At 43.7% G+C, this 115343-nt stretch carries 86 protein-coding genes, 2 tRNA genes, 3 pseudogenes and 1 riboswitch (1 of these 92 running past the window's edge); of the genes and pseudogenes, 49 read left to right on the forward strand and 42 right to left on the reverse strand.

All coding sequences use genetic code 11. The features are described 5' to 3' along the window. Positions 1 to 342 (forward strand): annotated as a pseudogene (locus tag AC07NA_RS00005) (phosphoglucosamine mutase); the annotation flags it as partial. 222 nt (positions 343 to 564) lie between these two features. Here AC07NA_RS00005 and AC07NA_RS00010 read toward each other — a convergent pair. The 6 genes from AC07NA_RS00010 to AC07NA_RS00035 all read right to left on the reverse strand — a co-directional run bounded on the left by AC07NA_RS00010 (position 565) and on the right by AC07NA_RS00035 (position 7389). Next, positions 565 to 1899 (reverse strand): DUF5074 domain-containing protein, encoded by a 1335-nt coding sequence (locus AC07NA_RS00010; protein WP_494894564.1) that lies wholly within the window; start codon positions 1897 to 1899, stop codon positions 565 to 567. Between the two features lie 40 nt (positions 1900 to 1939). Further along, positions 1940 to 2851, reverse strand: a complete 912-nt coding sequence (locus AC07NA_RS00015; RefSeq protein WP_494894566.1) for a cell surface protein — start codon at positions 2849 to 2851, stop codon at positions 1940 to 1942. A gap of 17 nt (positions 2852 to 2868) precedes the next feature. Then, positions 2869 to 4026 carry a YncE family protein gene (locus tag AC07NA_RS00020; protein ID WP_494894568.1) on the reverse strand — a complete coding sequence of 386 codons (1158 nt, stop codon included), beginning with the start codon at positions 4024 to 4026 and terminating at the stop codon, positions 2869 to 2871. Beyond that, on the reverse strand, positions 4026 to 6113 hold the full coding sequence (locus AC07NA_RS00025) for a TonB-dependent receptor plug domain-containing protein (protein ID WP_494894570.1): 2088 nt from the start codon (positions 6111 to 6113) through the stop codon (positions 4026 to 4028). The genes AC07NA_RS00020 and AC07NA_RS00025 overlap by 1 nt, the downstream gene beginning before the upstream one ends. A gap of 102 nt (positions 6114 to 6215) precedes the next feature. After that, positions 6216 to 6414: riboswitch (cobalamin riboswitch) on the reverse strand. A gap of 103 nt (positions 6415 to 6517) precedes the next feature. Next, on the reverse strand, positions 6518 to 6997 hold the full coding sequence (locus AC07NA_RS00030; protein WP_494894572.1) for a hypothetical protein: 480 nt from the start codon (positions 6995 to 6997) through the stop codon (positions 6518 to 6520). A gap of 23 nt (positions 6998 to 7020) precedes the next feature. Continuing rightward, on the reverse strand, positions 7021 to 7389 hold the full coding sequence (locus tag AC07NA_RS00035; protein WP_494894574.1) for a DUF1801 domain-containing protein: 369 nt from the start codon (positions 7387 to 7389) through the stop codon (positions 7021 to 7023). Positions 7390 to 7513: 124 nt separating this feature from the next. Here AC07NA_RS00035 and AC07NA_RS00040 point away from each other — a divergent pair, with 124 nt between their 5' ends. Then, positions 7514 to 8173 carry an aspartate/glutamate racemase family protein gene (locus AC07NA_RS00040; RefSeq protein WP_494894576.1) on the forward strand — a complete coding sequence of 220 codons (660 nt, stop codon included), beginning with the start codon at positions 7514 to 7516 and terminating at the stop codon, positions 8171 to 8173. Positions 8174 to 8185: 12 nt separating this feature from the next. Here AC07NA_RS00040 and AC07NA_RS00045 read toward each other — a convergent pair whose 3' ends face one another. Then, complete coding sequence (locus AC07NA_RS00045) at positions 8186 to 8806, reverse strand: hypothetical protein (RefSeq protein ID WP_494894578.1); 621 nt, start codon at positions 8804 to 8806, stop codon at positions 8186 to 8188. A gap of 106 nt (positions 8807 to 8912) precedes the next feature. Continuing rightward, positions 8913 to 11609, reverse strand: coding sequence for an alpha-L-rhamnosidase (locus tag AC07NA_RS00050; protein WP_494894580.1), 2697 nt, complete (start codon positions 11607 to 11609; stop codon positions 8913 to 8915). 103 nt (positions 11610 to 11712) lie between these two features. Between AC07NA_RS00050 and AC07NA_RS00055 the strand changes: the two genes are divergently transcribed. Continuing rightward, positions 11713 to 13029: an MFS transporter gene (locus AC07NA_RS00055; protein WP_494894582.1), complete on the forward strand. Its 1317-nt coding sequence runs from the start codon at positions 11713 to 11715 to the stop codon at positions 13027 to 13029. 15 nt (positions 13030 to 13044) lie between these two features. Next, positions 13045 to 13773, forward strand: a complete 729-nt coding sequence (locus AC07NA_RS00060; RefSeq protein ID WP_494894584.1) for a (Fe-S)-binding protein — start codon at positions 13045 to 13047, stop codon at positions 13771 to 13773. A 140-nt stretch (positions 13774 to 13913) separates the two neighbouring features. On the opposite strand, the gene AC07NA_RS00065 is transcribed toward AC07NA_RS00060, so the two are convergent. The 10 genes from AC07NA_RS00065 to proB all read right to left on the reverse strand — a co-directional run bounded on the left by AC07NA_RS00065 (position 13914) and on the right by proB (position 31063). Beyond that, positions 13914 to 14303 (reverse strand): RidA family protein, encoded by a 390-nt coding sequence (locus AC07NA_RS00065; RefSeq protein WP_345209788.1) that lies wholly within the window; start codon positions 14301 to 14303, stop codon positions 13914 to 13916. A gap of 126 nt (positions 14304 to 14429) precedes the next feature. Beyond that, positions 14430 to 14993, reverse strand: a complete 564-nt coding sequence (locus AC07NA_RS00070; RefSeq protein WP_494894586.1) for a Crp/Fnr family transcriptional regulator — start codon at positions 14991 to 14993, stop codon at positions 14430 to 14432. A gap of 149 nt (positions 14994 to 15142) precedes the next feature. After that, entirely contained in the window at positions 15143 to 20749 is a 5607-nt protein-coding gene (locus AC07NA_RS00075) for an alpha-2-macroglobulin family protein (RefSeq protein ID WP_494894587.1), read from the reverse strand. A 170-nt stretch (positions 20750 to 20919) separates the two neighbouring features. After that, positions 20920 to 21324 carry a hypothetical protein gene (locus AC07NA_RS00080; RefSeq protein WP_494894588.1) on the reverse strand — a complete coding sequence of 135 codons (405 nt, stop codon included), beginning with the start codon at positions 21322 to 21324 and terminating at the stop codon, positions 20920 to 20922. Between the two features lie 95 nt (positions 21325 to 21419). Beyond that, the gene (gene topA, locus AC07NA_RS00085) at positions 21420 to 23795 is read right to left on the reverse strand and encodes a type I DNA topoisomerase (RefSeq protein WP_494894590.1); all 2376 of its coding nucleotides are present in this window, start codon (positions 23793 to 23795) and stop codon (positions 21420 to 21422) included. Between the two features lie 131 nt (positions 23796 to 23926). Further along, positions 23927 to 25015 carry a tRNA 2-thiouridine(34) synthase MnmA gene (gene mnmA, locus AC07NA_RS00090; protein WP_345209784.1) on the reverse strand — a complete coding sequence of 363 codons (1089 nt, stop codon included), beginning with the start codon at positions 25013 to 25015 and terminating at the stop codon, positions 23927 to 23929. Positions 25016 to 25454: 439 nt separating this feature from the next. After that, positions 25455 to 26138, reverse strand: a complete 684-nt coding sequence (locus tag AC07NA_RS00095) for a TIGR02117 family protein (RefSeq protein WP_494894591.1) — start codon at positions 26136 to 26138, stop codon at positions 25455 to 25457. A gap of 701 nt (positions 26139 to 26839) precedes the next feature. Continuing rightward, positions 26840 to 28207: an NAD-dependent succinate-semialdehyde dehydrogenase gene (locus AC07NA_RS00100; RefSeq protein WP_494894593.1), complete on the reverse strand. Its 1368-nt coding sequence runs from the start codon at positions 28205 to 28207 to the stop codon at positions 26840 to 26842. Between the two features lie 518 nt (positions 28208 to 28725). Continuing rightward, positions 28726 to 29976 carry a glutamate-5-semialdehyde dehydrogenase gene (locus tag AC07NA_RS00105; protein WP_494894595.1) on the reverse strand — a complete coding sequence of 417 codons (1251 nt, stop codon included), beginning with the start codon at positions 29974 to 29976 and terminating at the stop codon, positions 28726 to 28728. 10 nt (positions 29977 to 29986) lie between these two features. After that, complete coding sequence (gene proB / locus AC07NA_RS00110) at positions 29987 to 31063, reverse strand: glutamate 5-kinase (RefSeq protein ID WP_345209780.1); 1077 nt, start codon at positions 31061 to 31063, stop codon at positions 29987 to 29989. A gap of 372 nt (positions 31064 to 31435) precedes the next feature. Between proB and AC07NA_RS00115 the strand changes: the two genes are divergently transcribed. Continuing rightward, on the forward strand, positions 31436 to 34384 hold the full coding sequence (locus AC07NA_RS00115) for a TonB-dependent receptor (protein WP_494894597.1): 2949 nt from the start codon (positions 31436 to 31438) through the stop codon (positions 34382 to 34384). A gap of 64 nt (positions 34385 to 34448) precedes the next feature. On the opposite strand, the gene queG is transcribed toward AC07NA_RS00115, so the two are convergent. Next, positions 34449 to 35399, reverse strand: coding sequence for a tRNA epoxyqueuosine(34) reductase QueG (queG, locus tag AC07NA_RS00120; protein ID WP_494894599.1), 951 nt, complete (start codon positions 35397 to 35399; stop codon positions 34449 to 34451). A 158-nt stretch (positions 35400 to 35557) separates the two neighbouring features. Here queG and AC07NA_RS00125 point away from each other — a divergent pair, with 158 nt between their 5' ends. Further along, the gene (locus AC07NA_RS00125) at positions 35558 to 35923 is read left to right on the forward strand and encodes a SpoIIAA family protein (protein WP_345209777.1); all 366 of its coding nucleotides are present in this window, start codon (positions 35558 to 35560) and stop codon (positions 35921 to 35923) included. Between the two features lie 17 nt (positions 35924 to 35940). Further along, positions 35941 to 36234, forward strand: coding sequence for a hypothetical protein (locus AC07NA_RS00130; RefSeq protein WP_494894602.1), 294 nt, complete (start codon positions 35941 to 35943; stop codon positions 36232 to 36234). A gap of 540 nt (positions 36235 to 36774) precedes the next feature. Here the strand turns inward: AC07NA_RS00130 and AC07NA_RS00135 are convergent. The 11 genes from AC07NA_RS00135 to AC07NA_RS00185 all read right to left on the reverse strand — a co-directional run bounded on the left by AC07NA_RS00135 (position 36775) and on the right by AC07NA_RS00185 (position 47169). Then, positions 36775 to 37635, reverse strand: coding sequence for a polysaccharide deacetylase family protein (locus AC07NA_RS00135; protein WP_494894604.1), 861 nt, complete (start codon positions 37633 to 37635; stop codon positions 36775 to 36777). A 77-nt stretch (positions 37636 to 37712) separates the two neighbouring features. Next, on the reverse strand, positions 37713 to 38603 hold the full coding sequence (locus AC07NA_RS00140) for a hypothetical protein (RefSeq protein WP_494894606.1): 891 nt from the start codon (positions 38601 to 38603) through the stop codon (positions 37713 to 37715). Between the two features lie 3 nt (positions 38604 to 38606). Beyond that, positions 38607 to 39695, reverse strand: coding sequence for a Gfo/Idh/MocA family protein (locus AC07NA_RS00145; RefSeq protein WP_494894608.1), 1089 nt, complete (start codon positions 39693 to 39695; stop codon positions 38607 to 38609). 31 nt (positions 39696 to 39726) lie between these two features. Then, the gene (gene ruvB, locus AC07NA_RS00150) at positions 39727 to 40749 is read right to left on the reverse strand and encodes a Holliday junction branch migration DNA helicase RuvB (RefSeq protein WP_345209772.1); all 1023 of its coding nucleotides are present in this window, start codon (positions 40747 to 40749) and stop codon (positions 39727 to 39729) included. A gap of 298 nt (positions 40750 to 41047) precedes the next feature. Next, the gene (locus AC07NA_RS00155) at positions 41048 to 41779 is read right to left on the reverse strand and encodes a polyprenol monophosphomannose synthase (RefSeq protein ID WP_494894610.1); all 732 of its coding nucleotides are present in this window, start codon (positions 41777 to 41779) and stop codon (positions 41048 to 41050) included. A gap of 46 nt (positions 41780 to 41825) precedes the next feature. Continuing rightward, positions 41826 to 43340 (reverse strand): POT-type proton-dependent oligopeptide transporter, encoded by a 1515-nt coding sequence (locus AC07NA_RS00160; RefSeq protein WP_345209770.1) that lies wholly within the window; start codon positions 43338 to 43340, stop codon positions 41826 to 41828. Between the two features lie 114 nt (positions 43341 to 43454). Continuing rightward, the gene (locus AC07NA_RS00165; RefSeq protein ID WP_494894612.1) at positions 43455 to 44366 is read right to left on the reverse strand and encodes a hypothetical protein; all 912 of its coding nucleotides are present in this window, start codon (positions 44364 to 44366) and stop codon (positions 43455 to 43457) included. A gap of 9 nt (positions 44367 to 44375) precedes the next feature. Continuing rightward, positions 44376 to 45554: an acetyl-CoA C-acyltransferase gene (locus AC07NA_RS00170; RefSeq protein WP_494894614.1), complete on the reverse strand. Its 1179-nt coding sequence runs from the start codon at positions 45552 to 45554 to the stop codon at positions 44376 to 44378. A gap of 53 nt (positions 45555 to 45607) precedes the next feature. Then, positions 45608 to 45781 carry a type II toxin-antitoxin system antitoxin gene (locus tag AC07NA_RS00175; protein WP_345209767.1) on the reverse strand — a complete coding sequence of 58 codons (174 nt, stop codon included), beginning with the start codon at positions 45779 to 45781 and terminating at the stop codon, positions 45608 to 45610. Positions 45782 to 45784: 3 nt separating this feature from the next. After that, on the reverse strand, positions 45785 to 46306 hold the full coding sequence (locus AC07NA_RS00180) for a hypothetical protein (protein WP_494894616.1): 522 nt from the start codon (positions 46304 to 46306) through the stop codon (positions 45785 to 45787). Between the two features lie 5 nt (positions 46307 to 46311). Then, a complete protein-coding gene (locus AC07NA_RS00185) occupies positions 46312 to 47169 on the reverse strand; it encodes an SPFH domain-containing protein (RefSeq protein WP_494894618.1) in 858 nt (285 codons plus the stop codon). Between the two features lie 115 nt (positions 47170 to 47284). Between AC07NA_RS00185 and AC07NA_RS00190 the strand changes: the two genes are divergently transcribed. The 10 genes from AC07NA_RS00190 (at position 47285) to AC07NA_RS00235 (ending at position 59075) form a co-directional block, all read left to right on the forward strand. Further along, entirely contained in the window at positions 47285 to 49351 is a 2067-nt protein-coding gene (locus AC07NA_RS00190; RefSeq protein WP_494894620.1) for an HD family phosphohydrolase, read from the forward strand. Between the two features lie 78 nt (positions 49352 to 49429). Beyond that, positions 49430 to 49516 (forward strand) — tRNA-Ser (locus AC07NA_RS00195). 97 nt (positions 49517 to 49613) lie between these two features. Next, positions 49614 to 49687: transfer RNA gene (locus AC07NA_RS00200), tRNA-Pro, on the forward strand. 308 nt (positions 49688 to 49995) lie between these two features. Next, positions 49996 to 50697 (forward strand): Arm DNA-binding domain-containing protein, encoded by a 702-nt coding sequence (locus AC07NA_RS00205; RefSeq protein ID WP_494894622.1) that lies wholly within the window; start codon positions 49996 to 49998, stop codon positions 50695 to 50697. A gap of 342 nt (positions 50698 to 51039) precedes the next feature. Then, a complete protein-coding gene (locus tag AC07NA_RS00210) occupies positions 51040 to 52509 on the forward strand; it encodes a sodium:solute symporter family transporter (protein WP_494894624.1) in 1470 nt (489 codons plus the stop codon). After that, positions 52499 to 53206: an AraC family ligand binding domain-containing protein gene (locus tag AC07NA_RS00215; RefSeq protein WP_494894626.1), complete on the forward strand. Its 708-nt coding sequence runs from the start codon at positions 52499 to 52501 to the stop codon at positions 53204 to 53206. Before AC07NA_RS00210 ends, AC07NA_RS00215 begins: the two co-directional genes overlap by 11 nt. A gap of 7 nt (positions 53207 to 53213) precedes the next feature. Beyond that, on the forward strand, positions 53214 to 54989 hold the full coding sequence (locus AC07NA_RS00220) for an asparagine synthase-related protein (protein ID WP_494894628.1): 1776 nt from the start codon (positions 53214 to 53216) through the stop codon (positions 54987 to 54989). Positions 54990 to 55001: 12 nt separating this feature from the next. Next, positions 55002 to 56813 carry a hypothetical protein gene (locus AC07NA_RS00225; protein WP_494894630.1) on the forward strand — a complete coding sequence of 604 codons (1812 nt, stop codon included), beginning with the start codon at positions 55002 to 55004 and terminating at the stop codon, positions 56811 to 56813. Continuing rightward, positions 56800 to 58503 (forward strand): hypothetical protein, encoded by a 1704-nt coding sequence (locus AC07NA_RS00230; protein WP_494894632.1) that lies wholly within the window; start codon positions 56800 to 56802, stop codon positions 58501 to 58503. The genes AC07NA_RS00225 and AC07NA_RS00230 overlap by 14 nt, the downstream gene beginning before the upstream one ends. After that, entirely contained in the window at positions 58485 to 59075 is a 591-nt protein-coding gene (locus AC07NA_RS00235) for a hypothetical protein (RefSeq protein WP_494894634.1), read from the forward strand. Before AC07NA_RS00230 ends, AC07NA_RS00235 begins: the two co-directional genes overlap by 19 nt. On the opposite strand, the gene AC07NA_RS00240 is transcribed toward AC07NA_RS00235, so the two are convergent. Genes AC07NA_RS00240 through AC07NA_RS00250 form a run of 3 tightly spaced genes read right to left on the reverse strand, consistent with a single transcriptional unit; the run spans position 59072 to position 60798 of the window. Next, positions 59072 to 59632, reverse strand: a complete 561-nt coding sequence (locus tag AC07NA_RS00240; protein WP_494894636.1) for an AAA family ATPase — start codon at positions 59630 to 59632, stop codon at positions 59072 to 59074. The genes AC07NA_RS00235 and AC07NA_RS00240 overlap by 4 nt on opposite strands. 4 nt (positions 59633 to 59636) lie before the next feature. Continuing rightward, positions 59637 to 60464: a GTP cyclohydrolase II gene (locus AC07NA_RS00245; RefSeq protein WP_494894638.1), complete on the reverse strand. Its 828-nt coding sequence runs from the start codon at positions 60462 to 60464 to the stop codon at positions 59637 to 59639. 1 nt (position 60465) lies between these two features. Further along, on the reverse strand, positions 60466 to 60798 hold the full coding sequence (locus AC07NA_RS00250) for a hypothetical protein (RefSeq protein WP_494894640.1): 333 nt from the start codon (positions 60796 to 60798) through the stop codon (positions 60466 to 60468). A gap of 172 nt (positions 60799 to 60970) precedes the next feature. Here AC07NA_RS00250 and AC07NA_RS00255 point away from each other — a divergent pair. Continuing rightward, a pseudogene (locus AC07NA_RS00255) lies at positions 60971 to 61449 on the forward strand (S1/P1 nuclease). A gap of 221 nt (positions 61450 to 61670) precedes the next feature. On the opposite strand, the gene AC07NA_RS00260 reads toward AC07NA_RS00255, so the two are convergent. Both AC07NA_RS00260 and AC07NA_RS00265 read right to left on the reverse strand, forming a co-directional pair. Further along, entirely contained in the window at positions 61671 to 62861 is a 1191-nt protein-coding gene (locus AC07NA_RS00260; protein WP_494895992.1) for a DUF3696 domain-containing protein, read from the reverse strand. Next, positions 62835 to 64496 (reverse strand): annotated as a pseudogene (locus AC07NA_RS00265) (AAA family ATPase); the annotation flags it as partial. The pseudogene AC07NA_RS00265 and the gene AC07NA_RS00260, both read right to left, overlap by 27 nt. A 958-nt stretch (positions 64497 to 65454) precedes the next feature. On the opposite strand from AC07NA_RS00265, the gene AC07NA_RS00270 reads away from it, so the two are divergent. From AC07NA_RS00270 to AC07NA_RS00305, 8 genes are all read left to right on the forward strand, one after another. Further along, positions 65455 to 65832, forward strand: coding sequence for a VOC family protein (locus tag AC07NA_RS00270; RefSeq protein WP_494894642.1), 378 nt, complete (start codon positions 65455 to 65457; stop codon positions 65830 to 65832). Positions 65833 to 65838: 6 nt separating this feature from the next. Next, complete coding sequence (locus tag AC07NA_RS00275) at positions 65839 to 66852, forward strand: SDR family NAD(P)-dependent oxidoreductase (RefSeq protein WP_494894644.1); 1014 nt, start codon at positions 65839 to 65841, stop codon at positions 66850 to 66852. A 36-nt stretch (positions 66853 to 66888) separates the two neighbouring features. Then, complete coding sequence (locus tag AC07NA_RS00280; protein WP_494894646.1) at positions 66889 to 67716, forward strand: AraC family transcriptional regulator; 828 nt, start codon at positions 66889 to 66891, stop codon at positions 67714 to 67716. 181 nt (positions 67717 to 67897) lie between these two features. Beyond that, positions 67898 to 68485, forward strand: a complete 588-nt coding sequence (locus tag AC07NA_RS00285; RefSeq protein ID WP_494894648.1) for an RNA polymerase sigma factor — start codon at positions 67898 to 67900, stop codon at positions 68483 to 68485. Between the two features lie 83 nt (positions 68486 to 68568). After that, positions 68569 to 69570 (forward strand): FecR family protein, encoded by a 1002-nt coding sequence (locus tag AC07NA_RS00290; protein ID WP_494894649.1) that lies wholly within the window; start codon positions 68569 to 68571, stop codon positions 69568 to 69570. Between the two features lie 208 nt (positions 69571 to 69778). Further along, positions 69779 to 73207, forward strand: a complete 3429-nt coding sequence (locus tag AC07NA_RS00295; RefSeq protein WP_494894651.1) for a TonB-dependent receptor — start codon at positions 69779 to 69781, stop codon at positions 73205 to 73207. A gap of 10 nt (positions 73208 to 73217) precedes the next feature. Beyond that, positions 73218 to 74042, forward strand: a complete 825-nt coding sequence (locus AC07NA_RS00300) for a hypothetical protein (protein WP_494894652.1) — start codon at positions 73218 to 73220, stop codon at positions 74040 to 74042. Positions 74043 to 74053: 11 nt separating this feature from the next. Continuing rightward, the gene (locus tag AC07NA_RS00305) at positions 74054 to 74389 is read left to right on the forward strand and encodes a hypothetical protein (RefSeq protein WP_494894653.1); all 336 of its coding nucleotides are present in this window, start codon (positions 74054 to 74056) and stop codon (positions 74387 to 74389) included. A gap of 111 nt (positions 74390 to 74500) precedes the next feature. Here the strand turns inward: AC07NA_RS00305 and AC07NA_RS00310 are convergent, their stop codons facing one another. Then, on the reverse strand, positions 74501 to 76036 hold the full coding sequence (locus AC07NA_RS00310; RefSeq protein ID WP_494894655.1) for a serine hydrolase: 1536 nt from the start codon (positions 76034 to 76036) through the stop codon (positions 74501 to 74503). A 140-nt stretch (positions 76037 to 76176) separates the two neighbouring features. Here AC07NA_RS00310 and AC07NA_RS00315 point away from each other — a divergent pair, with 140 nt between their 5' ends. The 13 genes from AC07NA_RS00315 to AC07NA_RS00375 all read left to right on the forward strand — a co-directional run bounded on the left by AC07NA_RS00315 (position 76177) and on the right by AC07NA_RS00375 (position 98041). Then, positions 76177 to 77190 carry a sensor histidine kinase gene (locus AC07NA_RS00315; protein ID WP_494894656.1) on the forward strand — a complete coding sequence of 338 codons (1014 nt, stop codon included), beginning with the start codon at positions 76177 to 76179 and terminating at the stop codon, positions 77188 to 77190. After that, positions 77180 to 77881, forward strand: a complete 702-nt coding sequence (locus tag AC07NA_RS00320) for a LytR/AlgR family response regulator transcription factor (RefSeq protein WP_494894658.1) — start codon at positions 77180 to 77182, stop codon at positions 77879 to 77881. The genes AC07NA_RS00315 and AC07NA_RS00320 overlap by 11 nt, the downstream gene beginning before the upstream one ends. A 198-nt stretch (positions 77882 to 78079) precedes the next feature. Further along, positions 78080 to 78673, forward strand: a complete 594-nt coding sequence (locus AC07NA_RS00325; protein WP_494894660.1) for an RNA polymerase sigma-70 factor — start codon at positions 78080 to 78082, stop codon at positions 78671 to 78673. 159 nt (positions 78674 to 78832) lie between these two features. Then, on the forward strand, positions 78833 to 79855 hold the full coding sequence (locus tag AC07NA_RS00330) for a FecR family protein (protein WP_494894662.1): 1023 nt from the start codon (positions 78833 to 78835) through the stop codon (positions 79853 to 79855). 249 nt (positions 79856 to 80104) lie between these two features. Beyond that, positions 80105 to 83533: a carboxypeptidase-like regulatory domain-containing protein gene (locus AC07NA_RS00335; protein ID WP_494894664.1), complete on the forward strand. Its 3429-nt coding sequence runs from the start codon at positions 80105 to 80107 to the stop codon at positions 83531 to 83533. Positions 83534 to 83535: 2 nt separating this feature from the next. Beyond that, entirely contained in the window at positions 83536 to 85260 is a 1725-nt protein-coding gene (locus tag AC07NA_RS00340) for a DUF4397 domain-containing protein (protein WP_494894666.1), read from the forward strand. Between the two features lie 8 nt (positions 85261 to 85268). Then, positions 85269 to 86474, forward strand: a complete 1206-nt coding sequence (locus AC07NA_RS00345) for a hypothetical protein (RefSeq protein WP_494894668.1) — start codon at positions 85269 to 85271, stop codon at positions 86472 to 86474. Between the two features lie 22 nt (positions 86475 to 86496). Continuing rightward, positions 86497 to 87573, forward strand: a complete 1077-nt coding sequence (locus AC07NA_RS00350) for a fasciclin domain-containing protein (protein WP_494894670.1) — start codon at positions 86497 to 86499, stop codon at positions 87571 to 87573. Positions 87574 to 87577: 4 nt separating this feature from the next. Then, positions 87578 to 88855, forward strand: coding sequence for a fasciclin domain-containing protein (locus AC07NA_RS00355; protein WP_494894672.1), 1278 nt, complete (start codon positions 87578 to 87580; stop codon positions 88853 to 88855). A gap of 28 nt (positions 88856 to 88883) precedes the next feature. After that, the gene (locus tag AC07NA_RS00360; protein ID WP_494894674.1) at positions 88884 to 89864 is read left to right on the forward strand and encodes a fasciclin domain-containing protein; all 981 of its coding nucleotides are present in this window, start codon (positions 88884 to 88886) and stop codon (positions 89862 to 89864) included. Between the two features lie 14 nt (positions 89865 to 89878). Next, positions 89879 to 93121, forward strand: coding sequence for a TonB-dependent receptor (locus AC07NA_RS00365; protein WP_494894676.1), 3243 nt, complete (start codon positions 89879 to 89881; stop codon positions 93119 to 93121). A 29-nt stretch (positions 93122 to 93150) separates the two neighbouring features. Next, positions 93151 to 95364 carry an IPT/TIG domain-containing protein gene (locus tag AC07NA_RS00370; protein WP_494894678.1) on the forward strand — a complete coding sequence of 738 codons (2214 nt, stop codon included), beginning with the start codon at positions 93151 to 93153 and terminating at the stop codon, positions 95362 to 95364. Positions 95365 to 95635: 271 nt separating this feature from the next. Continuing rightward, a complete protein-coding gene (locus tag AC07NA_RS00375) occupies positions 95636 to 98041 on the forward strand; it encodes an ABC transporter permease (RefSeq protein ID WP_494894680.1) in 2406 nt (801 codons plus the stop codon). 135 nt (positions 98042 to 98176) lie between these two features. On the opposite strand, the gene AC07NA_RS00380 is transcribed toward AC07NA_RS00375, so the two are convergent. The 3 genes from AC07NA_RS00380 to AC07NA_RS00390 form a co-directional block, all read right to left on the reverse strand. Next, on the reverse strand, positions 98177 to 98758 hold the full coding sequence (locus AC07NA_RS00380) for a Crp/Fnr family transcriptional regulator (RefSeq protein WP_494894682.1): 582 nt from the start codon (positions 98756 to 98758) through the stop codon (positions 98177 to 98179). Positions 98759 to 98898: 140 nt separating this feature from the next. Continuing rightward, on the reverse strand, positions 98899 to 100131 hold the full coding sequence (locus AC07NA_RS00385; protein ID WP_494894684.1) for a fumarylacetoacetate hydrolase family protein: 1233 nt from the start codon (positions 100129 to 100131) through the stop codon (positions 98899 to 98901). Between the two features lie 22 nt (positions 100132 to 100153). Further along, positions 100154 to 101125, reverse strand: a complete 972-nt coding sequence (locus tag AC07NA_RS00390) for a DUF6268 family outer membrane beta-barrel protein (protein WP_494894686.1) — start codon at positions 101123 to 101125, stop codon at positions 100154 to 100156. A 207-nt stretch (positions 101126 to 101332) separates the two neighbouring features. On the opposite strand from AC07NA_RS00390, the gene AC07NA_RS00395 reads away from it, so the two are divergent. From AC07NA_RS00395 to AC07NA_RS00410, 4 genes are all read left to right on the forward strand, one after another. Continuing rightward, positions 101333 to 101944: a TetR/AcrR family transcriptional regulator gene (locus AC07NA_RS00395; RefSeq protein WP_494894688.1), complete on the forward strand. Its 612-nt coding sequence runs from the start codon at positions 101333 to 101335 to the stop codon at positions 101942 to 101944. A gap of 135 nt (positions 101945 to 102079) precedes the next feature. Further along, on the forward strand, positions 102080 to 103459 hold the full coding sequence (locus tag AC07NA_RS00400) for a TolC family protein (protein ID WP_494894690.1): 1380 nt from the start codon (positions 102080 to 102082) through the stop codon (positions 103457 to 103459). A gap of 7 nt (positions 103460 to 103466) precedes the next feature. Beyond that, the gene (locus tag AC07NA_RS00405) at positions 103467 to 104546 is read left to right on the forward strand and encodes an efflux RND transporter periplasmic adaptor subunit (RefSeq protein WP_494894692.1); all 1080 of its coding nucleotides are present in this window, start codon (positions 103467 to 103469) and stop codon (positions 104544 to 104546) included. Then, positions 104543 to 107599, forward strand: a complete 3057-nt coding sequence (locus AC07NA_RS00410; RefSeq protein ID WP_494894694.1) for an efflux RND transporter permease subunit — start codon at positions 104543 to 104545, stop codon at positions 107597 to 107599. Before AC07NA_RS00405 ends, AC07NA_RS00410 begins: the two co-directional genes overlap by 4 nt. A gap of 201 nt (positions 107600 to 107800) precedes the next feature. Here AC07NA_RS00410 and AC07NA_RS00415 read toward each other — a convergent pair whose 3' ends face one another. Beyond that, positions 107801 to 108400, reverse strand: a complete 600-nt coding sequence (locus AC07NA_RS00415; protein ID WP_494894696.1) for an FMN-dependent NADH-azoreductase — start codon at positions 108398 to 108400, stop codon at positions 107801 to 107803. Positions 108401 to 108508: 108 nt separating this feature from the next. On the opposite strand from AC07NA_RS00415, the gene AC07NA_RS00420 reads away from it, so the two are divergent. After that, a complete protein-coding gene (locus AC07NA_RS00420; protein ID WP_494894698.1) occupies positions 108509 to 108907 on the forward strand; it encodes a winged helix-turn-helix transcriptional regulator in 399 nt (132 codons plus the stop codon). 16 nt (positions 108908 to 108923) lie between these two features. Here the strand turns inward: AC07NA_RS00420 and AC07NA_RS00425 are convergent, their stop codons facing one another. Next, complete coding sequence (locus AC07NA_RS00425) at positions 108924 to 109613, reverse strand: DUF2461 domain-containing protein (RefSeq protein WP_494894700.1); 690 nt, start codon at positions 109611 to 109613, stop codon at positions 108924 to 108926. Between the two features lie 13 nt (positions 109614 to 109626). Next, complete coding sequence (locus tag AC07NA_RS00430) at positions 109627 to 111528, reverse strand: beta-N-acetylhexosaminidase (RefSeq protein ID WP_494894702.1); 1902 nt, start codon at positions 111526 to 111528, stop codon at positions 109627 to 109629. A 299-nt stretch (positions 111529 to 111827) separates the two neighbouring features. On the opposite strand from AC07NA_RS00430, the gene AC07NA_RS00435 reads away from it, so the two are divergent. The 5 genes from AC07NA_RS00435 to AC07NA_RS00455 form a co-directional block, all read left to right on the forward strand. After that, positions 111828 to 113186, forward strand: a complete 1359-nt coding sequence (locus AC07NA_RS00435; protein ID WP_494894704.1) for a PAS domain S-box protein — start codon at positions 111828 to 111830, stop codon at positions 113184 to 113186. A 159-nt stretch (positions 113187 to 113345) separates the two neighbouring features. Next, positions 113346 to 113702, forward strand: a complete 357-nt coding sequence (locus AC07NA_RS00440) for a nuclear transport factor 2 family protein (RefSeq protein ID WP_494894706.1) — start codon at positions 113346 to 113348, stop codon at positions 113700 to 113702. 17 nt (positions 113703 to 113719) lie between these two features. After that, positions 113720 to 114070 carry a hypothetical protein gene (locus AC07NA_RS00445; RefSeq protein WP_494894708.1) on the forward strand — a complete coding sequence of 117 codons (351 nt, stop codon included), beginning with the start codon at positions 113720 to 113722 and terminating at the stop codon, positions 114068 to 114070. Positions 114071 to 114085: 15 nt separating this feature from the next. Next, the gene (locus AC07NA_RS00450) at positions 114086 to 114661 is read left to right on the forward strand and encodes a Crp/Fnr family transcriptional regulator (RefSeq protein ID WP_494894710.1); all 576 of its coding nucleotides are present in this window, start codon (positions 114086 to 114088) and stop codon (positions 114659 to 114661) included. A 109-nt stretch (positions 114662 to 114770) separates the two neighbouring features. Continuing rightward, a protein-coding gene (locus AC07NA_RS00455; RefSeq protein ID WP_494894712.1) for an NmrA family NAD(P)-binding protein crosses the window boundary here: on the forward strand, positions 114771 to 115343 show its 5' portion. 330 nt of this gene lie beyond the right edge of the window; the window shows 573 of its 903 coding nt (coding positions 1-573); the start codon lies at positions 114771 to 114773; the stop codon falls past the right edge of the window.

Here is a 115343-nt window from a genome sequence, read left to right on the forward strand (position 1 = left end):
CTGGCAGGTATAGCCTTATTCCTGACCCATCTGGCAAAATATAATAAGCCGGTATCGGTATTAAGGAGTTCGTATCCGAACTATTTTATCTCGAAGAACAAGATCACGCTGACCCCTGAAATGGATATCGACGCGTTACTGCTGAAAGTAGAAGAGAAATACAAAAGTCAGCCGCATACCACAATTGACGGATTGAAAATAGAATTTGACAAAGAATGGGTACATTTGCGGAGATCAAATACTGAACCTATCATCCGCATTTATTCGGAAAGTGAATCGGAAAACACCGCTAATGAATTAGCAGAGAAGATCATATCAGATATAAAAGCGATATTGAAATAAAAGGCGAGACTTACGAAGTTTTTAAAACTTCGTAAGTCTTACTCACTGCACACTTGTCTTCCGCGTAAGGGATAGTAGCGGATACCGGCCTCGCGCCTAATGCCTGTGCAGTATGAGCGAATAGCCCGACCCGTAGGGATACGCCCTGATTCATAAAAAAAGCCCTTTCTCTACCATGTAAAGAAAGGGCTTTATAATTTGAGTCCGGATCAGTTGATTGAACTATTGTTGCGACAATGGCATAGCCGGGAAGAAGTAACCTCTGTAAGCCAGGTCTTTCTTTATGCTGCCGGTTGTAGCATCGTGGAAGTAAACATTGTTAAAGCTATAGTTTACGCCGTAGCCCGATTGTACTGTTGTAACTATGAGGTGGTTAAAGCGTGCGTTGTAACCAAGGCCTGCACCATACAGCTCTTTGCCCACAGGCAGGGTAATAAACGCGCTGTTTAATGACGACGCGCTGCCATCGTATTTGTAAATGGTAGTACCGCCGCTCCATGGGCCGTTTTTAGCAAGGTAAACCACGTTGGCTTTTGTAGACGCTGTGATAGATCCCGGATGCCATGCACCCCAAGAACCATGTACATCAAATGGCACGGCGATGGTTTGTGTTTCTAAATTTGCAGGGTTTATCTTGATGAGTGATTTGCCGCCTGCGCACCACACGGTACCGTCAGGTGTTTTGGCAAATGCCACGGTTACATTAGGGATCTTTTTAGCAATGCTGTAGTCGCCGGCATTTAAAACGAGCACGCCCTCTGTTTGCGATAGCAGGAAGATATAATTGCCTGCCTTAATAACATCGGCAATTTCTCCGCTGATACCGGCTACTTTTGCGCCCAGCGTTAAAGGCGAAAGGTTTACTTTATAAACGCCGTTTCCGCTGGTGATTAATCCGTTGGTATTGTCAACACCGACAAACGCGCGCCAGTCGTTGCCGCCTGCGCTGGCTATGCGGCCGGTTTCTTTAAGCGAATAAGCATCGGTAACCACAACCGGGCCGCCAACTTTGCTGGATAGGTACAGTTTGCCGTTGAATATAGTGCCGTTTTCAAGCGTAGAAGTCTTCGGATCTAATGTTTTACCCGGATTTTCTTTGGTATACACGCTGTCTTCCAAAGTCTTGGTATCGTAACGATAAAAATTAACCGTACCTGTGCCATGGCCAAACCAACCTTCATTTACCAGGAAGAAACCGTTTTCGTACTTACCCCAAACGTGTATCTGGTATTCGGCCGATGTTTTACCGGCGGTGTTTGATGCCGTGAAACTTACTTTGTAATCGCCGCGGTCGGCAGGGTTAAAGGTGTATATGGAATCGGTACCTACAGATTTGCCATCTACAGCCCAGGTATAGGTAACCCCGGTTCTTTCGGCCAGTTTAGGGCGAAGGGTTAAGGGGTTGCCAAGGGTTATGGTGTCTGCTCCGCTTTTAACGCTCAGTCCTGGTTTAACTATGCTTATGGCATCGTTATGGTCTTTGGTACATGAAGCCAGCGCCAGCGCGAAGGCGGCAACTAAAGCGGTTGATCTTTTTAAAGTAGTAATGTTGATCATTTAATGTTATTTGATGAATTGAAAATTTAGTGAATGATGATTATTTCAGCAGGCTTAGGTCGGCTACGCCCGATACTTCGGTTGATTGCTCGCCCAGCCAGCCCATGTTGTAAAGTATCCCGGTCTGAATTTTTACAAAGTCGATACCTTTCAGGTTAACCTTGTTGCCTTTGGCATCAATAGCGTTGGCTATATCAACCTTGTCGCCGCCGCTGCTATTATCGGCATAGCCAAAATCGAACGATCCGCTGGTGATGTAAAAAGGATCATCGTCATTAATATTGGTTGATGGCAGTAAACTTCCGCTCAAGGTATACTCGTTACCGCTAACCGATGTCGGGAAATAAGGCTGCGTATGAAACATATTGGTAGCAATTACGCCCGAATTTCCTTTGTTATCCTTCCATGGCACGCTGGCGGTATCTGATGCCGGGCGGGTGTAGGTAACGGTATAGTCACGCACGTAACCATCTTTGTAATAGGCGCTGCCCGCAAGCTCGTACCAGGTATCGTCGGCTTTGCCGTTACCATTGGTATCCTGCATTACCCATATTATACCGGGTTCGGCAAATTTTTCGAAGGCATTGCCATATACAATAAAATCGGGCTTGCCCTGCACATCAAGCACGGTATGGTCAAAACCGAGTGTGATATAGCCACCCCATGCACCCAGCGTAACAAAGCCATCCGGGCCTTTTAGTAAACTCTTGGCAGCAGTGGTATCGGCAAAGCCTGTATTGATAAACTGACCGGGAGCAGGTTTGTATTCGATAAGCGAGGTAACGTAAGCATTGCTTTTATCGGTCACCGGGCGTATAGGGGCTTCCTGTTCTTTTTCGGGTTCGGGTGTTGCTGTGTCGTCCTTTTTGCAGGATGCGAGGAAGGATAAACCCAGCAGCACACATGTGGTAATAGGTTTGGCGTAACTTTTAGCTAAGTAATTGTATTTCATATTTATATGTTGATTGATTAATGAACAAAAGCCATGTGGGCGGGGATATCACCGGTAGTTACCTGCCATTTCTTTTTCCCGGCAGGGTCAAAGCAGTAAAGGGTACCGGGGGTAACGTAATCTTTGGCATCGGTTACAAATACCTCCTTGGTTACCGGGTTTACCATAATGCCGTATGGAATAGCGATCTGTTTTTCGGTACCGTCGGTAATGAACTTTTTATCGAGCAGGGTTTCATCCTTTACGTTGATCATATTGTAACTGATGATGTTCTTTTGCAGCGGATAACTCCATTCGGTAGCGTAGAGGTAAGCGATATCGTCGTCGATACACAGGTTGCTGGCTGCAATGTCGAACACTTTTTTAACCGCGTCGGTATGGGTATCTATCACGAAAAGTTTTGATGGGATATTATAATAATCTCCCCGCGAGGTAACATATAGGTCACCGTAACGGTCAGCTTTTACACGATCGAGGTTAATGGCGACTTCAATGCGCTTTACTTCGGTAAAGGAGTTAAGGTCGATAACGGATACGGTACTTTCGTACTTAGCCGGACTATACCCGCCCGAGTTAGCGATGTACAGCTTATCGCTCACAATGGCCATTTCTTCGGGCTGGCGGCCAACGGTTACCTGCCGTGTTATTTGCAGGGTAGCGGTATCAATTTCGGCCACTATGCCATTGGGAGCTTTAGGGTCGCCAACCTTGCCCAAATAAGCACTTACATAAGCTTTACCATTATGAAAGGTAACATAGCGGCAGTTGATAATGTCTATCTTCTTGATGCTCTTGGAGGTCTTTACATCGAGAATTTCCAGCTTGTTGGATACGTTAACCACCACGTACAGCTTTGAGCCATAAACGCCTATATCATTACCCACATCGCCCAAGCCCTTCACTACCGATGGGTTAGCCTGACCATAAATGTTTTTGCGGTATATCCCGGTTGTAAAATCAACATAATCTAACGAGGCCTTGTTCATGTTCATGTTGCCCTCGTTAAGCAGGTACATACCTTTAAGTGTGTTGGCCGGGTCGGGGGTAAACAGGGTGGTTTCCTGCTCGGGGGTAACGGTATGCTCTTTACGGCAGGCGCTCATCAGCGTTAGCGACAACAACACTGCAAGCAGGTAGGTATACCGGCGTAATACGTTGTTATATTTCATCATCATTACAGATCAATACTCATTTTAAAACGGTAGAAACGCCTCGGCATCGGGAAGTTTTGCACGATGTAGCGGTCCTGGTTAAGTACATTATTTATTTCGGCAGAGAGTTTCAGGTTGTGTTTGTACAGCGGGGTATTATAAGCTATGGCCACATCGTGGGTATACCAGGGTTCCATGTAGTTTTCGTTACCATTGGCGGCATTGCTTTTTTGGCTGTAACGCGAACCGGTGTACAGATAACTGTAATTGAAAGTCCATTTGCGCCAATCGACACCCAACAGCAACGAGACGCTATGCAGCGGGATATAGGGCACGTAATAAGTTTCAGTCTCGGTTACATCAAGTGCCTGCTGATAGGTGTAGTTAAGCCCTGCATTTAACATAACCGTGCGCGATAGTTGCCATGTGCTTTGGGTGTTTAACTCCAGGCCCTTAATATTCACTACACCAATGTTATACATCGTCCACCGGAAGAGATTTGCCGTGGGGATGGCTACAATTTTATCGGTTACCCGGTTATAATAGGCATCGGTTTGTATGGATATTTCCTTTAAAATAAACCCGCTCACCGGCAGGTTGTAGGTGAAGCCAATGTTATATTGTTTGGCACGTTCGGGCTTTAGCAGCGCGTTGCCCACAACGTTATAATAGAGATCGTTAAAGGTAGGCATCCGGAAAATGCTTTTGTAAAAAGCCCTCAATAGTAGGCCGGTGTTTTCAAATGGCTGCCAGGTAGCTGTAAAGGCTGGGGTGTATTCCTGCTTGTTACCTGCCGATACAAACTGCTTTACTTGATCGTTTATAAAAGTACCCAACAAGGTTGCTTGCAGGTTTGCCCTGCCCAGGCGCAGTTGTGTAGCAAAGGCGGTAAGCAAAGTAATGCGGGTAGGGTAAGCAAAGTGATCCAGATCGGCATCAAGCTTATTCCACTGGTAATCGACAGATAAAACGAACTTCCAGTTATTGGTAACGCGGTACTGGCTGGCGGCAGAAAGGTATACTTCCTGCTGCTGAAAATTGTTCTCTAAAAGACTGGTATCCGTTCTGATTACAGGCGGCGCTTCCGGATCGAGGTAGCGCGTATTATCGTGCGCGTACTTGGCATTGAGCAGTAGGCTGTAATGTTTGCTGAATGCATGGCGATAATTGCCTTGTACAAAAAAGTTATCGTCCCATTGGCGTTGGGTGTAGTTGAATTTATTGCCTATGATAGGTCCCGGTAAACCACGTGCCGAATGGTAATAATAGGTTTTTGCCGACCATGTTGTACTGTCGGCAATCTTTCCGTTGAAGCCTCCTTCCAATCGCAGGGCGTACACATCGGTATTGTTTCGTACGGCGGTGGTATCGTACACGCTGTTGGTTTCCCTAAACTTGTAGCGGCCATCGGCTTTGGTGAGTTCGGCGCTGATGTTACTGCTTACGTTGCTGTTCAGCTTTTGCTGCCATAGTATAGATGGATTAATCAACCCGAAGGAACCACTTTTGAAACCGGCTTTCAGTTTGGTATGTTCACCTGCGTTAAATTGCGGCTGTTTGGATTGAATGTACAAAGCACTGGCCGACGAAAAACCTTTTGCGGGTTGAAAAAGGTCGCTGTTTTGCCCGTTATAAAGGGAGATCTCGTCAATATTATCCAACGAAAATTTACCAAGGTCAACCTGCCCGTTTTGGGCGTTGCCTACCTGTACGCCATCGTAAAACACTGCTGTGTGGTTGCTGCCCAAACTACGCACGTTAACGGTTTTTAAGCCGCCGATGCCGCCGTAGTCTTTTATCTGTACACCGGTAAAAAAACGAATGGCGTCACCCACCGAAAAACTGTTCAGGCGTTCTAACTGCGCGCCTTTAAGGGTTTGTAATGGGGTGGGCGATGTGTTACGGTCGTTTTTATTGATGCCGCGGATATCAACCTGGTTGAGCAAACGGCCTTTGGTAGTGTCCCTGCGGGTGGTATCATTTACAGTAGCGTTTTGGGCCGATGCAAAAGGGCAAAACAATAGCATGCCCATTGTAAATACAAGGGCGAAACATAAGCCAAAACTGCAGTGAACGCGCTTCAACAGCGTGTTACGTACTGATAATTCCATTGTGTGTTGTGAGTTAATTACCCACAGCAAACCGAATTGGTACACCTAAAAATGAAATACACGAAAAGTATTCTCATTCCAGCTTCTATCCGCGAAAGCTATGAAATAGTAAAGCTTGAGGCAGGTATTCTGACTTGCTCCCCTTGTCCGTCTTCCCATGCGCGGCAGCGCACAGTGACTTAAGAATGGACTTTGGTTGTATGGAGCTTACAGCTGCGGGACAGTTCCGGATTTACACCGGATTCCCTTTTAATCCTGATACTAAAAAATTGTACAGGGAACCAAAAGCGCTGCAAATCTACATAAATATTGGTGATTTTGTAAGGCAATTATCGATGGAGAAGGAAATCGCCCATTCGTAATGCCGGGTAAATATGTTGATTAGGCAAGGGTTTATAGCGTAATCAACTCTTCTTTAACACCGATTTTATTAATCCGCCCACAATGTTAAGTATCCCGATAAACTGACTTGTAATAAATACTATAAACGCAATAAGTGATACAATTCTCAGTGTGTTTACAACCAAGCTTAATTTTTCAAAATAATCAGGTGAATCCATTTGGCTTTCGGGGGCACGCCACGTTGGATTTATTAATATTAAATAAGCTATTACGGGTAAAAGAGTTCCAATTGCATGTAACCATGTAAGTGCGTTAGATAGCGCCCGCCTTTTAATTATTAGATAAATACTCCATGTTAGTATCAAATACAAGGTAAATCCTATATAAACAACCGAACCGGAAATAACGAAATAGGTATCATGTATATTGATATCGAAGGTGTTAGCTATTGCTGAGAAATATAAGATCGGTACGATTAGCACACTTATAATAAACAGATTATAGGGCCTTGCTTTAAGATTTAAAATTCCTGTGCTGCTCATTTTCAGTTGGTTCAGGTTAAGCTTTATTTTATAAAGATAACCCCATTTCTGTAAAGATCAAGCGCTTGCTGTAAGATGTCTTCGATGGTGGTTATTGGCAAATCCTGCTCCGCATCAAACAGCATGATCTTCATTCGCGAACGCTTTTCGATGATGAGTTCGGGATGTTCTAAACGTTTGCCTTCTACTATGCCTATGTAAGGCTGCCCGTACTTTTTGTGTACCCACAGGTAGCAAAATATTTTTCCCTTATAACAAAAGAAAGGTATCCCGTATTTCCAGGCGGTGGTGATAAGCGGATCTTGCTTTAGTATGATCTCTCGCAAGGTCAGTAAACACCCTTTTATGGGCTCATCTTTTTGGAGATAGAAGTTATCGGCTGCGTTTATCATGGCTAATTAAAATGCAATATAAAGGTCATTATCAGTACACGTTATAAATATCTGTTTTAGTTTGCAATGCGGTCTTGCTAATATTGCATTCTATGAAAACTCTCGGACTTATAGGTGGTACCAGTTGGTATCAACGGTTGATTATTACAGGCACATCAATCAAGGTGTTAATGATATACTGGGCGGTGTAAATGCAGCGCAACTGGCCTTATACTCTTTTAACTATGCCGATATTGTTCGTAACAACAACGCCAACGACTGGGATAGTACACGTACTATGCTGATCGACGCCGGGATCAACCTGAAGAACAGCGGGGCGCAGGCACTGGTACTTTGCGCCAATACCATGCACCTTTTAGCGCACGATGTTGAACTGGCAGTGGATCTGCCAGTGATTCATATCGCGGTGGCAACAGCTAAAGAGATAAACAAGCAAAATATTACCAAAGTTGGCCTGCTGGGTACAAAATTCACCATGGAGCGCGAATTCTTTACCGACAAATTGAAAGATGCCGGTATTGAAACGCTGATACCCGACGAAGCAGACCGCGATTTTATTCACCATACTATAGGTGAGGAGCTGGGTAAAGGCCTCATTCTCCCCGAAACTAAACAATACTACCTCAACGTAATTGATAAACTGGTAACCCAGGGCGCGCAAGGTATTATATTGGGCTGTACTGAAATACCGCTGCTTATCAGTAATGAAGATACCAATTTGCCCTTATTCGATACGCTGCTTATTCATTCCAAAGCTGCTGTTGAATTTGCTTTAGGCGAATGAGTTATAATTAGGCTATTTAACATATTTATATACCGCTTCAGATAATTTATTGATGGTATTCACCAAGCCCTTTAATATGCCATATTGGGGTGCATGGGGCGTGAAGTTTTCAAGGTAATAATGCGGTGCGTAAAATCTTAGAAAGGTTATTTTTCCATCGTTTAATAAGGCAAGGTGAAAGGTGGGATGGTGTTGAGGTTCATGATATACTGATATGATATTTTTTCTTTTCTTTACTTCAATACTTTCCGGCAATTTATCTAATGCTTCCTGATTGTAATAATATGCCGAATCAATTTTAAGTGCTTTTAATACAGAGTCGGCTTGTGCTGGTTTAAGTAAAGCCGATTTAAATGTGAGCTTGTATGGAGTCATTATATGCTCCTCATTGTAATTGATTTTGGCTAAATACCATTGCTTATTCTGCTGAATTATACAGCGGAAACTACCTTCATAGCCATCCTTATAAGCCGTACCCCATTCAATTAGCGCGTAATCAAAATTGTTCGATTGTATAAAATCAGTTACCGAATTTTCCCCATAATGCAGTTTTTTATCGTTGTTTAATATGAGCTGGCCGAAACACCAGTTGATAGATGTGAAAATGATAAGTACAGTTAAAAAAGGTTTCATGAGGTTCAGGTGATTTAAAAGTGAAAATAAGTAATAATCACAATCCTCGCAAAATAAGAAAGGGCGGTGATACTTCACCGCCCTTTCAAAATATTGATGCGTTACTTTACTTTATCTCAAAAGTATACGTTCCGGCTTCTACCTTGTACAGTTTGGTATCGGCAGCGAAATCGGTGGTGCTTACTGCTTTGTTGTTCAGGTACACCTGCTGACCCGCTGTTACCGGGAAATAAATAGTAGCGGTTGAGTTGGCCGGTACTACAGCAGTATAACTAACGCCCTTGCCTTTACGTCTCCACGATGAGGTGATCTTTCCGAAAGGCCCCGTATGCGACGACTCATAGTTTTGCAGATTAGGTACAAAATGTGGTTTCAGCAATACGTTTTTAAAACCAGGTTGTGTTTCATCAGGGAAAATACCGCCAATGCCTTTGTACAGCCACGCGCCAATTTCGCCGAACATGATGTGATTGAGCGATATATCATATTTCGATTTGATGTTCCAGTTTTCGTAAAGCGTGGTAGCACCGTTCACAATCCACCAACCCCATGATGGGAAATCTTCCTGCGAAGCCACTTTGTAAGCAACATCGGTGTAGCCGTTCTGTCCAAGCGCGTTCAAAATAGCCTTCGTTCCCAGTAACCCCACATCCAAATGGAACTTGTCAAATTCTACACGTTTGGCCAGGTTGGCAGCCACCTGCGGTTTTACTTCAGCAGGCACTAAGCCCCAATATAATGGTACGCTCAATTCGGTTTGTGTACCTGCACCGTACAGGTTGGTGGCAGGGTTGAGGTATTTGGCGTTTACAGCGTTTTTGATCTTTTGCGCCAGTTTTTCATACTTTTCAGCATCGGCGGTTTTGCCTAATAGGGCGGCTGTTTTTGATAGTATGGTGGCATCGGCAAAGTAGTAGGCCGATGAAGTAAGCTCAACCGGAGATTTTGATTTTACCGGTACCCAGTCGCCAAGCCCCCAGGTGGTTAGTCCGGTTGGGTATTGCTCGTCAATATGGTCAACGTAACGTTTAATGTTGTCGTAGTTGTCGCTTAATATTTTGCTGTCGCCATAAAATAAATAAATGTTCCATGGTATAACGGCGATGGTGCTGGTCCAATCAGGGCCATTACCCCACTCATAACCCCAACCATTGGTAGGTATAATAGACGGTAACACACCGTTCGGCTGCTGCTCGTCACGATGATCGGCCAACCATTTTTCGTAAATGGTAATGCCGTCAAAGCTATATAAGCCGGTTTCAATGGCTATTTGCGCGTCGCCTGTCCAGCCGTTCTTTTCGCGCTGAGGGCAATCTGTAGGGTAGCCAAACAGGTTAGACAGGTAGGAGGCATTGGTAGCGCTCCATATTTTGTTCACTACCGGGTTTGAGGTACTGATGGTACCAATAGGCTCCACATCGCTGTGCATAAAATAACCTACCAGGTTTTGTTTAGTAAGTTTAATTGGTTTGCTGGCCTTTACTTCAACGTACTGAAAGCCTTTGTAGTTAAACTTAGGCATAAAGGTTTCTTCGCCTTTGCCGCTAAGTATAAAAATATCGGTTTGGTAAGGGTCTTCGGTGCCAACGGGGCGATAATGCTGATCAATATTCGACAGATCGACACGGCCGTTATCATACAATCTTTCCGCATGGCGCAGGCGGATAACGGTACCCGCCTCACCCTTAACGGTAATTTTGCTCACGCCCGAAATATTGCGCCCCAGGTTATACTGATAAGCGGTATCGTTAAATTTAACAAAGGTTGTTGCAGGTATCTCCAACACATTGCGCACCGGCTGCATACTTTGCGATACGATGTTATTTGACGGCGACGAACGAATGATAACGCCTTTCCATTTGGCATCATCAAAGTTTACAGTGTTCCAGCCATCTTGCTCCAGGCGGGCATCGTAATGCTCAGCGGTGTAAATGCTGTTGAATATTACCGGGCTCAATGACGATTTCCACGACCTGTCCGACTGTACAGTTTCTACCGATCCATCTTCATAAGTGATCCGCAGATCGAGGCAAAAGGTAGGGCGGTTGCGCCAAGGAGCCTTATCAAAATCCCACACCGCGGTAGATTGGTGATTATACCAGCCATTGCCCAGCAATACGCCGATAGCGTTTTTGCCGCTTTGCAATTGCGCGGTAACATCATAAGTAACGTACAGGTTGCGGCGGTCAAACCGGGTATACATGGGATCTAACCGGTGGTTGCCAATTTTTTGTCCGTTGATAGATAGTTCATACAATCCGGCTACCGCGATATAAGCACGTGCCGATTTTATCTTTTTACCCGCCTCAAATACCTTGCGGAAATAAGGGGCAGGCTTGGTTTTCATATCATGCTCGTCGGTGATCCAGGTGCCCTGCCAGTTGCGCATGGTGCCCATACCGGTTTCAAACGAGGTTACCGCCGATGAACTGTGTATATCTTCTTTATCCCAAACATCCACACGCCAGTAGTATTTAGTAAAGGCGTTAAGCGTTTTACCATTGTAAGCAACCAGGCCGGCGGCAGATGATACCTTTTCGGTTTCCCAGGCATCACCCTTGCCACGGCTTACTTCGGCCGAATCGGTACCCACATAAACCTGATAGGCTTTTTGCAGGGCTCCTTGTCTTAAATCGGCCAGTAACCATGTTAAACGCGGGTGAGGGGCATCAATGCCTAAAGGGTTTACCAGGTATTCGCACTTGAGCGCAGCTGGTTTGCATGCCGACTGCGCAAAGGTGTTGATGCTTGAAATAACCGGTAATAGAGAAAGTAGTAGAAGTACAGGTTTTGTAAATTTCATTAGAGGATATAATATCTCGTAAAATAATTAAATGAATCATGAAATGGCAACCCCTACTGTCTTCTTTTTGTAACTAACAAATTTTACATACTTTTAAAGCGCGATGCAACCTAAAAACGACAAAAAGACTATCCGCGCCTGGGCCATGTTCGATTGGGCTAACTCGGCCTATAACCTGGTGATCACATCTACCATTTTTCCGGCGTATTATGCAACCATTACTGCCAATGGAGATAACGATAAGGTGAAATTTTTTGGCGGCACGTTTGTTAATACCGCCCTGTCTGATTATGCTTTGGCGGCCGCTTACCTGGTGATCGCTTTGTTGCTGCCCATTTTAACCTCCATTGCAGATTATCGCGGTAACAAGAAGGCATTCATGCAGTTTTTTACGCTGATAGGGGCCATATCCTGCGGATTGCTTTTCTTTTTTGATGCCAACCATTTAGAACTCGGCGTAATTTGCTTTGCCACGGCTGCTATAGGTTACTGCGGCGGGTTTGTATTTTACAACTCTTACCTGCCCGAAATTGCTACATTGGATATGCAGGATAAGGTGAGTGCAAAAGGCTTTACTTTCGGTTACATAGGCAGCGTGTTGTTGCAGTTGATCTGCTTCGCGTTTGTGCTGTCGCCCAAAACATTTGGTATTACCGGGCAAACTGCCGCGCAGCTTTCCTTTTTATTGGTAGGCCTTTGGTGGATAGGTTTCGCGCAGATCCCTTTCAAAGTATTACCTAAAGGCAGCCCCAATGTACAAATACATAATTATAATATTATAAAAGGCGGTTTTATAGAGCTGGCCAAAGTATTTAAAAAAGTGAAGGGTATGCCGCTGTTAAAACGCTTTTTACCTGCATTTTTCTTCTACTCTATGGGCGTACAAACCGTTATGCTGGTGGCCACAAGCTTTGGCGCTAAAGAGCTGAAGCTGGATAAAACACAGCTGATCACTATTATATTGATCATTCAGTTGGTAGCTATAGTAGGAGCAAATCTCATGTCGCGCCTGTCGGCAAAGTATGGTAATATTAAAGTGCTGATCACCGTGGTTTTCTTTTGGGTGATAGCCTGCGTGCTGGCCTACTTTATACAAACGGCTATGCAGTTTTACACGCTGGCTATATTGGTAGGTTTGGTGATGGGCGGCATACAATCACTGTCGCGCTCTACCTATTCAAAATATTTACCGCAAAACATTACCGATACTGCTTCGTTCTTCAGCTTTTATGATGTTACCGAAAAGCTTGCTATTGTTGGCGGTTTGTTTAGTTTTGGCTTTATTGAAGAGCTTAGCGGCAGCATGCGCAATTCGGTATTAACATTGAGCGGTTTCTTTTTCTTAGGTTTGATACTGTTGTTTTCTTTATTGAAAGCCGAGAAAAAGGGTGCCGATAGCACGGACATGAGCGCCGTTTAAAATTATTTGTGGGGAATGAAGATAGAGTTATTTGTACCATGTTTTGTTGACCAGCTGTACCCCGATACGGCATTTAATACCGTTAAGCTGCTTGAAAAAGCGGGTTGCAGCGTTTCATTTAACCCTAACCAAACCTGCTGCGGTCAGCCAGCCTTTAATGCCGGTTTTTGGGATGATGCCAAAACGGTAGGCCGTAAATTTTTAAATGATTTTCAGGAAGATAGCATCATCGTTACCCCATCGGCATCGTGCACCGGCATGGTGAAAAATTACTATAATGACCTGTTTACCAATACTGTAGAACACAACAAATGTCGTACTATTCAAAGTAATATCTACGAGCTGTCTGATTTCCTGGTGAATATATTGCAATATGATTATTTTGGCGCGGAGCTTGACGGCCGTGCGGTATACCACGATAGTTGCAGCGCCCTGCGCGAATGCCATATTAAAGAAGAACCAAGGCAACTGTTGTCAAAAGTATTGGGCCTCGAACTGGTCGACCTAAAAGATAACGAAACCTGCTGCGGTTTCGGTGGCAGTTTCGCCGTTAAGTTTGAGGCTATAGCTACTGCGATGGCTCAACAAAAGGTAGACAATGCCATTGCCGCAGGCGCCGATTATATCATCTCCACCGATGCCTCATGCCTGCTTCACCTGCAAGCCTATATAGATCGTAATAATCTACCCGTTAAAACCTATCATTTAGCCGATGTACTGGCTAATGGTTGGGGGAATATATAACGCGAAGCCAACCCTATAATTTTTGTCATTTCGACGAGGTACGAGGAGAAATCTTCTGCTTCGAGCAAGTAGCAGATATGCATGGCGCAGAAGATCTCTCACTGCGTTTCGAGATGACAAGTTATGGTGAGATAAAAGCTTTATTTCACCACCGTAGCTTCCAGCTCAACCTTCAGCGTTTCAAAAAGGCTTTTCACTTCTAACAATGTAAGCGCTTGCTGAATGCCGTGTTTGGCTATCCAGTCCTGAAAGATATTGAAGTGCGGCCAAAGTTCGTGGGTAGCGGTGGTATAGATGTTCAGACGTACAATGTTCTTGCATTCGTAACCAGCTTCGCTGATCACTTGCTCCAGGTTTTGCAGCGCCTTGATCAATTGCGATTTCATATCTTCATCGCTTGATATGCCGTCGGCGCTTATTGCCGTTTGGCCCGAAATGTACAGCGTACTTTCTACATTTTTTACTTCAACAGCTTGTACGTAACTGCGTTTATCCTGCCATTCCCAGGGATTGATGATTCTCTTTTCCATTTTACTGTGTTTATTGTTTGTGCCGGTAACCCGGCGTATTGTTTAATATTTACACAGCAAAGTTGATGATAACACCCGGAATAGCCTGTTGACAAACCTCACGATTATGGAGTGATGTTTATCACATCAAGGCGATAGCCTGCTCAATGTTTCGCGCGAAACACCAAGGTAGGCGGCCAGCAAACTTTTAGGCACACGCTGAATAAGGGATGGCGATTGTTTCAGCAATTGCTCATAACGCTCTTTAGCGTTTGATGTGAGCCAAGATATAATGCGCCTTTGCGCGCCAAGAAAACCGAAATTCGCTTTTTCGAGAAAGAAACGTTCCATCTTTTGCAGGCCGTCGCATAGTTTTTTATAGTCTTCGAGCAAAAGGCACAACACCTCGGTATCTTCAATACACTCTAATGACAGCGTAGCCGGAGTTTGGGTATAATAGGCATAAAAATCGCTTTCCCACCAATCTTCCATAGCAAAAGATACAATGTGCTGCTTCGCCGTATCTTCTGTATATACCAGCTTTAATAAGCCCGATAATACAAAGTAATGGTATTTTACAGTATCGCCCTCCTGTATCAAAAACTGGTGTTTCCTGTACTTTTTATACGTGAAATGGTCGCTCACAAATGCGAATTCGGCATCAGTAAGCGGCACTACTTTTTCTATATGTTTCCTTAGTTTATCGTGCATGGAGTTTCGTAGCAAAAGCTCACAAAGTTAAGATAGTATTATTTATTCGATAGTAGCAATTGGTGATTCAAGATCTAAGGCTTAGTACAAATAAAAGAGCCTGTATCATCATCAACGATACAGGCTCTTTTGATTTATCGGTGCAATAATTACTTTATAACTTCAACCCACTGGCCTTTTATTAAGGCATTTATAGATGAATTGTACATGGCTTCGCAATAGGTTGCCGGTTGGAAGTAGGTACCTGCATACGCCGCGTTGAGCATTACATAATAGGTTACTTCCTGGTTAGCATTCAGACTGAAATAGGTATTCACCCTGTCATCCCTAATGTCCCTGTAGTCTGATGGCGACGATTTAAATGCTTCGTCGTTGTTCATCATGCGGCTGTTCAAGATCTCCCATCCCGAAGGGAAGATCTGCGTTAGCGCCATGTTATTGTATGCGCCCTGCCTGCCCGGATTTTTAAGCGTAACCTGCGCTACAAAATCGGTACCCTGTTTTAGTTTCGCAGGGTCGAGCAGTTTGCCGCCTAATGTAAAATAGGCCACTTTCATGGTGAGTAGATCCGGCTTAATGCTGGTTACCACATTTTGGCCTGCCGATGGTTGTCCGCGTTGTATCAGCCTGATGTATAACCTGTTTTTACCTGTGTTTTTAACCAATGCTTTACCGCCGTTGGCTGCTACATCTGCCTGCCACAAATACGATGCAGAATTGATGCTTGCGCTGCTGCCCGTAGCCTGGTAGTTGAATGATAGCTTGCTGCCGTTCTTGTTCTCCCCGCAATAATCGGCAACGGCCAATAAAGCGTAAGCGGTAGTTTGGGTACTGTACCAGTCATCTTGTGCCAGTTTTGCTGCCACGGTAATCATCATGGCTGCCGCGCGTTTTTGCTGACCAAGCAGCGTGAGGGTTTCCAATATCATGGCCTCATCGCGCAGGTCGGATCCGTAGGTGCCGTACATGCCGTTGTATGGCTTAATAGTGGTTGCTAAGCCCTGTGTTAGGCGTGTTGCTACTTCTGGTTGTCCGGAAAGCTTATAGGCCGCTGCAAGCCTCCATTTGGCTTCAACGCTTAAGTATTGAAACTCGCGCAGCCTGTTCATGGCCCCTAATTCCGGTGAGCGTGCCAAAGCAAGCAGGTACAGGCGGTAGGCCTGAGTAAGATCGGCACCGTAAAAACTACGGCTGTCGGGTGCCCAGCCCAGTGCTTTTTGTTTCTGGAATTTCTTCCACCGTTCAATAAAGCCAACCGGCAGGCTATAGCCTTTGGCCTGTGCCGCCAGCATAAAGTGACCGGCATAGTTGGTACCCCATTCGTCGGCTTCGCCACCATTAGGCCAGTAACTCAAACCGCCATCGCTCACCTGGAAACTATTGAGCCGGTTAATAGCTGCCTTAATGTTGCGGATACTCTCGGCATTCTCGCGCGATGAAAGATCGATGATCTGGTTCAGATACAACTGCGGGAAAACCGACGATGTAGTTTGCTCTACGCAACCATGCGGGTATTGAATAAGGTAAGTTAAACGCTTAGCCAGGTTTAACGATGGGATAGAGGATACCTCCAATGTGGCTTTATTGGTGCCCGCCATACCTATCGCGGCGTAAGCGGTGTTCCATGTTTCGCCCGGTACCAGTTCTTTTTGCAGTATGCGGGTTATTGGCGGGTTAGGGTTACGTATGTTTAACTCAACATCATAAGCCGCTGTTTCCGAACCGCTTTTAGCAACTATTTTAACCTTGCCCACGCCTACAAAGTCCTTCACATTAAGGTCGAAGGTTACCATCTGGTCGCCGGTTTTGGTAAAGGTTACCGTTTTAGTATTGTTGCCTGCCAAATTGCTGAACGCGTTTGACTGTACCTGTAAGCTTACCGTTTTGATGTTGTTCTCCATAGCGAACACCGTAACCGGCAACTGGATCTTTTCGGTAGGGGCCAGTACACGCGGAAGGGTAGCCAATATCATCAACGGTTTTTTAACAGCCACGGCCTTGTCGGCAAAGCCATAAGCACCGTTGTGCCCTGCAATTACCATCGCCTTAACCGAACCGATATATTGCGGAAGGGTGAACTGCTGCGTTTGCTTTTCGCCTGCATTGAGATGGAACGGCCCCAGGAATTTAACCACCGGTTTAAACCTATTTACCGATACGTTCTTCTTTGCGCCGTTAGTGCCATCACCGCCTATGCTCAATATTCGCTCTAAACCACCGCCAAACGCGCCGATCACATAATCGAACAAGTCCCAGGTTTTAACGCCGAGCGCTTCACGTGCATAGAAAGCCTCATGTGGATCAGGCGTTTTAAAGCCCGTGATATCCAGCAAGCCTTCATCCACAATAGCTATGGTATAGGTCATTTCCTTGCCGTTGGCTTCTGATACCGTGATGGCCGATTTTGTTTCGGGCCTTATTTTATCGGCCATGGCAATTACCGGTTTCAGTATGGTTTCAGGGTTTTCTACCGATAGATTGATCGCCCCGTACATGCGTATCGGCAAGTCGTTAACCGTTTGCGCGTGACGTTGTAAGAGTGTAACGTTCACAAATATATTGGGTGCCATTTCGGGCTCCACCTTAAAGTTGTACTGGGTTTGGCCTTTCTTAGTATCTATCCAAACTGTTTTAAGCACCTTGCTGCCATTTTCAAAACTGATAAGCGCGCGGCCATCACTGCTGGTTGGTATGGTCAGTGTGGCATCGTCGCCAACTTTATAAGCTTTTTTATCAGAAGTGAACGATAACATAGCTGCCTCGGTAGGGTTATCCTTCTGCAACCTTTCCGACCAGTTTGGCCAGTCTACATATATGATCTTACCGGTTGAGTGCCCTGTTTGAGGGTCTTTGATTTTGATGAGGTAACGTCCCCAATCAGCCTGGTTAATACGGAACTGCCACTTACCGCGACCGTTGGTTACGCTAACATTCTCGGTTTTTATCAGTTTGTTGTATTTGTCCTGGGTAAAGTTGCTTAGCTGGTTATCGCTTTGATCCCACCACCAGCGCCATTGTATTTTGTACAGTTCAACCTCTACATTGCGTGTGCCCGGTAACAGGTTGCCTTTGGTATCTACATCGGCAATATCAATTACGTGGTCTTTACCGGTAACCAGCATGTCTGATTGTTCGCTGCCTTTCGGCGTTTTTATGCCCACATAACCCTGGTATACATTGTAAGGCAAGGCAATTTGGTTAATGCTGAAGCTGCCGCCCGGTTCAAACACTTTCACCAGGAAGTTAGCCCGTAATTGCCCCGGTGCCTGGTTTTCTACGTTGATGTCGGTATTTACCGATGCCACACCGTTTTCGTTCAGCTTGCCGTCGAATACAGTTTGGGTTTGGGTATTGAAGGCAAGGGTAGGATCGTCAAACGTATAATCTTCAAACTTTTTAAAGCTGGTGGTTTGTGCCGATAAAAAGGCATCAACCTTAGCTTTCAAGTTTTGAGCCGTACCACCAAATAACCACCTGGCAGATAAAGCACCATTCAAACCGCTGCCCTTGGTCAATTCACTTGCCCCGCCGAAAGACAGGTCAAGCTTTAAGCGGTTAGGCATAATGGTTTCTATCTTAATCTTTTTCTCAAACACGGCCCCCCCAACTTTTACCTTGGCTGTCCAGTTACCGGTAGGAGATGAGAGTTCGGTAGCGGTTTGGAAATTATAAAACCCATCTAAAGATTTTGTTTGGGTGATCCTTTTATATAATTGCCCTGTAGGATTGTAAAGTTCAAACTCAACGGGATGATCTGCCGGTAAGGTTTTCAATTTATCCTCTAAAATAAAAGTGAGGTATAAAGGGTCGCCCGGTCGCCATACACCGCGCTCCCCGTAAATAAAGCCTTTTAAGCCGCTCTGCACTTGTTCGCCGCTTACATCAAAACGGGTTAAGGAGAGCGAGCTGCCATCATCAAGTTTAAGGTAGCCGCGTTCGTTATTGAATTTGGCAACCAATAGGTAAGGCTTGCGTTTCAGGTCGAATTTAGCCATACCATCCGCATCAGATGCTGTTTTAAAGATTACCTGCTTTTGGTAATCCAGCAATTGCAGTTCTACGCCCGGCATCGGCTGCGCACTTAAAATGTTGGTTACAGCCACCAGCATGCTGTTGTCACTGCCACGTTTGGCTATCAGGCCAATGTTTGACGCGATAATATTGCGGGTTGCCCAACGCTGCTTAGTGAAATAGGAGTTGGTACAGGCATCATCGCGCTGCTCCCAGTTGTAATCTTCGGGATAGTAATTATCGTATCTCGACCAAAACTCGTCATCCTCGTCGCTTACCTTGCTGGTATTATCGCCGCCGTAAGAGTAGCCATAGTCGCTTTCCGAATCCTCATCATCATTATCGGCCTTAACATTGCCGCCCAGCTTGCAGTTGTACAAAGAGTAATCTTTACGGAAACCGATCACCACACGGTAAATAGCGCCCGGTTCGGTGCGTAACAGCTGGTCTATATCCAGCATAAAGCGATTCTTCTTGCTCAGGTTTAATCCCTTATCGTCATCTAACCTGATAGTTTTTTGTACCACCGGGCGACCAACCTGCCTTAATTCAAAACCACCATCGAAACCATTGTTTTGAAAGTATTGAGGTACGTTGTTCTCGTATACCTTGATAATAGTTACGTCAACCGCGTTCAGGTTAACGGCTTCAAATGGCATCATCAGTTTGCCCGAATCTGGCAGTATCACCCCCTTGCCCGGTATACTTACCGATGGCAGGCGATTTTCAAAGAATACGTTACCTGTATATGGTTTGGTGATCTTTTTACGCGAGATATTCTCGATACCCTCGTTTACAGTTACGGTATAATTGCCCTGCAAACGTTCGGGCGCGTAAACTTTTACCACGCTGCCATCAATGGTGTAAGCCGGTTCGGTAACGTTATTAATGCTGATGAGTCCGTTCAGTTCCTGCCCGATCAATATGGCATCTGAAAATTGGATCTCCACGTATTGATCGTTATCCTGCACGGCACGAATAGCCAGGATCTTAAAATCGCCAATGGCGGGTATAACAAAGTCCTGCTTGCCTTGCTTATCTACATCAAGACTGCCACCATCCCAGTTTACGGTGAGCGGGTTCGGTTTACCTGCACTACGGTTAAGGCCTGTTACAGTAAACTGGTGTACCTTGGTAACGTTATTGTGTTGCCAGGCTACCTTAACAGCTGAGGTATAATTGGCTGTTATAATTTTTTCTACGGCGGTTGGGTCTTCAATATCGGCGGTTTGTATACTGCCGCTCAGCTTCATTTTGTCTAAAGAAGTATTGGTAGCGGTACGCAAACCGGCAAATGATACCGTAAAATCGGGTTTAACGGTTTGAAAATCGAAGTTGAAATGCTTGTACTGGTCGGGAACGTCTATCACCTTTTTCAGGTTGAATTCGGCATCGTAGCTTTTACCGGGTTCCAGCTTTTCATCTGGCCTGAACTCGATGGTGCGGGCATCTATCCAATACGCTTTACCTTTTATTGACGGTGAAAAATCAAACACGCCATCGCTCAGTTGTTCGTTTTGCTGGTGGGTGGTTTGTACCTCGCCGGCCAGTTTTATGCGGATGGTGCTGCCCTTTGAAATTACCCCGGCGGTGTACGATTCGATATACTTGCTAAATGCCGGGTCAACGGCTAATTTTTGCGGACGATGGATAAAGAAGTAACTAACAACAAAGATCAGTACCAGGGCCACGCCAATAGTGATCAATCTCTTACGCTGATAAAAAAGATTGCGTTCGGATTCCATATTTTAGGTATATTTTGAAGTAAATATAATCCTATGCCATATCCGCTCCAAAGAAGTAGCGGTATATTTTTATGGCTTTATGGCCTTTGAAGCTAAATAAATATTAAAGTATTATGTTTTTGTAGCAGAACAGGTTAACGGGGCTACCTGTAGTTATTCAATAACGACTGTTACTTAATCATAACACCGGGTTTGTTTACAACCGGTAGTTTTATGAGGTTCATATCTACAATGCTTTCGGGCAAAAAAATGAACTTTTTGTCGTAGATATCTTTGCCTATGTAGTAGCTTAACCAGTACTCGTTGGTAAGGCCGAAGGTTTGCTCATCAATAGGCTCTATTATTTTGAACGCGCCCGCCTCAACCTTCGGGAACATGTGGCGCAGGGTAGAGGTTTTTACCTGTTCGCCGTCTTTTTCACCATAGCCTTTCGAGGTGATCAATACATTTTCAATAGCTTCCTTTTTCAAATTGATGAGGTAAACATACCAAACCTTGCTCTCAATGCTTTCGCTTTCCAGCGCCACACCAACAGCAATATCCTGTACTGTATTATCGGGAAGGTCTTTTATCATTTTTAAATGCATTGTGTTGATGGTGGGTGAGTGGCTAACCGGGGGTGATTATTTTATCATAACCTTCCCGATCAGCCACTCAGGCCATCAATTAATTATTTCTTTTTGGCCGCTGCCTTGGCAGCAGGTTTAGCCGCTGTTTTCGCCGGGAACTTCTTTTTGCCTTTTTTAGGCTCTTTATCAGCTTCGGCGGCTAATGCTTTACACTCTTCAAACGTAAGCGTAAGCGGATCTTTATCTTTCGGTATTTTAACGTTCTGTTTGCCAAATTCAATATACGGGCCCCAGCGTCCGTTCAATATTTTTACTTCAGGGTCTTCGTCAAAAGCCTTGATCAACTTCTCGATATCCTTTTTACGTTTCTCATTGATGATCTCGATAGCCATTTCCTCGCTCACATCCAGCGGATCGAGCCCTTTAGGCAATGAGTAGAACGCGCTGTTGTGCCTGATGTAAGGGCCAAACTTGCCAATAGCCACCGTCATGTCCTTATCCTCATATACACCGGCCTTTTTAGGCAGTTTAAACAATTCAAGTGCATCAGCAAGGCTTATGGTTTCTATACTTTGGCCGCTGCGCAGGCTGGCGTATAGCGGTTTGTCTTCTTTATTGTTTTCGTCAACCTCGCCAATTTGCACAAACGGGCCGTAACGACCAATACGTACCGATACCTTTTTGCCATTCTCAGGGTGTGCACCCAAATCACGTTCGCCACGGGCCTTGTCGGCCGTTTCAATGGTGTTTTCTACATCTTTATGGAAAGGATCGTAGAACTTGCGGAGCATATCCGTCCACTCTTTAAGACCCTGGGCAATTTCGTCAAATTGTTTTTCAACACTGGCGGTAAAGTTAAAATCAACAATGCCGTTAAAGTGCTGTACTAAAAAGTCGTTCACAACAGCGCCAATATCCGTAGGGAATAGTTTGTTACGTTCGGCACCGGTGTTCTCCGTTTTTTCTTGTTTCGTAATGTTATCGCCCTTAAGCGTTAACACACGGAACTGCCTTTGCTTGCCCTCGCGCTCTTCTTTCACCACATAACCACGGTTTTGTATGGTTGATATGGTAGGAGCGTAGGTCGACGGTCGGCCGATGCCCAGTTCTTCCAGTTTCTTCACCAAGCTTGCCTCGGTATAACGGGCAGGCGGGCGGGAGAACCTTTCTGTAGCGGTTAACTCTTGCAGATCCAACAACTGACCTTGTGTTAATGGCGGCAATATGGCGTTCTCGCCTTCCTGCTGGGCATCATCCTCATCATCGTGCGATTCGAGGTAAACCTTCAGGAAACCATCAAACTTCATCACCTCGCCATTGGCAACCAGTTCTTCTTTACGTTTTGATATAGAGATCCTTGCCGTTGTTTTTTCAAACTGTGCTTCACTCATTTGAGATGCGATGGCACGTTTCCAGATCAGTTCATACAAACGCTTTTCAGAAGCATCGCCCTCAATAGTATGGGCGTTGAAATAAGTAGGCCTAATGGCTTCGTGAGCTTCCTGCGCGCTGGCGCTTTTGGTTTTGTATTTACGGTGCTGATAGTATTTTTCGCCATAAGCGCTGTTGATCTCCTGCGCCGCGGCAGCCAGCGCTGTGTCAGACAGGTTTACCGAATCGGTACGCATATAGGTAATATTACCCGACTCATACAGCTTTTGCGCTACCGACATAGTACGCGATACCGAAAAGCCCAATTTGCGGCTGGCCTCCTGTTGCAGGGTAGATGTAGTGAACGGCGCGGCAGGCGAGCGTTTGGCAGGACGGGTATCTAAGGAGCGGATATTAAAATCGGCCCCGATACAATCCTGTAAAAATTTCTCGGCATCTTCCTGTTGGGCGAAACGCTCGGGCAGTTCGGCCTTAAAAGCTTCTTTGCCTTTGCCAAATATGGCTACTATTTTAAAAGCGGCTTCGCTGTTAAATTTATTGATCTCGCGCTCGCGTTCCACTATCAAACGCACGGCTACCGATTGTACGCGGCCGGCCGACAATGACGGCTTAACTTTTTTCCATAAAACAGGTGAAAGTTCAAAGCCCACCAATCGGTCTAAAACGCGGCGTGCCTGCTGGGCATTTACCAGGTTGTAGTCAATTTTACGCGGATTTTCAATGGCACGTAAAATAGCCGGTTTGGTGATCTCGTGGAAAACGATACGTTTGGTAGTCGCTTCTTTAAGATTTAAAGTATCGAAAAGGTGCCATGAAATAGCTTCTCCCTCGCGGTCCTCATCGGATGCGAGCCATACCATTTCGGCCTCTTTAGCAAGTTTCTTTAATTCGCTTACTACCTGCTTCTTATCGGCGGGTACCTCGTATTTTTGTTCGAAGTTATTGGCTATATCAATAGCATCTTCAGACTTCACCAAATCACGAATATGTCCGTAACTTGATTTTACGGTGAAGTCTTTACCGAGGTATCCCTCAATGGTCTTGGCCTTCGCCGGTGATTCAACTATCAGTAAATTTTTAGCCATTTAAGCGGTGATTTTTTTGCAAATAAAACATAAAGTAAGGGAAACGCAAACTTAGTTCGCCCTTAATTTTTATATTTTATTAATAAAATAAGTATTGGTATTGTTTGAAACGATAAAAAGCAGACCGCTTTTTACAACAGGAAACCACCGCCAAGGAGGTCGTTACCTTCGTAAAAAACAGCCGATTGACCCGGCGCAATGCCCGATACATTATGATGGAAATCCACCTTCATGTGTTCGCCCATTTGCACAATGCTGCTTTCGGTGCCTGCATCCTTATATCTTATTTTGGTGATGGCCTCAATAGGCTCTTTTATGGTTTCGTATTTTATGAGGTTAAGGTTTTTAACCCAGGCTTGCTTGCGCTCCAGTTCATCGGCTGTGCCTAATACCACAGTATTGGTAGCCGGTTGTATGCCGGTAACAAACATAGGTTTGCCCAAAGCAATGCCCAAACCCTTACGCTGACCGATGGTGTAGAACGGATATCCTTCGTGCTTGCCCACTACGGTGCCATCTGTAAGCACATAGTTGCCCTGGCCTACACGTTCGTCAAGGTCTTCTACCTTGTGTCTTAAAAAGGCTCTGTAGTCGTTATCGGGTACAAAGCATATTTCGTAGCTTTCGCTTTTGCCGGCCAGTTCCATTTGCCCCATATCCAGGGCCATTTGCCTTATCTCCGGTTTTGAGAAACTACCCAATGGGAATTTAGTACGCGCGAGGTTTTGCTGTGATACACCCCAAAGCACGTACGATTGATCTTTATTAAGATCTTTACCACGTGATATTACATGCCTGCCGTTATCATGCTGACGGATGTTAGCGTAATGTCCGGTAGCTATAAATTCGCAATCCAATTTATCGGCACGTTTTAATAAGGCATCCCACTTAATATGGGTGTTACATAAAACACACGGGTTAGGGGTACGACCAGCCAGGTATTCGTCAACAAAGTTATCGATAACGAAATCGCCAAACTCATTGCGGATATCCAGTATATAATGCGGAAAGCCATAACCCACCGCCAAAGCGCGGGCATCGTTAATACTATCCAGGCTGCAACAGCCGGTTTCTTTTGAGCTGCCGCCCGATGAAGCGTAGTCCCAGGTTTTCATGGTAAGGCCTATCACTTCATAGCCCTGCTCATGCAGCATAACTGCCGCTACCGAACTATCAACTCCGCCACTCATTGCCACTAAGATCCTACCGTGCTTACTCATATTGTGTGCAAAGATACTAAATGTAATTTTTAAGCGCTACCAAATTGATATTTTGACTGTTTGGTGATAGGGGAGGCTGGCGGTTCAAGGCGTTATATTTTATGTTTTATGATGATGTTTAGCATTAAATATGTGAGGCAATTACAAGTTACTGGTGCAATTTAAAGTATAACTGAATAAAGCAGATTAGTATTTGGGCGTTGCCTTCGGCCGGGCTTTTCGCTCATACTCCATAGGCCTTAGCCACATTGGCCGGTATCCGCTCCAATCCCTAACGCGAACCAACTAACACCTTGAACCACAAAGAGCACTGAACAATAAGCCCGAATAAGCACACGAACAAGTAGCTCCACAATTCTGTAAATTCCTAAATTCTAAAAATTCTAGTTCAGACATCCTTTAAATTCTAAAAATTCCGGTTCAGACAATCAAATTCAGTTCACCTCCCATACTGATAAAACAATCCCGTATCAAAAGGCGTCCATAAGCAAGCTTTTTGGCCGCAGCTTTTGAGGGCGTTGTTTGTCCAGGTATTGCAGGTATGGAAAATGCTGTAGCTGCCTTTGGCTTCGTAAAAGGCATCGCTGTTACCATAATTGGCATTGGTTGGTATATTCATAAAATGCCGACCGGCATCGGTACGGAAACTACCTTTAATGTAGCTAACCAAACGACCATACTGCGCATTGCTCATCATTATCTTTACCGATGTACTGTCCTCACGTACCTGCTTATAAAAGGTGGCATGCATGGCACTGCTGCCATACCCGCAGGCAGCCCTGCAAGCAACACTTGCTTTCAGGTCGGCCCAGGTAGGTGTTTCGAGGTAGAAGCCTTTATCGCCCCAGCCAAATGCCACATAAGCGGCCGTAGTATCTTTGCCTTTGGTATTGCTGTATTTTATCTCGTCGGTCCAGTTTATGTGTTTGCTTTTTGCAGGCAGCACGAGGTCGGTATGCACGCCGTTGGTGATCAGGTATACCGCCACATCATTGCCGGATCCGGCTTCTCTGTCTACACTGATACGCGATAGGGTATAGGCTGATAACAGATAAATAGGAACAATAGATATGATGCCCAGCACAATCCAGCCGGTTATTTTTAAAGTTTTTTTAATGGTCATAAGTGTATTGAAATAAGGTTGTGATTTGATAATAGGTAACAAGAAATTATTCAGAATAAAAGCTTTACAAAATTCATAATACCGCGACCGTGGCAGTTAACTATTGATTAATAATTATTGTTAACCAAAATATTACTGAATTTATATAAAGTAATTATAGAATATATTCTCGTTACTATAATCTTAATACAACTTATGTAAAAATGTAACCCAATATAATTGTAACAGGAATAAATTGTGTTTTGGAATGATGGTTTTGGAAAGTAAAGAAGCTTAAGGTGGGTTTGTGCTGTAATTAACGTTAGTCTGCTCTTGGGCGCAGTGCCCCATTGCTTTTGAGCCCAAAAGCAACAAAAGGCTTGTCCAGCAAAAGGCTTCTTTGCCGCACAAGGCCATACCCTGCAAATCGTGCAGAACCTGGGGCTGGAACTTTTGCCCCGCCACGCTATTCCTCCCCACGTGCAACAAGTTCCTATGCCCGCCTTTGCGCTCGTGGGCTCCACAGTTCTGCCCGCTTTCACCCGAAGCTGTTTGCTGACGAAAAAGAAGCAACTTTTCAAAAGTTGTCAATCCTCCCTTTATATATAAGCCTTTAGATTGTGCATCCTTCAATCAATCCCCTCGAATTCTGTAAATTCTTAAATTCTGAAAATTCTGATTCAGACACTCTTAAATTCCAAAAATTCCAGTTCAGACAACCCCTACGCTATAAATACCGTTTTAATATTCACAAACTCATGTATACCGAACATGCCTAACTCACGGCCGTAGCCGGATTGTTTGATGCCGCCGAAGGGCAGGCGTGGGTCTGACTTTACGAGTGAGTTTACAAAGCAGGAGCCTGCTTCTATAAGGGTGGTGGCAATGAGTTCGCCGCGTTTTTTATCTTTAGTAAATACCGCCGATCCTAAACCGAACACACTTTTGTTGGCCAGGCGAATGGCGTCGTTTTCGTCTTTAGCCGAAATGATGGCGGCTACCGGCCCAAAGAGTTCCTCCTGGAAAGCGATATTGCTGTCGTTTACTTTGGTTAATATGGTAGGCGGATAAAAAGCGTTAACACCTTTGGGTATTTCGCCGCCTAATATACATTTGGCACCCTGCTTAACGGCCTGCCTTACCTGCTTGTGTAATTCATCGCGCAGATCGATACGTGCTTGCGGGCCAACATCTACCCCTTCTTCAAACGGATCGCCCATCTTTTTGGCTTCCATTTTTTGCAGGAATAACTTGGTAAACTGTTTTTCTACCGATTTTACTACGATGAAGCGCTTAGCCGCAATGCAGCTTTGCCCACCATTAATAAGGCGACTGTTTACACAGGTTTCGGCAGCAAGTTCCAAATCGGCATCCTCTAATATAATATATGGGTCGCTGCCGCCCAGTTCTAATACGGTCTTTTTTAATAAAGAACCTGCCTTTTGCGCTACCTTAATACCGGCGCCTGTACTGCCAGTAAGCGTGACGGCCTGTATATGTTTATTGGCTATAATGGCATCTACCTTGCTACTACCCACCAGCAAGGTTTGAAACACATGCTGCGGAAAACCGGCAGCCTTTACAATATCCTGAATGGCCAATGCGCAACCGGGTACATTTGAGGCATGTTTAAGTACCCCGCAATTGCCCGCCGCCAAAGCAGGCGCTAAAAAGCGGAACACCTGCCAGAAGGGAAAGTTCCACGGCATAATTGCCAGCACCACACCCAACGGCTGAAAACTGACGAAGCTTTTTGAGGCATCTGTTTTAATCAGCTGGTCTTTTAAATGTTCGGCAGCGTTGGTTGCATAATATTCGCATACGGCGGCGCATTTTTCTATTTCGGCTACACCTTGTGCTAATGGCTTGCCCATTTCAAGTGCCATTAGTTTTGCCAGTTCGTCTTTACGTTCGGTTAACACGGTGGCCATATTGTTGAGCAGGCGACTGCGCTCTTCGCGCGGGGAGGTGCGCCAGTTGAGCCAGGCGGTATGGGTTTGCTGTATTTTTTTGTCGACCTGCTTATCGCTGTGCGCGCTGTATTTTTTGATGGTTTTGCCGTTAGCGGGGTTGATAGAAAGGATCTCCATGGTAAAATATTATGATGATAAAAACACGTTTCTGATAAATTGTTTCGCGTCATTTTAAATGTTCACCAAACACCAATAATTGTATTTTTTACAAAAAACGATGAAAAATACGATTTACCTACTCCAAAAAGCATGTTTTCAGCGCTTTGGGGAATGTGTGAATTTCAATGTTAGAACATGTTTGTTGCATTTTTAATATTAAAGAAAAGCATATTTCGACACTATAAAATTCACATTACTTTTTTGTTAAAATATTGCTAAAAGTGCGACGTGCTATTGCATTTTTTTCGGTAGAATATAGATTTGTTATACCCTAATTCAATAAGACAAATGGAAACAATAAACCACTTGACGATCGAGCAGAAATTACAAGGTGTTATACTTGTGGTTATTTGTGTGTTGGCAACTGTGAACTACCTGATTTGGTAACTGATAGCCACAAAACTAATCTGGGGAGCAAGTTTACTTGCTCCCCAGATTTTCCAAACTAAAAACTGAATACTTAGTACTATATATTTTTAAGGATTACGCACCTGTCCGTTGCCTTTAACTAACCATTTATAACTTGTTAATTCTTCCAGTGCCATTGGGCCCCGGGCATGCAGTTTTTGAGTACTGATGCCTATTTCGGCTCCAAGGCCAAATTGCGCGCCATCGGTAAAAGCGGGGGAGGCATTTACGTATACCGCCGCGGCATCAACGAGGTTTAAAAAACGCTCGGCGTTTGCCGCGTTTTCGGTGATAATGGCCTCGCTGTGTTTTGAACTATTTACGGCGATGTGTTCCAGCGCGGCATCAAAGCTGCCTACCGTTTTTATGGCCATTTTATAATCGAGAAATTCTATCCCGAAATGCTTGGCTTCAGCCTGCTTTAAAAGTTCGGCAGGGTAGTGGCCTTGCAATACCTTGTAAGCCGGTTCGTCGGCAAATATCTCCACCTGCTTACCCGCCAGTGGCAATGTAATAGCTGCAAGGTCATTTAAACGCGACGAATGGATAATAAGGCAATCGAGCGCGTTGCATACGCTTACCCTGCGGGTTTTGGCATTAAATACAATATCGGTGGCCTGTTGGGTATCGCCGCTTTCATCTACATAAGTATGTACTATACCTGCGCCCGTTTCAATTACGGGTACTTTGCTATTATCGCGCACATGGTTGATCAGGCCCTGGCTTCCCCGAGGGATGAGCACATCTACATAGCCAACTGCGTTTAGCAAAGCATCGGTAGCTTCGCGTTCGGCAGGGAGCAATGTGGCCACGTTGATATCGATATTGTTGGCTTCGAGTACCTGATGGATAATGCTGATGATAGCCCTGTTAGAGAAATCGGCATCGCTGCCGCCTTTTAATACCGAAACATTGCCTGTTTTAAAGCAAAGCGCGAATACATCAAAGGTAACATTTGGTCTTGCCTCGTAAATTACTCCCACCACGCCCAACGGCACGCTTACCTTTGAAATGGAAAGGCCATTTGGCAGATCGTTCGAGGACAATACTTTTCCTAACGGACTTGCCAGCTTAGTCACACTGACAATATCTGCCGCTATGCCTTTAATACGGTCGGAGGTAAGTTTAAGCCTGTCGTATTTCGGGTCGTTCACGTCCATACGATCAAGATCTTTCTTGTTTTCGGCAAGTATGGTATCGGTAGCTGCAATGGCAGCATCGGCAATTTCGATTAAAACTTTGTTAATGGTATCGTTTGATACAGCCGCGATGGTTCTGCCTGCGGCAACGGCCTTTTCAAAATATCTGGTATAGCTCATTGGTTCAATGTTATTGTAAATAAAGGTAATCATAATGCACCAGTGCCTTTTGGTTCTTTTGGCCAAGGCGCTCTTTCGCTTTTTCGGCACCATACTCGGCAATGCCTAAACCTACCAGCGCGTTATGCTCATCAACGAGTTTAATAATATCACCTTTTTTAAAATCGGTTTTTATTTTAGATATGCCCACAGGCAACAGGCTGGTGGCTTTGCTCGAATTAAGCGCCGCCTTAGCGCCCGCATTTATTTCAACTATACCCGTAGCCGATGTTTCGGAATGAGCTATCCATTTCTTTTTGCCCGATGCCGTTTTATGCGGAATAAAGCGCGTATGCGGGGCTTTGCCTTCCAGTATGTCTGTAAGTATGTTTTCTTTGGTTCCGTTGCCTATATGTACGGCAATGCCCAATTGAGCCACCTTTTGGGCCATGTGAGTCTTGGTGATCATGCCGCCACGCCCAAACTGCGACCTGTCCGACGATACAAAGGAGGAGAAATCCACGCCTTTATTATTGATCTCCGCTATCACTTTTGAAGTATCCAGTTTAGGGTCGCCATCATAAATGCCATCTACATTGGTTAAAATGATCAGCGCCTGCGCGTTCAGCATAGAGGCGATCAATCCGGCCAATTCGTCATTATCGGTAAACATTAGTTCGGTTACCGATACCACATCGTTTTCGTTCACCACGGGGAGTACCTGGTGCTGTAGTAAAAGATCGAGGCAGTTTTTGATATTAAGGTAATGCAGCCTGTCCCTAAAATCTTCTTTGGTTACCAATACCTGCGAGCAAAGCATCTCGTGCTTTTCAAATAGGTTAGCATAGGTATTGATGAGTTTTACCTGCCCAATAGAGGCCAGTAACTGACGCGCCGCCACGGCATCAAATTTTTCAGACACGGTGATCAAACTTCTGCCCGAGGCTACCGCGCCCGATGATACCAATACCACCTCGATACCTTGTTTTTTAATAGCGGCAATTTGCTCAACCAGGTGGGTAATCCGTTTCAGGTCGGGCAATCCGTTGGGTTGGGTGAGTACGTTTGAGCCTATTTTTATAATAATTCGATGGTAATTGAATGACATTTTAATGAAATAATGTTGAAATCAATCAAAAATGCCTGTTTGTATGCCTTTATGACTGAATGTTGGCTAATATCTGAAATTTATGGTCTGTTTTTATCTATATGTGTATAAAATGGTATTATTTGTACATAAAATGAACAATTTTATAATTATTTGAAATAAATATTGTGTGTTAAAATATTATTAATATTTTTGTCTACCAAATCCATAGGAAATGTATAATACAACCACCGGCACCACTTTCTATTCATCTTTAAATATGCAAGGCCAAACTGCATGCTGTTGTTGCTGAATCCCCCTCTTTTTTCTTCAGTATACAACATTTTTTAATTCAACTCACAATCAGTAACTCTAAACTTTAAACTATTTTTAATGAAAATTTTTACTCAATCTTTTAAGATTATTGTGCTCTTTTTAGCCCTTTTACCGGGTGTAAGTTACGCGCAACTCAATGGCAGCTATATACTTAGTGGAAAAGTTAACGACGATCAGGGTAAAGCCCTTGAAGGCGCAACCGTAGCCATTAAAGGTACCACTACCAGCACCTCTACCAATAAAGAGGGGGTATTTAAAATTACTACCAATGCTAAATTCCCTTACACTTTAGTGTTTACCACGGTAGGTTACAAACCACAAGAATTTTTAATTGAAAACGCCAATAGCGCGCTTAATGTACAACTGGTATCGCAATCGTTATTAATTAACGAGGTGGTAGTAACCGCTTCGCGTAAAGAGGAACGTTTGCTGCGCTCACCGGTAGCTATCGAAAAGTTGAGCATCAACGCGCTCAAGCAATCGCCCGGCCCAAGCTTTTACGATGCATTAGAGAACGTAAAAGGCGTGCAGATGACCACTACCAGTTTAACCCTCAAAGTGCCTAATACAAGGGGTTTTAACAGCCCTAACAACTTCAGGTTTATGCAGTTGGTTGATGGTGTTGATATGCAATCGGCTACATTAGGTGTACCACTGGGTAACGCTATTGGCCCCACCGAGCTGGATATTGCCAGCATTGAGGTAACCCCGGGTGCCGCGGCCGCTTTATATGGTACCAACGCGCTTAACGGTTTATCAAACTTATTAACTAAAGATCCTTTTATTTACCAGGGTTTCAGCTTTTACCACCGCACAGGTGTTAACCATGTTGACGGCAGAGGTATAAGCCCAAGCCTGATCACTGAGGATGCTTTCCGCTATGCGAAATCATTCAATGATAAATTTGCCTTTAAAGTGAATGCAAGTTACTTGCAGGGACAGGATTGGCAGTCAAATACCCGTAAAGATCAAAACCCTTCTAACCTTAAAACAGCCAATCCGTTATTCCCGGAACTTACAGGCGCCAACAACACCGCTTATGATGGCTGGAATAAATATGGTGACGATGCCCTTGCAGGCAGTAATACGGTTGTTATCCGTGGGCTTACCGTTGATGGTGTAGCACGCCCGAACCTTACCGTGGCCCGTACAGGTTACAATGAGATTGATTTGGTTGATCCTAAAGTAACTAACCTTAAGTTAGACGGTAGTTTGTTTTACAAATTGAATGAGAACACTACCTTATCGTATACCTATCGTTACGGCCGTATGGATGGTGTTTTTCAACGTGGTAACAAAATATCTTTACAGGGCGCAACTGTACAAAACCATAAACTGGAGCTGAAAGGCAAAGAGTTTTTAGTACGTGCCTATGAGTCTATCGAAAATACCGGCGACTCATACAACGTAAAGCCACTGGCCGATAACCTTGATCTTTATAACAAAAGCAACTCTGCATGGGGTACCGCTTATAAAAACGCCCTTACCGCTTATGCTGCTGCAAATGGCGGTTCGCTAACATCGGCTAACCTTGCCGCTGCTACACAGGCTGCCCGTATTGCCGCTGATGCAGGTCGTGCAGAACCGGGAACACAGGCTTTCAGAGATTTGAAGAAAACCATTACCGGTATCAATAACTGGGATATTAAATCGAGCCTGATACCTGATGCCCCTGTAACCGGTGGTGCGGCTTTGGTACAAAAAAGCCACATGTACAACGCCGAAGCGCAATGGGATTTAACAAACCGTGTAAAAGTGGTCGACCTGTTGGTTGGCGCTGATGCCCGTATTTACCAGATCACGCCTGATGGTAACAACTTTGTTGACTTTACCCGTTCAATTGCCGATAGAAATACCGAATTACCGGGCGGTGGTTTTGGCGATAACGTATACTATAAAAAATACGGTGCCTTCGCGCAAGCTACCAAAACCTTCTTTGATGAGAAGTTGAAACTATTCGCTTCAATCCGCGGAGATTACAACCCTTACTACGACCCTAAATTTACACCTCGTTTGGCAGCGGTTTATTCGCCAAACACTAACCATAACTTCAGGTTCACCTTCCAGAATGGTTATCGTTTCCCATCATTGTTCGAGGCATTATCTTATGTAAACAATGGTCGTGTTAAACGTGTGGGTAGCTTACCTTTAATTAACGAAGGTTTAGGTTACCTGGAGAACAGCTACACGCAATCATCAGTAGTAGCATTTAACGCAGCTGTAAATGCAGCCACTACCGGCAGCGGTACTGATGCAACAGCTTTAGCCAACAAAGGCTTGCTGAAGGTAGCTAACCTGCCTGAAGCCCGTCCGGAGCAGATCACTTCGTACGAGGTAGGCTATAAAGGTATCTTCTTCGATAACAAGATCTTTTTCGATATTGATGCTTATACCAACCGTTACAATGGTTTCTTAGGCCAGGTGCAGGTGTTTGTACCAAACGGTGTTAAGGTTGGTAGTGATGAAGCTGTATTAGCCATGCTTGATATTAACCGCGACCCTACAACCGCTACTGCCAATAACGCGGCAAGCTTAGGCCAAAGCCGTTACCGTGTATATACCAATGCTAAAAACATCTACAACAACTACGGTTCATCGGCAGGTATCACTTATAACTTTTATAAAAGATACACCATATCAACCAACGCCAGCTTCAACAAAATGCAATCGCAGGAATCCGCCGATATCTTCGTTACCGGTTTCAATACACCAAAATGGTCGGGTAACGTATCATTCGGTAACCGCGAAATTGTGAAGAATGTTGGCTTTAACGTGGTTTACAAATGGCAGCAATCTTTCTTATGGGAGAGCCCGCTGGTTACAGGTACAGTGGCCGCCATCCATACATTTGACGCGCAGGTTAGCCTTAAAGTGCCTACCTACAATGCAACATTTAAAGTGGGTGGATCAAACCTGTTCAACAAACAATACATTCAGTATGCCGGTGGCCCAACTATTGGCGCGCTGTACTACGCATCAGTTACGCTGGATGGCTTGTTGAAATAATTTGGTTTTTATTTATTCGTTTTTATAGTTTTTAAGCGGGTGGGAGCGATTCCTGCCCGCTTTTTTATTGGCTGTCGAAATTGCCGCTGGGTTTCAAAAAGCTGATGTTACGTTGCAGTCCGCTAAACTTGGTACGCTTAACTGCCGATTTTTGGAATACCTTCTTAAATACATCTTCAGTGAGTTCCTGCCAGTCGTTACCGGTTAACCCCAAAATATCAGGGTGCGGATCAAAAGCAGGCTCGTTATGCAATACCGAAAACCGGTTCCAGGGGCATACCTCCTGGCAAATATCGCAGCCAAACATCCAGCCGTCCATTTTATCTTTAAATTCGGCAGGTATTTCGTTCTTCAGTTCGATAGTGAGGTAGGAGATGCAACGGCTGCCATCAACCACGTAGGGCCCAACAATGGCATCAGTAGGGCAGGCATCAATGCAACGGGTGCAGCTCCCGCAATGGTCGGCGGTGGGTTCAATATCGTATTCCAGTTCAAGGTCGATAATGAGTTCGGCCAGGAAAAAGAACGATCCTGTTTTTTTGCTGATAAGGTTACTGTTCTTACCTATCCAGCCCATGCCCGATTTTTTTGCCCAGGCTTTATCCAGCACCGGGGCCGAATCAACAAACACACGACCACCAACTTCGCCAATCTGCTCGTTGATGATCTGTAGTAGTTGTTTCAGCTTATCCTTTATCACATGGTGATAATCGGCACCGTAAGCGTAACGCGAAATTTTGGGGGCATCAGGGTCGGCCTGCACGGCATCGGTATAATAATTAACCCCTAACGAGATCACCGATTTGGCACCGTCTACCAGCAGGCGCGGGTCGAGGCGTTTATCAAAGTGGTTTTCCATGTACTGCATTTCGCCATGCATGTTCTTTTTTAACCACAGTTCGAGCCTTGGCGCTTCCTGTTTTAAAAACTCGGCTTTTGATATTCCGCAAAAAAGAAAGCCCAGCTGTTTAGCCGCTTCTTTTATCAGTTTACTATTTGCCGAACGTGATTGCACGCACAAAGATACTATAAATCAAAAAATTATCAGTGGACACTTATGCACGTTATCCAACGGGTAAAATACTTGGGTTGAATTAATTTCTTTGAACTTTATAATAATTAACTGCATGGTATGGTATTTGACATTGATGGCTATGATAACATCTACCATACATGCTTCAATTTATAAATGATATGCCGGTGCATGTAGTGGGTATACATGCTGTAGGCAAGGTGACGAGGGAAGATATAGATACTGTGCTGATACCGCATTTGAACAATATGGTTGAGCAGCATGGAGAAATAAATTATTTATTAGTATTAGAAACCGATATAAAAAACTTTACAGCAGGCGCCTTATGGCAGGATATAAAAATTGGGCTTAAACATTTTACCAAATGGAACAAAATTGCCGTTGTTACCGACCAAAAAGGGGTAGAGCAGTTCAGCAATTGGTTCCGGATACTGATACCGGGTAAGTCGAGAGGGTTTCCTTTAGAACGGTTGGACGAAGCGATAAAATGGATAGCCAGAAGATAAACTAAATATACATACCTATGATTACCGAAGAAAAGTATAAAGCGCATTACGACGATGTGCCGGAGCAACTACAAGATGTAAATAATAATCACGGCGATCCGGATGAAGATCAATCAAATTCAGAACCGGGTGAGCATGACCTTGCAAAAGGCAACCAGCCAACCGAACAAAAGAAAGATGACGATGAACGTATACACACCGTAACACCCGATAACGACAGCGGAGATCCGGGTCCACCGGTAGAAGAGCGCACCGCTTCGGCTACTACAGCATCTAATAAAGATGCCGGACCAAAGGGTGAGAATTTGTAGATATTAATAATCTCTGTCATTCTGAGGAACGAAGAATTTATTATACGGTTTGCATTTTGAAGATGCATATGATAGATTCTTCGTTGTCTTTATAATATTGTCATTGCGAGGTACGAAGCAATCTCGTCGCGTTTTAGGTTTGTGCTGCCATCAACATTAGTCTGCTCTTGGGCGCAGGGCCCCATTACTTTTGAGGGCAAAAGTAACAAAACCCTTGTCCAGCAAAAGGCTTCTTACGCACAAGGCCATCGCCCCGCAAACCGTGCAGAACTTGGGCTGGAACTTTTGCCCCTCCGCTCATCTCCTCAACCACATGCAACAAGTTCACTATGCCCGCCTTTGCGCTTCTGGCCACCAAAGTTCCGCCCGTTTTCGCCCGAAGCTGTTTGCTGACGGAGAAAATATAAATTGGAAACCCTTTTACAGTGACAGCGGATATAATAGAGAAGGCCACGATTTATCGTGGCCTTCTCTATTATAAATTTGCTCTCTGAATCAACCCATGCTTTTCAAAAGCTCCCCCTTCAGGGGGCTGGGGGGTTAAAAGCTATTCTTAATACTATTATGCAAAGTCTTAGTGCTCCAATAACCGCTATCTAATATCCTTCTGATGGTCAGCAGCGGATCATTCTGATCGCGCTTTTCGGCCAGTTGGAAGGCTGCTTTGAAGCCGCGTTTCTTTAGTTCAGGTAAACCTTCTGCATTCCATAAGCCAAACGGGTAGGCAAAGTATTTAATAGGTTTGCCGGTAATTTCTTCGAGTTTTTTGGTTGGTTTATCAATTTGGGTAACCCAATCTTCCCCGCTGAATTTTTTAAAGTTATGGTGATCCCAGGTATGGCTGGCAATTACGTTCCCTTCGTCAGATAGTTGTTTGATCTGCTCCTTGTTCATGTAGTTTGGCCGGCCTATGGATACCGTCATGATAAAGTATACCCCTTTAAAGCCATACTTCTTTAATTCCGGCGCGGCAATGGTGAATTGGTCGAGGTCGGTATCGTCAAAAGTAAGCATGATGGGTTTGCTCGGCAGCGCGGTGCCGTAAGCCAGGTAATCGTACAATTGATCGGGCAGTATGGTATGGTAGCCGCTATCGGCCAGCATTTTAATGTGCTCTTTAAAGTTGGCTATCGGTACAATATAATCCTTGGCTGTTTTTGAATCCTTCGGTCGCCAGTCGCGTATCTGGTGATAGCATAGCACCGGTACCTGCTTGCGGGCTAATATGGTAGCGGCATCGGCAGGGTTACCTTTAGGCGCTGCCGCGGATGTTGTAGTGGTGGCCGACACGGCAGAGCTATCGCCGTTTGTTGAGGCAGGATCTGAATTAACTGATGATGCCGACTGGCAGGCAGCCATTGCTAACGAACAGATAGACAAGGCTAAAAAACGCTTGAACATAGAAAAAAGAAATAATATTAACAGGTGTTAAAATTAGGTTTATTTAGTAGGAAACAAAGCTTAATTTAAACTTCTTTTCAACGCTTTTTATTGATGATTTGTTGCAAGCCGGGTTCGCAGGTTAAGAGATGCCAACCGCCAAAAACTATAAAAACTTTGTCGTGCTTATTCAGCAGGGTGTCAATAGTTTTTAATAAAGACTGATCTCGTATCTCTTTCGACCTGCGGCCAATTTCCTGGAATTTACCTTTGGGGCTGAACGGATTGGTAGGTTCCAGTTCTTCAAAACTAAACGGACGGTTAAGCAGTTTTTGATAATTAGCTTTATAAAATGCCAGCGTTTGCTCTTCGGATGTGAGGTTTACATTACCTGTTTTAATGATGTAACCTTCGATGAAGTTTTTATACTTTTTGCTGATAAACGCAGTGTCGTTAAACTTCTCCGGTGGAACAGACCACATGCATCTTTCGGTTGCTATATATGCCAGCATTTCGCCTTTGGTGTAATACTTTAAAAGTCCTTTAAACTCCAGGCTATCGGTCATATCGCCGTTAATGCATTGTATTTTCAGGCTGTCGGCCAATATTTTTATCAGGCCAATTTCGCCGTTTTTTGATATTGCTTCGTGCCTGTCTTTGTATACCCGTTTTGATACATCACCACCCTCGTTTACGCAGATATCTGGCTTCACCTCGAAAAACTTTTTTTCGATGGTGGTGTACATTGGGTTTTCGGTATCGCTATGGTCAAGGTGGTTAGTCCCGCAAAAAACAATTTCTTTCGGCCCGTTCTTGTATACCCTGATGTATGGGTTGGTTGGCAAATGCCCGGCGGCATCTAATTTGATTTTCAAATAGCTCACCGTAGGGTAAACATGGGTAGTATCCGCCGTTGTACTCCGCGATTGGCTACCCACACATCCTGCAAGCAGCAGGCAAGCCAATGCTATCAAACCAACCTTTGCCATAAATTAAAGCACTATACGTTTACCTGTTTTTATAGAGCGTTTGGCAGCATCCAGTATTTGCATCACCGTCATGTTGTACTGTAATGATGACTGATCATTCACCGCCTCATGCTTTTTTTGAAGCACAGCGGTCAGGTAAGTAATAGGATCATCAATTGGCGATGGTAACGCGGTTGATTTTTTGGTGATGCCTATGTTGTTTTCTTTCAGGCGCACTTGCAGGTTGTCTTTATCAAAGGCGTGCATGTAACCTTTGCTGCCGAAAACTTCCATGTCTTTTATGTTAAACGGCCAGTTCCACGAGGCTTCAATAAGGCCGGTAGCGGTTGGATACTCTACAATGATGGTAGCGTCATCTTCCACTTTTGGGTATATTTCGGGTTTGTAGTGTTTAGCCACAGCCGTTACTGCAATTGGTTTTTGGCCTTTCATTAACCAGGTCATCAGGTCGGCACCGTAGCAGCCAAAATCGTTAAGGGCACCTGCGCCGTTCAGTATCGGGTCGGTAAGCCAGGTCAGGAAATCTTCGCTGCAACCAATTTCGCGCGGACCACGGTGCCCATCGTGCATTACCATTTTACGGATAGCGCCCACGCTATCTTTCGCCACAATATCATACACTTCCTGGTACGATGGGTACCAGGTGGTTTCGTAATTGGTTAACACCTGTATTTTGTATTGATTGGCCAATGCCTGTATGCGGTTAGCCTGATCGAGCGTAGCGGCCAGTGGTTTTTCAACCATTACCGATATACCCAGCGGCGCGCAGATCTCCACCACATTCACGTGATGGGCAACAGCGTTGTAACCCAAAACAGCATCCGGCTTTTTCTCTACCACCATCTTTTTCAGATCCTCGGCAAACAGGTTTTCGGGGATCTTGTAGATCTTCCCGAATTTCGCCCAAAGTTTATGGTCGGGTTCGGCAATGCCTACAATATCAACCTTGCCTTTGTTGTACTGGTTTAAAATGCCGTGAATATGATCGTGCGATAGGCCTGCAACAACTACGCGCAGCAGTTTTTGAGCCGATACAGCCGTGGTAAAGGCCAGCAGCAAAGCGAGGCAAAGTATGTGTTTAATGTTTCTCATAGGTATGGTGGTTTCTGATTGGTATGTTATACTAAAATAGGGATGGATTGCCTCCTAACTTAATACGTCCCAAGTGTTTGTACGCATTTTCGGTAGCCTCCCGTCCGCGTGATGTGCGCATTAAAAAGCCTTCCTGTATTAAAAACGGTTCGTAAACTTCTTCAATAGTACCTTCATCTTCGCCTACAGCGGTGGCAATGGTTTTTAAACCAACCGGGCCGCCTTTAAACTTATCAATAATGGTAACTAATATTTTGTTGTCCATTTCATCTAACCCGTGCTCATCAACGTTGAGCGCGTTGAGCGCGTATTTCGCTATTTCGGTATCAATGGTACCGTTGCCTTTTATCTGTGCGAAATCGCGGGTACGGCGCAGCAGGGCATTGGCAATACGTGGCGTACCACGGCTACGACGAGCTATTTCATAAGCGCCTTCATCTGATATTTCAGTTTTTAATATAGATGCCGAACGTAATAGTATGGTGGTTAATAACTTGGCATCATAATACTCTAACCTCGAATTGATACCGAATCTTGCCCGTAAAGGCGCGGTTAACAGGCCCGAACGGGTAGTGGCGCCAACCAGGGTGAAAGGATTCAGCGAGATTTGTACCGAACGGGCATTAGGACCGCTCTCCAGCATAATATCAATCTTGAAATCTTCCATGGCCGAGTACAGGTACTCTTCTACCAGTGGACTAAGCCTGTGGATCTCATCAATAAATAAAATGTCACCAACTTCGAGGTTGGTAAGCAAACCCGCCAGGTCGCCGGGTTTATCCAGCACCGGGCCTGATGTTATTTTGATACCCACGCCCATTTCATTAGCAATAATGTGCGACAGGGTGGTTTTACCCAATCCCGGAGGACCGTGCAGCAGAACGTGGTCAAGCGCTTCGCCGCGAAGGCGGGCTGCCTGTACAAATATTTTAAGATTGGCTAATATTTTATGCTGACCGGTAAAGTCTTCAAAGGCCTGCGGACGTAATACTTTTTCAATATCACGTTCGGTAGGTGTGAGGCGTTCACGTTCAGGATCAAGATGCTCGTTCATTGCCAACGAAATTAGTATTTTTTCTTAGAGTCCGAAAGTCCGTAAGTCGGAAAAGTCCGAAAGATTTTTGTTACAGGAGAGGAAGTTCGAAAGTCGGGAAGTCAGAAAGTCCGTAAGTCGGCAAGTCAGGAAGTCAGAAAGTCCGTAAGTCCGAAAGTTAGGAAGTTAGAAAGTCCGTAAGTAGGAGGTTCGCAAGTAGCTTTACTTTGCAATCGCTAAAACAAAAAAGCCCGAAACCCCACCAAGCAATTAACTTTCGGACTTCCGGACTTTCCCGTCTTTCGGACTTCTCAAAAAATCACCCCTCCGGATATTTCCTGAATATGCTATTGATCTTCATTTGTATAACGCCCAAAAATGCTTCGCGGAATATACGGGTCGACATTTTGGAAGTACCTGCCGTGCGGTCGGTAAATATAATGGGCACTTCAACCACCTTAAAATCATGTTTAATGGCGGTGTATTTCATTTCTATCTGGAAGGCGTAGCCCACAAATTTGATTTTATGCAGCTGGATGGTTTCGAGCACCTTACGTTTGTAGCACATAAAGCCTGCCGTAGCATCCTGGATATCCATACCGGTAATAAACCGTACATATACCGATGCGAAATAGCTCATCAGCACCCGGCTCATGGGCCAGTTAACCACATTTACGCCTTTAATATAGCGCGAACCAACGGCTACATCGGCCCCGTCAATACAGGCCTGGCGCAGTTTCAGTAAGTCGTCAGGGTTGTGTGAGAAATCGGCATCCATCTCAAAAACAAAATCGTAATGGCGAGCAATGCACCATTTAAACCCGTGGATATATGCCGTGCCGAGCCCCTGCTTACCCTTTCGTGTTTCCATGAAAAGCTTATCGGCATATTCGGTTTGCAGCTGCTCAACTATTTGCTGGGTGCCATCCGGCGACCCATCGTCAACTATCAGTATATGAAAATCATGCGGAAGGGAAAACACCTTGCGTATCATTCGCTCAATGTTTTCCTTTTCGTTATACGTAGGTATTATTACTATGCTATCGGGCACTTCAGGGTATTACGTTAAAAAAAAGTATGCAAAGCAAAGCATTTTTTTACACAATTGGATTATCCGGATGAATTTCCTGCGTTTTGTCGCCTGTAATGTGAAGTCCTTCGCCCAGGTTCAGATCGTCAACCAGGTAGCTTTTCTCTTTAATGCGCGGACTTACAAATAAGAACAACACAAAGAAGAACAGCATAATGCCCACAAACAACCAAAAATATTTGTCGCCGGTGAAATAGCCAAAAACGCCATTGTTCGCGATGTTTACGTTAACCAAAGTAGTAAAGAAAGTACCGATTGAGTAGGTAAGATACCAGATCGCCGTCATGGTGCTTTTCATTGATGGGGGTGATTGGGTATAAGCATACTCCAAACCGGTAATTGAAACCAATACCTCACCTGCCGAAAGTAACACGTAAGCCAATACCTGCCACCAAAGTGAAGGGTGTAAACCGGCATCAACCTTAGCTTGCAGCATTGCTACGATTACAAAACTGCCCGCGGTAATTAATAAACCCGCGCCTATTTTACGCAACGGGGTAAGCGTAATGCCCATTTTTTTAACCAGTGGATAAACACCATAGTTAAATATCGGGATAAGCATTAACAGGAAAGCCGCGTTGGCTACCTGTAATTGCGATGGTAACGCTTTTATACCGAAAATACCTAAGTTAAGATCGAGCTTGGTGGCTTGCAATGCCCATTCAGATTGGTTCATGTCCCACATACCCCAAAATATCGGCACAAATGCAAATACGGCCATTACACGCCATACGGCACGTACGCCATCCACTTTGGTTTCGCCGTAACGTTGTTCGGCAATTTGCCACGCTGTTTTTGATTTATCAGGCTTGCTGAATGCTGCCTTTAAAACAAAAAAGTTAACACTCATAAAGTTATCCTTTTTGATTCCTCCGGCCGGTACCTTAATATATCTTTTACTACCCGAAAAGAAAATGATAGTAGCCAAAGCCATCAGTATACCCGGTACACCGAAAGCCCATGAAGCGCCATATTTATCTAAAATTACAGGGATAAGCGCTATACTAACGGTTGAACCCGCGTTAATACTGAAATAGAACCAGCCGTAAATGCTGCTCATCAGTTCGGAGTTGCTGTGGTCGAACTGGTCGCCTACGTTAGCCGATACGCACGATTTGATACCACCCGCCGCTATGGCTATAATTAATAAACCGATACTGAAACCGGTAAGTGAGCCTTCAAATACCGAAAGGCATAAGTGCCCTATGGTGTAAATAATTGAACCGATTAAAATAACACGGTATTTGCCAAAAAACCAGTCGGCAAGGATACCGCCCAGTAGCGGGGTAAAATATACAAGGGTTGAAAACGCGTGGGTGTAAGCGTTTGATTTTGCGTTGGCTTCAACGGTTAATTCGGCCAGCCCGTGCGGGTTAAAAAACTGGTTAACCAAAAAGATAGATAATACGGCACGCATACCATAAAAACTAAATCTTTCTGAAAACTCGTTACCTATAATAAAAGGTATACTACGCGGAATTTTGGGTTTACGTGTTGCTGCTGGGGTAATTTGTTCGGTCATTTAATATTTTATGAATTTTGCTAAAATACTATAATTAACGCAAATCGAAATTTTATATTGAAAGTATTACAAAGCGGGATATTAAGCCCTGTAAAAGAGCTTGATGGTATTGGTTTAATTTCTTTTAGGTACCTGTCTGCGTGCTTCTTCGGCCTGTTTTTTTGGATCGGCGTAAGGCTCTTGGTCGTGTATGTCGGGTATGTTCCTCATATCCAGGTTCTCTACATATTGCCATTTGCCGTTTTTCAGGCGATAGCCATCGTAGCTCATGTCGGGGCCAAAAGTTTCGGGTTTGGCGGTAGGTTTGCCATCCGGCGATGAAAGGTGGTCAAATACGATCAGGTTTTGATCTGCCGAATACTTTAACAGCATAGATGCCTGGCGGGAGTATTCAAAAACTACACGTTTACGCGTTTTCTTGTTACCTTCAAATACCGGCAACCCCAGGTTTATTTCATTATTTTTGAAGGATAGTACCTCTATTACTTTCTTGGTTGATTTTACGGTATTGCCTTTCCAACCCAACAAAACATAATAAGGGTTGCTGCCGCTTACAGGGATGATCTGGTAATATTGTGCCCCAAACCATTTATGATTGTCGCTTACCGAATCTTCGGGGTTTTTCAGCAGGGGAGAGTAGTCTTCAAAAGGATATAATTGTAAGCGGCCGCTGTTCATTTGTACGGTACCGTAAAAACGGTAGCTGCCGTCGTCATTTAAAACGTGCCAGCTGAAAATGCGGAAGCGTTTATCAGGAGATGTACTGATGGTGATACTTTTTAGCGAATCAAACGGGAAGCTGAACGAGTTAGGTGTTTTTAACGCGCTTACCAGGGTTTTAATGAACTGGTAATTGGTGTTCTTACGCACCAGTTCTTCCGGATCGTTGATGATGCGTTTGCCTAAATGGTTGAGGCTGTCCTGGTAAAAGCGGAGTTGTTTTATATCAGCGCTTTCGTTGCTGCGCTGTGCAGAGACTAATGCGGGTAGCAATGATACTAATAAGGCTGCCAGTATTTTTTTCATGTAGAAGTATTAACGCAAGTTTTCGATAACCATTGCACTGGCACCACCGCCGCCGTTGCAAATTCCGGCAGCGCCGTATTTGCCGTTGTTTTGCTGCAATACGCTCAACAGCGTAACAATAATGCGCGCACCCGATGCCCCCAGCGGATGACCTAATGATACCGCACCGCCGTTAACGTTCACTTTTGCCGGGTCTAACTTTAATTCGTTATTATTAGCTATGGCTACTACCGAAAAGGCTTCGTTGATCTCGAAATAATCTATCTCATTCACTGATAAGCCAGCCTTGTGCAAAGCCAGTGGAATGGCCTTCGATGGCGCTGTTGTGAACCATTCTGGCGCTTGCTGCGCATCAGCGAAGGCAGTGATCTTCGCCAGTGGGGTGATGCCCAGTTCTTCGGCTTTTTCGCTGCTCATGAGTACCAGTGCCGCCGCGCCGTCATTTAAGGTGGATGCATTGGCGGCCGTTACCGTGCCGTCTTTTTTAAATACCGGGCGCAGGGTAGGGATCTTTTCGAACTTTACCGCGGCGGGTTCTTCGTCCACAGCGAATAAGGTAATGGTGCCTTTTTTATCCTGAATTTCTACGGGGGTAATTTCGTCGAAGAACTTGCCTTCGCTTTGCGCTTTATGGGTGCGGTGGTAAGAGATGATGGCGTATTCGTCCTGCTCTTCGCGGCTGATGTGGCATTCGGTAGCGCAAAGTTCCGCAGCCGAACCCATGTGGTAATCATTATATACATCCCAAAGGCCATCTTTAACAAGGCCATCGGTAATTTGGCCATTACCTAAGCGGTAACCATTGCGGGCTTTATCTAAGTAGTAGGGCACATTGCTCATACTCTCCATTCCACCGGCCACTACAATATCGTTTTGCCCGAGGGCGATGCTTTGAGCAGCCAGCATGATCGCTTTCATGCCAGATGCGCACACTTTGTTTACCGTGGTTGCGGGCACATTGCCCAGGCCAGCAAAAATAGTTGCCTGCGTAGCAGGAGCCTGCCCCAAATTGGCCGACATTACATTGCCCATGTACACTTCCTGTACCTGCCCGGCCTGTAAACCAGCCTTTTCCACTGCCGATTTAATGGTGATAGCCCCCAGTTGGGTAGCCGTTAAAGAAGACAGGCTGCCGCCGAAACTGCCTATCGGCGTACGGGTGGCTGCAACAATAACTACATCTTTCATAATTTAAAGCTTAAGCAAAGTTAGTATTTGCGTAATTGTATACGGCCTTAAAATTATTCTTGTTCGGGCTTTTTCTTTTTGCCTGCCTTTTTACGCGCGCTCAAAGCTTGTTGCAGCAGGTATTCTATCTGCCCGTTGGTGCTCCTGAATTCTTCGGCGCTCCAGGCTTCTATCTCCTTCAACATATCCGGATTTATGCGTAATATAAATGCTTTCTTTTCAGCCATAAATTAACTGGACGCCGCTGCCGCTTCCCTTTGTCGCCTTATAATAATTATATGAATACCCAAAAATGCCAGCAAAGGTAAAATTTCTGCCGGGGTGGTACTTTGCTCAATACCAATAGTATCGGTTGATGAAAACGACGGACTATCAACGCGTAGTATCGGTCCGTAAATTTCGCTCTCCCAAACATACTTTGACCGCCAGAAAGACGTACGGTGAAAAATGGCGGTAAAGCCATTCTCCATCATTAAAGTCGATTTCCTGCTGAACGCCGTGGTAACCAAGCGGCCTATTACTTTATCGTTTCTGTCGGTAATAGCGATTGTTCGTCGCCAAAAGCCTTCAAAAGCGAAGTTGTAATAATTGTCGGCCGTTTCAACGTAGGCCCTGCGCCTTGCCGAGAGCCACTTATAAGCGAGCTTGCCATAGCTGTAAACATTGTCGGTAAGCTCATATTCAGGTTTTACCCAGCCATGCCTTACTATGTACAGCTCGTTTATATTTTTATTTTCAAACCTGGTGTACATGGTTATTAATGATAAAGTGTACCGGTATTAACCACCGGGTTTACACTGCGGTCGCCGCAAAGTACTACCAATAGATTGCTTACCATGGCGGCTTTGCGTTCTTCATCCAACTCAACAATGTTTTTTTCCGACAGGCGGTTCAATGCCATTTCAACCATACCTACCGCGCCTTCAACAATCAGTTTACGGGCAGATATAATGGCCGATGCCTGCTGACGCTGCAACATGGTATGCGCAATTTCGGGCGCGTAAGCGAGGTGCGATATACGGGCTTCCAGTACTTCAATACCGGCGCGTTCCAGGCGTTCGTTCAGCTCTTCTTCAAGTAAATGACTTACCTGTTCGGCACCGCCACGCAGGGTAATGCCCGCAGTTTCATCCTCCATATTATCATAAGGGAAAGAGTTGGCCAAATGCCTTACCGCGGCTTCGCTTTGTATATTTACATATTGCAGGTAGTTCTCTACCGCGAAAACCGCGTTGGCTGTGTCTTTTACCTTCCATACTATAACAGCGGCAATTTCAATAGGGTTACCTACTTTATCGTTCACCTTTAGTTGCTGTCCGTTAAGGTTAAAGGCGCGTAACGATACCTTCTTTTTTACAGTGAAAGGGTTCACCCAAAAGAAACCGTCTTTTTTTACAGTACCCACATATTTACCAAAAAGGGTAAGCACTTTTGATTCGTTAGGGTTTACAATAACAAGCCCCGGAAGCACAAGTGTAAAGTCAAATACAAGGAGGAGAGCGCCAACAACAGGCAGTTGCTGCCAAAAGCTGATTGCCGCAGCCGCGATAAGTAAAAGGAATAATGTGAAGGTTAAATATCCGGATGGCGGATTGATGGTTTTTTCGGTTTCCATGATTGAAAAATGATTTTAAAATGATATCACAAAGATATCAAACTAATTTTCATAAAAACAAGAAAAACTGCATATAACAGAAACTTATATTATTTTTGAGAGGTTAACACGATACATGGTACAACTATCCACCTCCCGCCAAAAGGCTTTGCTGCGTAAATATGCCCGTAACATTAAGTATTTGATGATACTGGCAAGTATATGTGTAATAGTAATGGCATTGCCCAAACAGGCCCAGTTCAGGTACGAATTTGAAAAGGGGAGGATCTGGAACCAAAAAGACCTGGTATCGCCCTATAATTTCGCTATACTTAAAACGCCCGAAGAGATACAGAACGACCGTAAGGCCGCACTTGCCAGTATAACACCAATTTACAGGCTGGAGGAGCAAACAGGCCGCGACCAGATTGAAGGTTTTCGTAACGATTTGGAAGTGAAATGGCGCGGAGCCGGGCTCGATGATAAACTGAAGGAAGACTACATCACCATTGGCAATAAACTGCTGTTTGAAGTTTACGGGCGTGGTATAATTAAACTAAATACCAAACATCAGCAAGGCGGCGAAAATTACACCGTCACCGTACTGAATAACAACATAGCTACCGATAAAAATACCAACGACCTTTACACCAAAGAAAAAGCGCTTGCATACTGCGAGCAGGAGCTCAATAAAAATAAAGGTATTGATAAGACCTATTTGTTAGACCTCATCAGCGACCGACTGCAAACCAATCTTAATTACGACGATAGGCTGACTACCAAATTAGAAAAAGAGGTAGTTGATAACCTTTCCATCACCCGTGGTATGGTACAAGCCGGTGAGGTGATCATTGCAAAAGGATCGGTAGTGAGCGATGAGGTATTTCAAAAGTTGCAATCGTATAAAAAAGCCTTTGAGGATAATGCCCGCGTAAAAGGTAATTTCAATATCGTATTGTTTGGCCGTTTTCTATTAGTGAGTTTGGCCATATCGCTTATCATGGTATTCCTGTACCTTTTCAGACGGGATATTTATGTAGATAACCGATTAGTGGGCTTGATATTGATGGTAATTACGGCCATGCTGGCTACTTTATCGCTGGCCATTAAGTTGCAGATTCCCAACCTGTATTATATCCCGTATTGCATTGTACCCATTATTATCCGGATATTGTTTGATACCCGTTTGGCGCTGTATATACACCTGTTGGTGGTATTGATAGCCGGATTTTTTGTACCGAATAGTTTTGAGTTTGCCTATTATGAGATAACCGCGGGCATGGTGGCTATTTACACCATTAAAAACCTGATTCGCCGCGAGCAGTTTCTCATTTCGGCTATCATCATCATGTCGTGCTATTTTGTGGCCTTCCTGGGTATCTCATTTATCCGCGAGGGTAGCTTAAGTAATATCGACTGGGTTGATTTTGTACCTTTCGCTGTAAGCGTGCTCTTAACCCTGCTGGCTTATCCGCTGATCTACGCTTTTGAAAAGGTGTTCGGCTTAACATCAGACATTACCCTGATAGAACTTACCAATACCAACGCGCCATTATTGCGCGAAATGGCATTCACTGCGCCCGGTACCTTTCAGCACTCGTTACAGGTGGCTAATTTGGCTGAGAATGCCATTTATTCGATAGGGGGGAATGCTTTGCTGGTAAGGGCAGGGGCTTTGTATCATGATATTGGAAAAATTGAAAATCCGCTGTTCTTTATCGAGAACCAGATCTCGGGCTTTAATCCGCATGATAAGTTGCCTTACGAGGAAAGCGCTCAGATCATCATCAGGCACGTGAGCAAAGGGGTAGACATGGCCAGGAAGGCTAATCTGCCCGATATGGTGATCGACTTTATCCGCACCCACCATGGTAACACCCGTGTAGATTATTTTTACCAGTCGTTTTTGAAAAATTTTCCGGAAAAATTCATCGATGAGAACATTTTCAGGTACCCGGGGCCCATTCCTTTCTCAAAAGAAACGGGTGTTTTGATGCTTGCCGACTCGGTTGAGGCCGCTTCGCGCTCTTTAAAAGAACCCGACCAAAAATCCATCAGCGACCTTGTCGACCGTATTGTAAAATACAAACTCGATCAGGACCAACTGAAAGACAGCGACATAACGCTGAAAGATATTGAAACTATAAAAACGATTTTTAAACGAATGCTGATGAGTATTTACCACGTGCGAATAGATTATTAAGAAAACATAAATTTTTTTTTGACGGGAGGGTTGAATTACTATATTTGCAGACCCAAAACGGGGATTAGTTCATTAAACGGAGAGATGCCTGAGAGGCCGAAAGGAACAGTTTGCTAAACTGTCGTACTGGCAACGGTACCGAGGGTTCGAATCCCTCTCTCTCCGCATTAAAAGCAATTATTTAGCGGTTACGGCAGCTGGGAAAATACTTTTAAATAATGTTTGCAACAGCGAAATAAAAACGTACCTTTGCAAACCCTTTCGGGATGTAGCGTAGCCCGGTATCGCGCCACATTTGGGATGTGGAGGCCGCAGGTTCGAATCCTGCCATCCCGACGCTTACGGTGTCAAGCGATACCAAAAAGTCCTTAAATCTATGATTTAGGGGCTTTTTTATTTTATTCCTCCCCAATTCATTCAAGTTATATCAAAGAAAATGTACCCTATTCGGTGCCCCAAATCTATCGTTTATATTTGGGCACAAATAGCGTATTAAGTAACTGATAGTCAATTTGTTATTTGATTTATTTTGATTGGTTTTGGTGCCCTTTGCGGTGTTCCAAATAAACGGGCAAATCGCCCGCCTGCTAAAGCGCAGTAAAGCCCGTCAATCTGAAGCTATTGTAAAATAAAAATTGACGAATATGAAAACACAAAACAACACCTTTGGCGTGATCTTTTACCTAAGAAAGTACAAGGCCACCAATGACGGAAAAACACCTATCTATGCGAGAATTACTGTAAACGGGCATCGTACCGATGTTTCAGTAAAGCGCTCTATTGACCCAGCCAACTGGAATGCCAATAAGGGTATGGCTAAAGGTAGCAAAGAAGAAGTTGTAAAGCTGAACAATTACTTAGAGCAATACCGCTCCGGAATCGTAGAAAGCTACCAAAAGCTATTATTACAAAAGAAGCTCATTACGGCTGAATTAGTAAAAGATAAGTTCACAGGCGAAGATCAGGCAGAATTTACCCTGTGCAAGCTGATGAACTATCACAATAGTGAACAAGCGCAGGTATTGGAGCCAGGTACGTTGAAAAACTACTTTACTACCCAAAAGTATCTCAAAGAGTTTATACAGGAACGGTTTAACACCAGCGATAAATACCTTTCTGCACCCGCACGCTGGTTCGCATTAAACTGCGGATCGTCAGGCACATTCGTCGTATCGGTTGGGTTGATCGGGTTTGGCATGATAAAAAGGTTTGATGGTGGTTATGTTATTTCTGATTTAGATCAGCGTGCTTTCAGGTCAAACGTTGATCGGCAAATCATGACTGAGTTCGAACGGCGCCAAATAATACGCGATCTCTTGCGGAAAGGTGAATGCAGACATACGTGAAAAGTTAGGTAAGTTGTTTTATTACAACTTGTTGTGCTAAAAATAAATAAAACAATATCATAAAACCAAAAAATATTTAAATGATTATTATTTTGAATTGGAAAAGTTTTTCCATCTATAAATTGATGTTGATGGATCATTAACCGAAGTATCAGATTATCCAATAGCCATCCGGTTGTTAATGCCCACTGTTTCGATTTTACCATCAAATCATCTGATTTTGGGATTGCTTCTTGGGTGATCCACGCCATTTTCAATCCATCTATTTCTTTCGTCGGAACTTGTCGGGGAATCTCGAAAGGCTAAAGGTAGTGCTGAAAATGAACTTAAAAACACAACGCTATGTTAAGTCTTAATGAAGGTATTTTTTTGATCGTAGGTTACGGTGCAGTTTTATTACTGATCGTCTACATTGTCCATTTACGTAAAGGCACCAAAACCAATGCGTTTTTGGTCGCCAACAGAAATGTGTCGACTATCCGCGGCTCTTTAAGCATCGCTGCCGCCTGGATCTGGGCACCAGCAGTTTTCATCTGTTGCCAAAAAGCCTACGAACAAGGTATTGCAGGAGTTTTTTGGTTCACAGCGCCAAATATATTATGTTTTTTCGTTTTCGCTCCCTTTGCAGTTAGACTTCGAAAGCGTATCCCCAACGGGATCTCATTTCCGGATTATATTTATCATAGATATCAAAGCAAACCTTTACATATCGCATCACTCATCATATTTGTAGGATATCAGTTAGGGGCGATCATCATTAACTGTACTGCTGGCGGGGTGTTGTTAAGCTTGTTAACAGGATTGCCTTATCTGTTTTCGGTGCCATTAATGGCTAGCGTATCATTAAGTTATTCGCTGATCAGTGGGTTAAGGGCTAGTGTACTGACCGATGTCATTCAAATGGTATTGATCTTATCGATTGCTTTTGTCTTAGTACCTTGGGTAACACATGAAGCCGGTGGCTTCAAATCAATAACTGAACATCTCGGTGGGGTGACCGGAAAATTTGGGGATGTTTTTAATCCCGCTGTTGCCTTTGGTTTTGGTATAGCCTCTACCATCGGGTTAGTATCGGGGCCTTTTGCTGATCAGGTTTTTTATCAGCGCACGTTCGCTGTAAAAGAAAACGCTGTAGCAAAAACCTTCATGTATGGTGGTTTGATTTTCGGTATAGTTCCTATTATGCTTTCAGTTTTGGGATTTGTGGCAGCAAGCAATGCCGGAGTGATACATATTGTTAATCAAAACCCAGCGGTGAACAGCCAAATGGTAGGCCCGATTGCGATTGGTTACTTTCTTCCTAAGTGGGCCCTGATGGCTCACGCAATACTTTGTTTCGCAGGCCTTTCTTCAACATTAGATTCGACCTATTGCGCGACCAGTTCGCTGGCGACGGTAGATATCTACAAACGATATATCAACCCTGCTGCCACTTTAGAAAAATTGTTAAAGGTTGGCCGCATCAGTATGATATGTTTAGCGGTCGTAGGGATAAGCGTTGCATTAATGAAACCGAAATTAATTTGGGTATTCTTGATCTATGGGGCATTGGCCTCGTCCGCATTCTTCCCGGCTTATTTGAGTATATACTGGAAAAAGCTTACGGCAAAAGCCGCACTTTGGGCTATTATTCTATCTATCCTGTTAGGTACCACGTTATCTATTTACGCGAATATTAAGGAGGATACTAACCTGATTGTATTATCTTCTGTGACAAGCGTGGCTATTGGGCTGATCGTTTGCCTCTTATTCGCGGCGGGAAATAAAGACTACAAAAAAGAAGAACTAATTCTGGAAACTTATGGAGAATAAGCAATCATTTACAGGTTCTGAGATCAGCAACGGGTTGCTGTTCGACCTAAGCACTGAGCGCTATCCTTGCCGTGTACATGGTTTTGATAAAGGGGAATATGTCGCTAGTTCGCCAAAGCACACATCATTTGGTTATGTTGCCGAAGGTATCGCGCAGCTCGAATACAACGATCTTAGAATTCCGGCTAAAGCAGGGATGTATTTTTCAGTACCCGGCGAATTTACTTTGTCAGGTGGCAAGGGTTTCATCATCGAATACTTTAATTATCTTGGTTTTTTTCAACTTGGCGGCCCAGTAGAACCAAGTGGTCGTTTGAAGTATATTGACGGCTGTACGGATTCATTACTGGTGCAACCGATCAAAAAAGGTCACCCTTGTTTAAACGCTTTGTATTTTCCGGCATCGACATTTCAAACACAACACACGCACCCATCTTACCGCATAGGGCTGATACTTGACGGAGGCGGACACTGTTTGACACCTCAGGGATCGATTGAGTTAATTCCAGGGCATGTTTTTGTTATACATACCGATGGGATCCACTCCTTTGCAACCTTAGCTGATCTAGGGATGAATGTGTTTTCTTTCCACCCGGACAGTGATTATGGTCCGGAGGATGAAAATCACCCAATGATTAACAGGACCATCATCGAAGGAAAAAGTGCTAATCAAATGCCACAAATCTTTACGAAATAATTATCAAATGTGCAGAATCAGTTGTATCAAAGGTAACTTAAGTAAAAATAAGGCTATCAAGGAAATGGTCAATAATGAACAGCAATACGGAGGGACGCTCAAACAGGAATGCTATTCAGACCAGGACTTTACCTTATTATTAAATAGGTTCGATGTAACAAGTACCAAATTGAAATCAGGCGAATTTCCAATTGTTACTGACCGCTATGTGTTTGCTTTTAACGGAGAGATTTATGCTTTTCGCGACCAGATGTTTAAAACAAGTATGGCAAAAAGTGATGGACATTTCGCACTGCCGTTTATTGAGCAATATGGGCATGAGGCTTTTTTTCGGGAAGCAGATATCGAGGGCACGTTTTTTATCTATGACAAAAGAAATAAGGCGCTCTATGTCTATGTAGACCAGCTAAACACGAAAGGTTGCTATTATGCTATTACGCCAGGAAATATTATTGTGACGCAAGAGTTGTCGACAATAAAAAAAATATTAGACGATTGCCGGTCAAAAAAAGATACGGCAATTTTTACGCTAAAAAGGGGGCATTGTTTAAAAATCGCCTATGATAATCAATGGTGGACGTATGCTTATAAAACGAATTTCAATACCATATGGAAAGGAAATCAGCGACACTACAATCGCGGATTAGGAGATGCAATCAGGCAAGCAGTTAAGAACCGAATACCCTCGGAAGGCCAATTTGGCTTACTATGTAGCGGAGGGGTTGATAGCTCGCTGATATTGACACTTGTCATTCAATTGTTAAAGGAAACTGATGAACTGGACCGCCTGGTGATTTTTACATTGGGTGCTGATGATAACCCGCTAAAAGGAGAGGAAAATGACCTGGAAACCATGTATAAACTTGAGAAACAGTTAAACATAGAAAGTCATCATTTGCTTAAAGTAGTTTTTCCACAGCCGAATTGGGACGAGTTCTTGATCAAAAGTGAAATTTTAACAACAGACCCACATTTAATAGCCCCAAACCCCGCCGTCACTCAAGTTCGGCATATTATGACGATGTCGGCTGTACTGGCCCAAATTGCCTTAAGTCATTCACACATCAAAGTTGTGCTGTCTGGCGATTTCGCTGATGAAATATTTGGAGGGTATAACAGCATGCATACCGGCAATAAATATGAATTATTAAATAACATTCAAGTGAAATTAGATGATCTGCACCTTAATGACGCTGCAAGGGTAACATTGGCTAGTCTGAGGGGTTGCAAATTCCTGATCAAAAATTTACTCAATGGTAAACTCATAAGTCCCTCCGGTACCCCGACCGAAGCTTCATCGCACCCCATTGAAATAAGGACGCCGTATGCTTCGCATTTAGTAGCTGATGCATTGAGCATGTTCTCACGGGAAATGCTGGTTGGCGTCCGTCAAAACAAAGTTTATTCAAAATACCTACTGCGCTTGGTCGCAAATAAGTTGGGCGTTCCTTCGGAAATGGCCTGGCGCAAGAAAATGCCATTCAATGAAGGTGGTACAGGGGTAAGGAATATGGAACCCTACGCACAGGAAGAAAATGCAAGTATCCGTTACCTTGACCAACAGGGTTGCCAAACGGTGAAACTGGACCATTCGTTCCTACTTAGGTTTAATATTATTAAATATTTTGAAAATAATGATACTCATGGTTATGAATATGCCTTATATTGTGCCTCAATGTGCTCTGGATTAGACCTTTTGATCAAAGGTGGAACTTTTCGCGAACACATGCCCGATAGTAATTATACCAGCCGCGGGGATCTCGATCTGGTTTATTCAACCTAAACTGTAACAGCCATGCCGAAAAAATCGAAATTTGAGTTTAAAGTCCATTTTGTCAAGCATCAGGTTTTTTATACACCTGTCTATATGTGTGGACAGGATTATGTGATGAGCTTTGTTAACGAGCCGTACATGCAAAGCGACGCACGGCTGGTTAAGCAACTCTTTAACGATTCGGTATCTAAAGATGGCGTAATTGATATTTATCTTACCGGTGGTCCTGATGTAGTTTCATTTTTAAGAAACAATCCGGATATGGATCAAAACAAAAAAATCTATTTCTGGCTACCCTTAGTGGATCGTTTGCCCTTGCCGCTCATAAAGTCTAAAAGCGGCGGTCACGCTGATTACAGCATGCGCGATATTGTCAAAAATGAAAATATTGATGCGGTAATATCACCGCCTCAGGATACCACGCTTCATTATTTTTCGTCAAAATTCTACGACTCCGATGCTTTTATCGACAAATATATGAATGACGGTCTAACGGAAGAGGAAAATAGACTGATCCGGGAAGACCTTGGACAGACGGCAACGCTATTTAAAGGCCGGCTTCGTCCCCAGCCGGATTTCGAATCCATCACACACACGTTTAAAGAAAACCCGGAAGCGATCGCTTTTCTTTTGTCCGAAGATCCGGATATCAGAAAATTTAAAAAAATTAATCCACCAATGGATGTTATCGTCTTCACTTGTATCTATACCAAGGAAGATATCTGGGATGATCGCGATAAGCGCAATGCGTTGATAGAGTTTTGCCGGTCCGTAAGTTTAAATATTAACAACATACATGATTTTCATAAATTCTATAAAAAAACTGGCGAGGATTATTTGAATAATGAATTGCTGTCATCCATGCTCATTTTTTATAATAAAAAAATCGCTGCAGACCTGACACAAGATGAACGCAACGGTTTTATTCGAAGTTTAAAATATTTGGCTCAGCACCGGATTTTCGCCGTGAATTTGCTGACGGATCTTCAGCTTAAAAGCGAGAATCTATTGGCTGCTGCCGACAAGGAGATCAAAGATATTTATTATAAATATCGGCTTTACTATTGGATGAGCAGGGGCATCGTTGTGAATGTTCCTAAAGCAATAGACGACCAGCATGAGCGCGAGCAATCCCAGATGCAGTTTCTCGAAAGCATTAGCGCGTCGACGCATATGTTAAAAACCACAATTAATACTTTACTGAGTTATCCTTTAAACACCTTGAAAGAAATGATGGAGGATGAGGAATGTATAGATTTGTTGATTGAGGCTAAGGAAACTTTGTTGATCAATGCCGAGTTAATCAATTTGATATCAAAGTTAAGTACTAAGTCATACAGCGACGAAACCAGACGTGAAGCCCTTGTCGATTCAAAACTATATTCGACCGATTACACTAGTATTGATTTGACTGAGATCATTGAAAACCAATTGGAGATTGTAAGAAAAGACCCCACACTTCACGTAAATGAGATCGAATTGGTGAGCACAAACAGAATCATCATACCACCAAGTTTTTTATCCTTTCAAAAATTGCATCCTACTCCGAGGTTTTTTAAGATGATTGTTTTGACAATTATTGAAAATTGCCGCGCGTATGGGGAAGCAGTCAATGAAAAAATCGCCCTTACTGTGACGTTTAACGATCATGAGTTAACGTTTAAAAACCCTACTACCCATCATTTCAATTCAAAGGATGCTATCACAGGTAACTGGAGAGTTGTTGATACCTTATTGCGCCAGTTAAAGATAGGACGGGTTAAGCTCTCATCGCCGCCACCTTCAAAAGAATTTCTGACTGTAATTTCTGCTCAATACTATGGAAAAGATTAACGTTTTATGGATAGAAGATAACCCTATTCAAGAAAGTCTACAGGTACGGGTGCTTATCGCTCGGATCAAAACGCTCGCAAACCATTTCACGGCTGCAGATTATAAATTGGGCGTTCCTGCTATTCACTTCGACGATAAGGATTTAAAAAATTATCATCAGTTTTTTAATCTCCAGGTATTACAACACCCTTTAGAAATTAAGGATTTTATAACGATGTGTTTACAATTAGAGGATGAAAAAGGGATGGCAGCCTTCAAGAAAATGGGCGTAGTATTACCTGATATCATTGTATTTGATTATCACTTTGGTGCAAAAATAACAGTTAACCGGGGTGGCGGGGCGATTGGCTACACGCCAAAATTTCAAGCTGTTCGAGAATACATTAATCCTAATTTTAAGTTCAGGACGCATTACGAAAAATTGTTCGGAAAGCGTGTTTTTGAGCTGGAGGACGATAAAACAGGTGGTTTCTCCGCAGACGACTTCTTGATGAAGATTTCTAAAGCCAAAGACAAAGCCGAGATCAAAAAGAAAGACCGTGATGAATTGGATAATGACGATTTTGGTTTATTATCAGCAGTAGAGATTTTACGTGTGTTTAGGAATCATACCACTGTTGCTATTCCAGCTACTTATAACAAGCGGCAGATCGAACAGATGTCACTTCACGGCAAATATTTTGAGTGGTTAAATGAATATGATTTTACAATCGATTTCAACCGTTCGGAACGCGGAACAAAAAAATGGGATTATATTTTAAAAGACGCGGCGGTAGCTATGCAGGACCGGATAGTTCAGCAAGTTCGTCAAGGTAAACTTACTCCCTATCTTATCCGGTTATCTCAACTGGCCTGTGGCTTAGCTCAGGATGACCCCATCCATAGAAAGGTAACCTTACAGAATGCTTATGGTGTACATCAATACCCACTTGATGGTCTTTTTATCAACGTGGCGGCTGGCGAAGCCCGAAATCGGGCAATATCCGTTTGGGCGGAAAAATTATTTAAACAAGGCCTTGCTCGTGATGATAGTTCAGCAGAAAACAGTATCATCAAGGAAGCATTAAAACATGCGGATACTTTGTGGTCTGCCTATCAATCTCAATCTTTTTGTGATCGTCTGCAGCTATCTAAATTAGCTAAGATCAAATCAAGCAAAACTAACAATGTAATTAGCCAGGAATTGGAGGAAAAGTACCATGATTATCTCCACACCAATAAATATTTTGAGATACTGAAAGAAGGTAGCCGCAAAAACAATGAGGTTTTTATCATCAAAAATTGTGTAGAGCTCCGTAAGCTCATTCCAAAAAACACAAAGGCCAGTTACACGCAAACTGACCTGAATATTTTGTCATGGACCGCTTTATTTGTGATCCTACAGTTATATAAAAGCCGGGCAGATTATTTGAAGAAAGCAAAAATGTCGGCAGCCGTTCTGCCTAGTAGAAAGGAGTTGTTGACCTTACTTTTTCCAATTGCGTCTGCACCGTTGATCTTACCGATTGATAATGGTGACGAAACTAAGATGAATGCATTCGTTGCGCAACTTTTCTTCAAGCTCGATGATTTGGTGGAAGGGAACGCCAATTTGTTCCCGGAAGATCGCAAATTTATCCTACGGGCTTATGCAGCCTCGATTGGTTTAACTGATGAAAAACATATGCCGGAATGGATAAAAGCCTTATAAACTTTACGACAGATGCTGCCTTTATAGATGCCATCCGAAAGTACCAGAGCTATGCGCCCGATGAATTTACTGATGAAAAAAATGCGATCTTAACCGCCGTATATACATTTACGCTGAGGAACTATATGCCCAGTCTAAAAGTCATGCTTCGGCGGTATGGCAAAAGTGACATACGTCCCTATGATTTCCATGATATAGACGGCTTCAGGGATTTTTTATCGGATATTTTATCGGATAAGTTTGTTTTAGGTAATGCGCTCAAAAATTTTGATACCAATAAACCGGATTTTAAAGGTTATCTATTTACCATATGTCGCCACAAGCTTGTCGATATCATCAATAAGAATAATGTAGACCTCTCCCCTGATGGTGATGAAACAGGTGGCGACGCTGATATTGAAGATAGAGAGAGTATTGCTGCTACATACCCGTTGCTTTTTGAAGATGAACTGGATGATCGCAGAATGCTTTATTGCTCGCACAAACTGCTATCCCTTCCCACAGAGGTACGTCACAGTTTATCGCCAACCGCGACATCTGTTTTGCTACAATGGCGACCGGAACATGGTTAAGCTGTATGATAAAGATAGTGGGCATAAACAAGGCTGGCCACCTGTTGAAGATCACCAACATGGTTACGCACCGTAATATCGGCGGCTAACGGGTGAGCGTCGATATAAGTAAATTCATCTTCAAGTTCTTTTCGCCGCGTACCATCCGGGTCACGGCCATCTTTCAGCCGTTCAAAAAGAATTTCGCGGTTTGCAGTAAGTAGTAAAACGGAAAGTACATCGAAGTGCGGTCTCATGAATTCAATACGTTCAAGCGGCCACTCTAGTACCGGGAAATATCCCTGCACGACTAATCCTCGAATGGCTTTCCGGGTAATGCCGTACCAAGTACCATACTTCTGGTTAAGGTTAACCAACAGGCCTTTATTTTCGAGTTCAAGAAGCTCAGGTAAGGTTGCCTGAATTTTCTCAATACCATCCTTTTCGTTATCCCTTAAATCCCGTGTTGTAATAACCTGAACGTGGCGAAACCTTTCATCAAGGCCCCTTAGATAACGGGCAACGGTCGATTTACCGCTGCCCGATGGTGCACAAAGTAAAAGTAATTTATTGTTCATGATGTTAATGTTTGTGGCCAAGATGCTCGCGTTTGGCGTTACCATTGCGGATACTCAGGTCTGGTGCATCTTGCGGCCTGATCTCCAAGAAATCGCAGTTGTAACCATTTTCTTTCAGCGCTTTCATCTTATACGGGTTATTGGTTTGTAATAACAAGCGGATATCGTTATTAATACCAAAGTATTTTAAGATGGCCACACAGCCTAAAAAATCGCGCTTATCTAAAATAGTGATGGCTGGAAACAAATCTACATCTATATCCTCCAGGTAAACTGCACGAAGCAGAGACCCGGCTACTGTATCCACACCGAGTTGGGTGCAGATAGATAACTGATCCAGTTTTGAGGAGATGCCTTTACCTCGCCCTTCATGCTTTTTGATATGCACGATCAGCCCTTCTCCCTGTTGTTGGATCATTTGCATCGCCATAGATAGCTGCTGCATACAATCACAGGTTTCGTCATGAAATAGCATTTGGGTTTCGCAGTGGCTGTCAAAACGCGTTAATAATTTATCCGGCGTAAAAACCGGCATACGCCATTCGTCATAAGCCTTAGCTTTCACTAGCACACTGTATTCTAACCATTCGTCATCTACCTCAAATGCGTATTGCATAAACTCGCCAAATTGATTAACGATATTTCCAATGCCGATACACTTTACGGTAAATTCACGCAGCATCTCATTATCGGTAAGGTGGATAACTTGTTGCGGTGGACGGTGTTGGGGCGATAAGAAGCTTAATTTTTCCAATAAGGCTTCTACGCTGATACCAAGGGTTCCGGCAATGCGGGTCAAGGTTTTGGTGCTGTTTTTTAAATCAGGTTTCATATTACGCTATTTTTGTTTTGTGAAAGTGACTGTGTAATAGGCGAAAGGCTACCCGTTTCTCCTTCGCGTAAAGCATCGGTACCGCGATCAGTTTTTTGCATGTGCATACCAGGTTGGGCAAATCCTTTACCTGGAGGATACGATCAGAACTCGGGATGTTTAAAAACTCCTCTGCTTTCTCTATGCGGTCGAGATATAAGCGGTGCAGATTACCCGTCCCATCCTTTTGGTAAGTAATCAGCGGCTGGCTACAAGCAGCACAGGTGATTTGTAACCGCTCCGACCTTGCTCCCCGGCTCCGGTAAAATCTATCTTTTTTTATCTTCTGTTTCATATTTATAGCTACTACTGACCGAACGCAACAAATTCCCGACGAAGCCCGATGAATAAAATTAAAGCGGTACCTTTGAGATATACCGCTATGAAAAAACGAGTTTATCTTATTGGGTTAATGAGCCTGTTGCTAATATCCTGGGGACGTACCGGACACAATGTGACGGGGGCGTATCGCAGAGAATCATTTGACGCCGCAGGCGAAAACTGCGATTTATAGTTTGTTGGGTAGTCAGGCTTTGCCGGATATCGCGAGTTGGGCGGATGAGCTGCGTAATGACCCGCAGTATACGAATACGGCTTCCTGGCATTTTATCAATTTGCCACTGGGGCTGAATAAAAGTGATTTCGAAACAAAGCTCAAAGGACTAGGGCCGGATAATGTGTATGGTGCCATTTTAAAATGTGAAGCCGACCTGAAGATCCGAACATTACCCAGGCACAAAAAACGGATGCATTGAAATTCCTGGTACATTTCGTTCGTGATATTCATCAGCCGATGCATGTGAGTCGCGCAGAAGATAAGGGCGGTAATACGATACAGGTAAATTATGATGGGAAAACCCCAATTAAGAAGATAAATGAGACAGATATTGAAAAATGCCTCGATGTTATTAGTAAGAAAACAATAAAGAAAAACATCTTTTTCTGAAAGACCCTATACAACTAAATTTAAGTCGTCAATCTTGCGGGTAACAAATGGCTGCAAAGATAATAAACAAGGATTAATTCGTTTGCGATTTAATAATAGCAGAAATTAATTAATGCAATTACACAAAATATGTCCCGATAGTCTATTGAAACCGGTCTAAATGAACTTAAAATAAATTTAAATAAAAACTATAAGTAGAAAATGGCAACAAACAATATCATCTATAAACAACTAAAAATAGCCTCAACTTTAGCCACGTAACCCTCGGCTGTACTTTGATCAATAATGTCATTCGCACAAACAGCGTCAGTATAAGTATGTCCGGCACAGTTTCTTAAATCCAATAGGTATCGACAAGTGTCAAATAATATCTCAGCTGAACTATAATTGCTCCAAACGCCGCTAAGATAATTTGCAAAAGCTTCCATCAAAGGAACGGTACTATAACTATAGGTCGCATTCCTAAACGGAGAGATATAGTATAATAGTTCAAAGATTTGAGTCAATTCCCCGAATTTATATGTCGAAGCACTATTGTTCGTAAAGGTTCTCAAATGGTAGATACATATCTTGATTTGGTTGCCACTCCCGACACCAATGTTGTCAGTGTTGGGCATATGAATCCCGAGGTTGTTTATGGTATTGACTAATTTATCTCGATAATTTGCTGTAGTAGACCAAGTACTTTTGTCTGCTGAATTTAAGGAATTTTTGAAATCATTCATCCATTTGATCATCTGAAATTCAACCGCCCGACCATATTGAATGACGACAGGCGCGAAGTCAGCTGAGCTTCCTAAGGTCTTCAAAAGAAATTTCCCGGTTGATAGGTATCGAAGCGTTTTTGAATGATCTATTTTAGTTGGGTCTATGATAGATCGAATTTCATTTTCATAGGTGGTGTAGTCCGCTTTCGCCGTATATTCATCAATCTTACGTAATTGTTCATTTATAAGTAATTGAAGCTCGGATTCTTTTTCTTCTTTCTGTTTTTTAGTATCAAAAAGCCGCTTCTCCAATTCTTCTTTTCCTGTAGTTGCAATTAATAATTGGTTATTAAGCTCGCCAATTTTATTATCATATTCTTTAAGGGTTTCGCCCGACTTAATTTGTTGTTCTTTTATTGACTCATAATCTTCAATAAAACGATCTCGCTGTATATTTAATAAACTAAGTTTCAAATTACTCTGTTCATCAAAAAAACCTTGACCAAAATATTTGTCATATTCGATGCTGCCATCATCATCTATCTTGACTTCATTAACATATCTATCTTTCAAACCCACTTCAACCTCACTGGGATGATTAAAATAATACATTTTAATATCGTTGGGGGAGACTATTTTCTTACCTACATATTCCTGAAATTTGTAGATAAGATATTCACTGTGCGTTTCTAGAAGAAATTGGATGTTGAATCTTGAGGCAGCGTCAATGAACAATTCCGCAATTTTCGATTGTAAAGACGGATGAAGATTGGCTTCAGGTTCTTCTATTAGTAGGGTCGAAGGGCTAAAATATATTGCAGTTTGGTGAGAGCCATCCAGCTCATCGTGATTATACTCGTTAATGCGTTTCTGCTTATAAGCAACAATTGCAATTTTCATAATGATTGGGAGCAATTGTGATACGCCATACCCAAGATCAACAAGTGGTGTTTTCGAGCCGTCGAAATTGACAAGGAAGATTTTTGTTAAACCAATCGTCTCATCTCTGAACACAGACAGTTCCTTTCCGATCTTAAATCCTTTTTGTTTCTCCTGGCCTTCCTCAATAATTTCGCCTTTTCCTACCCAGAAATTCACAAAATTCTGAATTTGCTTATACTGGTTGAAATAGATGGCAGAAAAATCCCTGGCGATTTGAATGTCCTCACTATTCTGCTCATCGATGAACCATTCCCTGTTTCTACCCCTGGTAGTTGGTAAGAAATAGATTTTTTTTAAACTTTCAAATGTCTTTCCAACAGCTCTGAAAAAATCTTTTTCAATGCCTTCTAATAAAAATTTGAAAATTTCGCTATTAGGAGTTGAACGCGGAAATGGATCTTTGAAAAGCTCTCTGAAGGTTGATTCACCGTTAGCATTTAATTCTTTATCGGACAATTCTTCCTGTAATTCTGCACGAATAATATCTCTGTCCATTCCGCCAAATATGCTACAGAAGTTATTTTTAAAACTCTCTGTAGCGTCGCTATGGCTATTATCTTTTCCGATTAGCAATTCGTTCGTGACACTCTCCTGTATGGCCAAAAGCTTGTTCTTTTGCGCTTCCTCAAGGTTAGAGTAATCTGAAAACAAGTATTTTCCTTCACTTAGTAACTCAATGAATTCTTGGTAAGCGTCTGATTTGCTGTCGAAAAATGGTCGGTCAAAATCGACTTTCCCATCCTTTTTTATTCTGGCAAAAAGGTCAAGAGTAAGATATTCTTCGAGTTCTTGATCCGGTTCACGATATTCTTTATTTTCTACCAGGGATGCCGTTGAAAGAAGTTCGATGATCTTTTTTAGATCAATACTTGTTTTTAAAGTCCAATCAGGTCCGTCCTCATAGTTCTCCATATAGCCTATCAGATTCGACCAGTGTAGATATTCACCATCCTTTACAATAGCAATACTTTTGATATCGTGCGAGACCCTTTTTTCAACGGGTGTGGTCTTGCTGATGATACGATTAAGATCATACCTTATCTCAAAAGACGCCGCGATCTCCCGGCCGCTTCCTATACTTACCGGAAAACCAAAAATTAAATCTTCTGGATCTTCAAAAATTGGCACCTTAATCTGGTCGCCGTTGGAGTCATTATAAAAATCAGAGATCCGGGAGTACACGCTGCGATTTTTTGGGATATCTGAATTTTTGAATTTCGCCATTATTCCACGGTTGACAATTCTTTCAAGATCTCCAAGCTCATGCCTCATGCTCTTAAAATCTAAATATTCTGAAACGATACCATTTTCGTAATTATGTACCAAGAACTGTATCGCTTTGAAAACAGTGCTTTTCCCTGCGTTATTGGTTCCTGTTATCAAAGTAATAGGTGCGAATTTGAGTTCTTCTTTCGTACTGAAAGTTCAAAAGTTCTGTAACCCCAATCCTTTTAAATTTGGCATTTTTATAGCTTATTATATTTACGTTTAATATATACAATTATTTATGGATGAATACCATTTGTCAGAAAAAAATAGTCAAGAACAACTCGCATATGACTAGGAAATGTCTGCCATTGAGAAAGACAGTTAATTAGCTCATCCCGGTATGTATGCAACTAACAATATCAGAATCTGCGAGCAGTATGGCCCCTTGGTCGATTCATTTTCGATTCCTACCCGAAAGCCAAACAACGATTTGACGTGGTAGCCGCCCCGCTGCTACACACAATGGCACACGGCTAAAAAAACTCATCCTGATTGGATAATTTAACTTTAAAACATTGTTATATTTGTAAAAATAGTTCATTGACTATCACTTATAGGTTTAAATAGGCTTCAAAGCCACCAAATAAAAGCATATTATATGTGCCCTATTCGGTGCCCGTTCCTGTTTAAATTGATATAATATACTGAATATCATAGATATAAATGGCTAGGTAATCATCCTGCCATCCCGACAGAAAGCGATACTATGTATCAAAACCCTCTGAATCGAAAATTCAGAGGGTTTTGATTTTCAGCATGTTTGACTGATCAGCAATAGGAAGAACCTTCGTTTATTTGGTCGAGGTTTAGTGGCCTACATGTTGCAAAACGCTTCAGGATTTATTTTTCACATCGCTATATCCAGCAAAGATCACCTTTTTGCTATTATACTTTATCTTATGACGCTGCAAAGGCCGCGTTGATAATTCTTAAAGCCCCAAGTATTACAAGAATTAGAAATAGCACATCGAGTCTTTTTGATTAAATCCACTCAATATTGGCCTTCTAAGCAAAGTAAAATAAGCCTTTAAAACAAAGCCTTGGCTTTGCAATCGGAATACCTTTGGATATACAAAAAATCAAAATTATGATTGATCATATTATATTAACAGTAAGCAGTTTCGAGCGTTCAGTGGCTTTTTATACAAAAGCTTTCGAGCCACTTGGCATCTCTATGTCTATGAATTTTAAGGGGCAGGATGGTCACCCGGATTTAAAAGGTTTTGGCGATGGACAAACCATATTCTTTTGGCTTAAAGAAGGCAATCCAAATCCAAGTGGCGTACATATTGGATTTGTGGCAGAAAGTCATGAGCAAATTAATTCATTTTATGAAGAAGCTTTGAAAGCGGGGGCTCAGCCGATGCATGCACCGAGGGTTTTTCCGGAATACTACCCTGGTTATTATGCTGCATGGGTGCTTGATCCTGATGGATATGAATTAGAACTTGTTCATAAAATCTAAATTATAATGGAACAGAATAATTATAATGGGTTATTACAGCATCCCCTGGTTTCGGGCTTTGACGCAGCTTCTACTACAAACGATGTAATTAAAGGTATCAATCTCACAGGAAAAACGGCAATTGTAACTGGCGGCTATGCAGGTATTGGCCTTGAAACGGTTAAAGCCTTGGTTTACGCGGGTGCAACGGTTATCGTACCTGCCAGAAATATAGAAAAAGCAAAAAGGAGTTTAGAAGGGATTACAAACGTAGAAGTGGAGGCAATGGATCTAATGAATCCGAATTCCATTGATACATTTACGGAGAAATTTTTAATTTCCGGTAGGCCCCTGCATTTACTGATCAATAATGCGGGTATCATGTGGGTTCCGTTGCAACGTGATGAACGTGGGTATGAATCGCAACTTTCTACCAATTATTTGGGACACTTTCAATTAACTGCAAAACTTTGGAGCGCATTGGTTAAAGATGGCGCTGCAAGGGTAATTAATGTTTCATCATGGGGGCATCACTTTTCTCCTTTTGTATTTGATGATCCTAACTTTCTTCATAGAGAATTTGAATCTTTCTCTGCTTACGGGCAATCGAAAACAGCCAGTATTCTTTTTTCGTTAGAATTGGATAACAGGGGGCAAAAACATGGCGTTCGTTCATATTCATTACACCCTGGTATCATATCAGAAACTGAATTAGGTAGAAATGTACCGCATGAGGATTTGGTAGCTTATGGTATTTTTGATGAGAATGGAAAAGTGATCAATGATCCTTCAAAAGGATTGAAGTCTCTTTCTCAGGGTGCCACAACAACAGTTTGGTGTGCAACAACCCCTAAACTTAACGGAATAGGTGGTGTATATTGTGAAGACAATGATATTGCTGAGCTTGACCATTTATTAATCGAAGAAACAGTAGAAACTGGCCTGATGAGAAAGGTAATGCCTTATGCACTGGAAAAAGAATCAGCTAAAAAACTTTGGGCTTTGAGTGAAATGTTGACAGGTACAGTTTTTGCCATTTAACGCTCTTTTATTGTGTAGATTTATGTTTTAATCGATATGTCTGGAAAAGAACAAAGTGAGTATGCTGAAATACTGTTGTCATGTATAGAGGAAAAATATTTCAAAGATGAGATTGCCATGGAGCATCATTCTTTTGCCAGAATCATTTCTGGTGAAATGAAGGTGGTACAGGCAGACAGGTCTTACTTGTTTGGTGCAGGCGATACACTGCTTTTTCCCTGCAACCAGCTATCTACGCTGATCAAAAACCCCAAGGAGGGATTACCTTATAAAGCAATTGTTATATTTTTCAGGCCAAATAGGCTAAAGGAGTTTTATGCGGGTAATCCACCTCAATTTACAGAGGTTAACAACCATCAGGTTAAAATTTATGAGAAGCACCCGATGTTGGAAAGCTTTTTTGCTTCGCTAATTCCCTACTATGATTTGGACAGCAAACTACCGGAAAAAATCATATCGGTGAAGATTGAAGAGGCTATTACGATTCTACGGGCGCTTGATCCGAATATTGATAATGTGTTAGCCGATTTTTCCCAATTGGAAAAAATCAACATAGTAGAGTTTATGGAACAAAATTATATGTTCAATATGAACATTGAAAAATTCGGGCTTATGACCGGGCGAAGCTTGACCACATTTAAACGCGATTTCAAAAAGGCTTTCAATACTACGCCTCAGAAATGGCTTATCGAGAAAAGGTTAACACTTGCCCATCACCAGTTGGAAAAACAAGGAAGGAAACCAATCGAGGTCTATCTGGAAACTGGCTTTGAAAATCTTTCGCATTTTTCCTTTGCCTTTAAAAAGCATTTTGGCTATCCACCTACAATTCTTGGCGGTAAAAAAAATGTACTTAGTAATTAGGTAATCAGCGTAATGGATAGATAGATGGAATTGTGGTTCGACGTAAAAACGCGGCTAAATATGGCACGCACAAAATATGGCATAACAATACAAGATCACCAAAGCGTGCAATAAGTTAACACAGTTTTAATATAGCCATATCCCCGGCATGCTACCTTTGGTATGTTTACATATACACGGTATGCCATTGCAACAATACAATGATCAGGAACTTTTAGCGCAATGGCAAAAGGGCAGCAAACGTGCTTTCGATGTATTGTTTAATCGGTATTTTCAAAAGCTTTTTCAGTATACCCTAAAGCGTGTAAATAACAGGGAGCTGGCAGAAGAACTGGTTATGGATGTGTTGTTGCGCTTATGGCAGCATAAAGACAACCTGGATGCCGAAAATACCCTGAATGCTTACCTTTTCCGCTCGGTAATGAACGGAATAATAGATCATTTAAGAAAGAACGCCATCCAAACTTTAACCATTGAGGGCATGAGTTTGGAACACTTGAGCGTTCCGAGCCACGAAATTCACCTTCATCAGCAAGACCTCAACAATATATACCTCGAAACACTCAGCGGCCTCAGCCCTAAACGTAAACTCACCTTCGAACTTAGCAGGCAGGAAGGAAAGAGCCATAAAGAAATTGCTGCCGAGATGGATATATCGGTAAGTACCGTTAAACAGCACATCAATGCCACACTTGGCGTATTAAGAGAAACCATGAAAGACCATACAGATGTGGCTTTCACGCTGCTGCTCGCCGTTACCCTTTTTTAATACACCCCGCCACTCAAAAAATATTTATTTTCTGATTAGTACCATGCGCTGCTGCTTACGTATTAGATAGTAAGAGAACAGGCATGCAGGAAACAGAAATAAAGATCTTATTAAAAAAATACATCGATCAGCAATGTTCGCCTGAAGAACTGGCTTTTGTGTTGAATTATATTCAGCATCCCGAAGGAAAGCAAGCATTGGAAGAGATGCTTTTAGAAGACTGGAATAATTTCGAAATTGATAAGACCACTCCAACTGAAGATGCAGACCGGTGGTATGAACAACTTAACAACCGGACGACAGAACAACAACCCATTCCTGTTTTGCGCAGCTACGCGTGGTTAAAATATGCCGCCATATTATTACTGGTAACCGGCCTGGGGGCATGGTTGCTGCTTGAATGGCTACCCAAAGAAACTTCGGGGCAGATCGCTTTGTTAGAAAAATATAACCCACGCGGGCAACGTACGAGGATTACCTTACAGGATAGTTCGGTTGTTTACCTCGGTGCCGACAGTCGGTTGCGTTATCCCGAATTATTGAATGGCAATACCCGTGAAATATTTTTAGAAGGAGAGGCTTTTTTTGAAGTAAAGCATGATGTTAAACATCCTTTTATAGTACATACCGGCAGGGTGCAAACCCAGGTGTTGGGCACCTCATTTAAAATAGAAGCCTTTAAACATCAGCGCCTCACGGTGGCCGTTGCTACCGGCAAGGTAAGTGTTGGTTATAAAGACCATAACGATTCGTTAAGATCACTCGCTGTACTTACCCCTGGCAAAGAAGTAAGCTTAAACGCGGCAAATAAAGCGGTGATCACTACCGTGGCTGTAGCTGATATAATAGGCTGGGCAGACGGAAGTTTAGCCTTCAACGATGCCCGCCTTGACGAAATAGCCCGTGAACTGGAAAGGTGGTACAATACAAAAATTATCATCAAAGGCGACAAGCTGAAAGCCTACAGCTTAAATATAAATGTTAATGGTAAGGCCCCTGTAACGCTGGCGCTTGATGCCATTATGGGAGCCACGGGTTTAAAGTACCGTGTTAATAAACATCAAATCATCATATCCCCTAAGTAAACACTACAGGAGAAAAATATGCATAAATAATTTTACCCTAAAATAAAGAAATCTACTCCCGGAAGCCGGGAGCAGATCTGATCAGATCATTCCTTTAAGCCAATAGTTTTCGACGACGCAGGCTTAAAAGCGATCCTCCCGCGGGTTTTACCCGGCGGTATTAACAGAATTATGCCCTTACAGACAAAAAACGTCAATGTTCAAATTTATGCAAAAATCAGCAGAACCTTATTTTGCTGACAGAATTATATTAAACCCTTGTCATGATCAGTATGTATCATCACTGCCACATAAAAACCAGCAGGAACGCAAACCGGGCTATAACTGGTATTTCCTGATGAAATGTTCATTTATCGCCCTCCTTATCCAGCTTACTTTTGCCGGTTTACTTTTGGCATCGGCAGTTAAGGGCCAAAATATCAATGAGGTTAAAGTATCCCTCAACCTTAATCGTGCTACGGTAAAGGAAAGCCTGCTTCAATTGCAAAAGAACAGCGCCATCAAGTTCACGCTGTTTAACCAGTTATTGGAACAAGAAAGTAAGAGAGTAACCCTCAACACTTCGCAAATTTCGGTAAGTGACGCGCTGAAAAAAATATTATCGGGCACCCGCTTAGGCTATAAACTTGTTAACGAATTTATAGTGATCGAAGTAAAACCCGTTCCGCCGAAACCCGGACGAATTTCGGGTAAGATAGTTGATGATAAAGGCCAGGCACTGCCCGGAGCATCTGTGCGTGTAATAGAAACAGGTGGCGGAGCTGTAGCTGCTGTTGACGGAACCTACATCCTGAACCTGCCGCCGGGTACCTATACGCTGGAGTTTAGCTTTGTATCGTACCAAACCCAACGGGTTACCGGTGTTGTAGTAACCGACGATAAAAATACACCGTTGGATGTAGCACTGAAAATAGATACTAAAGGGTTGAAAGAGGTGGTAATTACAAGCGGCTATAAAAAGGCTTCGGTTGCAGGTTTATATGCCCGGCAAAAAAACACCTCCAATCTTTCCGACGGTATCTCAGGCGATCAGATCAGCGCCACACCTGATAAGCACGTGGGCGAAACCCTGAAACGCATCACCGGTGTATCTACCACTGAAAACAGAAGGGTAGTTATACGGGGTATTGCCGAACGTTATAATGTATCGTTGCTAAATGGTAGCACACTGCCAAGCACAGATGTGCAGGAGCGCGATTTTGAGTTCAACCTAATTCCTACCAACCTGGTTGAAGATATAGTAGTGGCCAAATCTATCACTGCGGACATGCCTTATGGTTTTGCCGGGGGACTGGTTCAAATCACCACCAAATCTGTACCCGAAAGTAATTTCCTGTCTATAAGCGCGGGTACATCTTTCAACAGCCGCACCACCGGCAAAGACTTTTTAAGTTACGGTCGTGGAAAATATGATTACCTCGGGTTTGACGATGGTACACGAAACCATTTTCCGGATGGTCTGCTGAATTTGGTGGGCAAGTTCGATCCAACAAAGAGTGATGAGCAAAATGCAATTAAGGCTGCCCAGGTTGGCGAACAAAACAAACGTATTGGCGGAACAGAACGCTTAGGCGCACGACGCTTTGACGCGCTGCCTTCGCAAAATTACCAGTTAAGCCTGGGCCGCACTTACGCGCTGAGCAGCACTAAAGAGCGCAGGCTGGGTTTTGTGAGCTCATTAAGTTACCGGAACACGCAAAGTAATGATTATGTTTCCAATATGCGCCGTGGCGATTGGTCGCATGAGCCTGCACGTGGAGATGATCCTACGGATGTAAATACCGGGAATATATATGGGTTTAATACCACTTTGGGATTACTGCTAAACGGCGGTTTCAAAACAGAGAATCACCAGATCAATACCTATAATTTATACACAAGGATATTTGATAACAGGTTTAATCGCTATACCGGCTGGACTTTTGAAAACGCGAAAGACAACATGGATTTCAAATATGGGGGCATACTGGAAGATGACAGGCCTAAGTTTACAGATCTGCTTCAGAACAAAGTAAGCGGCACCCATCAGTTTAATTCAATAAAAATTGAATGGGGCTTAGCCAGAACCTCCCTGAAAGCGATAGAGCGGGATGCCATTACAGCTTCTATGGGCGCGAGGGAAGTTGGTAACACAGTATTGTACCTCTATCAACCGGGTACCATAAGCGATCCGGGGGCCGGCCCGCTGCACCGCGACGAATATATTTATAAAGAAAAGAACTTTGATGCAGTGTTTAGCGCCGCTTATGATTTTAAGCTGGGTAAAACCAGTCATACCGTTAAAACCGGTGCTAACTATTTAAAAAAGCATGCCTTTTACGATTGGCAGGTACTTCCTATAGCAATGGGTATAAACTCTACGGTACCTATCGAATTGCTCCCTATACATGAATGGGGTAATTACATGAGCATGGAAAATACCGGCAACAGTTTGTTTTACTTTAAGCAAGACTATACTTCAAATAAATTTGAGGCTAAAAGTGTAAATACAGGCACATTTGTAATGTTAGATCACAAATTGCTGCCCGGCCTCAGAATGGTATGGGGTGTAAGAGCCGAATACTTTAAGCTGGATACGCTTATCAACTCCGCCAGTTTGTTGAGAGATAAGAACAGTAAGATCTTTTTTGCTGAAAACAAGGATTGGTATTTCTTGCCATCGGCAAATATCACTTACTCTCCTTTAAAAGACCTTAACCTGCGTGCCTCTTATGCCAAGGCAGCCGTTCGCCCGGGATTGATGGAAAATTCGAGATTTTCGCGTTACAACCCCAACTACGGATCGGTGGTGAGAAGCAACGGGGTTAGCAGTACCCTTATTGATAATTACGATGCCAAAATAGAGCTGTTTCCCGGTGCCGGAGAACTGTTGTCGGTAGCTTACTTCTACAAGTACTTTGATAAACCGGCAGAATACTACAGGTTAGATAATGAAAACAATGGAAGAGGATATATCACCATCTCCAATTCCGACTGGGCAAAAGTAAGGGGCTGGGAGTTTGAACTTCGTAAAAGTTTGGGTTTTGTGTATGAGCGCCTTCCTTTCCTTAAGGATGTGTATATCAGCGGTAACCTTACGCTTCAAAAATCGCAGGTAAGGGCGCGGGAGGTGCAGTATGAAACAACTGCTGCCGGCGCCGATACCATGTATTATAAATACCTGAAATATCCGCGGGCATTGTATGGGCAGGTTCCGTTATTATATAATGCGGGTATACGCTACTCCGGTAAAAAACTGGGTTTAAACCTTACCTATAACCATGCAGGTTATAAAACATTTATTACCGGTATAGAGCCTGCTTATGTTGAATATGAAAGGCCGCGTTCGCAAATGGATGGGCAAATAAGCTATAAATTTTTGAAGGGGAAAATAGAAACTAAGTTGAATATAAGCAACCTGCTGGATGCGCCTTTCCGTTATTTTATCAATGATCCTACAACGTATGAACTAAAACCCGATACCGAAGGTAAGGTAAACCTGGAATGGAACGACAAGTATGCTTATAAGTTCGGTTTCTCGGAGAAATTTGAAGAAGGTTATGTTGACCCGGAAACGAAAAGGCGGGTTGGCGACCGGGAAACATTTACCCGCCATGTAGGCCGTACATTCAGTTTTACTATTTCTTACAATTTTTAATTGATTAATCATGAGCAAAAAAATTAAGATAATATTCCTGGCAGTAATGCTGCCTATATTGCTGTTCAGCGCCTGTAAAAGGGATGGAGTTTCGGTATTACCGAAGATAAAGGCAATTAATAAAGAGTATAAAATAACCGGTTTTGTGTTAGGAGATACTATTGAACAATATTTTGACGGAGTAAAAATGCGCGACTACTACGGAAAGGTGATAAAAACCTCGATGCGACAAGATCAACTGGCTTTTGTTACGGATGAAATTAAGATGGAGTTGAGAAAAAAGAGCACCGGCGAAACGGTTTACAGCCAAACATTCAATATCAACGATAAGCAAAATATTGTTCCCAACTTTTATTTCGACGGGGTGAAGTTTAGTAAAGGCTACGCTTACCCCGATCCTTCGGGAAATGATTATACGGTGAACTTTTACCTGGACCCACACGGAGGTTCTGCCACTGTTGACATCAACATTGAGGTACTTGAATACTATTTTGATTCTACCAAGCCTGACCCCATCATTGTGGTAAATACCACCACTATTCCAATTGCCCAAAATGTTGAGCCCGGCAAATGGACACCTTATTTTAAAGTTCAGGTACCTGTGGCCACACCACAGCAAACCGGAACCGAACTATATCCTATTGTAGTGGTAAGAGATGCAAAAACTAAAGCATACTATGTTAACAATCGTGACTACAGCACAATTAATTTAGAATTGCCTTACGATGGCGTTTCTCCCGGTAAAGTACAAAGCCTATCCTTAAGTAAGATACCCGGTGTCGGAAAAAGTTTCTTTCTGGATTATCACGACCTGGTGCAGTTATTTCCGCGATAATTATTAATACAATGCACGGAATTAGTAAAGCCAGGCATAAGCATTTGATTGATGCCTTGCTTGGAATGGAAAACCTGTTGAACGAAAAACAAAGCGAATGTGAACACGCGCAGCAAACTGCGGAATATCGCGCAGAGCTGGAAGAAATGTATACCGAATATGAAAATCTGCTCGCTAAACTATCCGTCATCATAGTGGATTATGAGATTTTATACAGCCATGTAAAGATCAATTACCTGGCAAAAAAACTCAGGGAGTTAAAAAAGGAAATTCCCGCGGACAATAATTCATGCAAGCCATCTTCAAGCCTGCTGCGCGAAAACATCAGGCTCGCCTACGCGACTTAATCTATAGCCCCTATTTATTATTTTAACAACAAAGGCAGCGCTTAATAGCCTGCCTTTGTTGTTTTGCTTGTTTGTAACAGGCTTTCATTGAGTATAAAAGGAACAGAAAGTCTACTGTTTTGTGGGTAACAATTGGGTCAATATTCTTTTACCATCTTCGTTTCCGGGGTTCAATGCTATCGATTTTTGATACATCAGTATGGCATCTTCCTTTTTACCGCTGTCTCTTAACAGTTGTCCGTAACTATCATACGTATTAAAACTATCAGGGAAAATAAAGGTAGCCAGTTTAAATACTTCGAGCGCCATTTCGCGGTGCCCCGGGAAGGATGACATGTAGAAAAGGTTATAACCCAGATCGTTCATTTCGCCTTCGTTTAAATAATAAGCTGCTTTATCGGCTTTATTTGCATTGAAAATGGCAGCGGCATGGTCAGCTCCCTGTTTTACCAGCGCGGTGCCGTAAAGTGTTACTAACGATTTACTGGTTCTGAACACCATTGGCGCCTGGTCATTTAATAATGATAACGCGGAAGTGATGAACCGCCCAAACTCACTCCCGGCAGTATTATCAAAACCGATAATGGTTTGATTTTTTGCGAGGTTATGCAGATAAAAGGTAGCAAGCCCGAACTTAAACCCGCCATGCCCAACAGATCTGCCAAAAACGGGCTGATCAAAAATTTCCCAGCCTAAACCATAAGCCATCTTTCCTTCGCCATCCATAGTGTCCATTCGGTGGACGTAATATACGGTTCCGTTATTCAATTTAAGAGGAGTAATCGCTTCCTGTATGGTGGCGGGTTTGAGTAGTTTTCCTTTAAAATAAGCCAGGTCAAATTTTAACATATCGGCAGTGGTACTCATTACGTTTCCCTGCCCGGTGGTACCGCTGTTATTGTAGGTGAGGTACCTGTATCGCGAAATGGAATCAACCGCTACAAAGGTAGTATCGTATCCCGGGTGTGGTTTCATTTGTGGTTCTGCTATCAAACCTTCGTCTTTTTGACCGGGAATCGTAATATAGCTGTCTTTCATCCCCGCCGGTATAAAAATATATTTCCTGGTATAGGCCGGGAACGACAAGCCGCTTACCTTCTCAATTAGCAGGGCCAGTAAATTATATTCGGTATTACAATAACGAAATTCGTCGCCGGGTTTAAAGTATAGTCCGCGTTTCCATTTGTGCAGTTCGGGTAATACATTTCGGTTGGTAATAATTGTATCCGGAAACTGTTTCACCAAATCTTCAAACAATTCCAAATCCGGAAGCCCGGAAGTATGGGTTAATAAATGACGGATTTTTACATCCTTAAAAGGGAAGTCGGGGAGGTGCTGAACCACAGCATCATCGAGGTTGAATTTTCCTTTATCCCTTAACTGTAAAACAGCCGTCGCTGTTATTACTTTTGATATTGAAGCCAGGTTAAAGCGTGATGCAGGTGTGTTAGGTGTTTGTGTAACAAAGTCGGCGTAGCCCGAAGAAAATTTGATAATAGTCTGTCCATCATCGGCCACTAAAATATTACCGTTATGCTGTTTACGCTGCTTCAATTCTTCAAAATAAGCGTTAATTGGTTTTGGCTGGGCCGATAAATATAACGGGCATAGCCATAGCAGGTACAAAAAAAGGAATCGTAATTTCATGATCGTTTGTTTTAAGTTTCAGCCAAAGTAGGCGGTAGGGAAATGCACGGCCCAACACATCGTTCAACTGCCCAAACACCTCGACAAACCGGCAAGTGCTTCTGATACAGGCAAGCGCAAATTGTGATAACTTTGATTGCATGAAGAAAAGGATACCCTTATTCTCTTTTACCTTTTTAGTTTTTTATGTGCTGGTTATTATTGCAAGGCAATTGCCCGGATTGGTGCATGGTCGCTTTTCTTTTGGCGAAGGCAGCCACAGCCTTGCCGAGTGGCTGCAATTTGCCGGCGACGTACTGATCTATTATCTGCTGGCGTTGGCTGTATACTTATTACTGTGCCGCTTTCATCTCCGTAGGCAATACCTGCAATTGCTATTTGGTGTATTGCTTGTTTGCATAGCAGCATTTTTTTGTTGCTTGTTTTGGACGCGGGCTTTTGAAGATGCCCCCGTGCGAATGAGCCGTTATTTTCAGTTCGTGATTATCCCCATCAGCGCGCAGGTATTCTTTGCAGTCATATTTTACCTGGTGAGGTACGCTCAGTATAAAGAATTACAACAGGTAGAATTGCAGCTGCAAAACCGGCAGACCGAACTATCCTTTCTGCGCTCGCAAATCAACCCGCATTTTCTATTTAACCACCTCAACAATATTTACGCGCTGGTGTACGAGCAAAATGCCCAGGCCTTACCCGCCATATCCGGATTGTCGGAATTGTTACGGTACATGTTGTACAATACCAACGAAACAGTTCTGTTAAGCACCGAGATCAGCTATATCGAAAAATATATCGCCTTACAGCAACTCCGGTTCGAGCATTCAACCATGATAACGATAACAAAGAACATCACTGATGAAGCTGCACATATTCCGCCACTGTTATTGATCCCTTTTATAGAGAACGCCTTTAAACATGGACAGGTGGGCGTAAAGGAAAATTGGCTTAAAATAGAGATAAACAACAATGCGAACCGGTTGATTTTTAGCTGTACTAATGTAACTGGTACCCACAAAAAGGATATTACCGGTGGTATCGGCCTCAGCAATGTAAAACAGCGGCTCAACCTGCTCTATCCGGGGCTGCACCAAATTGAAATTACCGAAATTGACCACCTGTTTGTGGTAAAACTGCAATTACAATATGGAAAGTAAACAACTGATACGCTGTATTGTAGTGGATGATGAGCACCCGGCTATCCGCTTGCTATCCGGTTATGTTAAAAGAACACCAAGGCTTCAACTGGTATTGCAAACAACGAGCGCGGTTGAAGCGCTTGAGGCCATCACAAAAGGTGGAGCAGATTTAGTATTGTTGGATATACAAATGCCGGAGATCACGGGTATCGAAATAATGGAATCGCTCAAAAATAGCCAGGCTAAAGTGATACTCACCACAGCCTATGCCGAGTACGCGCTGGAAGGCTACAAGTACGACGTGATCGATTACCTGTTGAAGCCTGTTACTTTCGAACGCTTTTTGGTTGCCATTACCAAAGCCAAGCAGCGTATCGGTAACCCGCTGCCGCAGCAATGTTCGGGATATTTGCTGTTGCGGACTGAATACAAGGTTCAAAAAACAGATTTTTCTACTATTCTTTATATTGAAGGCCTGGGCGATTATCTCATCTTTTACCTCACTACAGGCAAGCTAATGACGCTTGAAAGAATGAAGAATATTGAACAGGCATTGCCCGATGAATGCTTTGTACGCATACACAAATCATACATCGTGAACATTAGCAAAATAGACTATTTTGAAAAAGCTAAAATTGTAATAGCCGGGCAGCATTTGCCGGTTGGCGATACCTTTAAAAATGCTGTTAAAATAAAATTGGGCTGGTAATCCTTGCGAACAGCGTGTTCCACAAATGGTAAATTTAACCGAGTTTAATGCTTGCAATTAAGTTTGAGCCGAAGGATTAGTATGATTTAAGATACCTGACACCCCATAACATAATCCATTCAACCTAATAAGTTAATGTTTTGATAACATTAGGAGTGAGGCCTGATATTTATTTTTGCCGGGAGCTTTTTTCTATGTATGCGTAAGGCAAGTCAGGATTTACCGGATAAGATATTAATGGAAATGCACCTTGAAGGTGATGCAAAGGCATTTGAAATATTATTCAAACGGTATTACGATTCGCTTTTACGATACGCATTAAGGAATACCAAAGAATTGGAAACCGCCGAAGAGCTTACCATGGATGTAATGCTGCGGATCTGGCAGAAACAAGCTGCCGTTACCATCGAAACAGATCTTCGCCCTTACCTGCAACGGGCAATTAAGAATGCCATATTTAATTATCACCGTAAAAAAATACTGGATATTGTTACCATAGAAGAAGATAAGCTGGAAGCGATAACCAATGGTAATAATGCAGATGATAAAATAAGGCATACCGAACTTAAGATGCTGTATCAGCAAAAGTTGGGCGAACTAAGCCCTCAGCGCCAAAAAGTATTCAGGATGAGCCGGGAAGATAATATGAGCTATGCCCAAATAGCCAAGCAATTAGGCCTCTCAGTAAATACGGTCGAAAATTACATGGTTGCCTCATTGCAGTTCTTCCGCGAGCACATGAAAGAGCATACAGATTATATTGCTGTGCTGGTCATCCTGTTATCCCTTTAACAAAACCCTCCTTTATAATTCCTGTCGTTTTACAGCCTGCACTAATTTGGTGGGCGGCTTTGCTGTGATTTTGTTCTCACTGAAAATATTTTCATATTTTTTTTAATTGGATAGGTGGTAGCCTGTAAAAATGGTGTTTGTATAAGTAAGCACCCTAAAATGGATAACACCAACACAAAGAAAAACCTTATCAGAAAGTACATCAATAAACAATGTACACCGCAAGAGTTACAGGAAATTAAAAATCTGATGAACTCGCCCGGGATAGACATGCTGTTTGAAGAAGTACTGTCAGAAACCTGGACAGAACTCGAAGCGGAGCAAAATATTGATCAGCCTCATTTAAATACACAACTTAATAAGTTTTACAATAAACTGGGCAATGACACAGCCGGGGCTGCACAGCAGCAGGAGGCCGTGGTGAAAAAATTAAACTGGCGCAAATATCTTTCTTATGCGGCCGTGTGGACTGTAGTAATTATGGGCTTTGCCGGATATAGGTTGTTTCGCTCTAATACCCCTACATCGTTACCAAGAGTAGCGATGCGCGAAATAGCCAACCCTTACGGAAAAAGATCAAAAATTATTTTGCCGGATAGTTCTGAGGTGTACCTGGGCGCGGGCAGTAAGCTGACCGTTCCGGAAAATTTTACAGGTAATACACGTACCATATCCCTGCAAGGAGAGGCATTCTTCCAGGTAACCAAAAATCCGGCTAAGCCTTTTATTATCCGCACCGGTACCATACAAACCAGGGTGCTTGGTACATCCTTTAAAGTAGACGCGTTTGAGGGCCGTGCAATGGAAGTAGCGGTTGTTACCGGCAAAGTACGTGTAGATCAGTTTGCCGGCGGAAAGCAGGTATCGCTGGCCATACTTACACCCGGCCAAAAAATGACCTATGCAAACAAACAGGCTACGGTGAACGAAGTGCTGGTTAATGATATAAGCGCATGGCAGGATGGCAAGCTTGTATTTAAAAATCAAAAATTGAGCGAGATAACCGAGGTTTTGGAGCGCTGGTATAATGTAAAGTTTCAGTACAAGAACGCTGCGAAGGCTGATGAAAGAATCAGTATTACACTGCAAGGCAATGCGCCGCTTAACAAGATCATGAAGGTACTAAGTGCAACCGGGCACTTCAAATTCTCTATCGACGCTAAAAACGTCACCATTAAATAAACAGCAAAAGATAAGAAACGAAAGGATGAGTATGTAAGTAAGCGCTACCCATAAACAACATTCCCCGCCAAAGGCAGGGAACGCATTTTACGAATAAACCGTGTGAATTTCCACGTCCTCGCGGTTTAAACAAAGCCATATCCTTTGCAGGGTATGGAATTAACAGATTATCGCCTTAAAGGCGAATAACCCGTAATGTTCAAAAATATGCAAAAAGGATTAAAACGATATCCTTCAATACAATTTATTATGAGATGCTCCTTTATTGTTGTTATAGCCCAGCTCGTTTTTATGAGTATGCTTTTGGCTAATAACGTAAAGAGCCAGGATCTCAGCAAAAAAATTGATCTTAACTTAAAGAATGTTTCTATAGCCCAGGGCTTATCAGCCATCAGCGGCCAAAGTGATATCATGTTCTCGTTAAGGGAAGAAGCCCTTAAAGGCAATACAAAAAAAGTTACCCTTGTTGCCAGCGCCATCAGTATAAAAGATGCCATTGGCGAACTGTTGGCTCATACCAATTTGGAGTATAAAATAGTAGAAGGTTATGTAGTGATTGATAGCAAGCCGGTACTCATAGCCATTACAGGTATTGTTACCGATGAAAAAAGTAAGGAAACCCTTATAGGGGTTAGTGTTCGTGTAAAAGACGGCAACGCCGCAGGCATGACCGACGCGAACGGCCGTTTCCGCATTTCGATACCCGAAGAGGGGGCCACACTGGTTTTCTCCTACATTGGTTACCAAACCAAAGAAGTTAAGGTAAGCGGCAGCGCCAAAGAGATCAATGTTAGCCTGAAAGCATCGTCAACACAATTGGGCGAGGTAAGCGTACAGGCCAGGCGACAAACCAACACAGAAATATCAGTACTTAACGAACGGAAAAAAGCAGCCATTGTACAGGATGCAATTTCGGCCGTTCAAATAGAACGCACCGCGAGTATCACCACCACACAGGCCTTGCAAAGGGTAGCGGGTGTTACCGTAACCGACGATAAGTTTGTGGCCATTCGTGGTTTGGGCGACAGGAGCGTGGTAGGCCAATTAAATGGTGTTCGCCTCGCATCGTCAGATCCCGACAGGAGTTCGATACCGTTTGACCTGGTACCGGCATCTCTTTTAGATAATATCACCATTTATAAAACAGTTACGCCCGATAAACCCGCTGACGCGGCGGCCGGTATTGTTGAGTTGAAAACCAAATCGGTACCTGATAGCATGATATTTAACATTATCGTACAATCGGGCCTTAACTCAAATATTGGCATAGGCGGGCAGTACAATAGTTTTTATAATAGTGATATGGGCCTTTGGGGCAGCAAGATCAATAAAAAGAATCTATCGCCCAATTTTTTAAACCTGGCAACCCAATATAAAGGCGGGCTCAATCAAATACAAAACCTGATAGCCAACAGCGGCTACAGCCCGGCGGTTAAACAGGAGGTGGGGCGCATAAATAACATTATGCAATCCTTCGATCCGGTTATGACCACGAGGTATCAGCAGGCACCCCTAAATCAGCTGTATTCGGCAACGTTTGGCAACAGTTATACTGCTTTTAACAAGCACAAAATAGGCCTCATTATTGGTGGTAATTATTACCGCCGCACAACCGATATTTCCGGCGGCGATATTCAGCAGTACAGTATTTATCAGGGGGTAGTTACCGGTAATCCGCAGGTAAGCAGTCCGCGTAATATTCCTAATTACATAACACCCAATAATTTATACATGGGCCGATACCAGCGGTACAAAGAAAATACCGGTACCGAAACGCTCAATTACGGCTTGCTTACCGGTTTAACGTATCGTTTTGATGCGCGCAACGAGATAAGCATGCAATACCTGGGCAGCTGGGGGGGCGAAACGCAGGCCACCAATATGTATGGCAACTATGAGTATAGCGGCTTGCCCGGCGAGGTAAAGAGTACTATTTACTCGTTAAAGCAAAGCTACCGTAAGCTGAATACGTTTAACTTACAGGGCGAGCATAAATTGCTGAAATCGGAGTATTCGCCACGGTTAAGCTACAACGTAGCCTCATCAAAATCGAGTCAGAACGACCCTGATTACCGCTTTGTTACCCTGGCAGATTATATGCCGAGAACCGGTGCAAACTATGAGCAGCCTGCTACAGGCCCAATTAATACCAATCCCGGCCAGGCATATACGCCGCATTTATACGCGCTGTCTTCGGGTTACGTAAACGGGTTTGGCGCTTACGGAATCATCCAGGCCGAACCTAATGGCCGCAGGTACAGGTATCTTGATGAAACCAACTATAACTACAAGGCCGATCTGGCTATACCATTTAAGTTGCTGGGACAGAAACAGGAATTTAAAACCGGGGTGAACTATCTTAACCGCGACCGTGTTTTTACCGAGAATGTTCTGTTCTTGCCGGGTTCTAACTTTTCATCCAACAAATCATTACCGTTATATACTGTTTCGGGTAACCTGGACAGGTTAGTGGGGCCTGAGATAATTGGCATACACCCTATGGCTCCCGGCGCGGGCGAAGGTACAAGTCCGGTTGGCGGGTTTTTGTATAACAGCCAAAAATCGCCTAATAACTATACCGGTTTTTTTGAAACCAAGGCAGGTTATGCCATGCTCGATCTGAAGCTGACAGAAGATCTGCGATTAGCAGGTGGTGTACGTTTCGAGTCGACCAATATCCAGTCGGCGGTGGATACATCGGGTGTGTTTCTTGATCCGGCTTTAACCGCGCCCGGTACTAATATCCCTTTAACGTTAACCAACCCTAACTCGGTTTATAAAGTTGGTTACAAGCCTTACTATTCGTTAAACGCTACCTACACCTTAAAAAGTGATATGAACTTCAGGGCAGGGTATAACAACACCCTGGCAAGGCCCGAGTTGAGGGAAATTACCAATGTGTTTGAGTTTGATGCCTTTCAAATGGGCCTGGTAGTGGGTAACCCAAACCTTATTAATCAATCAACCCAAAACCTCGATTTCAGGTGGGAGTGGTTTCCAAGCAGCGGCGAGGTACTGGCCGTATCATTATTTGGTAAGCGGATAGAAAATCAGCTGTATAAAGTATTCAGCCTTAAAACAAGCGGACTGGCGGCAACTTACCCGGAATATCCAACCATCAGGTTTGAAAACGATCCTAACATTGGTAAGGTATGGGGTATTGAGCTTGAAGTGGTGAAAAACCTGGGTAAAGTATGGCGACCGCTAAATAACTTCTTTATAGGATCTAACCTGATGCTGGCGCAAAGCGATATCAAAAAATCGCCTGAGAGGCTTGAGGCCAACAGATCGTTAGACAGGCATACGCCCAATAACAGTCCGTTGTTTGAACAGGCGCCTTACTCTATCAACGGCTGGCTTAATTACGATAATAAAAAATCGGGCACAAGCCTTACAGGTACGTTCAATATGGTAGGCGAGCGTCTTATCCAAATCAATCTTACCGGTGAACCCGACCTGTACACACGCCCGGTACCTATGCTCGATTTTGTTTTTAGCCAGCGTATAACACGCCGCATAATTTTTAAAGGCTATGCTAAAAATATCCTCAACCCGGCAATACAAACGGTGTATGCCAACCCGGGTACAGGTGGCAAATGGTATGGTAACCAATACCTTAACCGCAGCTATAAACGCGGCGGCGAGTATATGATGGGCTTTACCTATAATTTATACTAATAATGAAAAATATAAATAGATATACACTGCAGCTACCTGTGTTTATAGCCCTGCTTGTGCTGATGGTATTAAGCGCCTGCAAAAAAAACAAGCAGGATTTTGAGTACGATAACCGTGTTACCACTGATGCCCGCAAAAGTTCATCATTGCGTGTTGTAAACATAGGCGGTTACGGGCAGGTAATTATGGATGGCGATACGCTTACCAGCTTCAAGTTCGCTGCACCTACCGATCCTGCTAACCCGGTGTTTCCGGGTACCAAATACTTTCCGGAGAATGGAAGCCTTGGTACAACCTGGAGTATTCCGCAATCGCTGTTAAAGGGGGGCAAAGCAAACCTTAAAACAGTATTGGGCGGTTATAATATACCCTCGCAGGTATTGAGTATCGATCTTCAGGAAACATTACAGGCTACTGATTTCTACCTGCAAATGAGCGATAACCTTGTGGGCGAGCCTGTTCCTAAATATCTGAAGCTACCGAGGGATGTTTCGGCTCCGTCTGATCCTACTAAGTTTAAGATCCGGATACTTAATCTTTCGGCGTTGGTAACCCGTAACCCCGATATGGAAAATTTGATTGGCCCGCTAAGTCTAACCTGGGCCGACGGTACACCCATCAGCGATAAAACCAATAATATAGCTCCAGGGCAATATTCAGACTACATAGAGTTGCCATACACCACCGCGCAATTAAAAGTGTTAACATCTGCTGGTATACAAGTGCCGGGGATAGGTTCAGGTCCGTTTTTTCCTGCAACGTCGACATTAACCTCGGCACGCGGCTGGCCGCCCGAAGATTCGCGCTTAACCTTTTCGGCATTTAAAAGTTTTGCACCCGGTGGTATTTATACCATTGTTGTGTCACCATATTATTTTACCGTTCCGTATTTGATCGGTAATCCCGGCGAAGCCTTTAAAGACTATCAAAACGCCAGCCGCATTATTAATGACATCAGCGAGCCGCTTAACGTAACTTATGCCAGGGTGCAAGCCGTTAATACCTTGCCGGGCGTAAATGATGTAAAGATCACCATGAACGGGCAGGCATTAGGTAATGCGTTAACCTATACCAGCCATACCGATTATCAAAATTATGTAATTGGCAATTACACCATTGAAGCAAAGAACGCGGCAGGTAACCTGCTGGCCACCGCGCAGGTACAGCTTGATCCTAACACGAATTTTACCCTGTGGCTGCATCCCGATGCTAACGGAAAAGCGACCATTAGCCCTGTGGCCAATGATTTGAGCGGAGTTATACCGGGTATTGATGCCGGTGATGATGCTACTTATGTTCGTAACAAGCTTAATTACCCTTTCAGTATCAGGTTTTTAAACCTTTGCCCGGATGTGCCTTATCTTACTTTCACAAAAGATAACGGGCAATCCTTTTTGCACAACTACAACCGTAACCCTGCTGCTGTAAATAATTTAAGGCCGGGTATTTTCCCTATTGAAGCGCCATACATCCAACTCGATTATGATGATATGGCTTACAAAATAATGGCCTTTCGCTCGCAACCGGGAGTGGTGCCGGGCACTTGGGCTAATGATATCCCTTTGCTAACCGGTAAGGATTTGATTGCCAGACCCGAGTTATATGTAAGAGGCGGCTTGCCTAACCATGAACCGGGTATTTACACCATAGCGCTGGTAGGCAGCACAAAAGCATCGGCACCGGGCGGTGAAAAAGCCAAAATGATTATTCTGAAACATACTAAATAAATATCATCATGATAAGATCAGGAATGAACAACATGATATTTTGCGCTGCCGTATTGTTGCTTTTTGCAACCGGCTGTGCTAAAGTAAAATATGCAAAAATAGACGACCCTGCTTACTTAAGGGTGTTTAACAACCTCAACTACAAAATAGGGGTTGATAATAAAGATGAAATGCTGCCCTTTTTAACCATGCTGATAGATCCGCAGGTTGACGAGAGCGGTATGCCCATAAGCGCGGCCATCAAAGGCGATTTTCTGGATCAGCGCGATCCTTACGCCCCGCCATATCCTTCGCACATAGGCAGTGGGGTATCGGTTAACAATCCCGAGTATCCCGGCCGCGAAAACGTATTGGTTGGCCCGGTATTGAACGGGTATGACCTGAGCAGCTGGGCGCAGATCCCATCGGGTAAGCACCGAATCATGTTTATGTTCAGGCCAAAAAACACGGTTCCGTTTTTTAACCTGGAGGCCAAATTAAAAAGGAATGTACTTATTGATACCACCATTACACTGGATATTAAAGAAGTATATACCCTGCATGTATTGCAAAAAGATTATAACACCAAAAGGAACGGTATTTACCTGCGTAAAGAGAATTTTCAAAAACTCCCGCTATCCGACTCAATGATCTATGTTAACTTTTACAACATGAGCGCCAAAGGTTATTGGCAGGCCGATAATGAAATTAAAGGCGGTAACGTGTACGGAAAGGGTGCTTTAGGCAATGGCATTAAAGATGATATGAACATTTTTGCCACCCTGTATAAAGATGCTGCTCTCAATACCCTGCCCGTTAAACTACCGGGTTACAGCGGTAAATATCTTGGCAGAATGGTGCGCAATTCAGACGTGCTGGAGGTTACCCCTTACTACAGTTTCCCGTTGTTTGCCGATGCAAAGGCAGGCGGCATACATACCGATATGTGGCAGCGGTTTGATTTTGTGGCACAGGGTATGGATATCGCCGCTATTCCGTACGGGCAAACCGATCTTAATACCGATGCTAACTGGGCGCCGGTTCTATGTTTTATGGCCGGTAAAACAGGGAGGAACGATCAGCAAAACGCTGTTTTTCTGCCTAACATGATCGTTAATATTCACTCTGGTACCTACAATCCGCGTTCTTTCGCTACGGTGAACACAATAGAGGTTGTAAATGGTAATGTTTACCTCACCACTATACAAAGAAAGTACGCGCCGCCGGTTTACTAAATCATCTTAAATAAAATAGCTGATGAAAAAGATAACATCATACCATAAAATATTTTATTTGCTGCCATGGATATTGTTACTGGTGTTAAGCGCCTGTAAACACGATGACCTGCAAATTTTTAAAGCCAATGACAATTTCAGGCCCGGGTTTGATTTTGTTAAAAACAATTACGACCTGAGCATTTTTGCCGCCGCTATTGAAAAAAGCGGGCTGGCAGAGCAATTGAATACAGCAGGCCCTTTCACCATACTTGCCCCGGCTAATGCCGCATTCAACGTAATGGGTATCAACAGCCCTGCTGATCTGGATAAAATGAACCCCGATACGCTGAAATTTTTGGTACAACGCCACATTTTGAACGAGCGTTTGCAAATACAGGATATCCCGCGTAATTCGGCCGATGTACGGTACCGCACGCTGGCCGGCACGCAGGTATATACTTCTACAGCATTTAACGGCATCCAAACTGATACTTATTTCGACGGATCGTATGTAAGGCGCCAGGATGTAACTATTGCCAATGGCACGCTCCACGTTTTGGATAGGGTGATGAAAGCCGATGCCAACACCACCGTACAAGACTGGCTGGCTAAACGCCCCGAATACAGCACACTGGTTACCGGGTTAAAAAAATTCGGGTTTTGGGATGAACTGGCAACCGAGGGGCCATATACAGTTTTAGCGCCAAAAAACGAGGTATTTGAAGCGGCCGGTTTAACGCCCGCGGTTATCAATAGCTTAGATACCTCACGATACATGGGCGCCCGTTTATTCGGCTGTTATGTAATGCCAAAGAAACACTTGTTTGTATCTGATCTGGTAGTGTTTTCCATAATCAACGGCGACTACTTTTATTATTACGCCATACCTAACGATACCTATATAATGACCATCACTGCCGGGAGGATCAATTATACCGCCGGCGATTATTCCCTCGGTTACGGTGTGTCGGTGCGTTCAAAGAAAAACGCTCCTTATGATATCATATCCAATGTTACTGGTAATAACCAAAAAGGGCTGAATAATTTGGTTGATAATGGGTTGGTTCAGGATCTGGGCGGAATTATGATCATGCCTGATCAGGCTATAAAAAGATAATAAGATGAGCTATAAAACTGAAAAAATGAATATAAAGATACTTGCCCTGTGCCTGCTGGTGTTGATACTGGCATCGTGCACAAAAAAAGAATTTCAGCCTGAAGTGGAGGGAGCTCCTATACCGGCCGAGGATATTGAGAGTATTAAGTTTACTGTAAAGCAAGTGCTTGATGCATCGCCATATACAATTTTTAAAGCTGCCTGGAAACGCAGTGATATGGACAGCATTATCAACAAGAGAGGGGTAGGCGCGCCCTTAACCTTACTGGTGCCTACCGACGCGGCGTTTGTGGCAGACGGTCTTACGCTGGAAGTGATCAATAGCACTACCCCCGCCATGCTGGATAGCTTGCTGCTTTATCATACCTTAAGTCAGGCAACTACTCCGCATACTTTAAGCAGCCGCGATGACAATACCTCGGTGTTTACCTTGCTTGAGAACCCGTATTTAAAAGCAAGGCCCTTTGAAAATGTATATACGCCCGACAGATACTTTTACAAGCAGTACATGAAGGTGAAAGGCAACGAACTGTTTTTAAATGGAAAAAAGAGCGGAAGCGCTGCTATTACCCAGGCTAAAAACGGGGTGTTGTGGCCGGTAGATCATGTGTTGCACAAACCAACAAAATCTATAATGCAGGTTTTACAGGAGGATAGCCGTTTTAGCATGTACCTCGAAATTATGACCAAAACAGATATGCTTTGGGACGAAGCCATGATGGGGGTTTATCAAAGACCCAGCTATTTTCAGGATGGGTTGATAGTAACTGATAATCCATATTCTGTTTCTTATGCTATTAGTTTCACTTCCGTTTTTGTGCCAACCAATGAGGCTTTCCGCGCGGCTGGTTTTAATAGTGTTGATGATTTGATGGCACTGAATAACCGCAATCCATTACCTTATTTTGACTGGGATACCTTTGAAGCAGTAGGCACCGGTTATGCTACCGATACCTTGTTAACCATGCACCGCTGGGGCAGGCTGTTTAAACAGCAGGATGCCTTTGGTTACGGAAAGGATAATCCTGATGCATTTTATTCTAATGATCTGAATAATACTTTGCTGGCAAACTACGCGCTTACGTCTTCAGGGTATACAGGTACCATCCCTATACTTTATGTACCGCTTGATTTTGGTGCCGATGGTAGTGGCAGGGTAACCGTAAAGGTAAAAGGATCAGAAAAAGAGGCCGCCACGGTTATAGAAGCTGACATTAATACGCTGATGGGGCCGGTTCATGTGGTAAACCGCCTGATGCCGCCAAAAGGGTTCAAGTATTAAATTAATCGTAACCTTTTAAAAACAAACGATGAAAAATTTAAAATATCTGCTGCTGGTTTTAGCGGCGGCCTTTACGGCCTGTGCCAAAAAGGATAATATTATAACGGTAGATAATACCAAGATAAGCGCGATTGTAGCCGATAACTTTAACCTGTCGGTTTTTAACACCGCATTAATCAGAACCGGTTTAGCTAAAGTTACCGATCAGCCGGGAGTATTTACGGTTATAGCGCCTTCAGATGATGCTTTTGTTGTCGCCGGTTTTCGCGATTCTAAGGCGATATTAAGTGCTGATCCATCAAGGGTATCGGCTATTATGAACTACCACATTCTTAACGGTAGTTACGAGTTTAATAAACTGCCCTACCTGTTCAACCAGGAAATACGATCTGCAAACGGCGGTAAGCTTTTTGTAACGCATTGGGTAAAAGGCGGCGATACGGTATTAACCATAAACGGATCGAAAGTGCTTTCGCAAAATGTAAAAGCATCCAACGGTTTTATACAGGTGGTTGACAGGGTACTTGAACCATATACCCACAACCTGGTTATCGAAGCCATCGCGTCAGACCGTGACCTTACCTTGTTTTACCAGGCATTGCAACGCGCCGGGCTGGTAAATACCATAAGCGGCACAGGGCCTTATACCATATTCGCGCCTAATAATGCCGCCATGGCAGCCTTCGGTTTAAGTTCTATAGAAAGCATTAACCAGATGCAGCCTGCCGAACTATCACGCCTGATGAGTTACCACATTATTACCGACCGCCGCTTTGTATACGATTATGTGTTGAGCACCGGCAGTACGAATAAAAGTGAGCAAACCATGCTCGATGGTAACTCTATAACAATAACGCTCAAGACTAACCCCCAAATACAGGGGGCGTTTAACGGTATAGAGTTAAAGGGAACAGGAAACACATCTGTTATTCAGCTAATAAAACAAGATGTGCTCACCGGTAACGGTGTGGTGCATACCATAGGCAGCATGTTGAAAATTACCCAGTAATAAAGCATTTCACGATGATTAAAAGATATACATTTCAGAAGATATTAATGCTTCTGCTGTTGTTGCTGCCATTCGCGGTAGCGGCACAGGAAACCAGCGGTACCCTTAACGGTACCATATTTGATGCCGCGGGGCAGCCATTACCCGGCGTTACGGTTGTAGCTATACATCAGCCTTCGGGTACAAAATATGCCGTATCGGCAAATAAAGATGGTTACTATTATTTAAACAACCTACGCATAGGCGGCCCTTACAGTGTTGAAGCAACCATGATAGGTATGGCCGCTGTAAAAAAAGAAAATATAACGATAAGGCTGGGTACCGCGCTTCAGCTAAACTTTGTATTAACCGATAACACAAAACAGCTTAGCGAGGTAGTAATTAAGGCAACCAAGAACGGAGCGCAGGCAAGTACTTATGGTACGGGTAAAAACATCAGCGCGTCGCAAGTGCGTAACATGCCCACGGTATCGCGCAGTATAACTGATATTACCCGCCTGGTGCCGCAAGCCAGTAAGGATAACAGTTTTGGCGGTAGCAACTTCAGGTATAACAACGTAACTATTGACGGTGCCATTAATAACGATGCTATAGGCTTTAGTCCTTCGTTAGGCGGGCAGTCGGGTACATCGGGTATGGCGGGTAGTTCTACGCGTACCAACCCGGTATCATTGGATGCTATTGAAGATATGCAGGTATACCTGGCGCCTTACGATGTTAAAATAGGAAACTTTACCGGTGGTTCTGTAAACGCGGTTACACGCAGCGGTACCAATACGGTTAGCGGCTCTGTTTATGGTTTTGGCCGTAACGCGAGCTTAACTGGTAACGATAGGGTAGGCACACTTGGTAAAATGAATAGTGATTTTTATGATTATCAAACCGGTTTCCGCTTAGGTTTCCCTATCATCAAAAACAAATTGTTCTTTTTTACCAACGAAGAAATAACACGCCGTCAGGATCCTGTACAACTAATGGCCGGGCAGGCGGAAATCAGCCAGATCTTGAGCCTGGATGATGCCAATGCCATAACTGCCGCCAATTTCATCAATACAGGTACGGCAGGTAATTTTAACACCTATTCAAAATCGACCAAATTTTTTAACCGGTTAGATTGGAATATCGACGATAACAACCAGCTGGCTATTCGCAATAATACCATCTTATCTAAGGCCACTAACCTCGATCGCGATCAGCAGGATTTCAAGTTTAGCAGCATGGCTTATCTGCAAAAAAACAACCAAAGCTCAACCGTTGCCGAGTTAAAAAGCAGGCTGAACAATAACCTTTCGGGCAATGTGCTGGTTGGTTATACCATTGTAAATGACTCGCGCGATCCTTTAGGCGATCCCAGTCTTCCGCAGGTGCAAATTATGGGCCGCACACCGGGTACAACCATTTATTTAGGTACAGATCGCGAAGCCAGCATATTTGATATGCAGCAGCGCACTTTGGAGCTTACCGCCAACCTGAACTGGAACTTGGGCAAACACCGCATTACCGTTGGTACCCATAACGAGCTTTACAACATTACCTATGGTTTTGTAAACGCCTGGAACGGTCGTGTAGATTATAACAGTATAGAAGATTACCTAAACAATATCCCATATCGAGTACGCGGCGCTTACAACTATCAAAACAACAGCCGCGAATACATTTTAAATAACCCCGGCGCAAAGTTTAACATCAACCTATATAGTTTATATATACAGGATGAGATCCGGGTATCAGACAAGCTGCGGGTTATCCCCGGTTTAAGGGCAGATATGGCTTACCTGGGAGACAAGCCCGAATTAAGCGAAAAAACGCGTACTGCCGCAGCTGATCCGTTTTTCGGGAACACGTATACTTACACGCCTTTAAACCGTATCACTAATAACTATCTTAACAGGGTTCAGTTATCACCAAGGTTAGGTTTCAGGTACGACTGGAATGGCGATCAAAGTGTGATACTGCGAGGTGGCGCGGGCTTATTCACCGGCCGTATCCCTATGGCCTGGTTGGCTTATGCCTTTTACAATAATGGCAACAGCTATGGCGGTTTTGACCAAAAGGCAGATCAGAAACCATTTTTACCGGGTACCAATCCGTTACAGGGTGGCGCTAATGGTATTGCAGGCTTTATTAATCAAAACGGTACCAATACAAACAATGTAAACAGCGGTAAAACACAGGTCGACCTTATCGATAATGATTTTGTTATGCCGCAGGTACTCAGAACAAGTTTAGGCGTAGATTATACCACAACCGATCAATGGAAGTTTGGCGTGGAAGCCATCTACACCAAAACCATAAAAGATGTGCTTTTTCAGCAATTGAACGTGCAGGATAACCCTACTTATTACGGTTATGATAAACAGCGACAACAACCGGTATACAGCGGTACTGTTGATCAGCGTTTTTCAAACACCTATTTGTTAAGCAACACCGGTAAAGGTTACCGTTACAGCCTGACGGCAAGCATCAGTAAAGCTATTGCCGATGTATTGCAGGTATCGGCATCTTACACCTACGGGCAATCGAAAGATCTCTCGAATGGGGTACGTAACTCTATGGAATCAAACTGGCAATTGAACCAGTCGCTGGTGCCCAACAACCCGGTTTTAGCTAACAGTAATTTCGATATCCGTAACCGCATAGTGAGTACCATAAGTTATAATAAAATATGGGCAAAAGCTGGCAAAACAAATATTTCCTTATTCTTCAGCGCGCAATCGGGTAGTCCGTTCACTTATGGTATTGTAAATAACAGCATACAGGGCTTACCGCAACAGGTTAGCTTAGCATACATCCCTCAAAAAGATGAAGCTATAAAATACTTCCAGGATAACGCTACCGCGACAGCAGTGCAACAGGCCGATGCATTTAATCAGTATGTTGACGACAATAGTTACCTAAGCAGCAGAAGAGGGCAGTTTACCGAACGCAATAAAGGCCGCACGCCATGGAATGTTCAGGCCGATCTGCACCTTTCGCACGATCTGTTTGTAACAGCCGAAAAGAAGCAGTTTGTAACCTTCACCGTTGATGTAATGAATTTGACAAACCTCATCAGCAAAAGCTGGGGCGTGCAATACTTTTCGCCAAATACATTTAACTCCACTTCAAGTGTTGGCTTAACGCCGGTATTATTTCCGCCGTCGCAAAATGCAGGGGAGTACCCTTTGTACCAGTTCAAAACACCGGGCAAACCGTATAGTATAGACTATTATGGCTCACGTACGCAGGTACAGCTTGGTTTAAGATATACCTTTTAATGATCAGCACCAATCGAGATAAAAAAGCTATGAATTATCAAACAAAATTTAACACAGCTACCCGTATGGCGCTGTGTTTAATGAGCCTGTGCATGCTTCTGTTAGGCGCTTGTAAAAAAGACGGAAAGGATGAAGTTAAAGTGCCCGTAGCCGTTACCGATTATTACCCAAACAGCGGTAACCAGGGTACTTTAGTTACTATAGAAGGCACCGGTTTCAGTGGTAAAACCGATGGCGTATCGGCCACGTTTAACGGTGTTAATGCCGATGTAGTGAGTGTTACCGCTACCGCCGTTGTTGTACGCGCGCCGGCCGCCGGTGCTACGGGCAGCATCGTTATGAAGATGAATAATGAAACCCTTACTATCGGCAACTATACTTACCAGGAATTGAGTGTACAAAGCCTCAGCCCGGCAAATGGTGCCGCGGGTACGCATATTCGTATTGTAGGTGCAGGTTTTAGCAGTACAAAAGGCCCGGCAACGGTATTTGTGAACGGCAAACCGGCTTTAGTAGTTAGCGCGAGCGATAACCTGCTGGTTGCCGAAGTACCTGTTGATGCCGGTACAGGCCCGGTTACCGTTAAAGTAAACGGCAGTGAAGCCAACGGACAGATCTTTAAATTTCAGGTGATCTCTGCAATTAAGCCAGCTTCCGGCGGCAAGGGTACACAGGTGAAAATTACAGGTGGCGGTTTTGATGAAGTAAAAGCGGGCAACCTTGTCGACTTTAATGGAAAGGCAGCCGTAGTTACAGAAGTAACGGCCGATTACCTGATGGTAACCGCTCCGGATGGTGTGCAAACAGGCCCGGTATCTGTAACCATTAATAAGCAGAAAGCTACAGGGCCAATATTTATCGTAGTACCGATGCCTAAAATTAACGCGGTTACGCCATTAAGCGGTCCGGCAGGTACCGAAATGACCATAACAGGTGAAAATTTCAGCACCTTTAACGACGAAAATAAGATAACTATAAATGGTAAGAATACCGTTGTACTTACATCCAATCCCTTTAAAATAACGTTAACCATTCCCGGCAGTACAGGCGATGGTAAAGTTATTCTGAACGTGAATGATCAGATAGTGCAAGGCCCCGATTTTAAAGATCAAACTTTGGGTATAGCCTCTATGGCCCCGGATAACGGACTTGCAGGCACGCAGGTAACCATTGCTGGTACAGGTTTTAATGCCAACGCGGCTTTAAACACGGTTACGTTTAACGGCGAGAAGGCGCAAATAATCAGCGCGACACCTACAAGTTTGGTGGTGGTAACGCCTCCTGCACTTACCTCGGGCCCGGTAGTTGTTAGCAACGCGGGGCAAAATGCAAAATCGCCGGTAAACTTTAACCGTGCCGGTATCATGACATTGGCGGGTGGCCCCGGCAGTACTGCCCTTAACATATCAGACCGTGGCGCAAGTATCACGGTAGATAGCCATGGCAACGTGTTTTTAGTTGATTTCAGCAGTCAATGTATCAGGAAGATCAATCCGCAGGGCGTTGTATCTGTATTTGCAGGCAGTACCTCCAAGCAATCGGGTAATCAAAACGGACAAGGGACAGACGCACGCTTCAGCTTTAGTTTTACAAGCGGTATCGTTGTTGATAAGCAGGATAACCTATACGTTTCTGATGGATCGAACAACACTATACGTAAAATTACACCTGATGCTGTAGTAAGCACTTATTCTGTTAACCTTATATCACCGGGGAAACTGGCTATTGATGATGATGGTATTTTATACGTGCAAACCCAATATAGCCTTACCAGGGTTGATAAAGCAGGTGTAAGAGCAGTTACGAGCAATTTTTATGCTAATGACTATGGTTCGCCGGTAATTGTCGGTTCCTATTTGTATTCTTCTGATAGTGACGGCTTGTATATAAACCGTTATGATTTAAATACCAAAACTAATTTGCGTGGCTGGGCAGGTAACGGTGAATTCGGTAATTCCGACGGGCCAAAAAATCAATCAATGCTGGCCATTCCTTTAGGCCTGATAAGCGATGGGCAGGGTAATATTTATTTCTCTGACGGATTCGCGCAAACAACACGTAAGATCAATTTAACCTTAAATGAATTGAGCACTGTTTCAACCCAACCGGGGCGCGGGTATAAAGATGGGGCTTTGAATGAAGCACAATTCATGAACAGGTCAGACATGGCAATAGACAAGGAAGGCAATATTTATATTGTTGACCAGTTCAATAATGCTATTCGTAAAATGTTTTTGAAATAAGCGTAGTACATTTTTAAATATTTAAAAGCCGGGGCATCAGTGTTCCCGGCTTTTTTATTGTTGTGCAATTTAGGCTTGCAGAATTGATTGGTTGACGATATGCCGGGAACCTCTTTATCTGCAACCGCACACTTACCGTTCGAATACGAACACCTATCCATTGTTTCATTTACTTAATCTTCACATTATCAATATTTTAAATTGATGGCATTTGTTTTGGGCAGATCGGTTGATATTTTATATTCTTCTGATACCTTAACACCTGAATCAAATGTTTAAAAACTATCTAAAGACAGCATTAAGAAATTTATCCAGGCATAAAATAAACGCTGCCATTAATATTGCAGGATTGGCTGTGGGCTTTGCCGCTTTTCTTTTAATATTTCTTGTGGTTGAGTATGAACAAAGCTTCGACCGGTTTCATGCTAAAAAAGACAGGATATACCGTATAGGCAGGGTTGGTAAAAACGCAGATAAGAATGGTTACCGTACAGGAGTGCCTGTGCCTGTTACAGCAGCGTTACGCGCAGAGGTATCGCAGGTGAAAAATGCCGCCGCTATACAGGGATATGGTGAGGTGCAGATAGTAGTGCCGGGTGATGGTAATACCGGCTTTAAGAAGTTTAAGGAAATGCACGGCGTGTTTTTTGCCGAGCCGCAGTTTTTTCAGATGTTCGATTTCGCAATTATTGATGGCGATTTTAAAACGGCGCTTAGTGAACCAAATATGGCCTTGTTAACTAAAGCCACGGCCATAAAATATTTTGGCGACTGGAAGGGCGTAGTTGGCAAGCCACTTAAAATGGAAGGCCATATGGTTAAGGTAGCCGGTATTCTTGAAGATCCGCCGTTAAATACCGATTTTCCGTTAAAAGTTGTGTTGCCATATACTCCTATTGCTAAAAACAACGCTCAAAACTGGTCGGGTATAAACGATAATAATTATTGTTTTGTTGAACTGGCTTCGGTTAGCACACCCGCGCAACTTGACAAATCGCTGGCTGATTTTACAAAAAGGCATATCCAACCGGTAGATAAAGGCTACGATTTATCTTTACAGCCTTTAACAGAAATACATTACGACGCACGATACGGCAATTTTACAGGCCGTACGTTTAGTAAAAATCTTATTTGGGCGTTAAATCTTATCGGCCTGTTCCTGGTAGTTGTGGCCTGTGTAAATTTTATCAATTTAACCGTTGCGCAGGCTATAAACCGTGGCCGTGAAGTGGGTGTAAGAAAAGTACTTGGCGGAAGCAGGCTACAATTGATACTTCAATTTTTGGGCGAAACCGGGGTTACCAGCTGCTTTGCTTTCGTGATGTCTCTGCTGATAGTTGCGTTTTGCCTGCCTGCTGTTAATAATTTATTAGATATCCATCTATCAGTCTCAACACTATATAGCGGCAGGTTGATATTGCTAATGTTTTGCTCGTTGGTGCTGGTGTCCTTAATTTCAGGGCTTTACCCGGCATTGGTACTTTCAGGGTACAAACCGGTTGTTGTTTTAAAGGGGGCTATTGCAGGTTCTGATCAAAAAACAGGGGTTTTATTCAGGCGTGGTTTGGTGGTTTTTCAGTTTGTGATAGCCCAGGTGCTTATTATTGGTACGCTGGTGGTTACATCACAAATGGACTACTTTAATAATGCCGATATGGGGTTCAGAAAAGACGCCGTTATTTATGCAAACTTCCCCAATGACAGTACAAGCCGTACAAAAATTGATTATTTGCGTGGTGAACTGCAAAAAATACCGGGTGTAAATAAGGTGAGCATGAGTATGTATACACCAACGGCAGGAGCTGATGGCTGGGCTACCGGTTTACAAACGGAAGGTAATAAAACCGATAAGCTTGATATGATAGTGAATATGAAGATCGCGGATCAGGATTTTTTCAGCGTTTATAATCTTCCTATTGTTGCAGGCAGGATATACTTTCCAGCCGATACCATGCGTGAATACGTGGTTAATGAAGCCGTCATCAGCAAATTAGGAATCCGTAATGCGAATGATGCCATCGGGAAACGAATTAACGTAGGTGGCAGAACCTTGCCTATTGTGGGCGTAGTGAAAAACTTTCATAATAACTCGCTAAGTGATCCTATTGAGCCAATAGTATTAACCACTGCAAAAAGACAATATAGTTTAGCCAGCATGCAGATCGACCTTGGTAAAGCAAAATCGGTATCTGTTGCTATGGAAAAACTATGGAACAGTGCTTTCCCTGAGTATACTTTTGAATACCATTTTATGGATCAAACCATAGCCGATTTCTACAAACAGGAAAATCAGCTTTCGCAACTTTATAAAATATTCTCAGGCATTGCCATTTTTATATCTTGCCTTGGGCTATACGGCTTAATCTCGTTTATGGCTGTTCAACGCAAAAAAGAGATCGGTATTCGCAAAGTTCTCGGTGCCCCGGTTAAAAATATTGTCATCCTTTTATCTAAAGAGTTTACGCTTTTAATTGTGTTAGCATTTTCGGTTGCTTCGCCACTGGCCTGGTTTTTTATGCACAAATGGTTGGAAGGCTATAGCTTTCATATTACCATAGGCATATCGTTTTTCGCTGTTACTATGCTATTCTCTATATGTATCGCCTGGCTAACGGTAGGTTATACCGCTATAAACGCCGCGCTTGAAAACCCTGTAAAAAGTTTAAGGAGCCAGTAATGTAATTACATTACAAAGCTGCGGTAGGCAGCAATTACATTTAGCTCTTTATCATCATAAATCCCCTGCAAGTTTTTGGCTTGCAGGGGATTTATGCTTTACAGCAGAATTCATAGAATGCTGTAAAAGATGAATTTAAGCCTTCTTTCTTAACCTGCTCAAATGCTCGGGTGTTAAGCCCAGGTAAGAGGCGATATAATATTGCGGAACCTGTTGAACAATTTGTGGGTAAGCGGCGGCAAAGGCCCGGTATTGCTCTTCGTGCGAATCTGAAATGATCTTTTTACGTTTGGCTTCTGCAATGCAGAATATCTGCTCAATAATGAGCCTGCCGAAGCGTTCCCAAACTTTATATTTATCGTACAGGGTGTTGATATCATCTTTTTTAAAAATGAGCATATCAATATCGGTCAGTGCTTCCAGGTATTGCTTTGATGGCGTTTGCATAATGAAGCTCTGGTAATCGCTGGTGAACTGACCATCGGCCACAAAATCAACAGTAGTATCTTTGTTGTTTTGATAAGAATATTCGCGCAGTACACCGGCGTTCACAAATACAATGAAGTTACAAGTTTGCCCTGCCTCAAGCAGCAGGTCTTTCTTCTTCAATGCCTTAACGTGCGCTATCTGTGCAAAAGCGTCCCATTCTTCGGCGTTAGGCTGTACAATTTTCCTGATGAATTCTTCAACCTTTAGCAGGGCCTGAGGGTCTGTCATGTAATATGTTCTGTTAAATGGTTCAATAGAACGGTTATCTAAATATAATTAAATATGCCGGTCACCAAAAATAATTAAAGCGGGACGAATGTCGTTTTTCGCAATTCATCCCGCCGGTAAATATATCCCCGCTAAACTTATTATTTAACGCTGGTTCTGATAGTTCCGAGATAGTTGATGGTGCTTTCAACATAGTCGCCGGGTTTCAGGTATCGGGGATTGGTCATTTCCTTTTTCAGGTATTGTTTTAAAATGTAGGGGTGCATTTTCGCGCTGAAAAAGCCACCGGTAAAAATATATTTGGTCACCGTGCCAAATATGAAACCTTTTGTTGGGGCATTGAACACCACACCGGATGGTGTTCCGGTGATAATGATGCTGTTTGGCGGGATACAATCACCTTCAAATAAGCTGATCATTTTATCCCGGTAATAACTTTTCTTTTCGCCTTTTACCGATAACGAGCGTTCTATGATCTTATCGATATTCCACACCATATCTTTCGCGCTCCCTTGCTGCCTCAACGTACCATTTACAGTAAGTTGCAAATTCAACTCCCTCACGAAAGTACGCCAGTTTCGGGGTATAACCATATAGGGACCGGTAGGCAGAAACCCTTTTTTGCTTTTAGCATCCGGAAATCCGCGGCCGCCAACAACGTTTTGGCTGTCCATTTTGCGCATCAGGGTAGCACGGTCGGTAAAATCGTTCACCACCAAAAAGCCTATCATGGCATGGTTCAAATCGGTAACTGAACAAACCGGTGAAGGAAATACAACACCCAGCTCAACTTCGTGGTCTAACAGCCAGCCTTGGGTATAATGCAGATTGTGTATCGCCGGATCTGTCTCTACTAATTTAGGGAACATAAATGGCCTTATCTGCCCGGTTTCCTTACCATGCTCGGCATAGTTAATGCCTATGGCAAGGTGTTCTTTGCCTGCTACCGCGGGCAACAGGTCGGCATATTTTACCGCGACTTTTTTTTTACCGGCCCTGATTACCTTAACCACCTCGTCGAACGATGAATTTTTAATCACCTGGAACGCGTTCAAATCATAGCGTTTCATTTCAACGCTAATATCTACACCTGTTACCGCTTGCCCGTCATCCGCCAAAACAGCGAGTGTATGCACTTGCCCGTCTTTTTGAAAGCGGCTTAAGGTAAGGGCATCCTCGGGCGCTTTAATGAGGTGTACTGTTTTTTTAGTATCACCGGTTTGCGTAAGGGTGTCGGCAACCATCTTAACGGGGTGGCGGTGGGTTTTTAAAATATGCAATGCCGGCAACAAGCCGGAATACGCGGTATAGGTATTGACGATGGTAAGCAGCCCCGCGGCCGCCAAACCGATCAGTATTCTGGTAATGATCATGATGGATTTGAATGATAAATAATTACTTTTTACCCGGAACAATGCGGTAGCTTAAACCAATTTTAAAAGCAAGTCCGGGTGATACCTCGGGATTGATCGGGTCTTTTCGGTCGCCCAGTTCGGCGAAGTCGACAAAAGCCTTGGCCTTGTCATCCTTATTGTAGATCTCCATGTTGCGGATAAGGGTATAAGCCGCCGTAGCACGTATTGCCCATTTAGAAGAAATATAGCGTTCAATAAAAAGACCGGGATTAACAGTATTGTATTCAAAATAACGATCCTGATTGTTTAACCGGTAAGTTGAATTTTGAACAAAGAGGTTAAATCCTGTATTTACTTTAGGGCTCACGGCATAACTGGCGGTAAGGCTATGCGGCACATCGCCGAAGATCTGCCACTTCTCGTTCACTTTCCAGTCCATACCCACCAACACCACATATTGCGGACCGTAAAACTGCCTGCGGTAGCCCAATATGGCCTTCCAGGTAATATTGTCGCTTGCCTTCCAGCTTCCGCGTACAATGGCGCCAAACTTAATATCCGAGCCCTTTACATTTTTGTAATCGCTGTTCATGGTTGGCGTAAGCAAGGCGGTAAGGTTGAATGTTTTGCTTAACATGGTGCTGTAACCCAATGTAGGAGAGATGCTATACACCCTTTTTACTTCAAAATCCGGATGGGTGCCTGAGAAATTGAACGCTTCCAGATTACCCCCAACGATCAGGTATTTTGACTTGGTAGGTGTTAAAAACAAAGGAATGGATGTGGCTATCTTCAGGTTGTTGCCGGTAAATTTCTGATAGCCGGCAGGGGTTTCAATCTTCATGGGCATGTGTTCGTAGCTGATGTTTACACCTTCCACATAACCCTGGCCAAAGCTTAGCCGGGGTAAAATTGTTAATAGCATTACGGCAAGTGTTATTGAAAAAACAAGTAATGCCGATGATTTACTTTTGGGTGATGCCAGTGTTGATTTTTGATTATTGATTTTCATGTGTGATTGTTTTAATTTTTTAAAGCCTCCATGGAATGAGACAAAACTATCCACACTAAAACCGGAACTCATTGATGTTTATCAATATCGTATGCTGTTGATTTATTCAATGAAAGGAGGAACGAAAATATCCTGAAAAGATTTTTTGACATATTTTTTGATTTTACTGAACAGTGTTCAGTATATTTGCCGCAGTAGATAATTACAATGGGTGTACCGGAAAGAAAAGAGCGTGAAAAAATGGAAATGAAGGAGCTGATCAAATCAGCTGCCTTAAAGTGTTTCCTGGAGGATGGCGTTGCCAAAACCTCTATCCGCAATATTGCCGACGAGATAGAATACAGCCCCGGTACTATCTACCTGTATTATAAAGATAAAGATGAGTTGCTATATGATGTGCAAAGCGATGCTTTCGGCAAGCTTTGGCAGGCATTTACACAAAATGTAATCAGCAATAATCCGGTAGAACGCCTGCAACAGCTTGGGAAAACCTATATCACTTTCGGCCTTCAAAACCCGGAATTGTACGATCTGATGTTCATCATCCGAGCGCCTATGAATGTTGACGAGGAGATACATAAAGCTAACGGGGGTAACTGCCTTGATTTTTTAAGCGAGTGCCTGGCAGCCTGCATAGCGGAAGGCTCACTTATTGTTACCGACCTGAATGCCGCTGTTTTGCAGGTATGGGCTACGGCACATGGTTTAGTGTCGCTTAATTTACGTTGCCGTTTAAAGGTGATGCAAACTAAAGAAGAAGAAGTTCCGGATACATTGCTGGCAACTATGGAAAATTACATCCGTTCTGTAACAAAATAATATTTTTTTTGCACTAATACTAAACACTGTTCATTTTTTAAACAATTATTAAAATATAATCGTCGGTTATTCGTCTACACAATAACACGTTGATTTAACGCATATTTTTTACTTCATTACTAAACACTGTTCATTATGTATACACTATTTATTAAGCGTTTGCTTTTGCCGGTCTTTATCGCCGGTATTTGGCATAGCGGGGCCAGAGCCCAAACCGCGCGGCTCGACGGTTACATTGCCGATGCCTTTGACCGTAACCAGGGTTTAAAAGAACAACAGATGGATCTGGACAGGGCGCTTTACGCTTTAAAAGAAGCACAGGCCATGTATTTGCCTACGGTAAGTGTGTTAGGCAGTTATACCAAATCATCAGGCGGACGAACCATTGATGTACCGGTAGGTGATCTTATCAACCCTGTTTACGCCGCGCTCAATGAGCTTACTAACTCTAATAAGTATCCGCAGTTAGGCAATCAATCGTTCCTGCTTAACCCCAATAATTTTTACGATGCCAAGGTGCGTACCAGTCTGCCACTCATTAACGCCGAGATCTGGTACAATAAACAGATGAAACAGCAGCTTATCAATAGCCAGCAAGCGGCGGTAAATGTTTATAAGAGAGCCTTGGTAAAAGATATAAAAACAGCTTATTACCGCTATTACCAGGCTTTGCAGGGTGTGGCCACTTATAATAGCGCCATGCTGCTCATCAAAGAGAATATCCGCGAGAACGAGAGCCTGCTACGTAACGGTGTACGTAACGGAACCGCCCTGTTGCGTGCCCAAACAGAACAACAAAAAACCACTGCGGCGTTGATACAGGCGCAACATGCTGTTAAAAACGCGCGTTCTTACTTTAACTTTTTACTCAACCGGCCGCTTGCCGATTCGATAATTGTTGATACGGATGCCCTTACCGCTGCGCATGTTACAGCTGATACCACGGCGGGAACAGCAAAGCGCGAGGAACTGAGCCAATTGCGCACCTTGCAGCAGGTATATAAGCTTGATTATAAACTTCAAAAGTCGGGTTTCATCCCGAAGGTGAATACTTTTATCGATTTGGGTTCGCAGGGTTTTGATTTTAAAGTGAACGATAAAACCCGTTATTACCTGTGGGGCGTAAACCTGCAATGGGACATATTTACCGGCGGACAGCGTAAGTACCGTGCCGCGCAATCACAAGCCAAAATACAGGCCGCTACCGCCCAGCTCGATCAAACTACGCAACAGCTGAATCTTCAGCTCGATCAGGCTTATAATAATTATCAATCGGCAAAGGCGGCTTATCAAAGTTCGGTAGCGCAGGTATCATTCGCTGGCAAATATTATACAGATCAGCTAAAAGCTTACCGTGCCGGGCAGCTCCTGTACCTTGAACTGGTTGACGCGCAAAACCAGCTGACCAATGCCCGCCTGCAAATTGCCGATAGCCAGGCCGGTTTGCAAATCGCCCTCGCCGAACTGGAACGCGACCAGGCTACTTATCCTATTAACAACCTCAACTCAAAATAAAACGCTCATGAAAACTTTAAAATATACCGGTTTATTATTGTGCCTGCCATTTTTACAGGCCTGCGGCCCTAAGCCCAAAGCAGTTACATCAAATATTAATAACGATACCATCCCTGTACAAGTGATGGCTTTGCAGCAGCAAAATGCAAGCGCGCCAATCACGGTATCGGGTAAGTTCACTACTGATGATGAAGTAATGCTCTCTTTTAAAACAGGCGGTATCATTAGTACCGTTAACGTAAGTGAGGGCGATGCTGTAAAAAGGGGGCAGTTGCTGGCTACCTTAAACCCAACCGATATTAACGCCCAGCTACAACAGGCACAACTGGCCAACGAAAAGGCCGAACGCGATTACCAGCGTGTGCAAAACCTGTATAAGGACAGCGTAGCCACATTAGAGCAATTGCAGAACGGTAAAACCGCCATGCAGCAGGCCCGCCAACAACTGAATATGGCAGCCTTTAACCAGCAGTATTCGCAGATCCGTGCGCCCAAGGATGGTTATATCCTGAAGAAACTGGCCAATGTGGGGCAGCAGGTTACAGCGGGTACGGCTGTGCTGCAAACCAATGGCGCCGGTGCTGGTAAATGGATGCTGCGTGTAAGCATCAGCGATCATGAGTGGGCCATGCTGCAATTGAACGATGAGGCAAAAATTGAAACCACCGCTTTGCCCGGCCAAACCTTACAGGGCAAGGTAACCCGGCGTTCCGAAGGGGTTGATGCCGCTACCGGTACCTTCAGCGCTGATATTACGCTTGCTGTCAATAAACCACAAGCCATTGCGGCAGGTATGTTCGGCAAGGCGATCATCAGCGTAAAACATGATAAAGTTAAAGGCAGCCAAACCTGGCAAATACCTTACGAAGCCCTCTTAGATGGCGACGGCGCCAACGGCTATGTTTTTGTGACTGATGATAACAAAACTGCTCATAAATTAAAGGTTAACGTGGCCGGTATCGAGAAAAATACGGTTACCATTAGTGCTGGCCTGGCGGGCGCACGTTCGCTCATTATTTCGGGCTCGGCTTATTTAACTGATAACAGCCCCATTATTGTTCAACCATCTAAAACAGCTGCCAAATGAAAATATCTGAGTATGCTGTAAAGAACAGCCAGTTTACGCTGGTCATCTTTTTGATGATCATTGTATTAGGGATTACTACCATGCTGAACATGCCCCGCTCGGAAGATCCGGAGATGCATGCCCCCTCTTATCTTGTTATAGTGAACTACCCGGGTACGAGTCCGCGGGATATTGAGGATAGGGTGGTAACCCCGCTGGAAAAGGTAATTTCCGGATTGGATGATATTAAGCGGGTACGTACCAGTATTTCAAACGGTGTAGCCGTAATCAGGGTGGAGTATAAATACAGCTCGAACATCGATTCAAAGTACCAGGAGATAGTACGTGAGGTGAATAACAAGCGTGCCGAACTGCCTGCCGAAATAACCAATATCGATATCCAGAAGCAACAACCTTCAGATGTGAATGTGTTACAGGCCGCGCTGGTATCAGAAAATGCGCCGCGCAGCAAGCTGCAATATTATGCCGAAAAACTACAGGATGAACTGGAAAAGGTATCGGCATTGAAACAGGTTAATATCTATGGCTTACCCGGCCAGCAGGTACGTGTTGAGCTGAACCTCGAAAAAATGTCGCAGATGCACCTGCCCGTAAGCGCGGTGGTGAATAGCCTGCACAGCGAAATGGCCAGCATTCCCGGTGGCAGTGTTGATGCATCTAAATTAACGTTCAACATAAAAACCAATGATTACCGTACGCTTGATGCCGTAAACAATACCATTGTGTATACGGCAGGCGGCAAAAACATAGCGCTTAAAGATATTGCCCGTGTATACTATGGCTATGGCGAAGAAAAGCACATTGCAAGGCTTAACGGCCACCGTTGCGTATTTGTAGTGGCAGCGCAAAAGGAGGGAGAAAATATTAATAATACCCAGGGCCGGTACATAGAGGTGCTTACTGATTTTAAAAAGATACTGCCTACAAATATCGACCTGGTACAAAACTTTGATCAGGCAGATAACGTGAACCGCAGGCTTACCGGCTTGAGCCATGATTTTATTATCGCCATTTTACTGGTAGCGGTTACTTTGTTGCCATTGGGTATCCGCCCGGCAGTTATCGTGATGATATCTATTCCGCTTTCGCTGGCTATAGGCATTGTATTGCTGCAATTATTCGGCTTTAACCTTAACCAGTTGAGTATTGTGGGTTTGGTGGTAGCGCTGGGTTTATTGGTAGATGACAGTATTGTGGTGGTTGAAAATATTGAACGCTGGATGCTGGAAGGCCATTCCCGAATGGAGGCTACCCTGAAGGCTACTAAGCAAATTGGTATGGCGGTTGTTGGCTGTACGGTGATCCTGATCATCGCTTTTATGCCTTTGGTATTTTTACCCGAGGGCTCGGGCGATTTTATTCGCTGTCTGCCGCTTGCCGTAATATTTTGCGTACTGGCCTCTATGGCGGTTTCGTTAACCATTATTCCTTTCTTATCAAGCCGTTTACTAAAGAACCATACCGGCAACCCGGAAGGTAACCTGCTGATGCGCGGACTTAAAAGGATGATACATGGCAGCTATGCGCGTTTATTGGATAAAGCGCTGCAAAGGCCTTTCATTACCATTGGTATTGCCTTAGTTATATTTGTGGCCTCGCTGAAATTATTCGGGATGATTGGTTTCAGCTTGTTTCCGTCGTCAGAGAAACCACAGTTTTTGATCAATATTACTACTCCTAATCAATCTAACCTGCCTTATACCGATTCGGTAACGCAGGCTATTGAAAGTCAGCTAAAAGAAGAACCGCTGATTAAATATTATGCCACCAACGTAGGGCACGGTAACCCACGGATCTACTACAACGTGATCGCCGAAAATAACCGTAGCGATTTCGCCCAATTGTTTATCCAGCTGAATGAAGATACCCGTCCGGACGTTAAGTTGGCGCTTATTCAAAAATTACAGAACCGTTGGGCACATTATCCCGGCGCTAAGGTTGAAGTGAAGAACTTTGAACAAGGGCCGCCCGTTGTTGCCCCGGTAGAGGTGCGCCTGTTTGGTGAAAACCTCGATACCTTACGCGCGCTATCATTCAAAATAGAAAAAATGCTGCACGCAACGCCCGGAACCATGTACATCAATAACCCGGTGAGCTTGCTTAAAAGCGATATCAGGGTGGCAGTTAATAAAGAAAAGGCACAGCAACTGGGTGTATCATCGCTTGCAATAGACCAAATTGCCCGCCTTGCTGTAACCGGGTTGGATATGGGTACCTATTACAATAACGACAATAAGTATGGCTACGCCGTATTGCTGACCAGGATGAAAGAAGGCCGCCCCAACCTGGATGCCTTCAGCAACCTGTATGTGAACAATGCGGAGGGGAACGCTTTACCGTTGAACCAAATTGCTAACCTTAAACTTGAAGCATCGCCGGCGGTGATCAATCACCAGGAAAAGAAACGGGTGGTATCTATACAGGCTAACGTGCAGAAGAATTACCTGGTGAGCCGGGTGCTTGAAGATGTACAGCAAAAAATGGATAATATGAAGCTGCCGGTTGGTTACAGCTATGAAATGGGTGGCGAGGTTGAATCGCGCAATAACTCATTCGGTGGTTTCCTGAGCATTATTGTGGTTACCATATTTATGTTTGTAGCGGTATTGGTACTGCTGTTTAAAACATTCAAGAGTATGCTCATAATACTTTCGGTAATTCCGTTGGGGGTAGTGGGCGCGGCGGTAGCGCTTTGGGTAACCGGTAATTCGCTGTCATTTGTGGCAATTATCGGGTTGATCGCATTGGCGGGTATCGAGGTAAAGAATACCATTTTGCTGGTTGATTTTACCAACCAGTTAAGACGGCAGGGGAAAGGCCTTCAGGAAGCGATTCGTGAGGCAGGAGAGGTGCGTTTTTTACCTATTGTGCTTACCTCCTTAACGGCTATTGGTGGTTTAATCCCTATTGCTATCTCTACCAATCCGCTTATCTCGCCTTTAGCCATCGTGCTTATCGGAGGATTGATCAGCTCGACACTGCTATCGCGTATTGTAACGCCGATTGTTTATGAATTAATCCCTCCCGCGATAGAACCCGTAGAAACGGAATAAATTAACAGACGAGAATAACAACACCAACCAATTGGTGATGTAGCGTTATAAAGTAAAGCAACAAAAGCCCGGCGTAATGTCGGGCTTTTGTTTTACATGTTGACGAAGTGATTAAACGGTGCATCTGTTAAACATGCTTAACTTCTCTTGCAGATGTTACCCAAAACGATTTGATGGTAACTTCACCAATCACAGCTTTAATTACAAGGCAATACTATCGATGCCTTTTTGTAAAGCCGCATCCGCTTGCCCGGGGTAAGCGACGCCTTCCGCGCGGAAAACACTAAGATCGGTCATGCCTAAAAAGCCGAGTAAACCTGTCAGGTAGCTGGAAACGAAATCCATGGCCTGGTAAGGTCCGCTTGAATACACGGCGCCTGAGGCCATTGCCACGTAAACCTTTTTGCCTTTGATCAATCCTTCCGCGCCCGTTTCGTCATATTTGAAAGTGACACCAGCCCGTGCTATATGATCTATCCATGCCTTCAAAACCGAAGGTATACCAAAGTTCCACAGCGGCGCGCCGATGACCACAATGTCTGCCGCCCGGATCTCCGCGATAGCCTCGTCGGAATGTTTAAGCGCTTCTTTGCTTTCCGCAGTATGGTTTTCGGCAGGTGTATAAAATGCTGCCAGTGTAGCTTCTTCCAAATGAGGGAAGGGATTTTTGGTAAGGTCGTGTACCTTAACGGTGCTGCCCGGGTTGGCCGCTGTAATCTTCTCTACTATAGCGTTACCCAGTTTAGTGCTGAACGATTTTTCGCCGTTAGGGCTGGAAATAATATGCAGTATCTTTTTCATTTTGTTTGTGTTTTTAACAGTAGCAAAACTATCTGTACCAAGTATCAAAAAGATATGGGTTTCCCAAAGGATACCGGTATCGTTTGGGATACTGCTTATCTTTAGCGCATGAAAACGGATCTGACAAATGGCTTGGGGAGTAAACATCCCTGCGCCCATAATGCTTGTGCCGAAGGTGTTACCGGCATCAGGGATGCCCTGTATGTATTGAATGGCAAATGGAAACTGCCGTTGGTTTTCGCGCTCACCGAAGGCCCTATGCGCTTCAAGGATATCCAGCGATCGGTAGGTGATATTACGGCCAAGGTACTATCTAAAGAATTAAAGGACCTGGAATTGAACGAGTTTGTGGTGCGAACCGTGCTGCCTACCGTACCCGTGAGTGTAAGCTACGAACTGACATCCTACAGCCGTTCTTTAGAGAGTGTGCTTATGGCGTTGAAAGATTGGGGCATCCGGCACCGCCGAAGAATAATAGCCAGTAGGAAAACAGAACAGAGCGCCTAAAATGTAAGATTGCGTTTTACAACACTTCACCATTGTTACCTACGCTCAAAACTTCGCTCATATAATCAAGAAATGGTCGCATTTGCCTGAATGCTTCATCTGCCAGCTGCACAAAATCCGCGCTTAGTAATTCTTCATCGGTAAACCTTTTCATCACCAGGAATTGTTTGTAGCGCAGCAGGTCGATAGCCTCGTGGTCTTTGGGGAAACCCTTCGGACTGGTTTTTACTTGTTCACCCTGAAGCGGACCAAAATTGGCCACGAAATAGGGATCACCAATTATTTTTCTGAGCGGACCGGCATCAAACGCGATATCTTCCCGGATGCGCCTGAGGTCTTCAGGGTTTGGGTCCCAGAAGCCACAAAGCACAAAACTTTTACCGCCCGATTCCAAATGATAATAATAACCGCCGCGGCGTTGTTTACCGGCACGTTTGAAACGGCCTCCCCAGTAGGTACTAAAAGGAGTTTTGTCTTTAGAAAAACGCACATCCCTGTAAATACGGTACAGGCTTCTCTTGCCGCTGGGTGTTTCCAGCACGTCGTGCTTGTTTACCGCGTTTAGCATTGCCTGAGCTGCCTCCTCAATACCCGCCAGCGCTTGCTGATATTCTTCTTTATTAGCGGCAAACCATTCCCGGTTGTTGTTGCTGCCCAATTTATCGAGGAATTTAAGGGCAAGCAGCATAGATACATTTTCAGGCATGCGTTCCGTTTCCTTACTTTAACCTGCTTTTTAATTCAGATATCGGCATTGTCACAAAACGACCAACCGGTGTTTTACCACGATATGCGATCACACGCAGTTGCGTAGCATCAATAGGCACGGTTAGTACGCCCGTGTATTTAGGATAAAATCTGTCGGGATAAGAGTTATCAAAACTGTAATACAGATCGAGGCCCGATACTTCCGAACTGAGCGTTACAGTTATCGTACTATCGGCATTTCTGCCTGCCTTAAAATCAGGTTCATAAGCACTGGGCGCGTACTTGATTTCTGCTTCGTCAAAACGTGCGAAGTGCTTTTCTACCTTGGCGAAAAACGTGGTAAAGTTTTTCTTGGCAGGCGGCGACCATACGCTCTCTGCCAGTGCAAATCCGCGCGGCCATGTCATATATTCGGCCTGGCGTATGTTGTATACCTGTTCTGTCCATAAATTGGCCTGTCCGCCTTTTATCAGTTTGGCATCAACGCCGGCCGGTACGGGTTCAAATTCGTAGGTTTTGCTCAGGCGAAGGCTGGCGTACACATGCGGCTCCATCACACGGTCGCCCTGCATATAATCTATATATACAAAAGTAGTAGGGCTCATCACCACTTCATGGCCCAATTTTGCCGCTTCAATACCACCTGCTATACCGCGCCAGCTCATCACTGCTGCATTAGGGCCTATGCCGCCTTCAAGTATCTCATCCCAGCCCATAAACTTTTTGCCCTTTGATTCTACTATCTTCTCCAAACGTTTCTCAAAATAGCTTTGCACCTCTTCCTGCGATTTCAGGTTTTCTTTCTTCATCAGCTCCTTTACCGCGTCACTTTGTTCCCAAAAGTTTTTGGCACATTCATCGCCTCCTAAATGGATATACCCGAAAGGGAACAATTCGGCAATCTCTCCAACCACCTTATCTAAAAACTGGTAGGTGAATTCGCCGGCAGGATTCAACGTGTTATCTACCAATGCCGGGTGACCGGGTTTCGACCAGTCCATTATTTTTTCACCCGAACGTACCGCGTATTTGTTTGCACCGGGCGTGGCCGATAGTTCGGGATAAGCCGCCACTGCTGCCAGGCTATGGCCGGGTACATCCACTTCCGGCAGAATGTTCACAAATCTTTCCTGGGCGTATTTGATCACTTCACGAATATCATCCTGCGTATAAAAGCCGCCATAATTACGCGGTTCATCAGGCTTCGGCGGAATAAAATCTCCAAAAGTTCCTTCCCTTTTCGCGTTGAAAGCGCCTACGGTTGTTAGTTTGGGGAAGCTTTTTATTTCGATACGCCAGCCCTCATCATCTGTTAAGTGCCAGTGAAAAAGGTTCAGCTTGTACCTGGCCATATTATCAATATAGCTCATCACTTCTTTTTTAGTAAAGAAATGTCTCGAAACATCGAACATCAGGCCCCTCCATGCAAAGCGCGGATAATCTGTGATTTCCACCGCAGGGATAAGCCATTGTACGTTTTTGGCAACTTCTTTACCTTCAATCTCTTTTGGTAAAAGCTGAAATAAGGTTTGTAAACCGTAAAATAAACCGGCTTCGGTGTTCGCCTTTATGGTTACGCCCTTTAAGGTAGATGACAGGTAATATCCTTCGTCGCCAATAACCTTATCGGTAACCTTGTTCAGGATCAGTTTAATGGGTGCTGCCGGCGCGCTTACCTTAATATGCACCAATTTGCCGGTAGCGGTAGAGAATTTATTTTTGATGAGATCAAGTACCGGTGTCATTTTAGTGCTCAGTGGTGCTTGTACCGTTAGTTCCCGGGGTAAAACAAAAGCCCCGGTATGCGGGGTGATTTTTACAGGTTCGGGAATAATGGCTATGGCGCTATTTGTTTGCGCAAAAGCGACAGGTGCCAGCAGGCAGGCAAAAACCAGTAATGATAATTTCTTCATACGTTATGAGTGATTCAACCAAGGTAGCATTTTGGCATATATCCTGCAAACTTCATTGCCTTGGTAGTCTAAATAGAAGATGCCATTAGTTTCTTATTTAAAAGTTTTCGAGTGCAATCAAATTAATAAATTGGCTATAGAATACTGTAAAATGATATTGGCAGTTGGCGGTTTGGTGAGTAAGTTTGCAAAGCGAGAAGAAACGATATTTGTTTTCATTACACGAAAACTTATTCGGTAAAATTTCATTGTACTACAAGTAGTCCATTCAATAAGGAAAGTACTTACAATCACCAACCATGAACCTATTTACAGATCCCTTGGTTACAGCGCTTTTGGCGACACCGGTGCCCACGCTTATCCTTGCTAATGATGCGCCGGATTTTACAGTGATTACCTACAACAAAGCATACGAAGAAGCTACCTATATAAAAAACAGGAGCATCAGGGGAATGAGTTATTGGGCTGCCTTTGATCCTGAAAAAGCGGGGAGCTACGGACCTACTTTGCTTATTGAAGCCTTTCATGAAGCCATTTATGCTGGGAACACCGTGCAGATGAAACCGCTGCATTACAATATTCCGTCGGCCATTGTCAGTGTCGGCGAGTTGTGCTGGTGGGATATCAAAATAGTACCTATTGTTTACAATGGCGAAGTAACCTATCTGCTGCTGAATGTATATAACATTACCGATAAGGTAGTGCACCAGGATGCTATTGAAAAAGCCATAATTAAAGAACTTACTTTGGCAGAAGACCTGGCCAGCTCAAATGTTAAACTGCATACTGCGGTTGAAAAACTGGCTATTGTTAATTATGAGTTGAGCCTTACAAAAAGTCAGTTGGAGGAACTGAACCAACACCTGGAGAACCGCGTATTTGAGCGTTCCAAAAAATTATTTGAAAGCGAAGCCAAGCAAAGGCAGCTGATTGATAATGCCCCTGTAGCGATAGCCGTACTAAGAGGGCCCGATCATACAGTAGAAATGGCGAACAAGAAGATTGTGGAGTATTGGGGGAAAACGAACGGAGTAGTAAATAAACCCTTATCAGTTGCCTTGCCCGAACTTGAGGGCCAGCCCTTTATCAATATCCTTGATTCGGTACGTGAATCGGGTGTGCCATACATCAACCCAGAACTCTGCGCTTTCCTGAATTTTAACGGCGTGTACCAGCCACGCTATTATGATATGATCTATCAGCCTGTACAATACACGCCGGGCTTAACAGACAGTATTTTTATAGTGGCTGTTGATATTACCGACCATGTTAATGCCAGGAAGAAGTTAGAACAATCCGAATCTATGCTTCGGCTGGCCATTGAGGCCGCCAATATTGGTACATGGTCAGTCTCCACCGAAGAAAAGATCCTCAAATATAACCCTATCCTCGCACGCATAGTAGGGTGGGAGCATGAACAAAGCATGACCTACGAAGAGGCCATTGGCCAGGTAACAGATGAATACCGCGATACCATTATAAAAGTTATTGAACAAGCCATAGCTGATGGCAGCGACTACGAATTTACTTACACCCAAAAAAGATTTAACGATGGTCGCATCATTCGCCTGAAGGCAAAAGGCCGGGTTTTATCAGGCGGAACTGATGGAGAACAGTTGTTTTCAGGAGTTGTTATCGAAATAAAGGAAGATCAATAAAATACTTGCCGGTATTTAATCAATGAATTGATTAAGTGCATAGCATCAATTAAGATGTTGCCATATCTGTTATAGATTGTACATGATCCGATAGAAGGAAATCTCAAAACCTTCAACCAGTTGAACTTTTTTCCGGTGACAGGCGGCGACCTTTGTGCTATGGAAAACATCAAAAACATGGAAGAAACCATGCTCACCTACACAAGTGCATGGAACGAAACAGAACGCGAAGCCATACTGGCAAAAATTAAAGCATGCTGGGCTCCGGAGGGTACTTATACCGATAAACTGACGGATACCATCACTGGTCAGGATGCGATTGTTGATTTGATCATCAGCTCCTACGGACAGATGGGGCCAAGAACATTCAAGGTATTAAGTCAGCCCGAAACGCATCATCGTAGCGGCCGCTTTAGCTGGCTGGCCATCCGCCCGGAGGGTTATCCTGTTCAAGGTATGGATTATTTTGAATTTGACGACCAAAACCCCATCACCCGTATAGTCGGCTTTTTTTAACTCATAATTTTATAGTAATGATCACATTTCCGGATATTGAAGAGGGCAAAGGCCCCGTGCTGATGCTGAACATGTTAAAGTTTAGAGACAGGCAGCTGTATTTTGAAGAGTATATCCCTGCCTTTAACCGGGTTGTAAGCCAATTAGGGATTGAAGGCGTTAAGGTTGCTTTAGTAACAGAAGTGCTGGGCAATATCATAGCCGCCGAAGGCGAAGTTTGGGATGCCATTGTTTTAGTAGAATACCCCGGTGCCGAAACATTTAAAACAATAGCCATGAGTAACGTTTACCATGACATAGCAGAACCGTTACGTGTAGCCGCGTTAGAAGATCTGAAGTTGTTCATGACCCGCAAGACCGGTTTTTAATTATTATCTTGGTGCATGTCTGAACTGATCTTGTCAAATTTCGCAATGCATATCGCGCTTGCTCCTGAAGAACAGGAGCAGGCGCTTGCTTTACTACAGCACAAAACAATTGCCAAACGTACCTTTTTGCTGCAACCGGGCGATATTGATAAGAATATCTATTTCGTAGTAAAAGGTTGCCTGCGGATGTTCCACACGGATAAGAAAGGACAGGAGAACACTATTTGCTTTTACCCCGAAAATTGGTGGGCTTGTGATATTGTAAGCTTTTTCAAGGTAAAACCGGCCATGAACAGCATCCAGGCGTTGGAAGGTACGGAGGTATACTACTTTACCTTGCCGCGACTGGAAGAGCTTTTTTTAAAGGTGCCTAAATTTGAACGCTTTTTTCGCATCCTTACTCAAAACGGCTTTGAGATGTACCAGCGCCGTATCATCTCCAATTTATCAAAAACCGCCGAAGAACGCTACCTATTGTTTCGTAAACACTACCCCGGCCTTGAGCAGCGGATAGCCCAAAAGCATATAGCCGGTTACCTGGGTATTACACCTGCTTTTTTAAGCATGATGCGAAAAGATAAAAACCTGTAAGTTTCCCGTCTTGCCGATTTCGCGGCCGTAGATTACAACACAACAAGCGTAGATTTGGTTATCAATGCTTTTGCTTTGTTGCAGACTTTTGATTCATAAAATTTAATTTATGAAAATCATAGTAACAGGTTCATTAGGACACATCAGCAAACCACTCATACAAGAGTTGCTTCAAAAAGGCCATGCGGTAACCGTTATCAGCAGCAATGCTGAAAAACAACACGCTATTGAAGAATTAGGAGCCACAGCAGCTATTGGTTTTGTAGAGAACGCGGATTTTTTAGCACAAGCCTTTTCCGGTGCAGACGCTGTGTATACCATGGTGCCGCCGGTAAGTTATCTGGATCCCGGCCTCGATCCGGTGGAACATTTCAGCCGTATTGGCAATAATTATGCATCGGCTATAACGCAGGCAGGCGTTGGCAAGGTAGTTAACCTGAGTAGCTGGGGAGCACATAGGGATAATGGCACCGGCGGAATTGTCGGCACATATTACCTGGAGCAGGTAATGAATGGGCTGCCGGCCGGGATAAGTATTACCCACATTCGTCCGGCTTCTTTCTACTACAATCTTTTCAACTTTATACCGGCTATCAAATATACCGGCAAAATAGCCGCCAATTATGGTGGGGATGACCGCACCGTACTTGTGGCACCTGTGGACATTGCTACGGCAGTAGCC

Source organism: Mucilaginibacter sp. GW821-FHT07G05 (assembly GCF_059418565.1).

What these genes read in the sequence shown, in the direction of transcription:
- AC07NA_RS00235 (WP_494894634.1), top strand. Translation starts at nt 58,485, where the DNA reads ATGGATAAAAGCCTTATAAACTTTACGACAGATGCTGCCTTTATAGAT.
- topA (WP_494894590.1), bottom strand. Translation starts at nt 23,795, where the DNA reads ATGGCTAAAAATTTACTGATAGTTGAATCACCGGCGAAGGCCAAGACC.
- AC07NA_RS00305 (WP_494894653.1), top strand. Translation starts at nt 74,054, where the DNA reads ATGCACGGAATTAGTAAAGCCAGGCATAAGCATTTGATTGATGCCTTG.
- AC07NA_RS00170 (WP_494894614.1), bottom strand. Translation starts at nt 45,554, where the DNA reads ATGAAAGATGTAGTTATTGTTGCAGCCACCCGTACGCCGATAGGCAGT.
- AC07NA_RS00405 (WP_494894692.1), top strand. Translation starts at nt 103,467, where the DNA reads ATGAAAACTTTAAAATATACCGGTTTATTATTGTGCCTGCCATTTTTA.
- AC07NA_RS00175 (WP_345209767.1), bottom strand. Translation starts at nt 45,781, where the DNA reads ATGGCTGAAAAGAAAGCATTTATATTACGCATAAATCCGGATATGTTG.
- AC07NA_RS00385 (WP_494894684.1), bottom strand. Translation starts at nt 100,131, where the DNA reads ATGATCATTACCAGAATACTGATCGGTTTGGCGGCCGCGGGGCTGCTT.
- AC07NA_RS00100 (WP_494894593.1), bottom strand. Translation starts at nt 28,207, where the DNA reads ATGGAGATCCTTTCTATCAACCCCGCTAACGGCAAAACCATCAAAAAA.
- AC07NA_RS00410 (WP_494894694.1), top strand. Translation starts at nt 104,543, where the DNA reads ATGAAAATATCTGAGTATGCTGTAAAGAACAGCCAGTTTACGCTGGTC.
- AC07NA_RS00340 (WP_494894666.1), top strand. Translation starts at nt 83,536, where the DNA reads ATGAAAAATATAAATAGATATACACTGCAGCTACCTGTGTTTATAGCC.
- mnmA (WP_345209784.1), bottom strand. Translation starts at nt 25,015, where the DNA reads ATGAGTAAGCACGGTAGGATCTTAGTGGCAATGAGTGGCGGAGTTGAT.
- AC07NA_RS00290 (WP_494894649.1), top strand. Translation starts at nt 68,569, where the DNA reads ATGCAGGAAACAGAAATAAAGATCTTATTAAAAAAATACATCGATCAG.
- AC07NA_RS00130 (WP_494894602.1), top strand. Translation starts at nt 35,941, where the DNA reads ATGATTACCGAAGAAAAGTATAAAGCGCATTACGACGATGTGCCGGAG.
- AC07NA_RS00280 (WP_494894646.1), top strand. Translation starts at nt 66,889, where the DNA reads ATGTCTGGAAAAGAACAAAGTGAGTATGCTGAAATACTGTTGTCATGT.
- AC07NA_RS00295 (WP_494894651.1), top strand. Translation starts at nt 69,779, where the DNA reads ATGCAAAAATCAGCAGAACCTTATTTTGCTGACAGAATTATATTAAAC.
- AC07NA_RS00435 (WP_494894704.1), top strand. Translation starts at nt 111,828, where the DNA reads ATGAACCTATTTACAGATCCCTTGGTTACAGCGCTTTTGGCGACACCG.
- AC07NA_RS00355 (WP_494894672.1), top strand. Translation starts at nt 87,578, where the DNA reads ATGAGCTATAAAACTGAAAAAATGAATATAAAGATACTTGCCCTGTGC.
- AC07NA_RS00425 (WP_494894700.1), bottom strand. Translation starts at nt 109,613, where the DNA reads ATGCCTGAAAATGTATCTATGCTGCTTGCCCTTAAATTCCTCGATAAA.
- AC07NA_RS00065 (WP_345209788.1), bottom strand. Translation starts at nt 14,303, where the DNA reads ATGGAAAAGAGAATCATCAATCCCTGGGAATGGCAGGATAAACGCAGT.
- AC07NA_RS00190 (WP_494894620.1), top strand. Translation starts at nt 47,285, where the DNA reads ATGGTACAACTATCCACCTCCCGCCAAAAGGCTTTGCTGCGTAAATAT.
- proB (WP_345209780.1), bottom strand. Translation starts at nt 31,063, where the DNA reads ATGTCATTCAATTACCATCGAATTATTATAAAAATAGGCTCAAACGTA.
- AC07NA_RS00445 (WP_494894708.1), top strand. Translation starts at nt 113,720, where the DNA reads ATGATCACATTTCCGGATATTGAAGAGGGCAAAGGCCCCGTGCTGATG.
- AC07NA_RS00070 (WP_494894586.1), bottom strand. Translation starts at nt 14,993, where the DNA reads ATGCACGATAAACTAAGGAAACATATAGAAAAAGTAGTGCCGCTTACT.
- AC07NA_RS00205 (WP_494894622.1), top strand. Translation starts at nt 49,996, where the DNA reads ATGAAAACACAAAACAACACCTTTGGCGTGATCTTTTACCTAAGAAAG.
- AC07NA_RS00095 (WP_494894591.1), bottom strand. Translation starts at nt 26,138, where the DNA reads ATGACCATTAAAAAAACTTTAAAAATAACCGGCTGGATTGTGCTGGGC.
- AC07NA_RS00395 (WP_494894688.1), top strand. Translation starts at nt 101,333, where the DNA reads ATGGGTGTACCGGAAAGAAAAGAGCGTGAAAAAATGGAAATGAAGGAG.
- AC07NA_RS00025 (WP_494894570.1), bottom strand. Translation starts at nt 6,113, where the DNA reads ATGGAATTATCAGTACGTAACACGCTGTTGAAGCGCGTTCACTGCAGT.
- AC07NA_RS00180 (WP_494894616.1), bottom strand. Translation starts at nt 46,306, where the DNA reads ATGTACACCAGGTTTGAAAATAAAAATATAAACGAGCTGTACATAGTA.
- AC07NA_RS00360 (WP_494894674.1), top strand. Translation starts at nt 88,884, where the DNA reads ATGAAAAATTTAAAATATCTGCTGCTGGTTTTAGCGGCGGCCTTTACG.
- AC07NA_RS00075 (WP_494894587.1), bottom strand. Translation starts at nt 20,749, where the DNA reads ATGGAATCCGAACGCAATCTTTTTTATCAGCGTAAGAGATTGATCACT.
- ruvB (WP_345209772.1), bottom strand. Translation starts at nt 40,749, where the DNA reads ATGAACGAGCATCTTGATCCTGAACGTGAACGCCTCACACCTACCGAA.
- AC07NA_RS00270 (WP_494894642.1), top strand. Translation starts at nt 65,455, where the DNA reads ATGATTGATCATATTATATTAACAGTAAGCAGTTTCGAGCGTTCAGTG.
- AC07NA_RS00115 (WP_494894597.1), top strand. Translation starts at nt 31,436, where the DNA reads ATGAAAATTTTTACTCAATCTTTTAAGATTATTGTGCTCTTTTTAGCC.
- AC07NA_RS00370 (WP_494894678.1), top strand. Translation starts at nt 93,151, where the DNA reads ATGAATTATCAAACAAAATTTAACACAGCTACCCGTATGGCGCTGTGT.
- AC07NA_RS00380 (WP_494894682.1), bottom strand. Translation starts at nt 98,758, where the DNA reads ATGACAGACCCTCAGGCCCTGCTAAAGGTTGAAGAATTCATCAGGAAA.
- AC07NA_RS00375 (WP_494894680.1), top strand. Translation starts at nt 95,636, where the DNA reads ATGTTTAAAAACTATCTAAAGACAGCATTAAGAAATTTATCCAGGCAT.
- AC07NA_RS00060 (WP_494894584.1), top strand. Translation starts at nt 13,045, where the DNA reads ATGAAGATAGAGTTATTTGTACCATGTTTTGTTGACCAGCTGTACCCC.
- AC07NA_RS00080 (WP_494894588.1), bottom strand. Translation starts at nt 21,324, where the DNA reads ATGATAAAAGACCTTCCCGATAATACAGTACAGGATATTGCTGTTGGT.
- AC07NA_RS00210 (WP_494894624.1), top strand. Translation starts at nt 51,040, where the DNA reads ATGTTAAGTCTTAATGAAGGTATTTTTTTGATCGTAGGTTACGGTGCA.
- AC07NA_RS00165 (WP_494894612.1), bottom strand. Translation starts at nt 44,366, where the DNA reads ATGAAAAAAATACTGGCAGCCTTATTAGTATCATTGCTACCCGCATTA.
- AC07NA_RS00045 (WP_494894578.1), bottom strand. Translation starts at nt 8,806, where the DNA reads ATGAAACCTTTTTTAACTGTACTTATCATTTTCACATCTATCAACTGG.
- AC07NA_RS00230 (WP_494894632.1), top strand. Translation starts at nt 56,800, where the DNA reads ATGGAAAAGATTAACGTTTTATGGATAGAAGATAACCCTATTCAAGAA.
- AC07NA_RS00345 (WP_494894668.1), top strand. Translation starts at nt 85,269, where the DNA reads ATGATAAGATCAGGAATGAACAACATGATATTTTGCGCTGCCGTATTG.
- AC07NA_RS00035 (WP_494894574.1), bottom strand. Translation starts at nt 7,389, where the DNA reads ATGATAAACGCAGCCGATAACTTCTATCTCCAAAAAGATGAGCCCATA.
- AC07NA_RS00020 (WP_494894568.1), bottom strand. Translation starts at nt 4,026, where the DNA reads ATGATGATGAAATATAACAACGTATTACGCCGGTATACCTACCTGCTT.
- AC07NA_RS00320 (WP_494894658.1), top strand. Translation starts at nt 77,180, where the DNA reads ATGGAAAGTAAACAACTGATACGCTGTATTGTAGTGGATGATGAGCAC.
- AC07NA_RS00030 (WP_494894572.1), bottom strand. Translation starts at nt 6,997, where the DNA reads ATGAGCAGCACAGGAATTTTAAATCTTAAAGCAAGGCCCTATAATCTG.
- AC07NA_RS00300 (WP_494894652.1), top strand. Translation starts at nt 73,218, where the DNA reads ATGAGCAAAAAAATTAAGATAATATTCCTGGCAGTAATGCTGCCTATA.
- AC07NA_RS00140 (WP_494894606.1), bottom strand. Translation starts at nt 38,603, where the DNA reads ATGGCAAAGGTTGGTTTGATAGCATTGGCTTGCCTGCTGCTTGCAGGA.
- AC07NA_RS00240 (WP_494894636.1), bottom strand. Translation starts at nt 59,632, where the DNA reads ATGAACAATAAATTACTTTTACTTTGTGCACCATCGGGCAGCGGTAAA.
- AC07NA_RS00330 (WP_494894662.1), top strand. Translation starts at nt 78,833, where the DNA reads ATGGATAACACCAACACAAAGAAAAACCTTATCAGAAAGTACATCAAT.
- AC07NA_RS00245 (WP_494894638.1), bottom strand. Translation starts at nt 60,464, where the DNA reads ATGAAACCTGATTTAAAAAACAGCACCAAAACCTTGACCCGCATTGCC.
- AC07NA_RS00420 (WP_494894698.1), top strand. Translation starts at nt 108,509, where the DNA reads ATGAAAACGGATCTGACAAATGGCTTGGGGAGTAAACATCCCTGCGCC.
- AC07NA_RS00350 (WP_494894670.1), top strand. Translation starts at nt 86,497, where the DNA reads ATGAAAAAGATAACATCATACCATAAAATATTTTATTTGCTGCCATGG.
- AC07NA_RS00390 (WP_494894686.1), bottom strand. Translation starts at nt 101,125, where the DNA reads ATGAAAATCAATAATCAAAAATCAACACTGGCATCACCCAAAAGTAAA.
- AC07NA_RS00250 (WP_494894640.1), bottom strand. Translation starts at nt 60,798, where the DNA reads ATGAAACAGAAGATAAAAAAAGATAGATTTTACCGGAGCCGGGGAGCA.
- AC07NA_RS00450 (WP_494894710.1), top strand. Translation starts at nt 114,086, where the DNA reads ATGTCTGAACTGATCTTGTCAAATTTCGCAATGCATATCGCGCTTGCT.
- AC07NA_RS00160 (WP_345209770.1), bottom strand. Translation starts at nt 43,340, where the DNA reads ATGACCGAACAAATTACCCCAGCAGCAACACGTAAACCCAAAATTCCG.
- AC07NA_RS00015 (WP_494894566.1), bottom strand. Translation starts at nt 2,851, where the DNA reads ATGAAATACAATTACTTAGCTAAAAGTTACGCCAAACCTATTACCACA.
- AC07NA_RS00135 (WP_494894604.1), bottom strand. Translation starts at nt 37,635, where the DNA reads ATGTTCAAGCGTTTTTTAGCCTTGTCTATCTGTTCGTTAGCAATGGCT.
- AC07NA_RS00220 (WP_494894628.1), top strand. Translation starts at nt 53,214, where the DNA reads ATGTGCAGAATCAGTTGTATCAAAGGTAACTTAAGTAAAAATAAGGCT.
- AC07NA_RS00440 (WP_494894706.1), top strand. Translation starts at nt 113,346, where the DNA reads ATGGAAAACATCAAAAACATGGAAGAAACCATGCTCACCTACACAAGT.
- AC07NA_RS00285 (WP_494894648.1), top strand. Translation starts at nt 67,898, where the DNA reads ATGCCATTGCAACAATACAATGATCAGGAACTTTTAGCGCAATGGCAA.
- AC07NA_RS00315 (WP_494894656.1), top strand. Translation starts at nt 76,177, where the DNA reads ATGAAGAAAAGGATACCCTTATTCTCTTTTACCTTTTTAGTTTTTTAT.
- AC07NA_RS00225 (WP_494894630.1), top strand. Translation starts at nt 55,002, where the DNA reads ATGCCGAAAAAATCGAAATTTGAGTTTAAAGTCCATTTTGTCAAGCAT.
- AC07NA_RS00365 (WP_494894676.1), top strand. Translation starts at nt 89,879, where the DNA reads ATGATTAAAAGATATACATTTCAGAAGATATTAATGCTTCTGCTGTTG.
- AC07NA_RS00400 (WP_494894690.1), top strand. Translation starts at nt 102,080, where the DNA reads ATGTATACACTATTTATTAAGCGTTTGCTTTTGCCGGTCTTTATCGCC.
- AC07NA_RS00325 (WP_494894660.1), top strand. Translation starts at nt 78,080, where the DNA reads ATGCGTAAGGCAAGTCAGGATTTACCGGATAAGATATTAATGGAAATG.
- AC07NA_RS00105 (WP_494894595.1), bottom strand. Translation starts at nt 29,976, where the DNA reads ATGAGCTATACCAGATATTTTGAAAAGGCCGTTGCCGCAGGCAGAACC.
- AC07NA_RS00335 (WP_494894664.1), top strand. Translation starts at nt 80,105, where the DNA reads ATGAGATGCTCCTTTATTGTTGTTATAGCCCAGCTCGTTTTTATGAGT.
- AC07NA_RS00430 (WP_494894702.1), bottom strand. Translation starts at nt 111,528, where the DNA reads ATGAAGAAATTATCATTACTGGTTTTTGCCTGCCTGCTGGCACCTGTC.
- AC07NA_RS00050 (WP_494894580.1), bottom strand. Translation starts at nt 11,609, where the DNA reads ATGAAATTTACAAAACCTGTACTTCTACTACTTTCTCTATTACCGGTT.
- AC07NA_RS00125 (WP_345209777.1), top strand. Translation starts at nt 35,558, where the DNA reads ATGCTTCAATTTATAAATGATATGCCGGTGCATGTAGTGGGTATACAT.
- AC07NA_RS00215 (WP_494894626.1), top strand. Translation starts at nt 52,499, where the DNA reads ATGGAGAATAAGCAATCATTTACAGGTTCTGAGATCAGCAACGGGTTG.
- AC07NA_RS00310 (WP_494894655.1), bottom strand. Translation starts at nt 76,036, where the DNA reads ATGAAATTACGATTCCTTTTTTTGTACCTGCTATGGCTATGCCCGTTA.
- AC07NA_RS00415 (WP_494894696.1), bottom strand. Translation starts at nt 108,400, where the DNA reads ATGAAAAAGATACTGCATATTATTTCCAGCCCTAACGGCGAAAAATCG.
- AC07NA_RS00055 (WP_494894582.1), top strand. Translation starts at nt 11,713, where the DNA reads ATGCAACCTAAAAACGACAAAAAGACTATCCGCGCCTGGGCCATGTTC.
- AC07NA_RS00185 (WP_494894618.1), bottom strand. Translation starts at nt 47,169, where the DNA reads ATGGAAACCGAAAAAACCATCAATCCGCCATCCGGATATTTAACCTTC.
- AC07NA_RS00145 (WP_494894608.1), bottom strand. Translation starts at nt 39,695, where the DNA reads ATGAGAAACATTAAACACATACTTTGCCTCGCTTTGCTGCTGGCCTTT.
- AC07NA_RS00010 (WP_494894564.1), bottom strand. Translation starts at nt 1,899, where the DNA reads ATGATCAACATTACTACTTTAAAAAGATCAACCGCTTTAGTTGCCGCC.
- AC07NA_RS00275 (WP_494894644.1), top strand. Translation starts at nt 65,839, where the DNA reads ATGGAACAGAATAATTATAATGGGTTATTACAGCATCCCCTGGTTTCG.